Source organism: Pseudomonas asgharzadehiana (assembly GCF_019139815.1).
Lineage (GTDB): Bacteria > Pseudomonadota > Gammaproteobacteria > Pseudomonadales > Pseudomonadaceae > Aquipseudomonas > Aquipseudomonas asgharzadehiana.
This window is the reverse complement of sequence record NZ_CP077079.1, coordinates 344,011-459,353: the sequence shown is the minus strand read 5'-3', so window position 1 is coordinate 459,353 and position 115,343 is coordinate 344,011. Positions and strand designations below refer to the sequence as shown.

104 protein-coding genes and 1 tRNA gene (1 of these 105 running past the window's edge) are annotated in these 115,343 nt (G+C 60.9%); 44 read left to right on the top strand and 61 right to left on the bottom strand.

Going from position 1 to position 115,343, the window contains the following annotated elements; all coding sequences use genetic code 11:
- Positions 1-705, bottom strand: the 5' portion of a protein-coding gene (locus tag KSS96_RS02095; protein WP_065876635.1) for a tetratricopeptide repeat protein. The gene continues 471 nt to the left of window position 1, outside the view; 705 of the gene's 1,176 nt are visible here — the first part of the coding sequence; the start codon lies at positions 703-705; the stop codon falls past the left edge of the window.
- Between the two features lie 174 nt (positions 706-879).
- Here KSS96_RS02095 and KSS96_RS02090 point away from each other — a divergent pair, with 174 nt between their 5' ends.
- The 4 genes from KSS96_RS02090 to KSS96_RS02075 all read left to right on the top strand — a co-directional run bounded on the left by KSS96_RS02090 (position 880) and on the right by KSS96_RS02075 (position 3,066).
- Positions 880-1,050 (top strand): YhfG family protein, encoded by a 171-nt coding sequence (locus KSS96_RS02090; RefSeq protein WP_017526040.1) that lies wholly within the window; start codon positions 880-882, stop codon positions 1,048-1,050.
- Complete coding sequence (locus tag KSS96_RS02085) at positions 1,050-1,646, top strand: putative adenosine monophosphate-protein transferase Fic (RefSeq protein WP_017526041.1); 597 nt, start codon at positions 1,050-1,052, stop codon at positions 1,644-1,646. Before KSS96_RS02090 ends, KSS96_RS02085 begins: the two co-directional genes overlap by 1 nt.
- A gap of 294 nt (positions 1,647-1,940) precedes the next feature.
- Positions 1,941-2,423, top strand: a complete 483-nt coding sequence (locus KSS96_RS02080) for a hypothetical protein (RefSeq protein WP_065876633.1) — start codon at positions 1,941-1,943, stop codon at positions 2,421-2,423.
- 286 nt (positions 2,424-2,709) lie between these two features.
- A complete protein-coding gene (locus KSS96_RS02075) occupies positions 2,710-3,066 on the top strand; it encodes a DUF1493 family protein (protein ID WP_065876632.1) in 357 nt (118 codons plus the stop codon).
- A gap of 190 nt (positions 3,067-3,256) precedes the next feature.
- Here KSS96_RS02075 and KSS96_RS02070 read toward each other — a convergent pair whose 3' ends face one another.
- A complete protein-coding gene (locus tag KSS96_RS02070) occupies positions 3,257-4,798 on the bottom strand; it encodes a phosphoenolpyruvate carboxykinase (RefSeq protein ID WP_017526045.1) in 1,542 nt (513 codons plus the stop codon).
- Positions 4,799-4,977: 179 nt separating this feature from the next.
- Positions 4,978-5,880: an Hsp33 family molecular chaperone HslO gene (gene hslO / locus KSS96_RS02065; protein WP_017526046.1), complete on the bottom strand. Its 903-nt coding sequence runs from the start codon at positions 5,878-5,880 to the stop codon at positions 4,978-4,980.
- Between the two features lie 125 nt (positions 5,881-6,005).
- Between hslO and KSS96_RS02060 the strand changes: the two genes are divergently transcribed.
- Positions 6,006-6,809, top strand: a complete 804-nt coding sequence (locus KSS96_RS02060; protein ID WP_065876631.1) for a phosphatase PAP2 family protein — start codon at positions 6,006-6,008, stop codon at positions 6,807-6,809.
- Positions 6,810-6,871: 62 nt separating this feature from the next.
- Here the strand turns inward: KSS96_RS02060 and KSS96_RS02055 are convergent, their stop codons facing one another.
- Entirely contained in the window at positions 6,872-7,279 is a 408-nt protein-coding gene (locus KSS96_RS02055) for an RNA-binding S4 domain-containing protein (protein WP_017526048.1), read from the bottom strand.
- 116 nt (positions 7,280-7,395) lie between these two features.
- Here KSS96_RS02055 and rimA point away from each other — a divergent pair, with 116 nt between their 5' ends.
- From rimA to rimK, 3 genes are read left to right on the top strand one after another with little or no spacing between them, the layout of a single operon-like run.
- Entirely contained in the window at positions 7,396-8,175 is a 780-nt protein-coding gene (gene rimA / locus KSS96_RS02050) for a S6 modification regulatory phosphodiesterase RimA (protein ID WP_017526049.1), read from the top strand.
- A gap of 13 nt (positions 8,176-8,188) precedes the next feature.
- Positions 8,189-8,671, top strand: a complete 483-nt coding sequence (gene rimB / locus KSS96_RS02045) for a retropepsin-like aspartic endopeptidase RimB (RefSeq protein ID WP_017526050.1) — start codon at positions 8,189-8,191, stop codon at positions 8,669-8,671.
- Positions 8,668-9,573, top strand: a complete 906-nt coding sequence (gene rimK, locus KSS96_RS02040; protein WP_017526051.1) for a 30S ribosomal protein S6--L-glutamate ligase — start codon at positions 8,668-8,670, stop codon at positions 9,571-9,573. Before rimB ends, rimK begins: the two co-directional genes overlap by 4 nt.
- Positions 9,574-9,651: 78 nt before the next feature.
- Here rimK and KSS96_RS02035 read toward each other — a convergent pair whose 3' ends face one another.
- Positions 9,652-10,965: an ATP-binding protein gene (locus KSS96_RS02035; RefSeq protein ID WP_017526052.1), complete on the bottom strand. Its 1,314-nt coding sequence runs from the start codon at positions 10,963-10,965 to the stop codon at positions 9,652-9,654.
- Positions 10,966-11,082: 117 nt separating this feature from the next.
- Entirely contained in the window at positions 11,083-11,823 is a 741-nt protein-coding gene (gene ompR, locus KSS96_RS02030) for an osmolarity response regulator transcription factor OmpR (RefSeq protein ID WP_015373500.1), read from the bottom strand.
- Between the two features lie 358 nt (positions 11,824-12,181).
- Between ompR and KSS96_RS02025 the strand changes: the two genes are divergently transcribed.
- From KSS96_RS02025 to tauD, 7 genes are all read left to right on the top strand, one after another.
- Positions 12,182-14,506, top strand: coding sequence for a Tex family protein (locus KSS96_RS02025; RefSeq protein ID WP_017526053.1), 2,325 nt, complete (start codon positions 12,182-12,184; stop codon positions 14,504-14,506).
- The gene (locus KSS96_RS02020; protein ID WP_017526054.1) at positions 14,506-14,889 is read left to right on the top strand and encodes a PaaI family thioesterase; all 384 of its coding nucleotides are present in this window, start codon (positions 14,506-14,508) and stop codon (positions 14,887-14,889) included. The genes KSS96_RS02025 and KSS96_RS02020 overlap by 1 nt, the downstream gene beginning before the upstream one ends.
- Before the next feature lie 215 nt (positions 14,890-15,104).
- A complete protein-coding gene (gene gshA / locus KSS96_RS02015) occupies positions 15,105-16,688 on the top strand; it encodes a glutamate--cysteine ligase (protein WP_017526055.1) in 1,584 nt (527 codons plus the stop codon).
- Positions 16,689-16,933: 245 nt separating this feature from the next.
- Entirely contained in the window at positions 16,934-17,911 is a 978-nt protein-coding gene (tauA, locus tag KSS96_RS02010; protein WP_017526056.1) for a taurine ABC transporter substrate-binding protein, read from the top strand.
- A gap of 18 nt (positions 17,912-17,929) precedes the next feature.
- The gene (gene tauB, locus KSS96_RS02005; protein ID WP_017526057.1) at positions 17,930-18,709 is read left to right on the top strand and encodes a taurine ABC transporter ATP-binding subunit; all 780 of its coding nucleotides are present in this window, start codon (positions 17,930-17,932) and stop codon (positions 18,707-18,709) included.
- Complete coding sequence (gene tauC / locus KSS96_RS02000) at positions 18,706-19,542, top strand: taurine ABC transporter permease TauC (protein ID WP_017526058.1); 837 nt, start codon at positions 18,706-18,708, stop codon at positions 19,540-19,542. The genes tauB and tauC overlap by 4 nt, the downstream gene beginning before the upstream one ends.
- An 11-nt stretch (positions 19,543-19,553) precedes the next feature.
- A complete protein-coding gene (tauD, locus tag KSS96_RS01995) occupies positions 19,554-20,390 on the top strand; it encodes a taurine dioxygenase (RefSeq protein WP_017526059.1) in 837 nt (278 codons plus the stop codon).
- Positions 20,391-20,458: 68 nt separating this feature from the next.
- On the opposite strand, the gene mgrA is transcribed toward tauD, so the two are convergent.
- From mgrA to epsC, 3 genes are all read right to left on the bottom strand, one after another.
- On the bottom strand, positions 20,459-21,496 hold the full coding sequence (gene mgrA / locus KSS96_RS01990; RefSeq protein WP_217855617.1) for an L-glyceraldehyde 3-phosphate reductase: 1,038 nt from the start codon (positions 21,494-21,496) through the stop codon (positions 20,459-20,461).
- A 150-nt stretch (positions 21,497-21,646) separates the two neighbouring features.
- Positions 21,647-23,608: a choline transporter BetT gene (gene betT, locus KSS96_RS01985; RefSeq protein WP_175404166.1), complete on the bottom strand. Its 1,962-nt coding sequence runs from the start codon at positions 23,606-23,608 to the stop codon at positions 21,647-21,649.
- A gap of 351 nt (positions 23,609-23,959) precedes the next feature.
- The gene (gene epsC / locus KSS96_RS01980; RefSeq protein WP_068936898.1) at positions 23,960-24,886 is read right to left on the bottom strand and encodes a serine O-acetyltransferase EpsC; all 927 of its coding nucleotides are present in this window, start codon (positions 24,884-24,886) and stop codon (positions 23,960-23,962) included.
- Between the two features lie 167 nt (positions 24,887-25,053).
- Between epsC and KSS96_RS01975 the strand changes: the two genes are divergently transcribed.
- The 12 genes from KSS96_RS01975 to KSS96_RS01920 all read left to right on the top strand — a co-directional run bounded on the left by KSS96_RS01975 (position 25,054) and on the right by KSS96_RS01920 (position 36,949).
- On the top strand, positions 25,054-26,049 hold the full coding sequence (locus KSS96_RS01975) for a D-cysteine desulfhydrase (protein ID WP_135196895.1): 996 nt from the start codon (positions 25,054-25,056) through the stop codon (positions 26,047-26,049).
- 218 nt (positions 26,050-26,267) lie between these two features.
- Positions 26,268-27,062: a cystine ABC transporter substrate-binding protein gene (gene tcyJ / locus KSS96_RS01970; RefSeq protein WP_017526064.1), complete on the top strand. Its 795-nt coding sequence runs from the start codon at positions 26,268-26,270 to the stop codon at positions 27,060-27,062.
- The gene (tcyL, locus tag KSS96_RS01965) at positions 27,062-27,727 is read left to right on the top strand and encodes a cystine ABC transporter permease (protein ID WP_017526065.1); all 666 of its coding nucleotides are present in this window, start codon (positions 27,062-27,064) and stop codon (positions 27,725-27,727) included. The genes tcyJ and tcyL overlap by 1 nt, the downstream gene beginning before the upstream one ends.
- A gap of 3 nt (positions 27,728-27,730) precedes the next feature.
- Positions 27,731-28,477 (top strand): L-cystine ABC transporter ATP-binding protein TcyN, encoded by a 747-nt coding sequence (tcyN, locus tag KSS96_RS01960; RefSeq protein ID WP_017526066.1) that lies wholly within the window; start codon positions 27,731-27,733, stop codon positions 28,475-28,477.
- Positions 28,478-28,805: 328 nt separating this feature from the next.
- Positions 28,806-29,582, top strand: coding sequence for a hypothetical protein (locus KSS96_RS01955; protein ID WP_068936896.1), 777 nt, complete (start codon positions 28,806-28,808; stop codon positions 29,580-29,582).
- A 187-nt stretch (positions 29,583-29,769) separates the two neighbouring features.
- Positions 29,770-31,011, top strand: a complete 1,242-nt coding sequence (locus KSS96_RS01950; RefSeq protein WP_217855615.1) for an SfnB family sulfur acquisition oxidoreductase — start codon at positions 29,770-29,772, stop codon at positions 31,009-31,011.
- 40 nt (positions 31,012-31,051) lie between these two features.
- Positions 31,052-32,245, top strand: coding sequence for an SfnB family sulfur acquisition oxidoreductase (locus tag KSS96_RS01945; protein ID WP_217855613.1), 1,194 nt, complete (start codon positions 31,052-31,054; stop codon positions 32,243-32,245).
- A complete protein-coding gene (locus KSS96_RS01940; protein ID WP_217855611.1) occupies positions 32,245-33,597 on the top strand; it encodes an LLM class flavin-dependent oxidoreductase in 1,353 nt (450 codons plus the stop codon). The genes KSS96_RS01945 and KSS96_RS01940 overlap by 1 nt, the downstream gene beginning before the upstream one ends.
- A gap of 79 nt (positions 33,598-33,676) precedes the next feature.
- Entirely contained in the window at positions 33,677-34,492 is an 816-nt protein-coding gene (locus KSS96_RS01935; protein WP_017526070.1) for a MetQ/NlpA family ABC transporter substrate-binding protein, read from the top strand.
- A complete protein-coding gene (locus KSS96_RS01930; protein WP_017526071.1) occupies positions 34,489-35,604 on the top strand; it encodes a methionine ABC transporter ATP-binding protein in 1,116 nt (371 codons plus the stop codon). The genes KSS96_RS01935 and KSS96_RS01930 overlap by 4 nt, the downstream gene beginning before the upstream one ends.
- Positions 35,594-36,238, top strand: coding sequence for a methionine ABC transporter permease (locus KSS96_RS01925; RefSeq protein WP_058424826.1), 645 nt, complete (start codon positions 35,594-35,596; stop codon positions 36,236-36,238). Before KSS96_RS01930 ends, KSS96_RS01925 begins: the two co-directional genes overlap by 11 nt.
- Before the next feature lie 84 nt (positions 36,239-36,322).
- Positions 36,323-36,949, top strand: a complete 627-nt coding sequence (locus KSS96_RS01920; protein WP_217855610.1) for a class I SAM-dependent methyltransferase — start codon at positions 36,323-36,325, stop codon at positions 36,947-36,949.
- A 52-nt stretch (positions 36,950-37,001) separates the two neighbouring features.
- On the opposite strand, the gene KSS96_RS01915 is transcribed toward KSS96_RS01920, so the two are convergent.
- The 14 genes from KSS96_RS01915 to KSS96_RS01850 all read right to left on the bottom strand — a co-directional run bounded on the left by KSS96_RS01915 (position 37,002) and on the right by KSS96_RS01850 (position 51,439).
- Positions 37,002-40,061: an efflux RND transporter permease subunit gene (locus tag KSS96_RS01915; RefSeq protein WP_017526074.1), complete on the bottom strand. Its 3,060-nt coding sequence runs from the start codon at positions 40,059-40,061 to the stop codon at positions 37,002-37,004.
- Complete coding sequence (locus KSS96_RS01910) at positions 40,058-41,128, bottom strand: efflux RND transporter periplasmic adaptor subunit (RefSeq protein WP_068936886.1); 1,071 nt, start codon at positions 41,126-41,128, stop codon at positions 40,058-40,060. The genes KSS96_RS01915 and KSS96_RS01910 overlap by 4 nt, the downstream gene beginning before the upstream one ends.
- Entirely contained in the window at positions 41,125-42,207 is a 1,083-nt protein-coding gene (locus KSS96_RS01905; protein WP_065876622.1) for an efflux RND transporter periplasmic adaptor subunit, read from the bottom strand. The genes KSS96_RS01910 and KSS96_RS01905 overlap by 4 nt, the downstream gene beginning before the upstream one ends.
- Before the next feature lie 100 nt (positions 42,208-42,307).
- Positions 42,308-43,156 (bottom strand): transporter substrate-binding domain-containing protein, encoded by an 849-nt coding sequence (locus tag KSS96_RS01900; protein WP_017526077.1) that lies wholly within the window; start codon positions 43,154-43,156, stop codon positions 42,308-42,310.
- Positions 43,153-43,929, bottom strand: coding sequence for an amino acid ABC transporter ATP-binding protein (locus tag KSS96_RS01895; RefSeq protein ID WP_068936885.1), 777 nt, complete (start codon positions 43,927-43,929; stop codon positions 43,153-43,155). Before KSS96_RS01895 ends, KSS96_RS01900 begins: the two co-directional genes overlap by 4 nt.
- Positions 43,926-44,585, bottom strand: a complete 660-nt coding sequence (locus KSS96_RS01890; RefSeq protein ID WP_017526079.1) for an amino acid ABC transporter permease — start codon at positions 44,583-44,585, stop codon at positions 43,926-43,928. The genes KSS96_RS01895 and KSS96_RS01890 overlap by 4 nt, the downstream gene beginning before the upstream one ends.
- Entirely contained in the window at positions 44,566-45,231 is a 666-nt protein-coding gene (locus tag KSS96_RS01885) for an amino acid ABC transporter permease (protein ID WP_065876620.1), read from the bottom strand. The genes KSS96_RS01890 and KSS96_RS01885 overlap by 20 nt, the downstream gene beginning before the upstream one ends.
- Positions 45,232-45,678: 447 nt before the next feature.
- The gene (locus KSS96_RS01880; RefSeq protein WP_017526081.1) at positions 45,679-46,461 is read right to left on the bottom strand and encodes a MetQ/NlpA family ABC transporter substrate-binding protein; all 783 of its coding nucleotides are present in this window, start codon (positions 46,459-46,461) and stop codon (positions 45,679-45,681) included.
- Between the two features lie 127 nt (positions 46,462-46,588).
- On the bottom strand, positions 46,589-47,515 hold the full coding sequence (locus KSS96_RS01875) for a sigma 54-interacting transcriptional regulator (protein WP_017526082.1): 927 nt from the start codon (positions 47,513-47,515) through the stop codon (positions 46,589-46,591).
- A gap of 48 nt (positions 47,516-47,563) precedes the next feature.
- Positions 47,564-48,145, bottom strand: coding sequence for an alpha/beta hydrolase (locus KSS96_RS01870; protein ID WP_017526083.1), 582 nt, complete (start codon positions 48,143-48,145; stop codon positions 47,564-47,566).
- A gap of 232 nt (positions 48,146-48,377) precedes the next feature.
- Entirely contained in the window at positions 48,378-48,779 is a 402-nt protein-coding gene (locus tag KSS96_RS01865; protein ID WP_017526084.1) for an ExbD/TolR family protein, read from the bottom strand.
- Between the two features lies 1 nt (position 48,780).
- Positions 48,781-49,500, bottom strand: a complete 720-nt coding sequence (locus KSS96_RS01860; protein WP_017526085.1) for a MotA/TolQ/ExbB proton channel family protein — start codon at positions 49,498-49,500, stop codon at positions 48,781-48,783.
- A 51-nt stretch (positions 49,501-49,551) separates the two neighbouring features.
- Positions 49,552-50,349 (bottom strand): energy transducer TonB, encoded by a 798-nt coding sequence (locus tag KSS96_RS01855; protein WP_065876619.1) that lies wholly within the window; start codon positions 50,347-50,349, stop codon positions 49,552-49,554.
- 238 nt (positions 50,350-50,587) lie between these two features.
- On the bottom strand, positions 50,588-51,439 hold the full coding sequence (locus KSS96_RS01850; RefSeq protein WP_017526087.1) for a LysR family transcriptional regulator: 852 nt from the start codon (positions 51,437-51,439) through the stop codon (positions 50,588-50,590).
- A 102-nt stretch (positions 51,440-51,541) separates the two neighbouring features.
- On the opposite strand from KSS96_RS01850, the gene KSS96_RS01845 reads away from it, so the two are divergent.
- Complete coding sequence (locus tag KSS96_RS01845; protein WP_017526088.1) at positions 51,542-52,759, top strand: CynX/NimT family MFS transporter; 1,218 nt, start codon at positions 51,542-51,544, stop codon at positions 52,757-52,759.
- A gap of 46 nt (positions 52,760-52,805) precedes the next feature.
- Complete coding sequence (locus KSS96_RS01840) at positions 52,806-53,741, top strand: LysR family transcriptional regulator (RefSeq protein WP_137220371.1); 936 nt, start codon at positions 52,806-52,808, stop codon at positions 53,739-53,741.
- Here the strand turns inward: KSS96_RS01840 and KSS96_RS01835 are convergent.
- The gene (locus tag KSS96_RS01835) at positions 53,632-54,726 is read right to left on the bottom strand and encodes a fatty acid desaturase (protein WP_217855608.1); all 1,095 of its coding nucleotides are present in this window, start codon (positions 54,724-54,726) and stop codon (positions 53,632-53,634) included. The genes KSS96_RS01840 and KSS96_RS01835 overlap by 110 nt on opposite strands.
- A gap of 102 nt (positions 54,727-54,828) precedes the next feature.
- Between KSS96_RS01835 and KSS96_RS01830 the strand changes: the two genes are divergently transcribed.
- The gene (locus KSS96_RS01830; protein ID WP_065876617.1) at positions 54,829-55,833 is read left to right on the top strand and encodes an AraC family transcriptional regulator; all 1,005 of its coding nucleotides are present in this window, start codon (positions 54,829-54,831) and stop codon (positions 55,831-55,833) included.
- Between the two features lie 125 nt (positions 55,834-55,958).
- Here the strand turns inward: KSS96_RS01830 and KSS96_RS01825 are convergent, their stop codons facing one another.
- Positions 55,959-56,324: a response regulator transcription factor gene (locus KSS96_RS01825; RefSeq protein WP_017526092.1), complete on the bottom strand. Its 366-nt coding sequence runs from the start codon at positions 56,322-56,324 to the stop codon at positions 55,959-55,961.
- A gap of 100 nt (positions 56,325-56,424) precedes the next feature.
- Between KSS96_RS01825 and KSS96_RS01820 the strand changes: the two genes are divergently transcribed.
- The gene (locus KSS96_RS01820; protein WP_017526093.1) at positions 56,425-56,898 is read left to right on the top strand and encodes a GlcG/HbpS family heme-binding protein; all 474 of its coding nucleotides are present in this window, start codon (positions 56,425-56,427) and stop codon (positions 56,896-56,898) included.
- A 23-nt stretch (positions 56,899-56,921) separates the two neighbouring features.
- A complete protein-coding gene (gene uraH / locus KSS96_RS01815) occupies positions 56,922-57,332 on the top strand; it encodes a hydroxyisourate hydrolase (protein WP_017526094.1) in 411 nt (136 codons plus the stop codon).
- Here uraH and KSS96_RS01810 read toward each other — a convergent pair.
- Entirely contained in the window at positions 57,327-58,013 is a 687-nt protein-coding gene (locus KSS96_RS01810; protein WP_017526095.1) for a Crp/Fnr family transcriptional regulator, read from the bottom strand. The two genes, uraH and KSS96_RS01810, sit on opposite strands and share 6 nt — an antisense overlap.
- Before the next feature lie 83 nt (positions 58,014-58,096).
- Between KSS96_RS01810 and KSS96_RS01805 the strand changes: the two genes are divergently transcribed.
- Positions 58,097-58,624 carry an Mpo1 family 2-hydroxy fatty acid dioxygenase gene (locus KSS96_RS01805; RefSeq protein WP_217855606.1) on the top strand — a complete coding sequence of 176 codons (528 nt, stop codon included), beginning with the start codon at positions 58,097-58,099 and terminating at the stop codon, positions 58,622-58,624.
- Between the two features lie 132 nt (positions 58,625-58,756).
- Here the strand turns inward: KSS96_RS01805 and KSS96_RS01800 are convergent, their stop codons facing one another.
- The 6 genes from KSS96_RS01800 to dibA form a co-directional block, all read right to left on the bottom strand.
- On the bottom strand, positions 58,757-59,737 hold the full coding sequence (locus KSS96_RS01800) for a sulfate/molybdate ABC transporter ATP-binding protein (protein WP_017526097.1): 981 nt from the start codon (positions 59,735-59,737) through the stop codon (positions 58,757-58,759).
- A gap of 3 nt (positions 59,738-59,740) precedes the next feature.
- Positions 59,741-60,613, bottom strand: coding sequence for a sulfate ABC transporter permease subunit CysW (gene cysW, locus KSS96_RS01795; protein ID WP_017526098.1), 873 nt, complete (start codon positions 60,611-60,613; stop codon positions 59,741-59,743).
- A 13-nt stretch (positions 60,614-60,626) separates the two neighbouring features.
- Positions 60,627-61,445, bottom strand: a complete 819-nt coding sequence (cysT, locus tag KSS96_RS01790; RefSeq protein ID WP_017526099.1) for a sulfate ABC transporter permease subunit CysT — start codon at positions 61,443-61,445, stop codon at positions 60,627-60,629.
- 76 nt (positions 61,446-61,521) lie between these two features.
- Positions 61,522-62,532, bottom strand: coding sequence for a sulfate ABC transporter substrate-binding protein (locus KSS96_RS01785; RefSeq protein ID WP_017526100.1), 1,011 nt, complete (start codon positions 62,530-62,532; stop codon positions 61,522-61,524).
- A 65-nt stretch (positions 62,533-62,597) separates the two neighbouring features.
- On the bottom strand, positions 62,598-62,780 hold the full coding sequence (gene oscA, locus KSS96_RS01780; protein ID WP_003170956.1) for a sulfur starvation response protein OscA: 183 nt from the start codon (positions 62,778-62,780) through the stop codon (positions 62,598-62,600).
- Positions 62,781-63,047: 267 nt separating this feature from the next.
- A complete protein-coding gene (gene dibA, locus KSS96_RS01775; RefSeq protein ID WP_135196890.1) occupies positions 63,048-64,961 on the bottom strand; it encodes a phosphodiesterase DibA in 1,914 nt (637 codons plus the stop codon).
- A gap of 165 nt (positions 64,962-65,126) precedes the next feature.
- Between dibA and desA the strand changes: the two genes are divergently transcribed.
- Together desA and KSS96_RS01765 are read left to right on the top strand one after the other, a co-directional pair.
- Complete coding sequence (gene desA, locus KSS96_RS01770; protein ID WP_017526102.1) at positions 65,127-66,311, top strand: delta-9 fatty acid desaturase DesA; 1,185 nt, start codon at positions 65,127-65,129, stop codon at positions 66,309-66,311.
- Between the two features lie 188 nt (positions 66,312-66,499).
- A complete protein-coding gene (locus KSS96_RS01765; RefSeq protein ID WP_026067125.1) occupies positions 66,500-67,501 on the top strand; it encodes a GGDEF domain-containing protein in 1,002 nt (333 codons plus the stop codon).
- Positions 67,502-67,679: 178 nt separating this feature from the next.
- Here the strand turns inward: KSS96_RS01765 and gabT are convergent, their stop codons facing one another.
- Both gabT and gabD read right to left on the bottom strand, forming a co-directional pair.
- Complete coding sequence (gene gabT / locus KSS96_RS01760) at positions 67,680-68,957, bottom strand: 4-aminobutyrate--2-oxoglutarate transaminase (protein ID WP_017526104.1); 1,278 nt, start codon at positions 68,955-68,957, stop codon at positions 67,680-67,682.
- A gap of 183 nt (positions 68,958-69,140) precedes the next feature.
- Entirely contained in the window at positions 69,141-70,583 is a 1,443-nt protein-coding gene (gene gabD, locus KSS96_RS01755) for an NADP-dependent succinate-semialdehyde dehydrogenase (protein WP_017526105.1), read from the bottom strand.
- A gap of 370 nt (positions 70,584-70,953) precedes the next feature.
- Here gabD and KSS96_RS01750 point away from each other — a divergent pair.
- From KSS96_RS01750 to yddG, 3 genes are all read left to right on the top strand, one after another.
- A tRNA-Arg gene (locus KSS96_RS01750) sits at positions 70,954-71,030 on the top strand.
- Between the two features lie 182 nt (positions 71,031-71,212).
- Complete coding sequence (locus KSS96_RS01745; RefSeq protein WP_065876839.1) at positions 71,213-71,989, top strand: AraC family transcriptional regulator; 777 nt, start codon at positions 71,213-71,215, stop codon at positions 71,987-71,989.
- A 104-nt stretch (positions 71,990-72,093) separates the two neighbouring features.
- Positions 72,094-72,999 (top strand): aromatic amino acid exporter YddG, encoded by a 906-nt coding sequence (yddG, locus tag KSS96_RS01740; RefSeq protein ID WP_065876840.1) that lies wholly within the window; start codon positions 72,094-72,096, stop codon positions 72,997-72,999.
- A 50-nt stretch (positions 73,000-73,049) separates the two neighbouring features.
- On the opposite strand, the gene KSS96_RS01735 is transcribed toward yddG, so the two are convergent.
- Positions 73,050-74,114 (bottom strand): 2,3-butanediol dehydrogenase, encoded by a 1,065-nt coding sequence (locus KSS96_RS01735; RefSeq protein ID WP_223271488.1) that lies wholly within the window; start codon positions 74,112-74,114, stop codon positions 73,050-73,052.
- A gap of 370 nt (positions 74,115-74,484) precedes the next feature.
- Here KSS96_RS01735 and KSS96_RS01730 point away from each other — a divergent pair, with 370 nt between their 5' ends.
- Positions 74,485-75,120, top strand: a complete 636-nt coding sequence (locus KSS96_RS01730) for a LysE family translocator (RefSeq protein WP_065876841.1) — start codon at positions 74,485-74,487, stop codon at positions 75,118-75,120.
- 45 nt (positions 75,121-75,165) lie between these two features.
- Here the strand turns inward: KSS96_RS01730 and KSS96_RS01725 are convergent, their stop codons facing one another.
- Positions 75,166-76,032, bottom strand: coding sequence for a LysR family transcriptional regulator (locus KSS96_RS01725; RefSeq protein ID WP_217855604.1), 867 nt, complete (start codon positions 76,030-76,032; stop codon positions 75,166-75,168).
- 116 nt (positions 76,033-76,148) lie between these two features.
- Here KSS96_RS01725 and KSS96_RS01720 point away from each other — a divergent pair, with 116 nt between their 5' ends.
- A complete protein-coding gene (locus tag KSS96_RS01720; protein WP_217855602.1) occupies positions 76,149-77,180 on the top strand; it encodes an SDR family oxidoreductase in 1,032 nt (343 codons plus the stop codon).
- Between the two features lie 46 nt (positions 77,181-77,226).
- On the opposite strand, the gene KSS96_RS01715 is transcribed toward KSS96_RS01720, so the two are convergent.
- From KSS96_RS01715 to KSS96_RS01705, 3 genes are read right to left on the bottom strand one after another with little or no spacing between them, the layout of a single operon-like run.
- Positions 77,227-77,832, bottom strand: coding sequence for a hypothetical protein (locus KSS96_RS01715; protein WP_217855600.1), 606 nt, complete (start codon positions 77,830-77,832; stop codon positions 77,227-77,229).
- Entirely contained in the window at positions 77,829-78,401 is a 573-nt protein-coding gene (locus KSS96_RS01710; RefSeq protein ID WP_065876845.1) for an RNA polymerase sigma factor, read from the bottom strand. Before KSS96_RS01710 ends, KSS96_RS01715 begins: the two co-directional genes overlap by 4 nt.
- A gap of 54 nt (positions 78,402-78,455) precedes the next feature.
- On the bottom strand, positions 78,456-80,084 hold the full coding sequence (locus KSS96_RS01705) for a vWA domain-containing protein (RefSeq protein WP_135196965.1): 1,629 nt from the start codon (positions 80,082-80,084) through the stop codon (positions 78,456-78,458).
- Between the two features lie 590 nt (positions 80,085-80,674).
- On the opposite strand from KSS96_RS01705, the gene KSS96_RS01700 reads away from it, so the two are divergent.
- Positions 80,675-81,877 (top strand): M10 family metallopeptidase C-terminal domain-containing protein, encoded by a 1,203-nt coding sequence (locus tag KSS96_RS01700; protein ID WP_223271483.1) that lies wholly within the window; start codon positions 80,675-80,677, stop codon positions 81,875-81,877.
- Positions 81,878-81,931: 54 nt separating this feature from the next.
- On the opposite strand, the gene KSS96_RS01695 is transcribed toward KSS96_RS01700, so the two are convergent.
- From KSS96_RS01695 to KSS96_RS01680, 4 genes are read right to left on the bottom strand one after another with little or no spacing between them, the layout of a single operon-like run.
- Positions 81,932-82,582, bottom strand: coding sequence for a DUF799 domain-containing protein (locus KSS96_RS01695; RefSeq protein WP_017526114.1), 651 nt, complete (start codon positions 82,580-82,582; stop codon positions 81,932-81,934).
- Positions 82,579-82,941, bottom strand: a complete 363-nt coding sequence (locus tag KSS96_RS01690; RefSeq protein ID WP_017526115.1) for a DUF4810 domain-containing protein — start codon at positions 82,939-82,941, stop codon at positions 82,579-82,581. Before KSS96_RS01690 ends, KSS96_RS01695 begins: the two co-directional genes overlap by 4 nt.
- A 29-nt stretch (positions 82,942-82,970) precedes the next feature.
- Positions 82,971-83,651 carry a CsgG/HfaB family protein gene (locus KSS96_RS01685; RefSeq protein WP_017526116.1) on the bottom strand — a complete coding sequence of 227 codons (681 nt, stop codon included), beginning with the start codon at positions 83,649-83,651 and terminating at the stop codon, positions 82,971-82,973.
- A gap of 38 nt (positions 83,652-83,689) precedes the next feature.
- The gene (locus KSS96_RS01680; RefSeq protein WP_017526117.1) at positions 83,690-84,271 is read right to left on the bottom strand and encodes a hypothetical protein; all 582 of its coding nucleotides are present in this window, start codon (positions 84,269-84,271) and stop codon (positions 83,690-83,692) included.
- A 172-nt stretch (positions 84,272-84,443) separates the two neighbouring features.
- On the opposite strand from KSS96_RS01680, the gene KSS96_RS01675 reads away from it, so the two are divergent.
- Both KSS96_RS01675 and KSS96_RS01670 read left to right on the top strand, forming a co-directional pair.
- Positions 84,444-85,055 carry a hypothetical protein gene (locus KSS96_RS01675; RefSeq protein WP_017526118.1) on the top strand — a complete coding sequence of 204 codons (612 nt, stop codon included), beginning with the start codon at positions 84,444-84,446 and terminating at the stop codon, positions 85,053-85,055.
- A gap of 16 nt (positions 85,056-85,071) precedes the next feature.
- Complete coding sequence (locus KSS96_RS01670) at positions 85,072-85,659, top strand: hypothetical protein (RefSeq protein WP_017526119.1); 588 nt, start codon at positions 85,072-85,074, stop codon at positions 85,657-85,659.
- 75 nt (positions 85,660-85,734) lie between these two features.
- Here KSS96_RS01670 and KSS96_RS01665 read toward each other — a convergent pair whose 3' ends face one another.
- The 9 genes from KSS96_RS01665 to KSS96_RS27905 all read right to left on the bottom strand — a co-directional run bounded on the left by KSS96_RS01665 (position 85,735) and on the right by KSS96_RS27905 (position 94,443).
- Complete coding sequence (locus KSS96_RS01665; protein WP_137220437.1) at positions 85,735-88,323, bottom strand: autotransporter family protein; 2,589 nt, start codon at positions 88,321-88,323, stop codon at positions 85,735-85,737.
- A 372-nt stretch (positions 88,324-88,695) separates the two neighbouring features.
- A complete protein-coding gene (locus KSS96_RS01660; protein WP_017526121.1) occupies positions 88,696-88,896 on the bottom strand; it encodes a S26 family signal peptidase in 201 nt (66 codons plus the stop codon).
- A gap of 36 nt (positions 88,897-88,932) precedes the next feature.
- Positions 88,933-89,382, bottom strand: a complete 450-nt coding sequence (locus KSS96_RS01655; protein WP_017526122.1) for an SMI1/KNR4 family protein — start codon at positions 89,380-89,382, stop codon at positions 88,933-88,935.
- Between the two features lie 139 nt (positions 89,383-89,521).
- The gene (locus KSS96_RS01650) at positions 89,522-89,815 is read right to left on the bottom strand and encodes a hypothetical protein (protein WP_080598116.1); all 294 of its coding nucleotides are present in this window, start codon (positions 89,813-89,815) and stop codon (positions 89,522-89,524) included.
- A gap of 1 nt (position 89,816) precedes the next feature.
- On the bottom strand, positions 89,817-90,005 hold the full coding sequence (locus tag KSS96_RS28430; RefSeq protein ID WP_476456099.1) for a toxin glutamine deamidase domain-containing protein: 189 nt from the start codon (positions 90,003-90,005) through the stop codon (positions 89,817-89,819).
- A complete protein-coding gene (locus KSS96_RS01645) occupies positions 90,002-90,631 on the bottom strand; it encodes a hypothetical protein (RefSeq protein ID WP_217855598.1) in 630 nt (209 codons plus the stop codon). Before KSS96_RS01645 ends, KSS96_RS28430 begins: the two co-directional genes overlap by 4 nt.
- 156 nt (positions 90,632-90,787) lie before the next feature.
- A complete protein-coding gene (locus KSS96_RS01640; protein WP_137220436.1) occupies positions 90,788-91,006 on the bottom strand; it encodes a hypothetical protein in 219 nt (72 codons plus the stop codon).
- A complete protein-coding gene (locus tag KSS96_RS01635; protein WP_225913306.1) occupies positions 90,993-93,947 on the bottom strand; it encodes a hemagglutinin repeat-containing protein in 2,955 nt (984 codons plus the stop codon). The genes KSS96_RS01640 and KSS96_RS01635 overlap by 14 nt, the downstream gene beginning before the upstream one ends.
- The gene (locus KSS96_RS27905) at positions 93,889-94,443 is read right to left on the bottom strand and encodes a hemagglutinin repeat-containing protein (protein WP_263978340.1); all 555 of its coding nucleotides are present in this window, start codon (positions 94,441-94,443) and stop codon (positions 93,889-93,891) included. The genes KSS96_RS01635 and KSS96_RS27905 overlap by 59 nt, the downstream gene beginning before the upstream one ends.
- Positions 94,444-94,824: 381 nt before the next feature.
- Here KSS96_RS27905 and KSS96_RS01630 point away from each other — a divergent pair, with 381 nt between their 5' ends.
- Positions 94,825-95,094 (top strand): hypothetical protein, encoded by a 270-nt coding sequence (locus KSS96_RS01630; RefSeq protein ID WP_017530705.1) that lies wholly within the window; start codon positions 94,825-94,827, stop codon positions 95,092-95,094.
- Positions 95,095-95,468: 374 nt separating this feature from the next.
- On the opposite strand, the gene KSS96_RS01625 is transcribed toward KSS96_RS01630, so the two are convergent.
- The 9 genes from KSS96_RS01625 to KSS96_RS01585 form a co-directional block, all read right to left on the bottom strand.
- A complete protein-coding gene (locus tag KSS96_RS01625) occupies positions 95,469-95,732 on the bottom strand; it encodes a hypothetical protein (RefSeq protein WP_137220435.1) in 264 nt (87 codons plus the stop codon).
- A 375-nt stretch (positions 95,733-96,107) separates the two neighbouring features.
- Positions 96,108-104,228, bottom strand: a complete 8,121-nt coding sequence (locus KSS96_RS01620) for a hemagglutinin repeat-containing protein (protein WP_225913305.1) — start codon at positions 104,226-104,228, stop codon at positions 96,108-96,110.
- Positions 104,229-104,259: 31 nt separating this feature from the next.
- On the bottom strand, positions 104,260-105,981 hold the full coding sequence (locus KSS96_RS01615; RefSeq protein ID WP_304650866.1) for a ShlB/FhaC/HecB family hemolysin secretion/activation protein: 1,722 nt from the start codon (positions 105,979-105,981) through the stop codon (positions 104,260-104,262).
- A gap of 454 nt (positions 105,982-106,435) precedes the next feature.
- Complete coding sequence (gene pgaD, locus KSS96_RS01610; protein WP_065876852.1) at positions 106,436-106,918, bottom strand: poly-beta-1,6-N-acetyl-D-glucosamine biosynthesis protein PgaD; 483 nt, start codon at positions 106,916-106,918, stop codon at positions 106,436-106,438.
- A 2-nt stretch (positions 106,919-106,920) separates the two neighbouring features.
- Positions 106,921-108,261, bottom strand: coding sequence for a poly-beta-1,6-N-acetyl-D-glucosamine synthase (pgaC, locus tag KSS96_RS01605; protein WP_017528394.1), 1,341 nt, complete (start codon positions 108,259-108,261; stop codon positions 106,921-106,923).
- A gap of 2 nt (positions 108,262-108,263) precedes the next feature.
- Positions 108,264-110,261 carry a poly-beta-1,6-N-acetyl-D-glucosamine N-deacetylase PgaB gene (pgaB, locus tag KSS96_RS01600; RefSeq protein ID WP_217855595.1) on the bottom strand — a complete coding sequence of 666 codons (1,998 nt, stop codon included), beginning with the start codon at positions 110,259-110,261 and terminating at the stop codon, positions 108,264-108,266.
- A 12-nt stretch (positions 110,262-110,273) separates the two neighbouring features.
- On the bottom strand, positions 110,274-112,754 hold the full coding sequence (pgaA, locus tag KSS96_RS01595) for a poly-beta-1,6 N-acetyl-D-glucosamine export porin PgaA (RefSeq protein WP_065876854.1): 2,481 nt from the start codon (positions 112,752-112,754) through the stop codon (positions 110,274-110,276).
- Positions 112,755-113,022: 268 nt separating this feature from the next.
- Positions 113,023-114,519 (bottom strand): YdgA family protein, encoded by a 1,497-nt coding sequence (locus KSS96_RS01590; protein WP_017528397.1) that lies wholly within the window; start codon positions 114,517-114,519, stop codon positions 113,023-113,025.
- Positions 114,520-114,665: 146 nt separating this feature from the next.
- Positions 114,666-115,298, bottom strand: a complete 633-nt coding sequence (locus KSS96_RS01585; RefSeq protein ID WP_026067299.1) for a hypothetical protein — start codon at positions 115,296-115,298, stop codon at positions 114,666-114,668.
- Between the last annotated feature and the right edge of the window lie 45 nt (positions 115,299-115,343).

Genomic DNA, 115,343 nt, shown 5'->3' with positions numbered 1-115,343 from the left:
GAACGTGTTGATGTCCTGGAAGTCGCCGCTGCCGGTCATGCGAAACACTGTCCACAGGTTACCGCTGCGGTTTTTCGGTACGTAGTAGGTGCGCACCAGCGATTGGCCCATGTACACGAACACCTTGGCTTCGCTGTTGGACAACTGGCGCGAGCCTGGATTGCCGCCGTTGCTGTAGTCATGCACGGCGTAAACGTAGCTTTCGCCGTAGTGTTTTTTCTGCAGGGTGATGGTTTCCGGGCCGTAGCTGTCGGTGTCATCTACGTCCAGCTCGGCGTCGGTGCCGGTCTTGTTCTCGAAGTAAATGTTGTTGCCGGGGAAGATCATATGGGAGTCGAGATCGTCCGGGGTCTGGCCCCAAGTCAGCACCACGCGCAGGCCGTCGAGGTTTTCCATCACCGGGCTGATGGCGTAAGTCATGCCTTTGCACGGGCACTTCACCACCAGGTTGGAATAGCCGGGCTTCTTGATGATCAGCAGGTTGCTGGCATCGTCGGCGGCTTCGCTGGTCAAGGTCACTTGGCCCTGAGCGTTGGTGCGGCCCACCACGTTCTGCGCGCCGTTGCGTTGCAGCAACACTTCGGCATCGGCGATTTTCTGATCCTTGACCACCGCGCTGAGCACTTCAATCGGCAACTGCTCGGCCTGAACGGAAAAAGCTACCGCGCACAATGACATCGCCGAAGCGACACGAAGCAAACTCATGCTTAACTCCCTTTAATAACGGGCGGAATCGCCCTACAAGATTTTGCGGTGAAACATACGCTGAATTCAGCCTGCTGGCGGAGTTTTTATACAAAATGTGACGCGGTTTTTATCCCGCCTGCCCGCTGACGCATTGCGCTACAATCAGGCCTTGCTAACCAGGAGGACGCTGCAATGAGCGAACTGACGTTTGAGCAAAAACAGGATCACTACCATAAGATCCGCCGCTCCAATTATCTGGCCAGCCTGCGCCTGGAAGGGTTCGAGACCCAACCGACGGACGTCGACAAACCGCTGCCGACCCGCGAAGCCGTGCTTGCCAAGTACCGCAACACTCCACGCTGATGCTCGACAAATACGGGGTGGGCCAGGACCCGTACTGCTACCCCGGGAGCAGCGTCCTGCGTAACCGCCTGGATTTGCTCGACGAACACCGCCTGCACCAGGCCGAGCGGGAATTATCCGAAATCGCCGTGGGCAGCCTCCCGCTCTTCCCGCCGCCCTACGACCTCGCCCGCCTGCAAAACATCCACCGCACGCTGTTCAGCGACATCTATGACTGGGCCGGTGAACTGCGCAGCGTCAACATCCAGAAAGGCGACACACTGTTCTGCACCCCGGAACGCATCCCACCGGAAGCGGCGAAGATCATTCGTCATATGGAAGAAGCGAACTGGTTTGTCGGCGCAAACCAGGCTGAACTGGTGAGGAAAATTGCCGAGGCGTACGGCGACCTTAATGTTATCCACCCCTTTCGCGAAGGCAACGGCCGGGCGCAGCGGATCCTGTTCGAACAGATCATCGTGAACGCGGGGTTTTCAGTGAACTGGTGGCTGGTCAAACATGCAGCGTGGATCCCCGCGAACATTGATGCGGTTGCCTGCGACTATCGCGGGCTGGAGGCCATTTTCGAGCGGTGTATCAGCAGGCCGGCCAACTAAGAAAAAAGTTGGATTTTCGGGGCGCTACACCACCATCGCGGCATAGGTATCTACACAATTTTTAAACGTTGGAAAATCCTCCCTGTAGTGAGCGGGCAAGCCGGACGCCCATCGTTTGAGCCGTTTCAGCTGTCAAATCGCTGCCAAGCCGAAAATGCCAGAAACCACTGTAGGAAACAGCCAAACACCGTGCAATCCCATTCCTAAACTGCAAAAAACACCTGCTTGCCCCCCTACAGAACGCCCCGCCTTCTGACCGAAACTAGCGCTCTCTCAATTTTTTCGGCAAAAAAAGTGAACATCGAAAGGACTCAGCACATCGGCCATTACGGCGTCACGTTCACTGTGATTCGCCTTACCGTTTTACCTGCCAACCGACAGGCACTGGCAAACCTTTGTTTATTGGAGGCCGGTCCTTCAGCAAACGAGGTTCGCTACGGCCTAATGTGCCTCTACGAAAAGAGGCTTGCCCGTGATTTGCCTTGCAAGATGACCGTCGCAATCTCCAAGCCGCTGACCCGGCGCCAGGCCGATTTGCTTAATGAACGTGGAACCATCGTGGCAGGGTTGATCGCCAGTGCTGTTTCAGCGCCCATCAGCCTGGCATCACCCTTTTTGGGAGCCGCCGCAGGTGGAGCAGTTGGCCTGAAAGTGAAAGATGTCATTCGCAGCTATCACGTCGCAGACGTCATCATCGGCATAGACGCACAAGTAAACGGCGGCATCGGTCCTCAACGATCGTTGTCAGCCATGGTCCGAAAGTTCCAGGGAGGATAATACGGTGACCGAATACTCTCCCTGGATAACTCTTATCATCGTTGTAGTACTTGCCACTGTATTGGATAGGAAACTGAAGCACCCCGTAATCAGAAAATGGACTGGGTTAGCCCTTATGCTTACAGGACCCACACTTTTATTCAGCGCCACGTCCTGGATAACACAGTTACCATTCTTCAGTTTCCCGATCATTGCCTTCATCACAGGTGTCGATCTCTTGTTCACCCAAAACAAACACAAAAGATCACACAACCATCCCCTTCACCCACTCCTGCGTGCCCCAACCATGAACCTGGCCCCCAACTTCCCCGAAGACCCGGCGATTCAACAGTTGCTGCAACTGCTGCACGAAGAAATCGGCCTGCCGAAACACAAGACCCTCCGCCTGCAAACCGCGATCAACTTCGACCTGGGTTGCGACGGCAGTGAGGCCAAACAACTCATGGAAGCACTGGAACAGGATTTTGGCGTCGACCTAGGCGACTACGACGCCTATCGTTACTTCAACCCACCGATGTTCGACGTGTTCATGAAGCGCCGCGCCAAGGGCCGTGGCGAAAAAGTGCCGCTGACCATCGGCATGCTGTACCTGGCGATCAAGACCCATAGCTGGGACACACAGACGCTGGAAAACCTGAGTTGAGCGAACACCGGGTCCAGGCACACCGCCACTCAAAATTCGATTCGTGTTTTTCAACGAGCGATTGTCGGCCGTACACGTGCTGGGGGGCGTGTGGATGCTGGTTGGGGCGATCGTTCTGCGCATCGCTTATCAACCCCTCACGCATAAAAAAGCCGCCCACAAGAGGCGGCTATTTCACAACGGCGCAGTCTTACAACTTAGGACCCGCAGCCTTGATCGCGTCGCTCACTTCAAACTTCTTGAAGTTCTCGATGAACAGACCGGCCAACGCCTTCGCCGCTTCATCGTAAGCCGCCTTGTCAGCCCAGGTGTTACGTGGGTTCAACAGGCCGGTTTCAACGCCCGGTACGGCCAAAGGCACGTCGAGGTTGATGGTGTCGAGGTGTTCGGTCTCGGCACCGATCAACGCGCCGCTCTGGATCGCTGCGATCACGCCGCGCGTGGTCGGGATGTTGAAGCGTTTGCCGACACCGTAGCCGCCGCCGGTCCAGCCGGTGTTGACCAGGTACACCTTGGAGCCGAAGCCGCGGATGCGCTTGATCAACAGCTCAGCGTATTCGCCGGCCGGGCGTGGGAAGAATGGCGCGCCGAAGCAGGTGGAGAAGGTCGACTTGATGCCGCTGCCCGAGCCCATTTCGGTCGAGCCCACCAATGCGGTGTAGCCGGACAGGAAGTGGTAGGCCGCTTGTTCTTCGCTGAGGATCGACACGGGCGGCAGTACGCCGGTCAGGTCGCAGGTCAGGAAGATCACTGCGTTTGGCTCGCCGCCCAGGTTCTTCTCGGAACGCTTGGCAACGTGCTCCAGCGGGTAGGCGGCACGGCTGTTCTGGGTCAGGCTCACGTCGGCATAGTCGGCGTGCTTGGCGTCGTCGATCACGACGTTTTCCAAGACTGCGCCGTGCTTGATGGCTTTCCAGATGACCGGCTCGTTCTTCTCGGACAGGTCGATGCACTTGGCATAGCAACCGCCTTCGATGTTGAACACCACGCCCTCGCCCCAACCGTGTTCGTCGTCACCGATCAGGTAACGGCTTTCGTCGGCCGACAGAGTGGTCTTGCCGGTACCCGACAGACCGAAGAACAGGGTCACGTCGCCCGCTTCGCCAATGTTGGCGGCGCAGTGCATCGGCAGCACGTCGGCGGCCGGCAGCAGGAAGTTCTGCACCGAGAACATGGCTTTTTTCATTTCACCGGCGTAACGCATGCCGGCGATCAGCACTTTTTTCTGGGCGAAATTGAGGATCACGCAACCGTCGGAGTTGGTGCCGTCACGCTCAGGCACGCACTCGAAATTGGCCACGTTGAGCACTTGCCATTCGTCGCGACCGGCCGGGTTGTATTGGGCCGGGTTGATGAACAGGCAACGACCGAACAGGTTCTGCCAGGCCGTCTGGGTGGTCATTTTAACGGCCAGATAGTGGTCTTCGGCAGCCCCTACGTGAACGTGGGAAACGAAGTGCTCTTGCGCGTTGTTGAAGGCTTCTACGCGGTTCCACAGGGCATCGAACTTGTCGGCTGGGAACTTGCGGTTGATCGGGCCCCAGGCGATGGCGTCCTGGGTGGAAGGCTCTTCAACGATGAAACGGTCAACCGGTGAACGACCGGTGCGGTGACCGGTTTCCACTACCAGCGCACCAGTATCGGCAAGCACGCCTTCACCGCGCTGCAGGGCTTCTTTGACCAGATCGTCAACACTCAGATCGGTGTATACGGCGTTATTGGCTTGCGTCATGAGGTTCCCCGTCGGCCTATGGCCGAGTGCTCCAAACGTTTTGTAGTAGAAAGTTGCGCACTACTACCGCGAAAAAAGTGGGCCGGATTATGCCAGAAAAGCCCAAAAAGAGTAGGGCCCTCCCGTCAGAACACCTCTAATCCGGCATTTGTCAGGTGATTTACCTGTGCTTAAACGTTTTAGTGGCGGGTGTCGGAAGGCGTGTCGATGCCCGCCCCAGCGAACAATTGAGCGACATCCGCCGCATCGAACAGGTAGCGCTCGTTGCAAAACTGGCAGTCGATCTCGATATGGCCACCGTGTTCCACAACCAATTGCTGCGCATCTTCCAGGCCCAGGCTGACCAAGGCATTGGCAGAACGCTCGCGCGAACAGCTGCAATTGAAGCGCAGGCCCTGTGCGTCGAACAGGCGCACGGCCTCTTCGTGGTACAGGCGATGCAGGATGGTTTCGTTGTCCAGGCCCAGCAGTTCTTCGGCCTTCAGGGTGTCGGCCAGGGCAATGATATGCCGCCAGCTTTCAGCACGGTCATCGTCGTCCTTGATGCGGTCAGCCGGTAATTGCTGCAACAGCAGGCCGCGGGCGCGCTTGCCGTCGGCATTGAGCCAGAACTTGGTGCCGACTTGCTGGGACATGACGAAATAATTGGTGAAGCAGTCCGACAGGGTCTCGCCGTCGAGGTCGACGATGCCCTGGTAACGCTGGCCTTCCGTAGGGTCAACCGTAATGGCCAATACGCCATTGGCCATCAGATCGGACAGGGTAGCGTCAGGCGCGATCTGGTCGGCGTGGTAACGGGCCAGGCCACGGATTTCACGCTCGCTGGAGCACTCGATCATCAGCATGGGCACCGGCCCTTCAGACCGCGCCTGCAGGATCAGCAGACCGTCGAATTTCATGGTGCCAACCAGCAGCGCAGCGGCCGCCATCAACTCACCGAGCAGTTGCGCGACCGGCTCCGGATAGGGGTGCTTGGCAAGGACTTCTGCGTAGCTGCGCTCCAGGGAGACCAGTTCGCCGCGGGCGTCGTTCTCGTCGAAAATGAAGCGTTGAGTGAAGTCGGTATCCGGTAGATCAGTCATAGGTCTGGGTATCTGAATTGATGACAAATTGATTACAACGTTTATAAAATTAAACGCTTTAGCACCGTTTTGGTGCGGTTTTCTCCTGGAAACAGAGAACTTAATAGAGCGAAGAGGGACAGTTTATGAACAATCCGGGTTTGTTCCAAGCTAAGTGGAACCTCCGGCGATGGGCTCTTTGCAATCTACTCGCTATCGGGCTGCTGTGTTTTTGGCTGTGGCCCACGGGGCAAATGCTGTGTTTGATTTTCGACGAGTGGCTGTTTCATCTGCTCAACGACCCGCTGGCGACCCATACAACATGGCTGCATGTGTGGGCTGTAGCCAGTTTGAGACCGTTTGATGCGGTGGTCGGGGTGATTCTGCTGACCCTGCTGATTCGCGGCGACTGGGTATTCAAGGCCGCGCAGGTGCGCCAGGCGCTGTTAGGTTTTGTCGGCATTTTGTTGCTGTTGCTGTTTATCCGCATGCTGTTTTCCAAGCTGGCGGCGCAAATGGGCTGGCAACACAGCAGCCCTTCGATGGTGGTCGGCGGGGCCATTCAGATGAGCGACTTTTTCCCCGGCCTGGAGAAGACCTGGGAGCTGAAGGACCGTTCGAGCCAGAGCTTTCCGGGGGATCATGCGTCGGTGCTGTTGATCTGGGGGATGTTCATGACCGTGTTTGCCCAGCGTATCGGGCAGTTACTGGTGATTTGGGGGTTGGCGGTGTTGTTCATGATGCCGCGCCTGGTGGCAGGCGCGCATTGGGGCCAGGACGATTACATCGGCGGCGTGTTGCTGGCCCTGTTGGCGCTGGGTTGGGGTTATTACACACCGTTTGCAGCGAAGGTGTCGGAGGGATTGCTAAAGGTGACGACGCCGATTTTTGAGTCACTCGGCAAGTTGCCGGTGATCGGGCAATTAAGCGTCATACGCCCCGGTGCTTAATGCTGCAGGCTAAATGTGGGAAGGGGCTTGCTCTCTCCCACATTTGACTGGGACAGGCACAATCAATCTTCATTGCCGCTGCCGCGAAACTTGAACAGATCGCGGCGTTGCTTCTTGCTCGGCTTGCCATCGGTGGTCAGGCCTGAAGCTCCCGCCTTGCGCATCGCCGCCGCATTTTCGCGCTTGGCGATGCTGGCTTCGGTCTCGGCGTACAACGCCTGCGCTTCAGGGGCGCCACGGCGCACAATGGAAAGCGCCTGCACGACGATCGTTTTTTCATCAAAACCGGTGCGAATCTGGAACTCATCGCCAATGCGCGGCTCCTTGCCCGGCTTGCAGCGCTCGCCACGGTGATGCACTTTGCCGCTCTCGATGGCGGCTTTTGCCAGGGCACGGGTCTTATAGAAGCGCGCCGCCCACAGCCACTTATCCAGCCGAACCTTTTCTTCCTCTTCCTGCTTCTGAGCCACTTGAATTCCTCGCTCTGAAAAATGTCGCAACTTTACCGTTGAAACCCTTCGACGCATAAACCCCAAGGCTCACCTAAGATACGCCAGATAGCATTCTGTTTTCGCGAGGATACGCCGTGACCGACTTTCCGCTTTCACTCACCTCGCCAAACCAGCCGTGCGTGGGTTGCCGGCAAAGCGAGCCCCTGGGGTTCGACTTTGCTTTCGCCTACCAACCCATCGTAGACCTTCGCGACCAGTCGATCTTTGCCAATGAGGCCTTGGTGCGCGGCACCCAGGGTGAAGGCGCCTTGACGGTGCTGGCGCGCGTCAATCAGAGCAATCGCTACCGCTTCGACCAACGCTGTCGCACGCAAGCCATTGCTGGTGCGGCCGCCTTGGGGATGCAGACCCACCTGTCCATCAATTTCATGCCCAATGCCGTATATCGCCCGGAGCTGTGTATCCGTAGCACGCTGGAGGCGGCACGTGCGCACAACTTTCCAGTGGACCGGCTGATTTTCGAAACACTGGAAAGCGAGCACGTAGATAACTATCGCCATTTGACGAATATTCTGCGTGAATACCGCGAATTCGGTTTCAAGACCGCCATCGACGATTTCGGCGCGGGCTATTCGGGGCTGAATCTGCTGGCCGATTTCCAACCTGACTTGATCAAACTCGATATGGCGCTGATCCGCGATGTCGACAAGGACCGTGTCCGTCAGGTGATCGTCCGGGGGATTGTCACAATCTGTGAGCAGTTGGGGGTTACTGTCATCGCCGAAGGCATTGAAAGTGCTGGCGAGCGAGACTTTCTGTCCGACTGTGGAATATTTCTGATGCAGGGTTACTGGTTCGCCAAGCCTGCATTCAATGCACTGGCCGAGGTCTCACCTCAGGCCTGGGCGAACTGATCGGTTATCCATATTGAAGACATTTGACCATTTGACCGTTGTAGGTCTGCGTGAATGGGTGGCACTTCCCGATTTGGGAGTGGCTGGCCTGCGCGCAAAGATCGACACCGGTGCCAGCACCTCGAGCCTGCACGCCACCGATATCGAGCCCTTCGAGCGCGACGGAGAAAAATGGGTACGCTTTACGGCGCACCTGGGCAGTGTGGTGCAACTGCGTCACCGTCGCTGTGAAGCGCCGCTGGTGACGATGAAAACCATCAAGAGCTCCAACGGTCATGCGCAGGTGCGCTATGTGATCAGCACCACCCTGGCGCTGGGCGATCGGGTATGGCGGGTGGAATTCACCCTGGCCTGCCGCAAGGCTATGCGTTACCGCCTGTTGCTGGGTTCCAAGGCGCTGATTGACGGCCACTTGGTGGTCAATCCCGGCGTCAAGTACGTTCAAGACAAGCCGGTGTTCCCGGTCTCTACTATTTCTGCCCCAGGTGCTGCATGAAGATTGCTGTGCTGTCGCGAAACCCGCGTCTGTATTCCACCCGCCGCCTGGTCGAGGCCGGCACCGAACGTGGCCACGAAATGGTGGTGATCGACACGTTGCGTGCCTATATGAACATTGCCAGCCACAAGCCGCAGATCCACTACCGGGGCAAGCCGCTGGAAGGCTTCGATGCAGTGATCCCGCGCATCGGCGCGTCGGTGACGTTCTATGGCTGCGCCGTGTTGCGCCAGTTTGAAATGATGGGGGTGTATCCCCTGAACGAATCGGTGGCTATTGCGCGCTCGCGAGACAAGTTGCGCTCGCTGCAACTGTTGTCGCGCCGTGGCATTGGCCTGCCGGTCACCGGCTTCGCCCACTCCCCCGACGACATCCCGGACTTGATCGAAATGGTCAACGGCGCACCGCTGGTGATAAAGGTGCTGGAAGGCACTCAGGGCATCGGCGTCGTGCTGTGTGAAACCGCGACAGCGGCCGAGTCGGTGATCGAGGCGTTCATGGGCCTCAAGCAGAACATCATGGTGCAGGAATACATCAAGGAAGCCGGTGGGGCGGATATCCGCTGCTTTGTGGTAGGCGACAAGGTAATTGCGGCGATGAAGCGCCAGGCCAAGCCGGGCGAGTTCCGCTCCAACCTTCACCGTGGCGGCAGTGCCAGCCTGATCAAGATCACCCCGGAAGAACGCATGACCGCACTGCGGGCAGCCAAGGTAATGGGGTTGGCGGTAGCGGGTGTGGATATCTTGCGCTCCAACCATGGGCCATTGGTGATGGAGGTCAACTCGTCGCCGGGCCTGGAAGGGATCGAGACCACCACCGGCAAGGATGTGGCGGGAATCATCATTCAGCACCTGGAGAAAAACGGTGGCCCGAATATGACCCGGACCAAGGGCAAGGGTTAACCCCCCGCCCGCTGACACAACAGAGCACCACACGTGAGAGGGGGCAAGCCCCTCTCATATTTTGATCTGCGTTGTTTGCTAAACCGCGTCTCTTGGCAGCATCAGCCCAAGCGGCAAACGCACCCGTGCTTCAAGGCCGCCACCTTCGCGATTACGCAATTCCACGTTGCCGCCATGCATCGAAGCAATCCGCCGCACAATCGCCAGCCCCAACCCCGTGCCCTTGCCACCCCGGGCACGGTCGCCACGGGTGAAGGGGTTGAAGATGCCTTCCAGCTCCGCCGGGTCGATCCCCGTGCCACGGTCCATCACACTCAACACCACATAGGGCGCAGCGCTGTCACCCGACACGTACGCAGCCACTTCCACGTCGGAACCGGCATGGTGCAGAGCATTGCCGATCAGGTTGTTCAGCAGGCGTTTCATCGACACACGCCGCAATGCAAACGGCTGGATAGGTTCCAGACGCATGCTCACCTGTTCGCCGTTCTGGTTGTAGGGCGCAACGACCTCACGCACCAGATCCGTCAGGTCGACCTCTTCCACCACCTCGTCACGGCCATCACGGATAAACGCCAGGAACTGGTCGAGGATCGCGTCCATGTCTTCGATGTCGCGGACCATGTCATCGGTAAGGTCGGTGTGGTTACCCATCAACTCCAGGGACAACCGCAGGCGCGTCAGCGGCGTGCGCAGGTCGTGGGATACTCCCGCCAACATCAGTTCACGTTCGCGTCCGGCCTGTTCGACGTCTTCGGCCATCTGGTTGAACGCCCCGTACACCTCGGTCATCTCGCTGGGCGTATCGCTGACCGGCAAACGCACGCTGCGCCCTTGACCCAGTTGGCGGGCGGCAAATACCAGGCGCTTGAGCGGCTGGTTGAGCTGCCGCACGAAAATCCACGCGGATGCGGTTGAAAGCAATCCAATAGCCAGGAACCAGCCCAGCACGTTCCAGATCTTCTGCCCCCGCAGCGGGTGCGGGTACAGCGGCACTTTCAGCCAGTCTTCCCCCAGGCTCGGCGCGCGCACCCATAAGGCGGGAGACACATGCATGCGTAGCCGCACCTCGGTGTCTTCACCCAGTTCGGCCTGCATCTGGCGTTGGTAGATCTCGCTGTAGGGCCAGTGCTGCTCACCCTCCGGCACGCCCGCGCCGGCCACGCGCACCAGGGTGGCGGCCTTGGCGATCTTCTCGCGGTTCTCGGGGTCGGCGGCCCAGTAGGCACGCAGCGTCAAGGCGACACCATGGCTGTACTGCCGATCCACCAGCACGTCCTCGTTCATCAACAGATAAACCAGCGTAAGTGCCTTGGAAAACAGAACGACAATAAGCACCAGCCAAAGGGTGCGCGAGAAGAAACTTTGTGGGAACCACAGCGGGGTTTTCATAGATGACAGCTGGACACCTTGCAGGAACGAGCGGCGCTCGCAGAATTGCAGACGCCGAGCACGCCGTTGACCTTCATGGGATCAAACGCCAGGATGCTCGCCGCTGCAAATCATCGATCACTTGGTTGCGGTGCCATCCGGCACAAACACATAACCCACGCCCCATACCGTCTGGATATAACGTGGCTTGGACGGGTCTGGCTCGATCATCCGGCGCAGACGGGAGATCTGCACGTCGATGGAGCGTTCCAGAGCGTCCCATTCCCGGCCACGGGCCAGGTTCATCAGCTTGTCGCGAGTCAGCGGCTGGCGTGCGTTCATCACCAAGGCCTTGAGCACTGCGAATTCGCCGGTGGTGAGCATGTGCACTTCGTCGCCACGCTTGAGTTCGCGCGTTGCCAGCGACAACTCGTAATCGCCAAAGGTAACGCTTTCGTCTTCGCTGCCGGGCGCGCCAGGAACCGGCGGGGCCTGACGACGCAGTACGGCTTTGACCCGGGCCATCAGTTCATCCGGGTTGAATGGCTTGGCCAGGTAGTCATCAGCGCCCAGTTCAAGGCCCTTGATGCGGCTCAGCTCATCGCCCTTGGCGGTGAGCATGATGATTGGAATCTGATTGTTCGCGCCGCGCAGGCGCTTGCAGGCAGTCAGGCCGTCTTCGCCGGGCAGCATCAGGTCGAGTACGACCAGGTTGAACACTTCGCGCCCCAGTAGGCGGTCCATCTGCTCGGTGTTCGGCACCGCGCGGGCACGGTAGCCCTTGGAGTTGAAAAAACGCTCCAGCAGGCTGCTCAGCCCCGGATCGTCATCAACGATGAGAATTTTTTCGCCTTCAGCAGTTTGTGCAGTGCTGCTCATTGGATGCTCCTCTTATCTCGGCGCGCATTATGGCCTAGCTGCCGTTATACGCACCGTGTGCATTGTTAGCAGATTTTTCCTCCACTGCCAGTGAACCCGCGCCCTACAACCGCCGGCGCGGTACCCCCCAAGGGCAGAACGCTGGTTATAATGCGGCGCCTTCGTGCAGGGGCACTGTCAGACTTTACTGTTTACGGCTTCATCCGTTTTTTCAGCGCAGGGCAGCAATTTCCCGATTTCGAGGGTCAATAGGCTGCCTCTTGACCCAGGTAGCGGCGCCAGTCGGGCCGCTCAACCAGCTGCGCAAGGCCTTGTTTCCCGGGCCTGCGAGCTGCTTTTCAGAATTTCAGGTGGTTTTATGGACAGCATCAACAGCCGCATCGCCGAGGAACTCGGTGTACGCCCACAACAGGTCGAAGCGGCCGTCGCTCTACTGGATGAGGGCTCCACGGTGCCCTTTATCGCCCGTTACCGAAAAGAAGTGACCGGCAGCCTCGACGACATCCAACTGCGTCACCTGGAAGAGCGCCTGCGCTACCTGCGAGAACTCGACGAACGGCGCATCAGCATCCTCGCCAGCATCGAGGAACAAGGCAAGCTGACCCCGCAACTCGAGCGTGACATCAAGCTTGCCGACACCAAGACCCGTCTCGAAGACCTCTACCTGCCGTACAAACAAAAGCGCCGCACCAAGGGCCAGATCGCCCTCGAAGCCGGCCTGGGCGAGCTGGCCGACGGGCTGTTCAACGATCCGTCGCTGGCCCCGGAAGCCGAAGCCGCGCGCTTTATCGATGCCGAAAAAGGCGTCGCCGACGTCAAGGCCGCCCTCGAAGGCGCCAAGTACATCCTCATGGAGCGCTTCGCCGAAGACGCCAACCTCCTGGAAAAACTGCGCACTTACCTCAAGCAGGAAGCCATCCTCAGCGCTCGCGTCATCGCCGGCAAAGAGGAAGAAGGCGCCAAGTTCCGCGATTATTTCGAGCATGACGAACCGCTCAAAAGCATGCCGTCTCACCGTGCACTGGCAATTTTCCGCGGCCGCAACGAAGGCATTCTCAGCTGCGCGCTGAAAGTCGGCGACGAGTTGCCGGGCACCATGCACCCGTGCGAAGGCATGATCGGTCAACAATTCGGCATCCAGAATCAGAACCGTCCTGCGGATAAGTGGCTCGGTGAAGTCGTGCGCTGGACCTGGAAAGTCAAGCTCTACACCCACCTGGAAACCGACCTGCTCGGCGAGCTGCGCGACGGCGCCGAAACCGAGGCGATCAACGTGTTCGCCCACAATCTTCACGACCTGCTGCTGGCCGCACCGGCCGGCCCGCGCGCCACCCTGGGCCTCGATCCAGGCCTGCGCACCGGCTGCAAGGTCGCGGTGGTCGATGCCACCGGCAAGCTGCTGGACCACGCCACCGTGTACCCGCACGTGCCACACAACAAGTGGGACCAGACACTCGCCATCCTGGCCGCCCTGTGCGCCAAGCATTCGGTAGACCTGATCGCTATCGGCAACGGCACCGCCAGCCGCGAAACCGACAAGCTGGCCGCCGAGCTGATCAAAAAATACCCAGCCATGAAGATGACCAAAGTCATGGTCTCCGAGGCGGGCGCTTCGGTGTACTCGGCGTCGGAACTGGCGTCCAGGGAATTCCCGGACCTCGACGTGTCGATCCGTGGCGCGGTGTCCATCGCCCGTCGCCTGCAGGACCCGCTGGCCGAACTGGTGAAGATCGACCCTAAATCCATCGGTGTCGGCCAGTACCAGCATGACGTCTCGCAATTGAAACTGGCGCGAGGCCTGGATGCCGTAGTGGAAGACTGCGTAAACGCCGTGGGCGTGGACGTAAACACCGCTTCCGTGGCACTGCTGGCGCGCATCTCCGGCCTCAACGCCACGCTGGCGCAGAATATCGTCACCCACCGTGACGAAAACGGCGCCTTCAAAACCCGCGCCGCGCTGAAAAAAGTTGCACGCCTGGGTGAAAAAACCTTCGAACAAGCCGCCGGTTTCCTACGTGTGATGAACGGCGACAACCCGTTGGATTCGTCGGCCGTTCACCCGGAAGCCTACCCGCTGGTGCAACGCATCGCCGCCGAAACCGACCGAGACATCCGCTCGCTGATCGGCGACGCTGCGTTCCTCAAGCGCCTGGACCCGAAAAAGTACACCGACGAAACCTTCGGCGTACCGACCATCACCGACATTCTGCAAGAGCTGGAAAAGCCTGGCCGCGACCCGCGCCCAGAGTTCAAGACCGCAGAGTTCCAGGACGGCGTCGAAGACCTCAAGGACCTGCAACCGGGCATGATCCTTGAAGGCGTGGTGACCAACGTGACCAACTTCGGTGCCTTCGTGGATATCGGCGTGCATCAGGACGGTTTGGTGCACATCTCCGCGCTTTCGGAGAAGTTCATCAAAGACCCGCGTGAGGCGGTAAAGGCCGGCGACGTGGTCAAGGTCAAGGTCATGGAAGTTGATATCCCGCGCAAACGCGTCGGCCTGTCGATGCGCATGAGCGACACGCCCGGCGAAAAAATCGACGGTGCCCGTGGTGCGCGCCCTGGCTCCGCGCCACGCCCATCGCAGAACAACGCCCCCCGCAAGGAAACCGCGACTGCGGCGCCGAGCAACAACGCCATGGCCTCGCTGTTCGCCAACGCCAAGCAGTTGAAGAAGCGCTGATGCAAATCCCCGCCGGTTTGACCCAGAGCGCCTTCAGCGAACTGATCGGCTGCCGCCTGCAACGCCTGGAAGAAGGCGTTGCCGAGGTGGCCCTGACCCTGCAGCCGCACCTGCGTAACCGCGCGGGCAAGCTGCATGGCGGGGCGATTTTCAGCCTGGTGGACATCACCATGGGCCTGGCATGTTCCAGTTCCCATGGCTTCGACCAGCAGAGCGCGACCATCGAATGCAAGATCAACTACATTCGCGCCGTGGAAGACGGTGACGTGCTGTGCACCAGCCGGGTGATTCACGCCGGTAGACGCACCCTGGTGGTCGAAGCGGACGTGTATCAGGACGAAAGACTTGTCGCAAAAGCGCAGGGCACGTTCGCTGTCCTATAGCTCCTCACCCTTGATTTGAGTTAATTTCGGCGCTGCGATAACAGCGCCGGAATTTTCCCGCTGCGCTGTAGCCCAATTCGTAGAATGAAGTAGGCTTTATTTATAGCGGGTCAAATCGACTCAAAACCAGGCGATCACGCCAGTTTTAACTTCACCCTTGTAGACCGTCCTGCCCACCCCCATATTGGGGCGACTGACGCGTGAAGGAATCCAACTTGAGCGAACTTCTCAACCGCCGCCTGGCCCTGCTCGGCAAGCGCGAACACCTCTCCCTGCTAGAGCAATGCCTGCACGGCATCGAGCGTGAATGCCTGCGCGTTACCGGTGAGGGTCGCCTGGCACAAACGCCGCACCCCGAAGCCCTGGGCGCCGCGTTGACCAACGAATTGATCACCACCGACTACTCGGAATCGCTGCTGGAGTTCATCACCCCGGCCCTGCCCAACCCGGCCGATACCCTGAGCAGCCTGGACAAGATCCACCGCTTCGCCTACACCAAGCTCGGCAGCGAATACCTGTGGAGCCCCTCGATGCCGTGCCCCTTGCCGGCCGAGGAAGATATTCCGATTGCCTACTACGGCACCTCCAATATCGGCCAGCTCAAGTACGTGTATCGCAAGGGCCTGGCCCTGCGTTACGGCAAGACCATGCAGTGCATCGCCGGCATCCACTACAACTTTTCCCTGCCGGAACAGCTGTGGCCGTTGCTCAAGGAGACTGAAGGTTTTGTCGGCACCGACCGCGATTACCAGTCCACGGCCTACATCGCGCTGATCCGCAACTTCCGCCGCTACAGCTGGCTGCTGATGTACCTGTTCGGTGCCTCGCCGGCCTTGGACGCGGGCTTCCTGCGCGGTCGCTCGCACCAGTTGGAAGTGCTCGACGCCGACACCCTGTACCTGCCGTATGCCACGAGCCTGCGCATGAGCGACCTGGGTTACCAGAGCAACGCCCAAGCCGGCCTGACGCCGTGCTACAACGACTTGGCGAGCTACACCGATAGCCTGCGCGAAGCGGTAGCAACACCGTACGCGCCGTACGTTGAAGTCGGCACGCACAAGGACGGTGAGTGGGTGCAGCTCAACACCAACATCCTGCAGATCGAAAACGAGTACTACTCCAACATCCGCCCCAAGCGCGTGACCTACACCGGCGAGCGCCCGATCCAGGCGCTGATGGCCCGTGGCATCCAGTACATCGAAGTACGCTGCCTGGACATCAACCCGTTCCTGCCGATGGGCATCGACCTGCCGGAGTCGCGCTTCCTCGATGCGTTCCTGCTGTATTGCGCGCTGAACGACAGCCCACTGTTCGCCAACAACGAGTGCGGCAACGCCACCTCCAACTTCCTCAGCGTGGTCAAGGAAGGTCGGCGTCCGGGCCTGCAATTGCAGCGTGACGGCCAGCCAGTGGACATGAAAGAGTGGGCGGCCGAGCTGTTGGAGAAGATCGCCCCGCTGGCCGCTCTGCTCGATCAGAGCCATGGCATCACTGAACACAGCGAGGCGCTGGACGCTCAACTGGCGAAGGTTCAGGACCCGTCCCTGACGCCGTCGGCCAAGGTGCTGGCGGCGATGGCCGAACGCAAAGAAAGTTTCGCGCAGTTCTCGCTGCATCAGAGCCAGCTGCACGCCGAGTATTTCCGCAAGGAACCGCTCGCGCCCGAAGAGCAGGCACGTTTTGAAGAGCTGGCCCGCACGTCGCTGGCGCAGCAGGCAGAGCTGGAGCAAAACGAAGTGGGCGATTTCGATGTGTTCGTCGGTTCGTACCAGGCAAGCATCCTCGCCATCAGCAACTAAGGACCTACGCGGTTCCCGGTGGGAGGGGGCTTGCTCCCGATGGCGGCGGGTCAGTTGATGCCTATACCGACTGACACCCTGCTATCGGGAGCAAGCCCCCTCCCACAGTTGCCCTTCACTTGCAGGAAGATTGCTTCAACCTTTCGCCCATAAGCTAATTCGAAAAAGTTATTTATTTTCGGATTCTTAGATCATTTAGTCTCCTCACATGCCGACCCTCGGCCGCCTGATTGAGGAGCTTACCCTTGAAACTGCTGACCCCTCTGCGCCTTCTGGCCGCATTGTCCCTGGCCGGTGCCAGCCTGTTTGCCCAGGCGGCGGATGTGACCATCGCCTACCAGACCACCGTAGACCCCGCCAAGGTCGCCCAGGCCGATGGCGCCTATGAAAAAGCCACCCACGCCAAAATAGACTGGCGCAAATTCGACAACGGTGCCGACATCATTGCCGCCATCGCCTCGGGCGACGTACAGATCGGCTATCTCGGCTCCAGCCCGCTGACCGCCGCGATCACCCGCAAAGTGCCGGTGCAGACCTTTCTGGTCGCCACCCAGATCGGCGGTGCCGAGGCCTTGGTAGCGCGCGACGGTTCCGGCATCAACAGCCCACAGGACCTGATCGGCAAAAAGGTCGCCGTGCCGTTCGTATCCACCGGCCACTACAGCCTGCTGGCCGCGTTGAAGCACTGGAACATCGACCCGTCGAAAGTCACGATTCTCAACCTCGCGCCTCCGGCGATCATCGCCGCCTGGAAGCGCGGTGATATCGACGCCACCTATGTGTGGGACCCAGCCCTGGGCGTGGCCAAGGAAAACGGCAAAGTGTTGATCACCTCCGGCGAACTGGCCAAGTTCGGCGCACCGACGTTCGACGCGTGGATCGTGCGCAAGGATTTCGCCGAGAAGCACCCGGAAATCGTCACTGCCTTCGCCAAAGTCACGCTGGACGCCTACGCCCAATACCGCAAAGACCCACAAGCCTGGCTCGCCGACAAAAGCAACGTCGACAAACTGGTAAAGCTCTCCGGTGCCAAGGCCAGCGACATTCCGTTGCTGCTGCAAGGCAACGTCTACCCGCTGGCCGCGGACCAAGTGACCTTGCTCGGCGCACCGACCACCAAGGCCGTGACCGATACCGCCGCATTCCTCAAGGAACAAGGCAAAGTCGACGCCGTGCTGCCGGACTACGCCCCTTACATCAACGCCAAGTTCATCACCAACTGATTCAAGGAGTTCGTCGCGATGGCCTTGCTACAACTGGAGCGCATCAGCGCACAGTACCCAGGCGCCCCGGAACCGGTACTGGCAGATATTTCACTTGAGCTTGGGCCCCAGCAATTACTGGTCGCCCTGGGCCCTTCCGGCAGTGGCAAGACCTCGCTGTTGAACCTGATTGCCGGTTTTGTCGAACCCTGCGCCGGGCGCATCACCCTTGATGGCGTACCGGTCAAAGGCCCGAGCGCCGAACGTGGCGTGGTGTTCCAGGACGACGCGTTGCTGCCCTGGCAGGACGTGCTGGCCAACGTCGGTTTCGGCCTGGAGTTGGCCGGTGTAGCCAAGGCGCAGCGTGAAGCGCGTGCGCGAGAAATGCTCGCCCTGGTGGACCTGGCCGGCTTCGACAACCGCCGTATCTGGCAGCTTTCCGGTGGCCAGAAACAACGTGTCGGCCTGGCCCGCGCCTTGGCGGCCGACCCGCGCGTGCTGCTGATGGACGAACCCTTCGGCGCCCTCGATGCGTTCACCCGCGAACAGATGCAGGAGCTGCTGCTGCAAGTCTGGCGGCGCACGGCCAAGCCGGTGTTCCTGATTACCCATGACATCGAAGAGGCGGTGTTTCTGGCCACCGATCTGATCCTGCTGGCGCCCAACCCCGGTCAGGTCGTCGAGCGCCTGCAACTGGACTTCGGCCAACGCTACGCGGCCGGCGAATCGGCACGGGCGATCAAGTCCGACCCGCGTTTTATCGAAACCCGCGAGCACGTGCTGGGCAGAGTATTTTCGCAACGGCAGGTATCCGCATGAGCAGCTATGAACTCCCCGCCACTGTCGCCAAGCCGCCGGCGCACATGGCGATCGCGGTGCGTCGCAACCTGAGTACCCGCTGGGTCAGCGTGCTGACCCTGGCGGCATTGCTGACGCTTTGGTGGGCCGTCACCGCCACTGGTTTGATCGAACCGCTGTTCCTGCCACCACCGTCTGCGGTGCTGCAAAAAGGCTGGCTGCTGGCGACCACCGGTTATATGGACGCCACCTTGTGGCAGCACCTGGGCGCAAGCCTCAACCGTATCGGCCTGGGTTTGGGCTTTGCAGTGCTCACCGCCGTTCCGGTGGGGATCGCCATCGGTTCCAATCGCATTGCGCGCGGCATTCTTGATCCGTTGATCGAGTTCTACCGGCCGATACCGCCCCTGGCTTACTTGCCGTTGATCGTGATCTGGTGCGGCATCGGCGAGCTGTCCAAGGTGCTGCTGATTTACCTGGCGATCTTTGCACCAATCGCCATCGCGACCGCGACGGGCGTGCGCACTGTCGACCCGGCCAAACTGCGCGCGGCGCAATCGCTGGGCGCGAGCCGTGCCCAGTTGATTCGCCACGTGATCCTGCCCAGCGCCCTGCCCGACATCCTCACCGGTGTGCGCATCGGCCTGGGCGTGGGCTGGTCGACCTTGGTGGCTGCCGAGCTGATCGCCGCCACCAGCGGCCTGGGTTTCATGGTGCAGTCGGCGGCGCAGTTCCTGGTCACCGACGTGGTGGTGCTGGGGATCCTGGTCATCGCCCTGATTGCCTTCGCGATGGAAATGAGCCTGCGCGCCCTGCAGCGCAAACTGGTGCCCTGGCATGGCCAGGCACATTGAGTGGTGAACCTATGACCGGCCTGACCGTTACCCCATTGAGCATCGCCCTGGGCGCCCAGATCAGCGGCGTCGATATCACCCAGCCGCTGAGTGCCGAACATCGCGACGCCATCGAACACGCGTTGCTCAGCCACTCGGTGCTGTTCTTTCGCGACCAAGCCATCACGCCGCAGCAACAGGCGCGATTCGCCGCGCATTTCGGCGACCTGCACATTCACCCGATCTACCCCAACGTGGCGGAACAGCCCGAAGTGCTGGTCCTCGACACGGCCGTCACTGACGTGCGCGACAATGCCGTGTGGCATACCGATGTGACCTTCCTGCCGACCCCGGCGCTCGGCGCGGTGCTCAGTGCCAAGCTGCTGCCAGCGTTTGGCGGCGACACCTTGTGGGCCAGTGGGTTTGCGGCCTATGCGGCGTTGTCCGAGCCGCTCAAGGCGCTGCTCAACGGCCTCACCGCTACCCACGACTTCACCAAGTCCTTTCCGCTGGAGCGCTTCGGCAACACGGCCGAAGACGTGGTGCGCTGGGAAGAAACCCGCCGCAAAAACCCACCGTTGTCGCACCCAGTAGTGCGCACGCATCCGGTCAGCGGGCGCAAGTCGCTGTTTATCAACGAGGGCTTCACCACCAGGATCAACGAACTGGAACCGGCCGAGAGCGAGGCGATTCTCAAGCTGCTGTTCGCCCACGCGACGCGACCGGAGTTCACCATCCGTTGGCGCTGGCAGGAGAATGACGTGGCGTTCTGGGATAACCGCGCGACCCAGCATTACGCGGTGGATGACTACCGGCCGCAGCGGCGGGTGATGCATCGGGCGACGATATTGGGCGACGCACCGTTCTAGTCGTCACACCGAAAATCAACGGTGGGAGGGGCAAGCCCCTCCCGCACTTTTGACCCAGTGGTATCAGGCTATTCAGCCGTGGATGGTTTTTCCCAAAGGTTAATCCCGCCTTCCTGCGCAAACCGGTCGATCTCTGCCAACTCCTCGGCAGTGAAGCTCAAGTTCTTCAACGCACCGACGTTCTCGATAATCTGCTCCGGCCGGCTCGCGCCGATCAGCGCACTGGTTACCCGTGGGTCGCGCAGGGTCCAGGCCAACGCCAGTTGCGCCAGGCTCTGGCCACGGCGCTGGGCAATTTCATTCAGCGCACGCACATGGGCGATGTTGGCTTCGGACAGATGCCCGGCCTGCAAAGAACCGCCACCCGGGCGATTGACCCGCGCGTCAGCGGGCACGCCGTTGAGGTATTTGTCGGTCAACAACCCCTGGGCCAGCGGCGTGAAAGCGATCACCCCGGCACCGAGTTCTTCGGTGGTGTCCAGCAGGTCTTTTTCCACCCAGCGGTTGAGCAGGTTGTAGGCCGGTTGGTGGATCAGCAACGGCACTTTCCACGCTTTGAGCAGCGCCGCCATTTCACGGGTTTTTACACCGGAATACGAAGAGATACCGATGTACAACGCCTTGCCCTGTTGTACGGCAGTGGCAAGGGCGCTGGCGGTTTCTTCCAGGGGCGTGTCGGCGTCAAAACGGTGGGAGTAGAAAATATCCACATAGTCGACGCCCATTCGCTGCAGGCTCTGGTCGAGGCTGGCCAATACGTATTTGCGCGAGCCACCGCCCTGGCCATAAGGGCCTGGCCACATGTCCCAACCGGCTTTGCTGGAGATGATCAATTCATCGCGGTAGTGCTTGAAGTCTTCGCGCAGCAGCCGGCCGAAATTGATCTCGGCGCTGCCATAGGGCGGGCCATAGTTGTTGGCCAGGTCGAAGTGGTTGATCCCCAGGTCGAAGGCGGTGCGCAGCAGGGCGCGCTGGGTGTCGATCGGGGTGCTGTCGCCAAAGTTGTGCCACAGCCCCAGGGACAGTGCGGGTAGCACCAGTCCACTGCGGCCTACGCGGCGATACGGGATAGATTCATAGCGGTTTTCGGCTGCAATGTACGTCATCGAATCCTCTCTGGGCTTGGGGCAAACAAGGCCCGGGAATAACGTTATTCCCGAGCCTTTTAAGCCGCTGAATCGCTTAAGTCTGCCTCATCCTTTTACAGCAAAGCGCTACAAGAGAGGAACGGTTTGACGCACATCCACAGGCCGTTTTCAGCGCACCAAGTGCAGGAACTGCAGGTGCCGCTCGTACTGATCGAGGATGTCGTTAATGATCTGTTCCTTGGTATAGCCGACCAGGTCGTAGTCCTGGCTGCCCTCGCTCAGGTGCACTTCCGCGCGGTAATAGCGGCGGTTGTTGATCTCTTTGGAACCCATGCCGCCACGGGCGAACGACGGTGTGAAATAGCCGCGCATCTGCACCTGGTAGATGAACGGGTGCTCCTCGCCATGGCCGATTTCCAGGCTGACGCTGTCGTTGGCCGGGTCCGGCTGAGCGACCACGCTCAGGCCCTTTTCGACGAACACAGCGGTCACTTCTTCAATTGCCGGGCGTACCGTCGAGTCAAGGAAGCGATACACCTCGTCGCGCGACGGGAAGTGCACTGCCTGGCTCAAGCGCTGGCGCCAGCCGCCCCTGCCTTTACGCGAGGCCGAGATCGGCGCCAGCGAATGCAATTGTGCAATCTGCTTTTGCGACTCGAGATAGAAGGCTTTGTGCAGGCCCCACATCATCAACAGCAGGATCAGCGAGAACGGCAACGAAGTCAGCACCACCGCCGATTTCAACGAGTCGATACTGCCGGCAAACAGCAAGGCACTGGTGACCAGCGCGGTCATTGCGCCCCAGAACACGCGCAGCCATTTCGGCCCGTCTTCATCGGCGTTGCCGCCCTTGGACGACAAGGTCGACAGCACAACGGTGCCCGAGTCCGCCGAGGTGACGAAGAATACGAAGCTGATAAACACCGTCACCGCAATGACGGTTTTGCTCCACGGGTAGGTTTCCAGCAGCAGGTAGAGGCTCATCGACGGATCATCGATGGCCGACTGACCGAGCGCCGCCATGCCGTGGTTGAGTACCTGGTCGATGGCGCTGTTGCCGAAGATCGACATCCACGCCAGGGTGAAACCCAGCGGGATCAGGAGTACGCCGAACACGAATTCACGGATGGTACGGCCACGGGAAATGCGTGCGATAAACAGGCCCACGAACGGCGACCATGCGATCCACCAGGCCCAATAGAACACCGTCCAACCGCCCAGCCAGTCGCTGGGTTTGTCGTAGGCGTACACGTCGAAGCTCTTGGTCGGCAAGGCGCCAAGGTAGTCGCCGATGTTCTGGATCAGGGTATTGAGCAAGTGCTGGGTAGGCCCGGCGAACAACACGAACAGCAGCAGCGCGCAGGCCAGCAGCATGTTGATATCGGACATCACCCGCACGCCCTTGTCGACGCCGGCCACCGCGACCAGGATCGCCGCGCCCATCATCAGGGTGATCAGGCCGACCTGGATCCATTGGGTGTGGGCGATGCCGAAGAGGTAGTCCAGACCCGAGTTGAGGTGCAACACACCAAAGCCCATGTCGGCGCCCAGGCCGAATACCGTGGCAATGATGCCGAAGCCATCCACCGCATAACCAATGGGGCCGTTGATGCGCTTGCCGATCAGCGGGTACAGCGCCGAGCGCAACGCCAGCGGCAGGTTATGCCGGTAGGCGAAATACGCCAGGGCCATGCCGACGAACGCAAACACGCCCCAGCCGTGCAGGCCCCAGTGCAGAAACAGCACCTGCATGGCCTGGCGCGCGGCGTCAGCGTTCATTGGCGCGCCCTGGGGCGGTTGCACCAGGTGCGTCAGCGGCTCGGACACGCAGAAGAAAAACAGCGTGATGCTGATGCCGGCGGCGAACAGCATGCCGGCCCAAGACAAGTAACTGAATTCGGGCTCGTCGTGGTCGGCACCGAGTTTTATCTTGCCGTAGCCCGATAACGCGGTGACCACCACGAAGACCAGATACAGGGTCATCGCCAGCATGTAGTACCAGCCGACCGTATTGGCCGCCCAGTTTTGCGCCGCCAGCAACCAGGCACCGGCCTGTTGCGGGATAGCGATGACCGTGATGCCGAACAGCAAAATGAAGGTAGCGGCAAAGTAGAAAACCGGCGCATTCATGCGCACCATGCCGCTGGCTGGGGTGGACGATGCACTCATGAACGATGCACCCCGAGGGTTGGGAATGTGGCTGTAAAAAACGGACTCAGCAAAGGTAAGCCTCCTGTTGTGAGCGGGCAGCGAACCACCGGGTTTAACTTGAACAAGCGTTCAAGTTAAACATGAAAAGGCGGTCTGGGACTAATCGCAGGGCTGAGCGGCAGATACTTCCTACACCAGCTCAAGGTTTGGTATGACGGGTGGCGGGAGCTAATCGTTCAGCGATTGCAGGGAGAAATCCGGTAAAAATCTGGAATGCAATCAAAAGTGGTAGGGGGCTTGCCCCTCCCACAGGGGATTCATGCCGGTTCTTTACTTCTGCGCGCCATCGTCATGCTGCAAGTTCGCCTGCGTGATGTTCGCCTCGGCCGGTACGCTGCGGGTCAGCCACACATTGCCGCCAATGGTCGAGCCCTTGCCGATGGTGATGCGCCCCAGGATCGTCGCCCCGGCATAGATCACCACGTCATCCTCGACGATAGGGTGGCGCGGATGACCTTTCTGCAATTGCCCATCCTCGTCCGCCGGGAAGCGTTTGGCGCCCAATGTCACGGCCTGGTAGATACGCACCCGCTCGCCGATGATCGCGGTCTCGCCGATCACCACGCCCGTGCCGTGGTCGATGAAGAAGCTCGGGCCGACCTGCGCGCCGGGGTGGATATCGATGCCGGTGGCCGAGTGGGCGATTTCCGCGATGATCCGCGCCAGCAGCGGCAAGCCGGCGCGGTACAGGTGGTGGGCCAGGCGATGGTGAATCACCGCCAGGATCCCCGGGTAGCACAGCAGCACTTCATCCACGCTACGCGCAGCGGGGTCGCCGTGGTACGCGGCCAGCACATCGGTGTCCAGCAGGCTGCGCAACGAAGGCAAGGCCAGCGCGAAATCCTGGATCAGGCGAATGGCATGGGCATCGAGCCGGCTGTCATCCTGGCCACCCTGGCGCGCGGCATAACGCAGCTCCAGGCGCGCCTGGGCGAGCAAGGCGTTGAGTGCCACGTCGAGGGTGTGACCGACGTAAAAGTCTTCGCTCTCTTCGCGTAAATCCGCCGGCCCCAGGCGCATCGGGAACAGCGCCCCGCACAGCGCTTCAAGGATCTGCGCCACCGCCTCGCGCGAAGGCAATTCGCGGCCACCATGCTCGCCGCTCAACCGGCCGTTGCGCGTTCGCCATTGGTCGCGGGCGCCGCGCAGTTGGCTGACGATGGTCTGTAATTGCCAATGGCTGGAACGCTCACTCACGGTATTCACTCCTGACGTAATGGCCGTCACTTTACGGTATCCAACCGGGCCGCCCTTAAGAACCAATGGTGCGATGCTAAGAACTATTGGACATAAGCGATTGACGGTTGCCCGATGAAAAGTGCCTGCCTATAGTCGCTTCATCCCTTCAGCAACCGTGCGTAGCCATGATCAAGCAACAGCTCGACCGCTTTAACCGTCTGGACCTGCTGGGCGGCGTCACTGCCCTGGAAAAACTCGAACGGCTGTCGACCTGGCTGGGCCGGGACATCTACGTCAAGCGCGATGACACCACGCCACTGGCCATGGGCGGCAACAAACTGCGCAAACTCGAATACCTGGCGGCCGACGCCATCGCCCAGGGCGCCGATACCTTGGTGACCGCCGGCGCCATCCAGTCCAACCACGTACGCCAAACCGCCGCGCTGGCCGCCAGGCTCGGCCTGGGCTGCGCCGCCCTGCTGGAAAACCCTACCGGTACCGAAGACCCCAACTACCTCGGCAATGGCAACCGCCTGCTGCTGGAACTGTTCGACGCCAAGGTCGAACTGGTAGAGAACCTCGACAACGTCGACGACCAGCTCAATGCCCTCGCCGACCGCCTGCGCAGCAACGGCAAGAAGCCGTACCTGGTGCCCATCGGCGGCTCCAATGCGCTCGGCGCCCTGGGTTACGTGCGCGCGGGCCTGGAACTGGCCGCACAGATCGAAGACAGCGGCCTGGAATTCGCTGCCGTGGTGTTGGCCTCCGGCAGCGCCGGCACCCACAGCGGCCTGGCATTGGCGTTGAGCGAAGCGCTGCCGAACCTGCCGGTGGTGGGCATCACCGTGTCGCGCACCGACGAAGCCCAGCGCCCGAAAGTGCAGGGCCTGGCCGAGCGCACGGCCGAGTTGCTCGGCGTGGGCATCCCCGACGCGTTCAAGGTGATTCTGTGGGACGAATACTTCGGGCCCCGCTACGGCGAGCCGAATGCCGGCACCCTGGCCGCGATCAAACTTTTGGCCAGCCAGGAAGGTCTGCTGTTGGACCCGGTCTATACGGGCAAGGCCATGGCCGGTCTGCTCGATGGCATCGGGCGTCAGCGGTTTGAAGACGGGCCGATCATTTTCCTGCACACCGGCGGGGCGCCGGCGTTGTTTGCGTACAACTCAGTTTTCAACTGAATAAACGCGGGCTGAATGTGGGAGGGGGCAAGCCCCCTCCCACATTAGACCCAACACATATTCAGAAATGGAATATGAATTAAGATTTATATTATTTTCAAGTCTTAAAAACCGCCTTTATCATCGCGCCGAAGGCCAAGACGCGCTTCGCGCTTTAAGGCAGGATACGACCTACTGCGTCACCTGCTTCGCTCAACATAAAAAACACAGGGGCTCTCATGACTATTTCTGTATTCCGTCGCACGTTGCTGGTTGGCACTTTGGGTCTGGCGCTGGGCGCCGGTTGGCTGGGCCAAGCGGTTGCCGGCGAACAACTGGCCACTATCAAAAAGGCCGGCGAGATCAAGATTGGCCTGGAAGGCACCTACCCACCGTTCAGCTTCGTCGATGAAAGCGGCAAGCTCAGCGGTTTCGAAGTGGAGCTGTCCGAAGCCCTGGCCAAAGAGCTGGGTGTGAAGGTCAAGCTGCAGGCCACGCCATGGGACGGCATCCTCGCTGCCCTGGAGTCCAAGCGCCTGGACGCGGTGGTCAACCAAGTCACCATCTCTGAAGAGCGTAAGAAGAAGTACGACTTCTCCAAGCCCTATACCGTTTCCGGCATCCAGGCGCTGGTGCTGAAGAAAAACGTCGACACGATCAAGACTGCCAACGATCTGGCCGGCAAGAAAGTCGGCGTAGGCCTGGGCACCAACTATGAACAATGGCTCAAGGACAACCAACCCAAAGCCATCATCAAGACCTACAACGACGACCCGACCAAATTTCAGGACCTGCGCATCGGCCGCATTGACGCCATCCTGATCGACCGCCTGGCCGCCCTGGAATACGCCAAGAAAGCCCCAGACACGGCCGCCGCCGGCGACGCCTTCTCGCGTCAGGAATCCGGTATCGCCCTGCGCAAAGGCGAGCCTGAACTGCTGGACGCGGTGAACAAGGCCCTCGACAAGCTGCGCGCCGATGGCACCTTGAAGAAGCTCTCCGAGAAGTACTTCAACGCTGACGTCACTCAATAATGGAAGCAGGTTTCCAACTCGCGCTGGACTCCGCGCCCTTTTTGCTCAAGGGCGCGTATTACACGGTGATTCTTAGCCTTGGCGGGATGTTTTTCGGCTTGCTGCTGGGCTTCGGCCTGGCCTTGATGCGTCTGTCGCGCTTCAAGCTGCTGCGCTTGCCCGCCCGGGTCTACGTGTCGTTCTTTCGCGGCACGCCCTTGCTGGTACAGCTGTTTTTGATCTACTACGGCTTGCCGCAAGTGGGCATCGAGCTGGATCCGATTCCGGCTGCCATGATCGGTTTTTCGCTGAACATGGCCGCTTACGCCTGTGAAATCCTGCGGGCCGCCATCGCCTCCATCGAGCGTGGCCAGTGGGAAGCCGCGGCCAGTATCGGCATGACCCGCGCGCAGACCCTGCGCCGGGCCATCCTGCCGCAGGCCATGCGCACCGCCCTACCACCGTTGGGCAACAGCTTTATTTCGCTGGTCAAGGACACGGCGCTGGCCGCGACCATCCAGGTGCCCGAGCTGTTTCGCCAGGCGCAACTGGTGTCGGCGCGCACCTTCGAAATTTTCACCATGTATCTGTCCGCAGCCCTGATCTACTGGGTGCTGGCGAGCATCCTGGCGCATTTTCAAAATCGTCTGGAAGACCGGGTCAACCGGCATGACCTGGAGTCCTGAAGCATGATCGTGGTGGAAAAGCTGACCAAACAATTCAACGGTCAGGTGGTGCTCAACGGTATCGATCTTGAGGTCAAGGCAGGCGAAGTCGTCGCCATCATCGGCCCCAGCGGTTCCGGCAAGACCACCTTCCTGCGCTGCCTGAACTTCCTCGAAGAACCCACCAGCGGTCGCATCAAGGTGGGCGACATCCAGATCGACGGCAGCAAACCGCTCAACCAACAACAAAGCCTGGTGCGGCGCTTGCGCCAGCACGTGGGTTTTGTGTTCCAGAACTTCAACCTGTTCCCGCACCGCACCGCGCTGGAAAACGTCATCGAAGGGCCCACCGTGGTCAAGAAGATGCCACGCCAAGACGCTATCGCCCTGGGACGCAAGCTGCTGGCCAGGGTCGGCCTGGCAGGCAAGGAAGACGCCTACCCACGGCGCCTGTCCGGCGGCCAGCAACAGCGTGTGGCGATTGCCCGGGCGCTGGCCATGGAGCCTGAGGTGATTCTGTTCGATGAGCCCACCTCGGCGCTGGACCCGGAGCTCGTCGGCGAAGTGCTGGCGACCATCCGCAGCCTGGCCGAAGAGAATCGCACCATGGTCATCGTCACCCACGAAATGAGCTTTGCCCGCGACGTGGCCAACCGGGTGATCTTTTTCGATAAGGGCGTGATCGTCGAACAGGGCGATGCCAAGGCGTTGTTCGCCAACCCCAGGGAAGAACGCACCCGACAGTTCCTGAGCAAATTCCTGGCTCACTGATACCGTTGCAACCAGGCAGCACACCGGCCTGTGACAAGGGAGCTTGCTCCCTTGTCACAGGGCCTACAGGCATGCGGCGAACCCTCAGGTAAAACACACCGCCAGCACCGTCTTAAAATCCCCCTCCCAGTCAGACCCTTCTGAATCTTCTCCGACCCGCCGTTTAGCCCTTTGCCGCCATTGACGCCTTGCGGCAAACCCTCTTATCTAGCGCCCAGAGGATTGGATCCTATCCCGGCTACTCACTGAAATCGTTCCTTCCAGCTCCCGGCGCACCCGCGCCCACGGGCCGGAACGATTGCTGCTGGCTGCATCAAGGAGATGACTTATGACGCGCACTGCAACCGAGGCAATACTCACCGCCCCAATCCTGCCCCAAGCTAGTCGACAAGGCATCAACGCACTGGCGGCCGCACAGCTGCTGGTGGACATCGCCCCTTACCCCGGCATGGACGAAGGCGACCTGATCGAGCTGTTCTGGAACAACTGCTTCGCCGCCTCACGACGGGTGAGCGCGGGCAAGGTCGGCGCACCCACCCACCTGCGGGTTCCGCAAAGCTTTGTGCTGGACGGCCTGGCACAGGTTCGCTACCAGGTCATGCGGATCGGTCACGGCCCGTCGCGTTCGGCAGTGACCACGGTACGGGTCAAGACCAACTTCCCAGGCGGCCAGCCGATGGCGCTGTACAGCGATGAAAACCAGAACCTTGCACCGGTCGGCCTGCCCGAGACCATCCGCCGTTACGGCGTCAACGAGCGCCAGGCGCGGCGTGGAATCCCACTGACCATCGAGCCCTACCTGAACATGAGCAGCGGCGATGCCATCACCCTGCGCTGGGGCGATGTGCGCCTGGACCTGCCGCGGATCCAGGCGAAGACGGTGGGCCTGCCGGTGCAGGTCTGGGTGCCGTCGGCGGTGATTGTCGAAGGCGGGGACGACAGCCGCATCGAGGTCACGTACTGCATTCTGGATCGCGTCGGCAATAATTCACGCTGGGCGCCGGCACGCACGTTACGTATCGCCGCCTGCACCCCCCCCCACACCGCCAAGACGGCATTGACCTATCAACCACGGCCCCTCGGCTCGCCGTGCGAACCTGGGTAACGGCTCTTCTATGCATATTCCCAAAAGTTAGTTTATTTAAATATTTAACAAGCTTAGGGTATATGCACCGGACCACCGGACATCTCTGATTTTTCTGTTTTTATTTCATTGAATGCGAGGTCGGTATGGTCAGGATTACCCCGGTGCATAACGCCAGGGCATTACGTGCAGCCAAGGAGCGGCGCTGATGTCTAACTTGGCTCTAACACCCCCCCGGAATGATCTGGATATCGCGCCCCTGCTGTTGCCGGCCGCCGTGCTGCGCAACGATGCAGAGGCGCTCGACGCAGCCCATGCGCTGGCCCAGGCTGCACGTGTGCAGGCCGCCCAGCGCGACCAGCAACGCCAATTGCCGTGGGCGCAGGTCGAACAGTTCACCCGCAGCGGGCTGGGCAGTATTTCCATTCCCCGCGAGTACGGCGGCCCGCAAGTGTCTTTCGTGACCCTGGCCGAGGTGTTCGCGATCATCAGCGCGGCAGACCCGGCCCTCGGGCAGATCCCGCAGAACCATTTCGGCATCCTGCACCTGTTGCAGGGCGCAGCCACCGAGCGCCAGAAAAAGCAGCTGTTCCAGAGCGTGCTCGACGGCTGGCGCATCGGCAACGGCGGCCCCGAGCGCGGCACCAAAAACACCCTGGAACTCAAGGCGCGCATCACCGCCAAGGGCGACGGTCATGTGGTCAGCGGCCAGAAGTTCTACTCCACCGGCGCACTGTTTGCCCATTGGGTGGCGATCAAGGCGCTGAACGATGACGGCCGGCAGGTCATGGCCTTTGTACGCCGTGGCACCCCAGGGCTGCGCATCGTGGATGACTGGTCCGGCTTCGGCCAACGCACCACCGCCAGCGGCACCGTAATGTTGGACCAGGTGCCGGTGAGCGCCGAACTGGTGGTCGACAACTGGCGCATCGGCCAAAGCCCGAACATCCAGGGCGCGGTGTCCCAATTGATCCAGGCCGCCATCGACGCAGGTATCGCCCGTGGCGCCCTCGACGACACCCTCGCCTTCGTGCGTGAACGCTCGCGCCCATGGGTCGACGCCAAGGTCGAACGCGCCAGCGATGACCTGTATGTGATCGCCGACATCGGCAAGCTGACCATCGAACTGCACGCCGCCCAAGCGCTGCTGCGCAAGGCCGGTCAGGTACTGGACCAGGTCAGCGCCGCGCCGATCACCGCGCAGTCGGCCGCCCGCGCGTCCATCGCCGTGGCCGAGGCCAAGGTGCTCACCACCGAGGTCTCGTTGCTGGTCAGCGAAAAGCTCTTCGAACTGGCCGGCAGCCGCGCCACCCTCGCCGAATTCAACCTCGACCGTCACTGGCGCAATGCGCGGGTACACACGCTGCACGACCCGGTGCGCTGGAAGTATCACGCGATCGGCGCCTATCGGTTGAACGGCACGTTGCCGGCTCGCCACTCCTGGATCTGACCGACCAGAACACTTTTCCACGAGATTCTGGAGAACACCTATGACTTTCTCTGCAAACGTCGCGGTTATCACCAGCGACGAACAAGCCCTTATTGTCGCCAGCGATCTCGCCGAAGACCTGCGCCGCGACAGCGCCCAGCGCGACCGCGAACGCCGCCTGCCCTGGCCGGAGCTGGATGCGTTTTCCCGCTCCGGCCTGTGGGGCATCAGCGTGCCAAAACAACACGGCGGCGCCGGCGTGTCCAACGTCACGCTGGCCAAGGTCATCGCGCTGATCGCCCAGGCCGACGCCTCGTTGGGGCAGATCCCGCAAAACCATTTCTATGCCCTAGAAGTGCTGCGCGTGAACGGCAGCCCGGCGCAGCAACAGCGCCTGTACGCCGAGGTACTCGCCGGCCGGCGCTTTGGCAATGCCCTTGCGGAACTGGGCACCAAGACCGCTCACGACCGCGTCACGCGCATCACCCGCGACGGCGACGGCTTTCGCATCACCGGTCGCAAGTTCTATTCAACCGGGGCGATCTACGCGCAACGCATTCCGACCTCGGTGGTGGATGAACACGGCGTGCAGCAACTGGCCTTTGTGCCCCGCGACAGTACCGGCCTGGAAGTGATCGACGACTGGAGCGGCTTCGGCCAGCGCACCACCGGCAGCGGCTCGGTGGTGTTCGACAACGTGTGGGTCGCCGCCCACGACGTGATCCCCTTCCAGAGCGCCTTTGAACGCCCGACCACCGTCGGGCCGCTGGCGCAGATCCTCCATGCCGCCATCGACACCGGTATCGCCCGCGCCGCGTTTGAAGATGCGCTGCACTTTGTGCGCACCAAAACCCGCCCGTGGATCGATGCCGGCAGCGACAAGGCCACCGAAGATCCGCTGACGCTCAAGAGCTTCGGCCACCTGAGCATTCGCCTGCACGCCGCCGAAGCCTTGCTGGAGCGCGCCGGTGAATTTCTTGACCAGGCCCAAGCCGACAGCAACGCCCACACCGTCGCCGCCGCCTCGGTTGCCGTGGCCGAAGCCCGCGCCTTGAGCACCGAGATTTCCCTGGCCGCCGGCAGCACTCTGTTCGAACTCGCCGGCAGCCAGGCGACCCTGGCCGAGCACGGCCTGGACCGCCACTGGCGCAACGCCCGCGTACACACCCTGCACGACCCGGTGCGCTGGAAATACCACGCGGTGGGCAATTACTACCTCAACGATGAAAACCCGCCGCTGCGGGGGACGATCTGATGGCAAAGAAAAAGATCCTGCTCAATGCCTTCAACATGAACTGCATCGGGCACATCAACCACGGTATGTGGACCCACCCACGGGACACCTCCACCCAGTACAAAACCATCGAGTACTGGACCGAACTGGCGCAAATCCTTGAGCGCGGGTTGTTCGATGGCTTGTTCATCGCCGATATCGTCGGCGTGTACGACGTCTATCAGAACGCCATCGACGTGCCGCTCAAGGAGTCGATCCAACTGCCGGTCAACGACCCGTTGCTGCTGGTTTCGGCCATGGCCGCCGTCACCCGAAACCTCGGTTTCGGCCTCACCGCCAACCTCACCTACGAGCCGCCGTACCTGTTCGCCCGGCGCATGTCCACGCTGGATCATCTGAGCCGTGGCCGGGTGGGCTGGAACATCGTCACCGGCTACCTCGACAGCGCGGCCAAGGCCATGGGCCTTACCGAGCAGGTCGAGCATGACCGGCGCTACGACCAGGCCGATGAGTACCTGCAGGTGTTGTACAAACTCTGGGAAGGCAGCTGGGAAGACGACGCCGTCATCAACGACCCGGCGCAACGGGTCTACGCGCAGCCGGGCAAGGTGCACAAGGTGCAGCATCACGGCGAGTTCTATCAGGTGCAGGGTTATCACCTGTGCGAGCCGTCGCCGCAGCGTACGCCGGTGCTGTTTCAGGCCGGCAGTTCGGAGCGCGGTTTGCTGTTCGCCGGGCGGCATGCCGAGTGCGTGTTCATCAGCGGGCAGAACAAGGCCGCGACCAAAGTGCAGGTGGACAAGGTGCGCGCCAGCGCGGTCGAGGCCGGGCGCAACCCGGACGACATCAAGGTGTTCATGGGCCTTAACGTCATCGTCGCCGCCACCGAGGCACTGGCCTGGGCCAAGCACGCCGAGTACCTGAGCTACGCCAGTGCCGAAGCCGGGGTGGCGCATTTTTCCGCGTCCACCGCGATTGATTTTGCCCAATACGCGCTGGACGAACCGATCCAGTACGTCAAGAGCAATGCCATCCAGTCGGCCACCAAGAACCTGCAGAACAACGACTGGACCCGGCGCAAATTGCTCGACCAGCACGCCCTGGGCGGACGCTATATCGCCCTGGTGGGCTCGCCCGAACAGGTGGCGGATGAGTTGGAGTCCTGGATCAGCGAAACCGGCCTGGATGGCTTCAACCTGACGCGCATCGTCACGCCGGAAAGCTACGTGGACTTTATCGACCTGGTGGTGCCGGAGTTGCAGCGGCGAGGGTCGTACAAGACCGAATATGCGCAGGGAACGCTGCGCGAAAAAGTCTTCCACGGCACGGCGCGACTACCCGAACAACACACCGGCTCCACCTACCGACACTGATCGAAAAATGTGGGAGCAAGCCCCCTCCCACACTGGAACTGCATTGTTTGTCCTAATACCTCATGACTGGAAACCCACTATGAAAAAGACATACCTCAATAACCCAGTCAAAGCACTGGCCCTGGCCTTCGGCCTGCTCAGCTCGGCCGTGTTCGCCGCCGACGCGCCGCTCAAGGTCGGTACCACCGCCGCCTTCGCGATTCCGCTGGAGGCCGCCGTAGAAGAAGCCGGCAAGCAAGGCCTCAAGGTCGAGTTGGTGGAATTCACCGACTGGATCGCACCCAACGTCAGCCTCGCGGCCGGCGATATCGACGTGAACTATTTCCAGCACATACCCTTCCTGGAAAACGCCAAGGCCGCCGCCGGGTTTGATCTGGTGCCGTACGCGCCGGGCATCATCAACAACGTCGGGCTGTATTCCAAGCAGTACAAAAGCTTCAACGACCTGCCCGAAGGCGCCAGCGTGGCCATCGCCAACGACCCGATCAACAGCGGTCGCGGCCTGCAACTGCTGGCCAAGGCGGGGCTGATCACGCTCAAGCCGGGCGTGGGCTACAAAGCCACCGAAGAAGACATCGTGGCCAACCCGAAAAAGATCAAGATCCTGCAAGTGGAAGCCGTGCAACTGGTGCGCGCCTATGACGACGCCGACCTGGTGCAGGGCTACCCAGCGTATATCCGCCTGTCCAAGACCTTCGACGCGGAATCGGCGCTGCTGTTCGACGGCCTCGACCACCCGGAGTACGTGATCCAGTTCGTGATCCAGCCCAAGAGCAAAACCGACCCGCGCGTGATCAAGTTCGTCGACATCTACCAGCATTCGCCGGTGGTACGCGCAGCGCTGGATAAATCCCTGGGCAAGCTCTACCAGGTCGGTTGGGAAGCTAAAAAATGAGCGCCGCCAACGCCCAATTGCGCGACCTGGGCACAGCGCCCAGGGACGCCGAACAGACTGAACTGCACCCGGACCTGAACCGCGCCCATGTGCGCTTTATCAACCTGGGCAAGACCTATGACGGCCAGGTGCATGCCCTGCAAGGCATCGACCTGGCGATCCAGCGCGGCGAGGTGTTCGGCATCATCGGCCGCAGCGGCGCCGGCAAGTCCTCGCTGATCCGCACCATCAACCGCCTGGAGCAACCCAGCAGCGGGCGGGTGCTGATCGATCAGGTGGACATCGGCGACTTCGACGAAGACCACCTGGTGGCGCTGCGTCGGCGTATCGGCATGATCTTCCAGCACTTCAACCTGATGTCGGCCAAGACGGTATGGCAGAACGTCGAACTGCCGCTCAAGGTCGCCGGCGTACCCAAGCCCCAGCGCGAGCAAAAAGTGCGCGAGCTGTTGGAGCTGGTGGGCTTGCAGGACAAACACACGGCTTACCCGGCGCAGCTGTCCGGCGGGCAAAAACAGCGGGTGGGCATCGCCCGCGCGCTGGTGCACGACCCTGAGATTCTGCTGTGCGACGAAGCCACCTCGGCGCTGGACCCGGAAACCACCCAGTCGATTCTCGGCCTGCTGCGCGAGATCAACCGGCGCCTGGGCCTGACCATCGTGCTGATCACCCATGAGATGGCGGTGATCCGCGACATCTGCGACCGCGTGGTGGTGCTGGAGCACGGGCGCATCGTCGAGCAAGGCCCGGTGTGGGAAGTGTTCGGCAACCCCCGACATGAAGTCAGTAAAACCCTGCTGGCACCACTGCAACATGGGCTGCCGCAAGAACTGCAAAGCCGGTTGCACGCCGCTGCGCCGTCGCCTGACGCGGCCGTGGTGTTGCGCTTGCAGCTCACCGGCAGCAGCCGCGATGAGCCGGACCTGGCCGCGCTGTTCAGCGCCCTCGGCGGGCGCGTGCGTTTACTGCAAGGCGGCGTGGAACGTATCCAGGGGCATGCACTGGGGCAGTTGCTGCTGGCGGTGAGTGGCTCGAGTCACACCGCCGGCGAGCTGCGCACACGCGCCGCGAACTGGGCACAACAGGTGGAGGTGCTGGGCTATGTGGTTTGATCGTTTGGTACAGGGCGCCATCGACACCTTGTTGATGGTCGGTGTGTCGTCGTTGATCGCGTTGCTGGTGGGGATTCCACTGGCGGTGTTCCTGGTCACCAGCGACAAGGGCGGCATCTACCAGGCACCGGCGTTGAACCGCGTGCTGGGCGCGTTCGTCAATCTGTTCCGCTCCATCCCGTTCCTGATCCTGATGGTGGCGCTGATCCCGTTCACCCGCCTGATCGTCGGCACCACCTATGGCGTGTGGGCGGCGGTTGTACCGCTGACCATCGCCGCTACGCCGTTTTTCGCGCGCATTGCCGAGGTGAGCCTGCGCGAGGTCGACCACGGCCTGATCGAAGCCGCGCAGGCCATGGGTTGCCGGCGCTGGCACATCATCTGGCATGTGTTGCTGCCTGAAGCGCTGCCGGGGATTGTCGGCGGGTTCACCATCACGTTGGTGACCATGATCAACTCCTCGGCCATGGCCGGGGCAATTGGCGCCGGTGGCTTGGGCGACATTGCCTATCGCTATGGCTATCAGCGCTTTGATACGCAGATCATGCTCACGGTGATCGTGCTGCTGGTGGCGCTGGTGGCGGTGATTCAACTGGGCGGTGATCGCCTGGCGCGGGTGCTGAACAAGCGCTGAGCCCCGAGGGTTGCCACGCAACCGGCGCGGGGCAAGCCTGCTCAAGGTATAGTCGGGCCATCTCCGTATTCGGTATTGCCCGTCATGACCCTCAAGCCCGATGACCTCCACCAGATCACCTCCACCACCCTTGGCCACTACAACAAAGTGGCCGAGGACTTTCGCGAAGGCACACGCGATCACGATGTGAGCCAGAACATCGATGCGCTGCTGCGGCATCTCCAGGGCACGCCGCCGTTTACCGTGCTGGATTTCGGCTGCGGGCCGGGGCGGGACCTGCAGACCTTCACGCGCATGGGCCACATCGCCGTGGGCCTGGACGGCTCCGAGCGCTTTGCGCAGATGGCGCGCGAAGACTGCGGTTGCGAGGTTTACCAGCAAGATTTCCTGAAGCTGGAGTTGCCGGCCGAACGCTTCGACGGGATCTTCGCCAACGCGGTGCTGTTCCATATTCCCAAGCAGGAACTGCCGCGTGTGCTCCAGCAACTGCATGGCGCGTTGAAGCCTGGCGGCGTGCTGTTCAGCTCCAACCCACGGGGTGATAACAGCGAAGGCTGGAATGGGCCGCGGTATGGCTCTTACCACGATCTTGCGGCGTGGCAGGCGCTGCTGACAACGGCCGGGTTTGTGGAGCTGGAGCACTACTATCGGCCCGCCGGGTTACCGCGCGAGCAGCAGCCGTGGTTGGCCAGCGTGTGGCGCAAACCCTAGAGACAATGCATTCCAAATGTGGGAGGGGGCTTGCCCCCCTCACCCGTTGATCTCACTTGGCCTGTGATTCCTGCTTGGGCTCACGGATCTTGTACCAGGCCACATACAGCGCCGGCAAAAACAGCAGCGTCAGCAAGGTGGCGATGATAATCCCGCCGATCATCGCGTAGGCCATCGGCCCCCAGAACACTTCACGCGCGATGGGGATCATGCCCAGGCTCGCCGCAGCGGCGGTGAGCAGGATCGGCCGGCGCCGGTGCTCGGTCGCCTCCACCACCGCATCCCACGGCGTATAGCCCGCCACCTCATACTCATGGATCTGCGTCACCAGAATCACCGAGTTGCGGATGATGATGCCGATCAGCGCGAGAATGCCCAGGATCGCCACGAAACCCATGGGCGTGCCCGTGGGGATCAGCGCCAGCACCACGCCAATCAGCCCCAGCGGCGCAACACTCGCCACCAGGAACATCTTCTGCACACTGTGCAGTTGGATCATCAGGAAGGTCGCCATCAGGAACAGCATCAACGGCACCACGCTGGCAATCGGGCCCTGGGCCTTGCCGCTTTCTTCCACGGTGCCGCCGGTAGCGACTTTGTAGCCCACCGGCAAGCCCGCGCTGAACGTGTCGATATCCGGCTGGAGTTGCTTCACCAAGTCCGTCGGCTGCATGTCATCGCGCACCGACGCCTTGATGGTGATGGTCGGCTTGCGGTCGCGACGCCACACCAGCGGCTGCTCCAATTCGTAACGCACGGTGGCGAAGGCCAGCAGCGGGATCGAGGCGCCGTTGGGCGTGACGATCTGCAGGTTCTGCAAGGTTTCCGGGGTGCCACGCTCGGCGTCTTCGGCGCGGCCAACCACGTTGATCAGGTAGATATCGTCGTGTACCTGGGTCACCGAGGCGCCGCTGACCACGCTGTTCATCAACTGCGCCACATCTTCCGACGACAGCCCCAGTTGCCGCGCCTTGTCCTGGGCGATGTCGATGCGCAGCACTTTGCCCGGCTCGTTCCAGTCGTAGATGATCTCGCCCAGGTGGGTGTTTTTATCCAGCATGGTCGCCAGTTCGATGGCGTGCTTGCGCACCTGGTCGGTGTCTTTGCCGGACACGCGGTACTGGATCGGCCGCCCCACCGGCGGGCCCATTTCCAATGGCTGCACAAAGCTGCCGATGCCGACAAAATCATCACGCAGGCGTTTTTGCAGGCGCGCAATCAAGGCGCCGCGTTCTTCCAGGCCCTTACTCACGATGACCAGTTGCGCGTAGTAGGGGTTTTCCAGTTGCTGGTCGAGGGGCAGGTAGAAACGGATCGCGCCCTGGCCGATGTAAGTGCTCCAACGGGAGATATCCGGGTCGTCCTTGATGATCGCTTCCAGACGGTCGACGGCCTTGCGCGTCTCGTTGATCGAGGCGTTTTGCGGCAGGTTGAGGTCGACGAGGATTTCCGGGCGGTCCGACGACGGGAAGAATTGGTTCTGCACAAATTGCATCGAGAACACCGACGCCGCAAACAGCCCCACGGTGATGCCGATCGCCCACCAGCGGTTGCGCATGGCCCACAGCATGCCGCCATTGAAGGCCCGGCCAATGCGCCCCGGCTCGGCGTTGTGCGGCTTCACGTTGGCGCTGAGGATATGCACGCCGATCACCGGCGCAAACAGCACGGCCACCACCCACGACACCAGCATCGCCACGGCAATCACCGCGAACAGGGTAAAGGTGTACTCGCCCGCCGAACTCGCATTGAGGCCAATCGGCACAAACCCGGCGACGGTCACCAGGGTGCCGGTGAGCATCGGGAACGCCGTCGAGGTGTAGGCGTAAGTGGCCGCCTGCTCCTTGGTTTCGCCTTTTTCCAGGCGTGTGATCATCATCTCCACGGTGATCATCGCGTCGTCCACCAACAGGCCGAGGGCGATGATCAACGCGCCCAGCGACACCCGCTGCATGGTGATGCCGCTGTACTCCATGAACACGAACACCAGCGCCAGCACCAGCGGAATCGAGCAGGCCACCACCAGCCCGGCACGCATGCCCAGGCTGATAAAACTCACCACCAGCACGATGATCACCGCTTCGAACAAGGCACTGGTAAAGCCGCCGACGGCCTCTTCCACCACTTCGGCCTGGTCGGACACCTTATGCACACCGACGCCCACCGGCAGGTCGGCGGTCAACTCATCCATGCGCGTATGCAGGGCCTTGCCGAACGACTGGATGTTGCCGCCCTTCTGCATCGCAATCGCCAGGCCGATCGCCGGTTTGCCATTGAAACGGAACATCGGCCGCGCCGGGTCGACGTAGCCACGGCTGATCTCGGCGATGTCCGCCAAGCGATAGAAGCGGTCGTTGAGGCGCAGATTGACGTTGGCCAGGTCCTTCTCCGAGGCGAATTGCCCCGACGTGCGCACGGAAATCCGCTCCGGCCCGGCCTCGATCACCCCGGCGGGCGTCACCGCGTTCTGCGATTGCAGGCTCTGCACCACCTGGCGCTGGTCCACACCCAGCGCCGCGAGTTTGCGCGTGGAGAAGTTCAGGTAAATCACTTCGTCCTGCTGGCCGATCATCTCGACCTTGCCCAGCCCCGGCACCGAACGGATCTCGGCGCGCACCTGCTCCACGTAGTCGCGCAGTTGGCGCATCGACAGGCCATCACCGGTAAACGCGTAGACCGAGCCGAATACGTCACCGAACTCATCGTTGAACGACGGCCCCTGCAGCCCTTGGGGGAAGCTGCCGCGAATGTCGTCGATCTTTTTGCGCACCTGGTACCAGGTCTCCGGAATGGCCTTGGCGCTGGTGGTGTCCTTGAGGAACACGAATACGGTGGACTCGCCCGGCCGGGTGTAGCTTTTCACATAGTCGAGGGCGTCCAGCTCTTCGAGTTTTTTCTCGATGCGGTCGGTGACCTGCTTGAGGGTTTCTTCCTGGGTCGCGCCCGGCCAGCGGGTCTGGATCACCATGGTCTTGATGGTGAACGACGGGTCTTCTTCACGCCCCAGGTTCATGTAGGAGAACACGCCCATCAGCAGCGCGACGAACATCAGGTACCACACGAAGGACTGATGCTTGAGGGCCCAGTCGGATAAGTTGAAGCTCCCTTTCATCGCGGGCTGTCCTCGTCGATTTTGACTTTCTGCCCGGGTTTCAGGCTGTTCACGCCGGCGGTGACCACCCGCTCGCCGGGTTTGACGCCGGCGTTGAGCAAGGCATTGCCGGCGTCACGGCTGACCACGCTGACATCACGCGGTTGCACGGTCTGGCTCTGCGTATCGAGAATCCAGATGCGGGTCTTGCCGTCGATTTCCTGCAAGGCACTCCGGGGCACCTCAAGGCGCGGCGCGATCGCACTGCTCAAGGTCACGCTGATCGCCGTGCCCAGGCGAAACGCGGCGGGCGTCTCGCTCAGGCTCAAGCGCGCGCGACGGGTACGCGTGGCGCTCTGGGCCTGGGGTTCGATCTCGCGCACGACGGCGGTGGTGTTGACGCTGGGGTCCAGTTGCCCGGCGACCAGGAACACCACGTCCGGCGGCAAGCGTTCGGCGAGGCCGGCGGGCAGGTCGATCACCGCTTCCTTGATGTCCGGGCGGGCCAGAGTCACCACTTGCTGGCCGGCGCTGACCACTTGGCCGGCCTCGGCATTCCAGGCGGTGACGATGCCGGCGTGATCGGTGCGCAGTTCGGCGTAGTTGAGCTGGTCCTTGGCCTGGTTGACCGAAGCTTGGGCCTGGTCGAGGGTAGCGCGGGTGGTTTTCAGGTCGGTCTGGGCCACATCCAACTGGGCCTGGGCACCGACACCACGGTTAAACAATTCCTGCTGGCGCCGCGCGTTGGCCTGGGCATTGATGTACTGCGCCTGAACGCGGGCGAGGTCGCCCTGGGCGGCGCGCAACTGGTTCTGTTGGTCGGTGGGGTCGAGCACCGCAAGCAAGGCGCCCTTCTCCACTTCGGCGCCCACGTCCACGGCGCGACGGGCGATACGCCCCGGCACGCGAAAACCCAGGTTGCTTTCGTAGCGCGCCTGGATAGTGCCGGCAAAACGGCCGAGGGTTTCCTGGTCTTCGGCTCTCACTTCCATGGACAGCACGGGGCGCAGCGGTTCGGGCGGTGCTTCTGGCTTGGAGCAGGCCATCAGCAACAGGCTGGCGGCGAGTACAACCGTGAGGCGCTTCATGGCTGCGCTCCTGGCTGGGCGATCTCGACGATCATGCCGGGATGCAACAATTGCCCACCGGCTACCACGACGTTTTCGCCGCCCTTGAGGCCGTCGCTGATGATCACCTTGCCGGTGAGGTAACGCGCCACCGTGACGTGATGCAGGTGCGCCTTGCCGTCGCCATCCACCAGCCACACGGCCGGTTCGCTGAGGTCCTTGGTCAAGGCCGACCACGGCAACTCGATACTGGCCTTGGCCGGGCCATTGGCGGTGGCGCTCACCACCGAACCCAACTCCATGCCTTTGGGCAGCGCTTGCAGGGCGATTTTCACTTGCACGGTGCCGGTATTGGCGGCCACGGCGGGCGTGACTTCACGGACTTTGCCCCGGGCCTGGATCGCGGGGTTATCCAGCAGGCTGACAGTGATCGGCGCGTCGGTCGGCGGCTCCACCAGCAGCGACTCGTAGACGTTGAACACCGCATCGCGTTCGCCATCGCGGGCCAGGCTGAAAATCGGCACCGTGGCCTGTACTACCTGGCCCACCTCCGCCTGGCGCGCAGTGATCACGCCCGGTGCATCGGCGATCAACGCGGTGTAGCTCAGTTGCTCGCGGGCATTGGCCAATTGAGCCTGGGCCGCCGCCAGCGCGCTTTGGCTGCTGCGCAGCGCGGCCTGGGCGGCATCGTATTCACTGCGGCTGGTGTAGCCCTTGGGCAGGAGTTTTTCCTGGCGCACAAAGGCGGCAGCCGTCTGTTTGACCCGCGCCTGCTCGGCCACGACCTGGGCCTGGGCGGAATCGACGTTGGTCTGCAAATCCTTGGGATCGAGCTTGGCAAGCACTTGTTTGGCGCTGACACGGTCGCCCACATCGACCATGCGCTGGATGATCTTGCCACCCACGCGAAACGACAGGTCGGTTTGCACGCGGGCCTGGATATCCCCGGTCAGCGTGACCGCCGCGGCAAAATCCGCCGGCTGCACGGTTTGCACAAATACCCGTGAATGGGCCTTGGGCTCGGCTTTTTCCTGGCCACAAGCACTCAGCAACACCACTAAGCCCAGGCCGACAATACAGATGGAGATACGACCGCCCATGCAGACTCCTTGTGCGCGATGCGATGTGCCAGTGTGTATGCGACTGTGAGCTTAGTTCAGGGTTCCTTATCTGCATGGGGCCAGAACAATCATCGAAAAATCAGCCCTGCCACTTGCCGCCTTCGACAATCACGCTTTCAGGCTTGGTCTCGTCGCTCAGCTCTTTACGCACATATTGGTCGTACAGCTTGAGCAAGAACTTCTCTTCACCCAACTTCGCCAACTCGGCATTCACCCAGTCGCGCAGTTCGACGTTGCCCTTTTTCACCGCCGGGGCGATGGGTGCTTCGTCGCCGAGTTTGTCTTCCAGCACGCGGTAGCCGGGGTTCTGCTTGGCCCAACTGAACAGCACCAGGTTGTCCTGCGCGTAAGCATCGCCACGCCCGGCCGACAGTGCTTGCAGCGACTCGGAGTTTTTCTCGAACTTGAGCAGTTTCCAGTCCGGGTGGTTCTTGGTCAGCCAGATATCAGCCGTAGTACCGGTGGTGACGATGGTGGTGCGGGTGGCCAGGTCATTCAGGCTTTTGACCGCGCTGTTATTGGGCACCAAGGCCTGTACCGCGACTTTCAGGTTGGGGTTGGTGAAGTCCACCGCCTCCTTGCGCTCCGGTGTGACGGTCATGTTGGCGAGGATCAGGTCGACTTTGTCGCTTTGCAGGAACGGAATACGGCTGGCCGGTTCCACCGCGACGAATTCGACTTTGTTCTCGTCGCCCAGCAGGTCCTTGGCGAATCGGCGGCCGATGTCGGTATCAAAACCCACATAGCGCCCAGCCTCGTTGACGAAGCCAAACGGCGGTTTGTCGGTAAAGACGCCGACGATCAGCTTGTCGCGCGCCTTGATCTTGTCGATGTAGCTGACGGCCGCAGGTTTTACCGGTTCTTCGACCTTTTTATCGCAGCCGGCCAGCAAGGCGACGGCAAACAGTGGCAGCAGTAACTTTTTCATATCAGTTCCAGTTCCTTGATCTTTTTGGGCAGTGTTGAAACAAAGGAGAACTTCTCCAGGAACTGCTGCGCGCGTGCGGTTTGCGGGTTCGTAAAGAATGCCTCGGGGGTGTTGTGTTCGAGGATGCGACCGGCCTCCATGAACACCACGCGGTCGGCAACCGCGCGGGCAAAGGCCATTTCATGGGTGACGATCAGCAGGGTCATGCCCTCGCGGGCCAGGCCCTGGATCACTTCCAGCACTTCCTTGACCATCTCCGGGTCGAGGGCGGCGGTGACTTCGTCAAACAGCATGACCTGAGGGTTCATGCACAACGAACGCACGATGGCGATACGTTGCTGCTGGCCGCCGGAGAGCTGGCGCGGGAACGCGTCGCGCTTGTCGGCCAGGCCGACGCGCGCGAGCAGTTGTTCGGCCTGCTCGCGCGCTTCACGCGGGTTGCGTTTTTGCACCTTGAGCGGGCCAAGCAGGATGTTGTCGAGCACGCTCATGTGCGGGAACAGGTGGTAGCTCTGAAACACCATGCCGATGTCCTGGCGCACCTGGCGCCAGTCCGTGGTTTTATCCAGCAGCTCTTTACCCGCCAAGCGCAGGCTGCCGCTGTGCGCCACTTCCAGCCCGTTGAGGCAACGCAGCAAGGTGCTTTTGCCGCAGCCGCTGGGGCCGAGGATCACCACCACTTCGCCACTGTGCACACTCAGGTCGATGCTCTTGAGCACCTGCTGCTCGCCGAAAAACTTGTTGAAACCCTGGAACTCGATCAATGCGCTCATGCTTGGGCCCAGCGCCGTTCCAGCACCTTGGAGGCAGCCGACAACGGGTAGCAGATAAGGAAGAAAAACAGGAACAGCGCGCCGTAGATCAACACCGACTCATAGGTGCGCTCGATGATTTGCTGGCCGACCTTGATCACATCCACCACGCCGATGAGCACCGCCAGCGAACTGGTCTTGATGAGGCGCGTGTAGACGTTGATGGTTGGCGGGGTCATGCGTTTGAGGGCCTGGGGCAACAGCACGTAGCCGAACAGTTGCGGGCCCGACAAGCCAATCGACAAGCCGGCTTCTCGCTGGCCACGGGGCAGCGAGTGCAAGGCGCCGCGTACGACCTCGCCAACCTCGCTGGCGCCCCACAACGACAGCACCAGCACCGCGCACCAGAAACTGGGGATGCTCAGGCCGAAGAAAATCGGCAGGCCAAAAAACAGCAGGTACAACCACACCAGCACCGGGATTGCCCGGAACAGCTCCAGGTACACCCGCAGCACGGCGTTGATCATCGTGTTGCCCAGGGTTCGCAGCACGCCATACACCACGCCGCCGACGGTACTGAAGGCGATGCTCAGGAAAGAAATCGACAGGGTTTGCGCAGCGCCCTTGCCCAGTTGCGGCAACGACACCCACAACAACTCAAGACCCGAACTGGCCATGCTGGAGCCTCCTTTCCAGGCGGCTGAGCAGCAACGACAGCGGCAAAAACAACAGCACGCAAATCAGCGTGAGCACGGCGAGCATTTCGTAGGTTTTGTAGTAAAGCGCGATGTAGCTCTTGGTGGTGTAGAGAATCTCCGGCACCGCCACGGCGGACACCACGGTAGTCTCCTTGAGCAGGAAAATGAAGTTGGCGAACAGCGCCGGCAGGCTGAGGATGCCGGCCTGGGGCAGGATCACATGGCGCAGCAATTGCCAGTCGGACAGGCCGATGGACTTGCCCGATTCGACCTGCGCCAGCGGCACCGCTTCCACTCCGGCGCGCAGCACTTCGGTGAGGTAGGCGCCGCCCAGGAAGGTCATGGTGATGATCGCCGCCCAGAACCCGGAGATATTCAAACCCAGGGCCGGCAGCGCGAAGTACACGAAAAACAGTTGGATCAGCAGCGGTGTGTTACGCGCCAGCTCCACGTACAGGGCCACCAGGCGCGACACGTAGGGCGTGCGAAACACCAGCAGCGCGGCGTTGATCAGCGCCACCAGCAGCGAGGTGGCAATGGCGATCAGGCCCACTTGCAGCGTCACCCCCACGGCGTTCAAAAACGCCGGTAAGGTACTGAGGATAAAAGCAAAATCGAAGGTCATGGGTAGTCCATATCGCCGCATGGGTAATGCCGCGAGCGCAGTCCGCTGCGAAGTGGATAACGTCGGGTAGCGCGAACTTTAAAGGTATAAAAACTAAAATTTAAATACCGAAATAGCATATTGATATCACCCAAAAAGATAACCTCGGGATTCGCGGGATTGCCGGGCGACGGCTATGGTTGGGGGGTCTGTTTTTCGAAGGATTAAACAATGAACAAAGCGAAACCGATTGATCCGCAGGAGCTGGTGAAGTGGTTGGTGGCGTTGCGTCGGGCGATCAACCGCCGCGCTCTGCAACCCACTGAAAATCGGATATGAGATGAAGATCAACTGTGGGAGCAAGCCCCCTCCCACATGTTTGAGTACATTCCAAATCCCAGGCATAAAAAAACGCCGACGCTAAACCAGCCATCGGCGTTGAAACCTTGAAGGGGTTTTACACCTCGATCAGAACGCCGGCACGACCGCGCCGTTGTACTTCTTCTCGATGAACGCTTTGACTTCGGGGCTGGTCAGCGCCTTGGACAGTTTCTGGATAGCGTCGCTGTCCTTGTTGTCCGGGCGTGCCACCAGGAAGTTCACATACGGCGACTTGGCGTCTTCGATGATCAGCGCGTCTTTGGCCGGGTTCAGGCCGGCTTCCAGCGCGTAGTTGGTGTTGATCAGGTCGAGGTCAACCTGGTCCAGCACGCGTGGCAACAGGGCCGATTCCAGCTCTTTGAATTTCAGGTGCTTGGGGTTGCTGGCGATGTCTTTTGGCGTAGCCAGGGCGTTGGTCGGGTCTTTCAGGGTGATGACACCGGCCTTTTGCAGCAGCAACAGGGCACGACCGCTGTTGGAGCCTTCGTTCGGGATCGCCACGGTGGCGCCGTCTTTCAGATCTTCGATTTTCTTGATCTTTTTCGAGTAACCACCGAAGGGTTCAACATGCACGCCGACCACGGTCACCAGATTGGTGCCCTTGCCCTTGTTGAAGTTTTGCAGGTACGGCAGGGTCTGGAAGTAGTTGGCGTCCAGGCGTTTTTCAGCAACCTGCACATTGGGCTGTACGTAGTCGGTGAAGACTTTGATCTGCAGGTCCACGCCTTCTTTGGCCAGGGTCGGCTTGATCAGCTCGAGGATCTCGGCGTGCGGGATCGGAGTGGCAGCCACCACCAGTTTTTCGTTGGCTTGGGCGAAGCCGGCAGTCAGGGCAGCCGCCAGTGCGGTAAACAACAGAACCTTTTTCATGCAGTGTCCTTATCGAAATTCCGAGTGGTCTATGACGACCGCGCATTCTGTGAAGTGCCAGCGAAGTGCTATCGCGGCGTGGAGCGGACAATACCTAGATTTTTTATTCCCGGACAATATCTTTTATTCACGTTGATATTCCATTTTGTTCATGCAGAAAAGTGCGCAGGGTTTTCTGCTCCGCAGGGCTGGCCGTGTTGAAGATACGTTGCACCTGCTCCAGCGGCGAACCGGCCACGGGCAGGTTCAAATGTTCGGGCAAAATCTCGTCGCCGCTGCTCACCAGCAAGGCGAAGTGAATGACGTTTTCCAGTTCGCGGGTATTGCCTGGCCAACTATGCCGCTCCAGTACACGCTGGGCCTCGTCGCTGATCAGCGGCACCGGCAGGTCCAAGCGCTGGCTGTAGATGCCGAGGAAGTACTCGGCCAGCGACAGAATATCGCCGACCCGTTCGCGTAGCGCCGGCAGGTCCAGTTGCCCTTCGCTCAGGTAATGGAACAGCCGCTCATGAAACTTGCCCGCCGCCACCGCCTGGGCCAGGTCGATGCTGGTGGCTGCCACCAGACGCACATCCACCGGGCTCGGCTGATGGGCACCGACGCGGGTGACTTCATGGTTTTCCAGGGCGGCCAGCAATTTCACCTGGATAGGCAGCGGCAAGTCGCCGATCTCGTCCAGGTACAAGGTGCCGCCATTGGCCGAGCCAAACCACCCGGCGCGGCTGCTGGCCGCGCCACTGTGGCTACCGGCGGCATAGCCGAACAATTCGGCATCGGCGTAAGTGGGGCTGATCGCGCCGCAATTGACGGAAACAAACAGCCCGGCGCGGTCACTGCCACGGTGGATATGCCGCGCCAGCAGCTCTTTACCGCTACCGGTCTCGCCGCGAATCAACACGGGCAAGGCGCGGGGCGCCAGGCTTTCCAGGTCTTCGCGCAACTGGCGGGAGCGAGGGTCGACGAACACCAACGCCTTGGCGCGAATGCTCAGCGGGCTTTTTTCGGCATCGGGGAAGGTCAGCAGCGGCTGGCCGAAGGTTTCATTCAGACTCATGGCAGGCTCCCGCCCCAACCCACTCGGGGACGAGGCGTTGAAAGAAGGTTACGCACGACGCCGGGCGTGATGCTCAAGACGGTTTTGCAGGCGATAGAGGTAGGCGAACCCCTGCTCCCAGCGCTGATGGCCGGACTTCACGTTGATATGCCCGGCGCCGGAGAGGATGCCGGCCTCGGCGCCCCAGTTGCGCGCCATTTCCAGCGCGCGCGGGGTGCTGACGGCACTGTCATTGTCGGAGCTGACCACCTGGCTGGGGAACGGCAGCAAGTCGGTGGGAACCGGTGCAAAGTTGCGCAACGCCGGCGAACAGGCCGGGCGTTCGACGTCGGCCGGGGCCACCAGCAAGGCGCCGCGCACCTGGCGCAGGAAGTGCAGCGGCGCGGTCGCCGCCCAATGCGCCACGGTGATGCAACCCAGGCTGTGAGCGATCAGGATCACCGGCGTGCTATCGGCGGCGATGGCCTCGGCCAGCGCGGCCACCCAGTCCTCGCGGCGCGGCGTCAGCCAATCGGCCTGCTCCACGCGCGCGCTGTTGGGCAGGCTGTTTTGCCAATGGGTTTGCCAATGATCTTCTGGCGATCCTTGCCAGCCCGGCACGATCAGGTAACGAATCGACTCGCTGTGCACGGGTGTGCCCTCCTGCAGCGTTTAACGTTGCTGATCAGTATAGGGACGCGGATTATGTTAGTTAAGGAATAAGAAGCTATTTATTAATAACTAAAAACCACAATCGAAATGTGGGAGCAAGCCCCCTCCCACATTGGCCTCATTCCACCTAGAGATTTGGTTTGAATTTCAGTCAAAAAAAAGGCCGCACCCTGCCAAGGAAACGGCCCAAAAACTGTCGAGGCTTTTACCACTACCGTGCGGTGATTACCGACAGCTTGGTAATCCCCGCGCGTTCGATAGACGCCATGGCTCGCGCCACTTCGCCGTAATTCACACCCTCGTCGGCCTGCAGTTGCACCCGCACATCGGGGTCCTTGGCCTTGGCCGCCTGCAGGTTGAATTGCAGCAGGTCCGGCTGGATTTCATCCTTGTTGATAAACAGCTTGCCGGCCCCATCGATGCTCACCACCAGCGGGTCCTTCTGCTCTACCGGGGCTACCGCCTCGGTCTTGGGCAGGTTGATCGGGATCGCGTTGGTCAGCAGCGGCGCGGTGACGATAAACACCACCAGTAGCACCAGCATCACGTCCACCAGCGGCGTGACGTTGATTTCGCTCAGCACCTCGTCACTGTCTTGCGTGGAAAAAGCCATCTCAGGACGCCTCCTTCACTTTTTGCGGGTTGCCGGCGCCGGCTTTGTTGAGCGTGGGGTGCAGCAGCACGCGGAACGAATTTTTTTGCGCGAGGCTGTAGAAGTCGTGGGCAAAGTCATCGAGGTCCGCAGCCGTGAGCTTCAAGCGGCGCAGGAAGTAGTTGTAAACCAGCACCGCCGGTACCGCGACGGCGATCCCGACACCGGTGGCGACCAGCGCCGCGCCGATCGGCCCGGCCACGGTTTCCAGGCTGGCGGAACCGGCGGCGCTAATGCCCTTGAGCGCTTCCATGATGCCCCACACGGTGCCGAACAGCCCGATAAACGGCGACGTGCTGCCGATACTGGCGACCACGGCCAGGCCGGTTTCCAGGGAGCGACGCTCCCGTACGATCTGTTGGCGCAGGGCGCGCTCGAGGCGGTCTTGATGGTTGATCGCCTGGCTCAAGTCCGCCGCGTGCGGCGCATCGCCCACCTGGATGGCGGCATAACCGGCCTGGGCCACGCGGGCCGCGGCACCGGGCTGGGTTTCGGCCAACTCGGCGGCGGAGTCAAGGCTCGACGCCGCCCAGAACCGTGTGTGGAACTTGCGATCCTGGGCCTTGAGACGACCGAACTGCACGCCCTTGAGCAGGGCCAGGCCCCAGGTGGCGACCGAAAAAACCACCAGCAGCCAGATCACCGCGCTTTCGATGGATTCAAGTGGAGATGCTAATGCCATGTTGTTTCCCTCTGTGCAGGTCGCGGCAGGTACAGCACCGCGCAGCCCTCGTTAGTGGATCTTGAAATCGATCGGTACGCTGACCCATCCGTTCTGGGCCACGTCGCCCTGCTTGGCCGGCACGAAACTCCAACGCTTCACGGCAGCCAGGGCGGCATCATCGAGTTGCTGGCGGCCGCTGCTTTTCTGGATCTGGATTTCACCCGGCTTGCCGCTGGCCAGTACCTGAACCCGCAACACCACCGTGCCTTCCCAACCCCGACGCTGGGCCAGCGAGGGGTATTCGGGCGCCGGGTTCTTCAAGTAGGCGGCATTGGCCGAAGCCGGCGTGACCGGGGCTGGCGCTGGCGTTGGGGCAGGCGGCGCGACAGGGGCCACCGCCTGTGGCGCAGGCGTTGGCGGCGGTGTCACTGGTTTGGCGACCGGCTTGGGCACGGGCTTGGCTTTGGGGATTTTTTTCGGCGCGGGCGCAGCTGCCAGCTCGTCCACGGCCGGTGGCGGTGGCTCGACCACCGGTGGTGGCGGCGGTGGCACAGCCGTCGGCGGTTCTACCAGCGCCGGCGCTGGCCGGGAAAGTTCGAGCGTCATCGGCGGGATTTCCGGCGGCACAATCGGCAGCACCGGCGTGGGCTTCTGGCTCACCCAATAAATCACCGCGCCGTGCAGGGCCAACACCAGCACCGCCAGCAAAACCCCTTCGCGCCGGCTCGAAAAGCGCTTGGGGGTTCGCTGCAAACGCAGTTGCCCCAACGGCGCGCGGTGTGGTCGGCCAAGGTCGACCAACTCACCACCCGGTGCCTGGCGCCATGGCGCCTCATGTGCACTGGCGGCGGTCTGGACATTGCCCATGATTGACTCCCTACGGTTTTTAAAACAAAAACCGACAGGCCTGGGTAGAAGGCCGTCGAGGGCTGAATCATCGGGGCCACCCGCTTATTTCTTAAAGTAACCTTTAAAGTTATACCTAGACCAAAATTGAATAAACGAAACCCATGCGCACGGCAAACCCACGGCCCGCGGGGCCTGGGGCGCTGGTGTGTTTTGCCCATGCTTGGCCGGCATGCAAAATATTCACTAAAGGCATGGCTCAACCGGGGCTGTTTGCGCACAAATCAAACAGTTCAGCCTGCAAACACTGCCCCGCCTCACTCAAGCCATGGCGGGCATACAACGCCAGGCGCACGCCTTGTACCACGGGCAAACCGCTGTCCGGCCCCAGTTCCACATGCCCGGGTTGTACGACCCGGCGCGGCAACAAACTCACACCCAACCCCGCCGCTACCGCCGAACACACACTGGCCAGGCTCGCGCTGGAATAGCCGATACGCCAGCGCCAGCCTCCCACTTCCAGGTGGTGCAGCATTTCATTGCGGTACAGGCCGCCCACCGGGAATGCCACCAAGGGCAAAGGGTCGCGCCCCAGGCACGGCGTGCTGCGGCTGTCTACCCAACACAGCGGCTCGGGCCACGAGGCCAGGCAGTCATCACTGCTGCCCATCTGCTTGACCAGCAATACATCGAATTCACCACTGCGGTACTGGCGCTGCAACTCTGGGCCGAGACCGCTGGTGACCTCCAGGCGCACCTTTGGATAGGCCAGCACAAACGCCGACAGCAACGGCATCAGCCGCTGCGCCGCAAAGTCTTCCGGCACGCCCAGGCGCAGCACGCCATCGCTTTGCTGGTTGATCAACACATCGGCGGCCTCTTCATGCAGCGCCAGGATGCGCCGCGCATACGCCAACAAGCGCTCACCCTCGGCGGTGGCGACGACACGCCGTTGATCGCGGTCCAGCAACAGGCACCCCACCGCATCCTCCAGGCGGCGGATCTGCTGGCTGACGGTGGACTGGGTCACATGCAGGCGCTCGGCGGCACGGGTGAAGTTGCCGCAATCCACCACGGCGACGAAGCTGCGCAGCAATACGGGATCGAACATGGTCATTCTCTTTGCCACTGGTTGGCATGGTTATATTTAATTTCAGAATACCTGGGGCGCTGGCCATACTCACGCCTCATTTACCCACTGCAAAGGCGCTGCATGACCCTCAATAAATCCCTCGCCGGCTGGGGCCTGCTGGTGGTACTGGGCCTGAATCTGCGGCCGATCCTCAGCTCCATCAGCCCGTTGCTCGGCGAGATTCGCCAGGCCACCGGCTTGAGCTTCCAGAGCAGCGCCCTGCTCACCAGCCTGCCGGTGGTGTGCATGGGGTTGGTGGCGCTGGTGGGTGTGCGCGTGGAAGCGCGGCTGGGTGAGCGACAGGGTATCGCCCTGGGCTTGAGCCTGATTGTGCTGGCATGCCTGGCGCGCTGGTTGATGGGCCAGGGCTCTGCGCTGCTGGTCACGGCATTGCTCGGCGGTGCCGGCGTGGCGCTGATCCAGGCGTTGGTGCCGGCGATGATCAAGCGCGAATTTCAGCATCGCGTGCCGGTGGCGATGGGTGTGTATTCGGCCTCGCTGATGGCCGGGGGCGGGTTGGCGGCGCTGCTCAGCCCGTTGGTCGCCACGCATTTCGAGCATTGGCAGGCAGGGTTGGGCGTGTGGCTGCTACCGGCGCTGGGCGCTTTGTTGTTGTGGGCCTGGCTGCCATTGGGTGCGGCGAAGAACCCTCATCAGGTGGCACCTGCGTTCCAGGGGCTGCGCAATCGACGCGCATGGCTGTTGGCGCTGTATTTCGGGCTGGTGAACTGCGGCTATATGAGCCTGGTGGCGTGGTTGCCGGCCTACTATCAGCAATTGGGCTGGGGCGTGCTGCCCAGCGGCTCGCTGCTGGCGTTCATGACGATCTTCCAGGTCATCGCGGCGCTGCTGATGCCGGTGCTGGCGCAACGCGGCATCGACCGTCGACCGCTGCTCGGCATCAGCCTGCTCGCCCAGACCGTCGGCTACCTTGGCCTGTTGCTGGCGCCGCTGCAATTTCCACACCTGTGGGTGGCGTTGTGCGGCTTCGGCCTGGGCGCCTGTTTTGCCCTGAGCCTGTTGCTGACCCTCGACCATCACCGCGACCCTCGGCAAGCCGGGCAACTGGCGGCCTTCGTGCAGGGCGTGGGCTTTTTGATCAACGCGGTTTCGCCGTGGATGACCGGCTGGCTGCGCGAACTCACCGGCCACTTCGCCAGTGCCTGGGTGGTGCTGACGGTGACTGCGCTGGCGATGCTGGTGGTGACGCGGGTATTCAGCCCGGCGACCTACCGCACTGGCGCTATAGATATGCATTTAAGATCTAGCTGCAACAACAAAGCTTCGTTGACGGAATAACCCGGCCTCTTAAAATTCCGGTTCTCCTCAAGGACGCCGGCATGCCATGGACCTTCGTCAATTGCGCTACTTCATCGCGCTCAACGAACACCGCAGTTTTGTGCGCGCCGCCGACGCCATGGGCATTACCCAACCGGCGTTCAGTCGCAGTATCCAGGGCCTGGAGCAAGAGTTCGGCTGCGTGCTGGTGGACCGCGGCCATAAACACCTGCACCCCACTCCCGAAGGCCAGGTGGTGTTGCAACATGCCTTGAGCCTGGTGCAAGGCGCTGCGTTGCTCAGCCATGAGGTCACGCGCATGACCAAGCTGGACGCCGGTGAAGTGCGCTTGGGCAGCGATGCGGTGGCGGCAGTCAACTTGGTGCCCCAGGCGATGGCGCGGTTTGTCACCGCCTACCCCAAGGTGCGCAGTACGTTGCAGGTGGACAACTGGCAAAGACTGGGGCGCAGCCTGAGCCGCGAGGAGATCGAATTCTTTATCGCCGACGTACGCCACTTCGAAGCTGACCCGAACTTCCAGACCGAGGCCCTCGCATCCCGGCGCAGCGTATTTTTCTGTCGCGCGGGCCACCCGTTGCTGGCCAAGGACAGCCTGTCCACCAATGACCTGTTCAACTACCCGCTGGCCACCCCCTTGATCGCGCCGGGCATTCGCAAGTTGCTCGCCAACCTCAGCGGGCGCATCGACTTTGCGCCCGCTATCGAGCTGGAACAGTTCACCGCGCTGGCGAGCATCGTGCGCCAGTCCAACGCCATTGGCCTGGGGGCCGAAGAAGCCTTCGTCGAGGCCGTGGCCAGCGGCGACTTGAAGGTGCTGCACTGGCGCAACCTGCCGCACAGCCTCGACCGCTTGAACAACCACTGCGGCGTGATCAGCCGCGCTGGGGTTCGCTTGTCGCCAGCGGCGAAGGCGTTGATAGAGAGCCTGCGGGCGGTGGAAAACCAAGCCGATTGGCCCGCGCAAACGTGCCCAAATCATTGAAGCGCACCCCCATCTCGGCCATGACCTTATGTGCCACCTTGGCGGTCATCTGGCGGATGTAAAACGGCTCTTTCACCACAAAATGGTGAATCCCGTGGGTGCTGCCGAAATTGAAGCAGAACGCCTGCAGCGGCCACAGCCACCAGGGGTTGAGCACTTGGGTTTGCTGGATCACATTGCCCAGTTCCACATCGCCGTAGTAATGCATGTTGGAGCTGACAAAGTGCAGGCAGAAAGTGCGCAGCACGTTGGGGCCGATGATCACCACGGCGGCGATGTCGATCACCTGCATCACCTGTAACGTACCGGCTGACCACTCGATCGGCGCCCCCAGCAGGCTGGCGATGCCATTGGCGGCGTGAAAGCCGAGAAACACGTACCACGCGCCCCAATGCAGCAGCGCCAGCGGGGCGTAGACCAACAGCGAGCGCTTGAGGATCTTGAGTTTGTGGCCCCAGGTCCTGGCGCGCAGCATGCGGATAAACGCCGACATCACGTTATCGCCCACCATCAGCAACCGCGCAAAACCCCAGGGCTCGCCGTTGGTGATCGCACGTTCTTCCATATCGGTTTCGGTGCCCGATACCTTGTGATGGTTAAGGTGCAGGTGGCGGCGTATCCACGGGTTGATGGTGCTCGGCCGCGCCAGCCACACCAGGCCCATCATCAGGTTGTGCGGCACGCGCTGCTTGCGAAAGTACATGCTGTGGATCAGGTCGTGTTCCAGCTCATGGGTCAGCGACGCGAAAAACCCATTGAGCAGCAGGCAGGCCCACCAGGCCATGTGGCCGGTGATGTACAGCAACGCCGAGCCAAACATGCCGATCAATGCGAAGGCCAGGATGCCCGCGCCCAGGGCGTCCTGATGCAGCAGCCATGGGTGCTGGCGACGCAAGCGCACGCCTTCGGCCAGCACGACGTCGCGGATATGCGCTGAACGCTGTTGTGCGTTCATCTGCTGGGGACTTGCAGAAGTACCGTCCATGCTCCCATCCTCTTATGCAATGAAGGGTTACATCCTGCCTCAGGCCGTCTGGCAGGACGCTAGCCGCACACGCCAACCTGTTGACCGCAAGCGCCAATCGCCATGACCGAACCCACTTCCCTCGCCAGCTGGACCCGAGCCCTGCGCAAGCAGCTCGACGCCCTGGGCCTGGACAGCGCCGCACTCTGCGCCCAGGCCGGGCTCGACCCGCAGCAGATGGACGACCCCAACGCACGCTATCCCCTGTCGGCGACCACGCGCTTGTGGGCCTTGGCGGTGCAGGCCAGCGGCGATCCGGCGATTGGGTTGCGCGTGTCGCGCTTTGTCAGCCCCACGACGTTCCATGCGTTGGGCTACGCGCTGGTGGCCAGCGGCAGCCTGCGGGAAGTGTTCGAGCGCATCGTGCGTTATCACCAGGTGGTCAGTGATGCCCTGACGCTGGCGCTGATTCGGGACGGTGACCGCTATCGTTTTCGCCTGCTGCAACCCGAAGGCAGCCCGGCACCGGCGCTGGAAGCCATCGATGCGTTTGCGGCGATTTATGTGCGCACCTGTCGCAACCGCCTGGGCCGGGATTACGCGCCCCTGGCCGTGTACTTGCGGCGCCCGGAACCGGCCGATCCCACCCCCTGGCACACGGTGTTCCGGGCGCCGGTATTTTTTGGCGCCGATGAGGACTGCCTGGAGTTTGCGCCGCAGGACTTCGACAGCCACCTGGACGACGCCAACCCCGAACTGGCCGAACACAACGAAACCGTGCTCAAACGCACCCTTGCCCAACTGCAACCGCTGACCTGGGAACGCAAGGTACGCGCCGCGATCGAGGCGCAATTGCCGGAAGGCGAGCCGAGCGCCGAACGGGTTGCCCAGGCGCTGCACTTGAGCCTGCGCAGCTTGCAGCGGCACCTGGCGGATGAGGGGTGTCGCTTTGACGCGTTGCTCAATGAGTGCCGGCAGAACCTGGCATTGCTGCACTTGCGCGACCCGCAGTGCTCATTGGCCGAGATCAGCCATTTGCTGGGGTTTGCCGACACCAGCAGTTTTAACCGGGCCTTCAAGCGGTGGACCGGGGTGACACCGGGGCAGTTTCGGGATGGGTTGCAGTAGGCGGATGTGGGGGATTTGTGCAGGCCTGATCGGGGCCAAGCCCGTCCCACATTGGAATGCAATCAAGTGTGGGAGGGGGCTTGCTCCCGATAGCGAAGCTACAGGCACTGCAAATTCCGAATCCGTCAGCGCCCGCGATCGCGCCGCAACAACTTCCTCACCCGCGCCACCAACGCCTTGGCATCGAAGGGCTTGAGCAGGTAATCATCCTCATGCAACTCCAACCCGCGCAGGCGATCTTCAATACCGCCCGGGGTGGTCAAGAACAGCACTGGCGTGTCGCCCTGGTGCCGGATCGCCTGCTGCAGCTTCCAGGCGTTCAGGCCCGGCAGCATCACGTCCAGGATCACCAGGTCGTACGCGGTACTTTCCACGAAGCGCTGCGCCGCCATGCCATTGGCCGCGACTTCCACGGCGAAGCCTGCTTCGCTCAAGCCCTGGGCCATGAGCTGCGCCAGTTGCGGCTGGTCTTCCACTAACAACACGTGCATGCCTTACCTCTGGGTTTGATTACAAACCTGTCATCAAATTGTGCGGTTTCTGACCACGTCCACTGACTACCGTGACGGCCTGCCTTCAGGAGCCGTCACCATGTCTCGCACTGCCTTGTTCTTGAGCCTCGCCGTTTGCACGGGCGCGCTGGCGGCGCCGCCACTGCCGCGCCATGCCGACCTCGATCTGAATACCGCTCGCCAACTGGCCGATGCCGGCCTCAGCCACTGCAACGCCGCGCTGACCGTCCTGGATCGCGGCGCCAACCTGTTGCTGAGCCTGCGTGCCGACGGTGTCGGCCCGCATAACAGCCTCGCCAGCCAACGCAAGGCGTACACGGCGCTATCGACCAAAACCGCAACGCGGTTGTTTGCCGAACGGGCGCGCAACAACCCCGAGGCCGCCAACCTTAACAGCTTGCCCGAGTTGCTGTTGCTCGGTGGCGGCGTGCCGCTGTTTGCCGATGCCGAGTTGGTGGGTGCGCTGGGTATCGCCGGCGCAGGCGGCGCCGCGCAGGACGAAGCCTGCGCCACACAGGCCGCCGAGCAGTTGGGCCTGAAAACCTCTCTCTGATTCCGCCTCCAAAGGACCTCTTGATGAAAACCCTCAGCATGACCCTCGCCGCCCTCAGCCTCGGCGGCCTGTGCAACCTGGCCCTGGCCGCCGGCAACCCACTGAGCGTACACGTGCTCAACCTGGAAAATGGCCTGCCGAGTGCCGGGGTGGGCGTCACCCTGGAACAGCACGTGGGTGACGCATGGCAGCCATTGTCCGAAGGCGTCACCAACCAGCAGGGGCGCATCGCCGAACTGTTCCCCGCCGACCGCAGCATGACGCCGGGCGAGTATCGCGTGGTGTTCAAGACTGGCGATTACTACAAAAAGGCCAACCGCGAGACGTTCTTCCCGCAGGTGCCGGTGATTTTCCAGGTGAAACAGGCCGACCAGCATTACCACATTCCGCTGCTGCTCAGCCCTTACGGGTTCTCTACGTATCGCGGCTCATAGGCCCGCAGCGTGTTGCAGGCGTTTGAGGTCCAGTAGCTCAATCGCACCGTAACTCAGCCCGATGATGCCCTGTTGCTCCAGCGCCTTGAGCAGACTGTTGGTGGTCTGGCGCGACAGGCCCAGCATGGCCGCCACGTCTTCCTGGGGCAGTTGCAACGTGCGACGCGCCTGGTCTATTTCGCCGTAGCCCTGGGCGATCATCAGCAGCCGATGGGCCAGGCGCGCCGACGCGGGCATCAGGCTCATCTGCTCGATATTGATCAACGACAGGCGCAGTTTGTGGCTCATCAACAGGGCCACATCGCGCCAATACGCCGGATGCTTTTCGAGCAGGTCGAGCATGCCTGCCTGCGGTACCTGCAACAGCGTACACGGCCCCGAGGCCTGTGCATCGTGGGTGCGCGGCAGGTTGTCGAACAGGCAGATTTCACCGAACCAGTAGGGTGTCTCCACCAGGCTCAACACGGCTTCCTTGCCCTGGGCGTTCACCGCGCTGATGCGCACCGCGCCGTCCAGCACCGCATACAACCCACACGGCGGATCGCCACGCTTGAACAGAAACTGGCCCGCCGCCAGTGAGCGCAGCCGCGACGCCGCCAGCAGACTCTGCTGTAGAGCTTCCGGCAAGTGGCTGAACCAATGGCCGCTGGCCAACCGGGCGTGCCATTTCGCTGCATCCATGAGGACTCCGAAGATTGTCGCCCAACTGACAGTCAGGCGCTGGCTGACAGGGCATGATCAAACATCCTACAGGAGGAACAACAATGAAAAGCCTCGTCGACCATCTCAGTCAATACGCCGCCTACCACCGCGACCCGCGCAATATAGCCAGCCACTTTGTTGGCATCCCGTTGATTGTGGTCGCCGTGGCGGTGCTGCTGTCACGCCCGGAATGGGCGGTGGGAAGCTTGTGGATCTCGCCGGCGGTGATCGTGGCGCTGTTGTCGGCGTGGTTTTACCTGCGCCTGGAACTGGCCTTGGGCGTGCTGATGACGGTGCTGATGGGCGCGTCGGTATGGGCCGGGCATGTGTTGGCGGCGCAGAGCACGATGGTGTGGCTGAGCAGTGGCGTGGGGATGTTCGTGGTGGGCTGGGTGATCCAGTTTGTCGGGCATTACTACGAAGGCAAGAAACCCGCGTTTGTGGATGATGTGTCGGGGCTGGTTGTGGGGCCGTTGTTTGTGGTGGCGGAGGTGGTTTTTTTGCTGGGGTTGCGGCAGGACCTGAAAGTGCAGATCGAAAAGCGCTCGGGGCCGGTGGTGCGCCGTGATCTAAAGCCAAGCGGGGTCTAAATGTGGGGCGGTGTGTCAGTGACATGTTCATCAACTGACCCACTGCTATCGGGAGCAAGCCCCCTCCCACATTGGCCCTCATTGGCACCTGAGCCCTCATTGCCCCTCAGGCACCTTGGGTTTGCGATGTGCTCAGGCTTTTTGCCAGACCTTGGGTTTGAAGAACAGGGTCTCGCCACGCGCCAGACCGATCAGGCTGTCATGGTCCTTCACCACTTCGGCTTCGATCAGCTCGGGCTGGCCTTCTACCTTGAGCGTCACCCGCGTGGTCGCGCCCAGCGGGCGAATATCGCGCACTTGCGCCGCATGGTGATCCTCCAGCTCATGCCGCGACAGCGACACTTCATGCGGACGGAACAACACATGCTTGTCCTCGCCCAGGTGCAGGCGGTTGGAGTCGCCGAGGAAGTGGTAGACAAAATCGCTGGCCGGGTTTTCATACACATCGCCCGGTGAGCCGATCTGTTCGATCACGCCTTTGTTCATCACCACGATACGGTCGGCGACTTCCATGGCCTCTTCCTGGTCGTGGGTCACGAACACCGAGGTCAGGTTGATGTCTTCGTGCAGGCGCGCCAGCCACCGGCGCAGTTCTTTACGCACCTTGGCGTCAAGGGCGCCGAACGGTTCGTCCAGCAGCAGCACTTTCGGCTCTACCGCCAGGGCGCGGGCCAGGGCGATACGTTGGCGCTGGCCGCCGGAGAGTTGTTCCGGGTAGCGGTCGGACAGCCAATCGAGCTGCACCATGTTGAGCAGTTCGTGAACCTTGCCTGCGATCTGGCTTTCCGTCGGGCGCTGGTTTTTCGGCTTCATGCGCAGGCCGAAGGCGACGTTGTCGAACACGCTCATGTGGCGGAACAGCGCGTAGTGCTGGAACACGAACCCGACGTTGCGGTCACGCACGTCGTGGCCGGAGACGTCTTCACCGTGAAACACGATGCTGCCGTCATCCGGGGTTTCGAGCCCGGCGATGATGCGCAGCAAAGTGGTCTTGCCGCAGCCGGAGGGGCCCAGCAACGCCACCAGCTCGCCACTCTGGATGTCCAGATTGATGCTGTTCAGGGCCTTGAAGGCGTTGAAGTTCTTGCTGACATTACGGACTTCGATCGACATGACTTATTCCTCACCGGCGCTGTTGCGCAGGCGGTTGATACGGTTCTCGCTCCACTGCTTGAGCAGCAGGATGAAGAGCGCCAGGATCAGCAACAGGCTGGCCACCGCAAAGGCGGCAACGTGGTTGTATTCGTTGTAGAGAATCTCGACATGCAGCGGCAAGGTATTGGTCACGCCGCGAATGTGGCCGGACACCACCGACACCGCGCCGAACTCACCCATGGCCCGCGCGGTACAGAGCACCACGCCGTAGATCAGGCCCCACTTGATGTTCGGCACGGTCACATGCCAGAACATCTGCCAGCCATTGGCGCCGAGCAGGCGCGCCGCCTCTTCTTCCTGAGTGCCCTGCTCCTGCATCAGCGGGATCAATTCACGCGCAACGAACGGCACGGTGACGAAGATGGTCGCCAGGACGATGCCCGGCAGGGCGAATACGATCTGGATGTCGTGCTCCTGCAGCCAAGGGCCGAACAAGCCCTGGGCGCCGAACATCAGCACGTAGACCAGGCCCGCGATCACCGGGGACACCGAGAACGGCAGGTCGATCAGCGTGACCAGGATGCTTTTGCCACGGAACGAGTACTTGCTCACGCACCACGCGGCGCTGACGCCGAACACCAGATTGAGCGGTACCGAAATCAGCACGGCGATCACCGTGAGTTTCAGCGCCGACAGCGCGTCGGGTTCCAGGATGGCGGTAAAGAACGCGCCGAGGCCGTTCTTCAAACCCTGGGACACCACGATAAACAGCGGCAGCAGCAAAAACAGCGCGAATACCAGCCAGCCAAGGCCGATCAGGATGCGTCGCGACGTGGCACTGCCACGCCGGGCGGCGTTGGCCGAGGACGCCGCGGAAATAGACGATTGGGACATGTTCCGCGCCTCCTTATGGACGTTCGATGCGCCGCTGCAACAAGTTGATCAGCAGCAGCAAGACAAAGGAAACCACCAGCATCAGCACACCGATGGAGGTGGCGCCGCGGTAGTCGTACTGGTCGAGCTTGACCATGATCAGCAACGGCAGGATCTCGGTTTTCATCGGCATGTTGCCGGCGATGAAAATCACCGAACCGTACTCACCCACGCCTCGGGCAAACGCCAGGGCGAAGCCGGTGAGCCAGGCGGGCAGCAGCGCAGGCACGAGGATGTAGCGAAACACCTGCAACGGCTTGGCACCCAGGCAGGCGGCGGCTTCTTCGACTTCGCGGGGGATATCGGCGAGTACCGGCTGCACCGTGCGCACCACGAATGGCAGGGTCACGAAGGTGAGCGCCAGGGTGATGCCCAGCGGCGAGTAGGCGATCTTGAAGCCCAGGTCGGCGGCGAACTGCCCCACCAGGCCCGTCGGCGTGTACAGCGCGGTCAGCGCAATACCGGCCACGGCGGTGGGCAAGGCGAACGGCAGGTCGATCATCGCATCGATGATGCGGCGGCCGGGGAAGGTGTAGCGCACCAGCACCCAGGCCAGCAGCGTACCGATCACGCCGTTGATCAGCGCCGCGTACAACGCGGTGCTGAAGCTCAGTTTCAATGCCGCCACCACGCGTGGTGCCGAGATGATGGCCCAGAACTGATCCCAGGTGAGTTGAGCGGCGTGTACGAACATCGCCGCCAGCGGGATGAGCACAATCAGGCTGAGGTACACCACGGTGTAGCCCAGCGTCAGCCCGAAGCCGGGTATGACGGGGGAAATACGACGCGACATAAGAGTCCTTGGTTAGCGGAACTGACACACAAAACCCGCAGGTGAATGCGGGCTCCATGAGGATGTGTTTCTCGGCTTACTGCGCCGTGTAGATCTGGTCGAACACGCCACCGTCGTTAAAGAATTTCGGTTGGGCAGTTTTCCAGCCACCGAAGTCTTTGTCGATAGTCACCAGGTCCAGTTTGGGGAACTGTTGGGCGTATTTGGCGGCGACTTTCTCATCGCGTGGGCGGTAGAAGTTCTTCGCCGCAATCTCCTGGCCAGCCGGGCTGTACAGGTGCTTGAGGTATTCGGTGGCGATCTCGGTGTTGCCCTTTTTCTCGGCGTTCTTGTCGACCACGGCCACCGGCGGCTCCGCGAGAATCGACAGGGACGGCACGACGATGTCGAACTTGTCGGCGCCGCCGTCTTCCTTGAGCGCCAGGAAGGCTTCGTTTTCCCAGGCCAGCAACACGTCACCCTGGCCATTGTTGACGAAGGTGATGGTCGAACCACGCGCGCCGGTGTCGAGGATCGGCACGTGCTTGAACAACTCTTTGACGTATTCCTGGGCCTTGGCCTCGCTGCCACCAGCCTTGAGGCCATAGGCCCAGGCGGCCAGGAAGTTCCAGCGCGCACCGCCGGAGGTTTTAGGGTTGGGCGTGATCACCGACACGTCTTTCTTGATCAGGTCGCCCCAGTCCTTGATGCCTTTGGGGTTGCCCTTACGCACCAGGAACACGATGGTCGAGGTGTAGGGAGTGCTCGCATCCGGCAGGCGGGTTTGCCAGTTTTCCGGAAGGGTCTTGCCGAGTTTGGCGATTTCGTCGATGTCGCCGGCCAGGGCCAGGGTCACGACGTCGGCGCGCAGGCCGTCGATCACGGCTCGGCCTTGCTTGCCCGAGCCACCATGGGATTGCTGGATCTTGACGTTGTCGCCCGGGTGGGACTGTTTCCAGTAGCTGGTGAATTCAGCGTTGTAGTCCTGGTACAGCTCACGGGTAGGGTCGTACGAGACGTTGAGCAGTTCGTAGTCCTTGGCAACGGCGGAACCGGCAAACACGGCACTGGCCAATGCGGCCAGGGCGTAACGGCGAATCGACGACATAGAAGCTCCTGAAAATTCTTGAGTGTTGGCTTTTCTTATAGTTGCGGGTCTATCGCCGTTCTTGCTCAGCTCGGTTTGTTACCCGGGTTCTGCAAACGGAATTTTTCCTTGCGTTCGATCTGTACCACTTGAGCGTTGTGCACAGTTATTTCCACCGCGCCAAACCGCAGATCGCGCAGGGCGCTCTGGATCTCACGCAAAATGGCTGCTTCGTCCTGGCCGTCGACGCTACGTAGAGATGCGCTCATGGTCTCGCTCCTGAAATGAATAGTGCCTGGCAGTGGCGGCACTGCTTGCGGCGTGAGAGCGATAGTAGTTAAGCGCGGATATTCTTAAAAATACTATTTAAGAATGTTTATATAACCAGAAAGAATTTTCTGGCGGGACGTGGGGTTGCGTGCCGATCTAGGCATCAAGTGGGAGGGGCTTGCTCCCGATAGCGGTGTATCAGGCAGAACTGAGGCACCTGACAGACCGCTATCGGGTTCAAGCCCCCTCCCACAGGTTGATGCATTTCAAGGCTGGATCGCGGGGGCTCGTGACCAGTCGATTTCATTCGCCGGCATCGGCCGCCCAAACCAGTACCCCTGGCCCATGTCGCAATCCTGCTGCAACAAGAACCGCGCCTGCTCGACCTGCTCAATGCCCTCGGCATGTACCTGCATGCCCATGCTTTTCGCCAAGGCGATGACCACGCGCACAATCGCGGCGTCGTCTTCGTCCCACGGCAGGCCGGCAACAAAGCCCTGGTCGATCTTGAGCTTCTGCACCGGCAGGCGCTTGAGGCGCAGCAGCGAGGAATAACCGGTACCAAAATCATCGATGGCCAGGCGCAGGCCCAGTTCGCGCAGACGATGCAGCTGTTCCAGGGCCACTTCGGGGTCATCCATCACCGCGCTTTCGGTGACTTCCAGCTCAAGGAACGCCGGGTCCAGGCCCGTGTCGTGCAGCACCTGGGCCACTTGCTCGTACAGTTCACGCCGGGCAAACAGGCGGCTGGACACATTGATTGCAATAAATGTCAGCGGTGCGCCGTCGGCCAGCCATTGGCACATCTGACGGCACGCCTGGTCCATCACCCAGGCATCAATATCCGCGATCAAGCCGGTGCGCTCGGCGATGGGGATGAACTCGACCGGAGGCACCAGGCCGCGTTCCGGGTGCTGCCAGCGCACCAGGGCTTCGACGCCGATCAGGCGGCTGCCGTGCAGTTCATGCACCGGCTGGTAGTAAACGCGCAGCTCGTGCTGGTCGAGGGCGCGGCGCAGTTCGCTGGCGATCTCGACACGGTTTTGTGCGTGCGCCGTGAGTTCTTCGGTGTACAAGGCGTAGCCTTCGCGGCCCACACTTTTAGCCTTGAACAACGCAGAATCGGCGTTGCGCAGCAGTTGTTCGGCGCTCAGCGCATCGCTGGGGAACAGGCTGATGCCGATGCTGGCGCTTATAAACAGTTGGTGGCCGTCGAAGATGAACGGTTGCTTCATCACATCCAGCATGCGTTGGGCCAATGCGGCGGCCTGCACCACCTGTGAGCAACTTTCGGCGAGCACTGCGAACTCATCGCCCCCCAGGCGCGCCAGGGTTACGCCAGGGCCGAGCAGCCCTTTGAGCCGCTCGCCCACCAGCTTGAGCAACTGGTCACCGACGTTGTGGCCGAGGCTGTCGTTGATGATCTTGAAGTGGTCCAAATCCAGCAACAGCAGGGCGCAGCCGCGTTTATGCAGTTGCGCCGAGGCCAGGGCCTGCTCGGCGCGGTCGGTGAACAGCAGGCGGTTGGGCAGGTCGGTCAGGGGGTCATGATGGGCCAGGTGGGCCAGTTCATGTTCAGAGTCCTTGATGGCGCTGATGTCGGAAAACACCGCGACATACTGGCTGACCTGGCCGTGATCGTCATGAATCACCCGGATCGTCTGCCACTGTGGATAAATCTCACCGCTTTTACGCCGGTTCCAGATTTCACCGCTCCATTCACCGCAGTGCTCCAGGGCCTGGAACATGTGCTGGTAGAAACTCGACGAATGGCGCCCGGATTTGAACAGGCTGGGCTGCTGGCCCATGACGTCTTCGCACCGGTAGCCGGTGATCTCCATAAACGCCCGATTCACATGCACAATCAGGCCCCGGGCGTCGGTAACCAGTACCCCTTCGCGGGTGCAATCGAACACGGCAGCGGCCTGGCGCAGGCGCTCACGGTTCTCCTGCAGGGGCTGTTGTTGCTGGTGGGCGTGGGCAACCCGGGCGCTCATCAGGTAAATCACCAAAGCGCTGCAGGCCACCCATAGATAGCCGCGCACCTGCAACCACAGGTTCAGGTCACTCCGGTTATCGACAAATTCGATCAATAGGTGGCCCGAGATGCCAATCCAGGCGATCGAAACCAGCAGGTATACCAGCCCGGCACGCGCGGCACCTCGGTATGAAAACAGCATATGGTCAGTAATCCTTACTAAAAAACAGCATCGCCCTACAAAGGTTGCGGATTATAGAATAAGAAACATCCAGTCACTTCTATCTGAAAGGGCGGCTGGTTTTCTTTGTGGGCTTAGTGATAATGCGTGAGCTGGTTTTTTCTTTATCTGAGGGCCATACAGCCTATGTGGTACAACGGTTTTCTTGACCTGTCAGCCTGGCAACTGGTGGCAGTCACTCTGTTGATGACCCACGTGACCATTGTCGGGGTCACGGTTTATCTGCATCGCTATTCAGCCCATCGCTCCCTGGAGCTCAATGCCGGCCTGAAACACTTCTTCCGCTTCTGGCTGTGGCTGACCACGGCACAGAACACCCGCGAGTGGACCGCCATCCACCGCAAGCACCACGCCAAATGCGAAACCGTCGATGATCCCCACAGCCCGGTGATCAAGGGCCTGTCCACCGTGCTGCGCAAAGGTGCCGAACTGTACCGCGCCGAGGCGGAAAACCCCGAAACCCTGCGTATCTACGGCAAGAACTGCCCGGACGACTGGATCGAACGAAAAATCTACACGCCTTACCCCTTGCTGGGCGTTGCCATCATGGGCGTGATCGACCTGCTGCTGTTTGGCACCATCGGCATCACCATCTGGGCCATCCAGATGATGTGGATCCCGTTCTGGGCCGCCGGCGTGATCAACGGCCTGGGCCATGCCGTGGGCTACCGCAACTTCGAATGCCGTGACGCGGCGACCAACCTGGTGCCGTGGGGCATCATCGTCGGCGGTGAAGAGCTGCACAACAACCACCACACCTACCCCAATTCCGCGAAATTGTCGGTGAAGAAGTGGGAATTCGACCTGGGCTGGGCGTGGATCAAACTGTTCAGCTTCCTGCGCCTGGCCAAGGTGCAGCGCGTGGCGCCGATTGCCCACCGCGTGGAGGGCAAGGGCCATCTGGACATGGACACCGCCATGGCGATCCTCAACAACCGTTTCCAGATCATGGCCCAGTACCGCAAGTTGGTGATCGGCCCGCTGGTCAAGCAAGAGCTGGAAAAAGTCGATCACTCGGTGCGCCACCAGTTCCACCGCGCCAAGCGCCTGCTGTCGCGTGAAACCAGCCTGCTGGATGACCGCCATCACCTGCGTATCCAAGGCATGCTGGAGCACAGCCAGGCCCTGAAAGTGATCTATGAAAAGCGCCTGGCCCTGCAACAGATCTGGCTCAAGACCAGCACCAATGGCCACGATATGCTCGCCGCCATCAAGGAATGGGTGCACGAAGCCGAGGCCAGCGGCATCCAGTCCCTGCGGGATTTCGCTCACCAATTGAAGACCTACTCGCTGCGTCCTGCGGCGGTCTGACCGTGCCGTGGGAGGGCCCGCCCTCCCACCCACCAGCTTTTTGACGTCATTTACCGGGCACCGCCAATCGGTACCGTTGACGGAACTTCACTGCAAATCGCCTCTCTCAATGAACACTTCGCCATCATGGTGGCCCCTTGTTGTGACCGCTGCTCCATCTTGCGGCGCGCCCAGAGAGAGTTGTGCCGATGGTTCACGAAAAACCTCACGTATCTGATCCTCCCGTCGCTGAACATCCGCGTCCGGCCGCGGCTGCGACCCTGCTGGCGCTGGTGCATGCCCAGGGCGAAGTCGAGCGTTTGAGTGAACGCGAACAGCTCCTGAGTTCGTTGCTGGTGAGCGTGAATGCGGTGCTTTGGGCCATCGATTGGGAAACCCGCCGCGTGCTGTATGTGAGCCCGGCCTATGAGCGCATCTTTGGACGTTCCGCCGGCCTGCTGCTGGCCGACCACCGGGAATGGCGCAACAGCATTCACCCCGAAGACCTCGACCGCGCGGAACAAAGCCTGGCCCGCGTGCTGGAACGCGGTGCCGTGGAGGACCGCGAGTACCGCATCATCACTGCCGACGGGCAGATCCGCTGGCTGAGCGACAAGTGCTACATCAACCAGCAAGTGGTGCCCGGCGAACCGTTGGTCGTGGTCGGCATGGCCGAAGACATCACCGACAAGAAGCAGCTTGAGCTTGAGTTGCACCGCCTCGCCACCACTGACGTGCTCACCCAGAGCAGCAACCGCCGGCACTTCTTCGAATGCGCCAACCATGCCTTCGACAACGCCCGCGCCCAAGGCGCGCCGCTGGCCTTCCTGCTGTTGGATATCGATGACTTCAAGGACGTGAATGACACCTACGGCCACCTGGAAGGCGACCAGGTACTGCGGCGTATCGCTGAGAGCGGTCGAGGCGTGTTGCGCCGGGGCGACCTGTTCGGGCGCATTGGTGGCGAAGAGTTCGCCGCCGTCCTGCCAGGTTGTGCGCCAGACATGGCGCTGCAAGTGGCCGAGCGCCTGGGCAAGGAGATCCAGGCACTGAGTTTCAGCTATGAAGGCCAGGCGTTCAGCGTGACCATCAGCCAGGGCCTGGCCAGCCTCACCGACGCGGACCCGAGCCTGGACAGGCTGTTCGCCCGCGCCGATGCCGCCATGTACGAGGCCAAGCGCCTGGGCAAAAACCGCGTCGTTGCCGGCTGACGCCGATCATAAACGGTGGGAGGGGGCTTGCTCCCGATAGCGGTGGGTCAGTATCAGATGTGCTGACTGAGCGACTGCTATCGGGAGCAAGCCCCCCTCCCACCGTTTTTTTGCGTACTGGCCGGCGCACAAAAAACCCGCCGAAGCGGGTTTTTTGTGTCATCTGTACAGCGTGCGCTTACAGCTCGGAGAAGCACTCTTCGATGATCGCCAGGCCTTTGTCCAACTGCTCGTCCGGCGAGGTCAGCGGTACCAGTACGCGCAACACGTTGCCGTAAGTACCACATGACAGCAGGATCAGGCCCTTGTCACGCGCCTTGGCCACCACGGCAGCCACGGCAGCGGCGTTCGGCTTGTGGCTGTCGCCATCTTCGAACAACTCGACCGCAATCATCGCGCCCAAGGCACGCACTTCACCGATCACCGGGTACTTGGCCTGGATGGCCTTGAGGCCCGTCACCAGGCGCTCACCCACAGCCTTGCAGCGGTCCAGCAGGTGTTCTTCTTCGAATACCTCCATCACCGCCAGCGCAGCAGCACAGGCGATCGGGCTACCGGCGTAAGTGCCACCCAGGCCGCCGGGAGCAATGGCGTCCATGTATTCGGCCTTGCCGCACACACCGGCCAGGGGGAAGCCGCCGGCGATGGATTTGGCGAAGGTGGTCAGGTCGGCGGCAACGCCCATCTGTTCCATGGCAAAGAAGGTTCCGGTACGACCGGCGCCAGTTTGCACTTCGTCGGCGATCAGCAGGATGCCGTGCTTGTCGCACAGTTCGCGCAGGCGCTTCATGAAGGCTTTAGGCGCGACGTAGAAACCGCCTTCACCTTGCACCGGCTCGATGATGATGGCAGCGATATCACGCGGCTCGGCATCGTTTTTGAAGATGCGTTCGATGCTGGCGATGGAATCGTCGTCGCTCACACCGTGCAGTTCGTTGGGGTACAGCGCGCGGAACACTCCGCCCGGCATCAGGCCCATGCCGGCCGAGTAAGGCACGACTTTGCCGGTCAGGCCCAGGGTCATCATGGTGCGACCGTGGTAAGCGCCGGTGAACGCAATCACACCCGCACGGCCGGTCGCGGCACGGGCGATTTTCACGGCGTTTTCCACGGCTTCGGAACCGGTGGTGACCAGCAGGGTTTTCTTGGCGAAATCACCCGGGACCTTGGCGGCGACTTTTTCGCACACCTCAACGTACGGCTCGTAGGCCAGCACCTGGAAGCAAGTGTGAGTCAGCTTGTTCAGTTGCTCGGTCACGGCCGCAATGATTTTGGGGTGCACGTGGCCGGTGTTCAGCACGGCGATACCGCCGGCGAAATCGATGAACTCGCGACCTTCAACGTCGGTCACGGTGGCATTCTTCGCCGATTCGGCGAAGATCGGGTGAATCTGGCCAACACCGCGCGGTACAGCGGCTTCGCGGCGTTTCATCAGGGATGCGTTGGTCTTGCTCATAAAGTCCTCATTCGCCACTCATCGGGTGGCGCGGTTCAAGGAATACGTGGCGGGGAGGCAACTGCGACAGCATGCGATGATCGACTGCCACAGCGTTCCCGGCCACTACGAATAACGGGTTGAAACACGCAAAGGGTCAGCGCTCTCGTGCCCTTTGCGTTTACAGCCATGCCAAACCGGGGCTTAGATGCCCAGGCAGAGGTATTTGATTTCCAGGTAATCCTCGATCCCGTACTTGGAGCCTTCGCGGCCCAGGCCCGAGGCCTTGATACCGCCGAACGGCGCCACTTCGTTGGAGATCAACCCGGTGTTGACGCCGACCATGCCGTATTCCAGGGCTTCCGCCACACGAAACACACGGCCCAGGTCGCGGGCATAGAAGTACGACGCCAGGCCGAACTCGGTGTCGTTGGACATCGCGATCACTTCGGCTTCGTCTTTGAAACGGAACAGCGGCGCCAGTGGGCCGAAGGTTTCTTCCTTGGCGACTGCGGCGTTTTTCGGCACGTTGGTGAGGATAGTCGGTTCGAAGAAATTCCCTTCCATCACCTTGCCACCGGCCAGCAGCGTCGCGCCTTTGCTCAGCGCATCGGCAATGTGCTCCTGAACCTTGGCCACGGCTTTCTCGTCGATCAGCGGGCCAGTGGTGGTGCCGTCTTCCAGACCGTTGCCGATCTTGAGTTTGGCCACCGCCACTTTCAACTTCTCGGCGAACGCGTCGTACACCGAATCCTGGATGTACAGGCGGTTGGCGCAGACGCAGGTCTGGCCGTTGTTGCGGTACTTGGAAATGATCGCGCCTTCGACGGCCTTATCCAGGTCGGCGTCGTCGAACACGATGAACGGCGCGTTACCGCCCAGTTCCAGGGAGACTTTCTTGATGTCCTTGGCGCATTCGGCCATCAACTGGCGACCGATTTCGGTCGAGCCGGTGAAGGACAATTTACGCACGATAGGGTTGCTGGTCAGCTCGCCGCCGATGTCGCCGGCACTGCCGGTGACCACGCTCAGCACGCCTTTAGGGATACCGGCACGGTGCGCCAGCTCAACCAGGGCCAGGGCCGAGAACGGGGTTTGCGAAGCAGGCTTGATCACCATGGTGCAACCGGCGGCCAGGGCCGGGCCGGCTTTACGGGTGATCATCGCAGCGGGGAAGTTCCACGGGGTGATCGCAGCAGTCACGCCGATCGGCTGCTTGATTACGATCAGGCGCTTGTCGGGCTGGTGGCCGGGGATCACGTCACCGTAGATGCGCTTGGCTTCTTCGGCGAACCACTCGATAAAGGACGCGGCGTAAACGATTTCGCCCTTGGCCTCGGCCAGCGGCTTGCCTTGTTCGAGGGTCATCAGGCGGCCAAGGTCGTCCTGGTTTTCGATCAGCAGTTCGAACCAACGACGCAGCTTGTTGGCGCGTTCCTTGGCGGTGAGTGCGCGCCAGGCCGGCAGCGCCTTGTCGGCGGCTTCGATGGCACGGCGGGTTTCCGCGGCGCCCATCTTCGGCACGGTACCGAGAATCTCGCCCGTGGCCGGGTTATTGACCTTGATGGTTTGACCATTGTCCGCATCGACCCAAGCGCCATCGATAAAGGCTTGCTGGCGGAACAACTGGGTATCTTTGAGCTGCATGTCGGCTTTCCTTAACAGCACCGCGCGCACGCGGAGCGAATTAGAGTTGTTGAAAGGCGCCTTGTGGGCTGCCGTCAGGGAAATCAGCCCCAGTGCGCAAGATCGAATGAATCGCGCACGGGAGACAGAGCGTTTGAAATCTCAAACGAATCCTAGGATCAATGGGGGTACAGGGCAATAGTCTGTTCGAAAAAAAGAACGAAAACGGCGCATTTGCGGGGTTTATCTGATCAGCGTAGCGGGGCCGGGTTTACGCGCAACGTTCGCAAGGCTCGGCGCAGGGCCTTTGTTCAGGAAAATCCTACCGGCAGGCCCCCAAAGACCGGCATGGACGCCCAAGGTCGACATGGGTATGATGTCGCCCGCACAAGCATCCGTAGCTCAGCTGGATAGAGTACTGCCCTCCGAAGGCAGGGGTCGTGGGTTCGAATCCCGCCGGGTGCACCATATAGCAGTCTCGGGCTGTCTCAGACAGTCTACGAAACACCCCAAGAAGCCCGCCCTGTGCGGGCTTTCTTGTTTCTGCAGCTCCCCATTACCTCCCCTCCACAAATCCCACCCAACGATAGCCTGGCATCCAAACAAACCACTAACGTACGATACCCCCTCACCCTCCGGAGCCCCCACGGATGAGCACCCCCAACCCCCAACCCTTCGCTCTCTGGCTACGCTCCTACTCCGGTCAGGTCGAGCTTCACCAGCATGACTTCCATCAAATAGTGCTCTCCCAATCCGGGTCGATGGAGATTGAAGTCGACGGGCGAGGTGGCAAGGTCGATGCCAGCCAGGGCGTGGTGATTTCTGCGGGCTCCCGGCATACCTTTCTGGCCGACACCCATAACAGTTTCCTGGTGGTGGATGTGCCCACTGACCGTGGCGAAGCGCATAAAAGCGCTGCCGCGGAATTTGACCTGCTCAATGACAAGCGCTTTTTTGCGGTCAGGCCGGATATACGGCATTTGCTCGATTACGCCAGCAGCAACGGGGCACGGTTGATCGGTTCACTAGCGATGGCCGAGTCATGGAGTCGGTTGCTGTTGGACTCTTTGCTACAGCCCGACGTGGCGCCGAATGACCTTGGGCAGCTTATTCTCGCGAAGGCGTTGGCCTATAGTGAGCAGCACCTGGGCAACGCTCTGACAGTGCGTGATATTGCGCGCTATGCGGGCACCAGCGAACGGCGATTATATGTGTTGTTTGGGCAGCATCTGCATACAACCCCGTTCGCGCATATCGCGAATTTGCGCTTGAATCTGGCCGTTGACCTGCTGCGCCAGACGTCTTTGTCGATCATTGATATTGCGCATCGCGCCGGATACGCCGACCAGAGTGCGTTAACCCATGCGCTGAAGAAAGCGCGCGGCATGACGCCGGCCGCTGTGCGTAAACAAGCGCGACACCACTGAAAAAAAATAGCAGCCCTGAACAATTTTTTGGCGGGTCTGATCAATACTCGCTCGCCTGAGCTTTCTATTGTTCCCGCTTGAGGTTTATCCGCAGAGGGGTTTGCATGAGCACTTCCAACCCATCCATCACTCTTGCCAAGGGCGCCGTCGGTGCGACGCTGATTGGGGTGATTGCCGTGTTTTTGTGGGCGTCTTTGGCGCTCCTGACCACCTTGACCGCCGGGATCCCGGCCTTTCAGTTGTTGGCGTCGAGCTTCGCGGTCGCGTTCGTGACCAGCCTGTGCATGCTGGGGCTGCGTGGCGCTGCCGGGTTCAGCAGTTGGCGCCAGCCCTGGCCGGTGTGGGCAACTGGGTTTGCGGGTATCTTCGTTTATCACGCGTTGTATTTCTTTGCCCTGAAAGCCGCACCTGCGGCTGAAGCCAGTCTGATTGCTTTTTTGTGGCCGCTGTTGATCGTGCTGTTGTCGAGCTTTGCCACCGGCGAATCGTTGCGCAAGCGCCAGTTGCTCGGCGCTTTGCTCGGCTTAGCGGGGACGGCCTTCATCATGCAGTTGCGGGCGCGGAATGACAGTGCGTCGATGCCGGTGATGGGTTACGCCGCTGCCTTTGCCTGCGCCTGGGTCTGGGCGATCTATTCGGTGTTCAATCGGCGCTTCAGCCATGTTCCGAGCAGCATCATCGGGGGGATTTGCGGGCTGGTGGCGGTAGCCGGAGGGCTCTGCCATCTGGCTTTCGAAACCACGGTGCGGCCGGACCCAGGCCAGTGGGGAGCAATCATCGGCCTGGGGCTGGGCCCGGTCGGCCTGGCTTTTTTCGCCTGGGACCACGCGACCAAGCACGGCAACCTGTCGATGCTTGGCGCGCTGTCTTACCTGGCGCCGCTGTTCTCCACGCTGCTGCTGATTGCCATGGGGCAAAGCGATGCCAGGCCGATCCTGATGATTCCCGCGGTGTTGATCATCAGCGGTGCGGTCATCGCCACTTCACGCTCACGCGCGACCTCAGGGTGATTTCGACGGGCAAAGGAGGCAGACAATGAATCCTGCCTCACTTGCGCCCCTCAGACCCGAGCCGGCGACACAATGATTTTCACGTTGTGTTCCTTGTTTTTAACCAGTTCCTCGAAGCCCTGCCCCACGATCTGCTCCAACTGGATACGCCCGGTCACCAGCGGCGTGATATCCAGCCGGCCATCGGCGATAAATGCGATCACATCCGCGAATTCGCCGTTGTAGGCCAGTGCGCCCAGCACTTGTTTTTCTGTCGCTACCAGTTCGAAAAAGTTGAATTCGCTGGGTTCTTCGAAGATGCCCACCAGTACGCATTTGCCGGCTTTGCGGATCAGGTCGATGGCGAGTTTGGCTGTGTGCTTATTGCCGATGCATTCGAAGCTGACGTCGGCGCCGAGCCCGCCGGTGAGTCGGCGGACTTCGGCCAGGGCGTCGCACTGGTTGGGGTCGAGCACGTGGGTCGCGCCCACTTCCTTGGCCTTGGCCTTGCGGGCGCTGGACATTTCCAGGGCAATCACTTGCGCCGCCCCGGCCGCTTTGGCGCACATGATGGTGCACAGGCCGATGGTGCCGGCGCCTACCACCACGACGTTTTGCCCGAGCAGGCTGCCGGCTTTTTTCACGGCGTGCATGCCCACCGCCAGTGGCTCGATGAGTGCCCCGGCTTCGGCCGGGAAGTTCGCCGGCAGTTTGTACAGCAGGTTGGCCGGCACGTTGACCAGTTCGGCGAAGGCGCCATTGTTCATCAGGCCGGTGAAGGCCAGGTTCTCGCAGATGTTGTACAGCCCGTGGGTGCAGTAGTAGCAGGTGCCGCAATGCTGACAGGCGTCGGCCGCCACCGGTTCGCCGACGCTGAAACCTTGCACACCGGCGCCGAGTTCGACGATCTCGCCACAGAACTCATGGCCGAGAATGCACTGGCCCTTGATACCGGTCAGCGGGTGAGGGGCGTCGACCGGGATGAACACCGGGCCGGCCACGTATTCATGCAAATCGGAGCCGCAGATGCCGCACCATTGCACGCGGATCTGCACCCAACCGGCAGGAGGCGAATCGGGCAGCGGAACGTCTTCGACGCGAATATCGTGGCGGCCGTGCCAGACGGCGGCACGCATGTTGCGTTGCGGGGTGTTCGAAAGGCTCATCGCGAAGTCTCCTTGAAACGGTGGGTACCGGCGCATCGGGCAGGTTGCCAGAGCCAGAGCAAGGCCGGTGCCAGGTCCGCTGGAGTGCCTGAACAGCCGTTTCCTAGAGCGCTTGAATAGGCCGCCGAAGGTGGCGGGTGGCGCGGCCCAATGAGACGCGCCATGTCAGGCCACGCGAGGCCGCCACGAGACGCTGAGACGTTGCGTCTCACGTTTGAATCTGCCCACCGCGCCTGTATGACGTTTTGTCCGCTCATCTGTATCTAACGCCTGCCCTTGGACCGCCCTACCATCAGGCGCATCCAACCCGCGCAACGGCGTACCCACCAGGAGTCAACCTATGCCCGAACTGTCCAACTTGCTGGCGTATGGTCTGATTTCCCTCGCGATGGTGCTCACGCCCGGCCCGAACATGATCTACCTGATTTCGCGGTCGATCTGCCAAGGGCCGCTGGCCGGGTTGATTTCGCTGGGCGGCGTGGCGCTGGGGTTTGTCGTTTACATGTTCTGCGCGGCGCTGGGTATTACCGCGCTGCTAATGGCGGTGCCCTATGCGTATGACGCGCTCAGGCTCGGCGGTGCGCTCTACCTGTTGTACCTGGCCTGGCAAGCGGTGAGGCCGGGCGGGCGCTCGGCGTTCCATGTGCGGGACCTGCCGCGCGACGGGCCACGCAAGTTGTTCATGATGGGCTTCGTGACCAACCTGCTGAACCCGAAAGTCGCGGTGATGTACCTGTCGTTGCTGCCCCAATTCATCAGCCCCACCGGCCCCGGCAGTGTGCTGACGCAATCCATCGTGCTGGGTTTTACCCAGATCATGATCAGCGTGAGCGTCAATGCCGTGATCGCGATCACGGCGGGTTCCATCGCGGCGTTCCTGGCGGGTAGGCCGGTATGGCAGTGGGTGCAGCGCTGGCTGATGGGCACGGTGCTGGCCGGCCTGGCCGTGCGCATGATCATTGACGCAAGGCGCTGAGAGAGGCTGTTGTAGTGAGGCGTTTGAGCCTTTAGAAAGGTCTATCTACGCTGCCAGGGCCTCGCGCAGCACCTGCTCGAGCAGGGTGAAGAACGCGTGGATATGCGCCTGTTTCAACGCCTGGGGCCGGGTGACCAGGTAGACGTCCATGGGCGGCAGTTCAATCTCCGCGAAAATCTCGCTCAGGCCCTCAGCCAGGATACGCGGCAGCACCGCCACGCCCATGCCGCGCCTTACCGATTCAAGCTGCACGTTGAACGAACTCACGCGGATCAAGGCATGGTCAAGCCCCGCCGCCTTCGCCGCGCGCATGTGCGGCAACAGGTCCAGCGGCGGCAGCAAGGCGATGCTGGCCGCCGTGGCCGGGGTGAGCGCCGGGCACCGCTGCAGATAAGCGGCATCCGCGAACACGCCGTAGTCGAGCGTGCCCAGCGCTCGATAGATCAACGACGGCTCGCCCAGATGCGCGGTGCGCACGGCGATGTCGGCCACGCCGCGCACGATTTTGTGGAAGTCCGTGGTGACCTGCAGTTCCACGGTGCAGCCAGGGTGCAAGCGGGTAAAACGCTCTGCCGCTTGCAGTATCGAGGCCGAAAAACCTTCGCCGGCACTGACCAGTACCGTGCCACTCAGCGCCGCCTGCGCGCCGTCCTTCTCAATCAGGTTCTGGCGGCGCAGGCCGGCTTCGGCCGCCAGCGCCACGTCCACCAAAGACTGCCCCCGCGACGTCAGCCGGCAGCCCTCGACCCCGCGCTCAACCAGAGGCTCACCCAGGGCGGCTTCCAATTGGGTCAAGCGCCGAGCCACAGTGGACGCCGCCACCCCCAGCAACTGACCGGCCTGCAGGAAGCTGCCCCGTCGCGACACGGCCAACAGCAGACGAAGATCATCCCAATTTGCTTGCAACGCCATACCTGTGTTTATCCCTGGTCTGCAAATATGCAAAGCCATTATGCAGCAGTCGCCGTTTTTCACATGCGGTCTCAGCGGTATATCTAGCGGCCTTCTAAACACTGGGTATGGCCTGTATGAACACGAACCCCCATCGCTTGCGCAGCACCTTTGTGACCGGCGCCACCGGCTTGCTGGGCAACAACCTGGTACGCGAGCTGGTCGCGCGCGGCTACGCGGTCAAGGCGCTGGTGCGCACGCAGTCCAAGGGTGAGCAGCAGTTCAGCGACCTGCCGCAAGTGGAACGGGTGGTGGGTGACATGGCCGATGTCGGCGCCTTCGCAGCGGCCATGCGGGGCTGCGACACGGTGTTTCACTGTGCGGCGTTCTTTCGCGATAACTACAAGGGCGGCAGCCATTGGGAGGAGCTCGAAAGAATCAACGTCGCCGGCACGCAAGCGCTGCTCCAGCAGGCCTATGACGCGGGGGTAAGACGCTTTGTCCACACCTCCTCGATTGCCGTGCTCGATGGCGCGCCCGGTACACCTATCGACGAGACATGCCTGCGCGCCGAAGCCGATGCGGACGACTACTACCGCAGCAAGATCCTCGCGGAGCGAGAGGTGCTGAGGTTTGTGCAAACCCATCCCCAGATGCACGCATGCATGGTACTGCCCGGCTGGATGTGGGGGCCTGGCGACCGTGGGCCGACGTCTTCGGGGCAGTTGGTCAAGGATGTGATCAACGGCAAACTGCCGGGGTTGATCCCCGGCACCTTTTCGCTGGTCGACGCCCGCGATGTGGCCTGGGCACTCATTGCCGCCGCCCAGAACGGACGACGCGGCGAACGGTATCTCGCCGCCGGCCGCAACTTGACCATGCGCCAACTGATCCCGCTGCTGGGGCGCATCGCCGGCGTCAAGACACCGTCCCGGCAACTGCCATTGCCCGCGCTGTACGTGCTGGCCGCCGTGCAAGAGACCTATGCCTACCTGACCGGCAAACCCATCTTGCTGAGCATGGCAACCCTGCGGTTGTTGGTACGCGAGGAGCACCGCACTTCGTTCAACCACCGCAAGAGCGAAGAGGAGCTTGGCCTGAGTTTTCGCGCGCTGGAGCAAACAGTCACTGACACGGTGGCGTGGTACCAGCAGCACGGCGGAGTATAAAAAAACCCCAGGTCGGCAGGCCTGGGGCTTTGCTGTGGGCGCCGGTTCAACGCTTTTGCAACGCCTCCAGGCGTGCCGGCAGATCTTCGTTGGGAAAGCGCGCGTGCAACGCCAGTAACTGTTCATCCGCGGCTTTGCTGTCGCCCGCCTCACGCAATCGGATAATTTCCCGCAGCCCTTGCTCCAGCGAAGGCCGCGCAACGGGCGCGCGCTTGCGCATTTTTGCCACGGACTGATCCGCCAGCGCGCCGGCAATTTCAGCCTGTACCGGCGCACTTTCGGCCTTGGGCGCAGCGGCGATCCGTGCCATGGGCGCCGGCGCCGGTGCGGAAAACGCTTGTGGTGCGGGCTGTGCGGCGTCTTCGTGCAAAGCGGAGAACGTCGCGGTGGGGATGTTGGGCTGTGGCACTGGCGAACGCATGACCACACCGATCATCAGCGCCAAACCGGCCACGGTGGCGAACGCCATTTGCCAGCGCGGGCGTTGGCAGGCGTGCAGCCAGCGTTGCCATAGGCTCGGTTGCGGCGCAGGCGCTTCGCGGCGGGCGGCATTAAGAATGAAAGCGTCGAGAGACGCAGGCGGCTCGCCGGTGCTGTGCTGGCGAAAATGCTGGATCAGCTCGTCGTCGGGAGTGTGTCGGGGGTCAGTCATACAGGTACCTCCTCGGCCAGCAGGCGACGCAATTTCTGCTGGGCGTAGCGCAAGCGGCTTTTTACGGTTTCCAGCGGCGTGTGGGTGAGCGCGGCGATTTGCGGCACTTCAAGATCAGCATGCAGACGCAGCAGGAACACTTCGCGCTGGTCTTCGGGCAAGTCTTGCAAGGCCGCGTCGAGGCGCGCCTGGTCGCGGCTCAGGCTCAACTGTTGCTCGGGGCCGGCGCTGTCGTCGGCCTGGGCGTGCAGTTGTTCATCGTAACTGTCGTGCAACGGGTTGTGGACGCCGTGCTTGCGCCAATGATCGATCAGGCGGTTGCGGGCAATCTGGAACAACCAGGTGCGAAAGCTCGCCCGGCCTTGTGGCTGGGTGCTGCTGCGGATCAGGCTGAGCCAGGTTTCCTGATAGATTTCCTCGGCCAGTTCGGCCTTGTTGCACAGAGACACGAGAAAACGGTACAGGCCCTGGCGATGGCGCGCATACAAGGCTTCGAACGCAGCGGCGTCGCCAGTGCGGTAGCGGGCCAGCAGGGATTCGTCGCTGGGTGGGTCGTCGGGTACGGCCATCTAATGGGTGAACTCCTTTCTGTCAGCCACAGTGGATCATTGTCATAGTCCAGATCAGTGTTTCAGGCTTTGGGCCAATTCCACCAGTTGCACGAATTCATTGCGCAGGCCAAAGGGGTCGTCGCCCCGTGCCGAGCGGGCCAGCGCGGCGGTGTCGTTCAAACGCATGCCGCCAGTGTAGCGGCCGTCACCCTTGAGCTGTTGCGCGAAAGCAGCCACGGCAGCCGCGAAGCGCAGGTCATCGCTGGCCTTGGTGCTTTTGGCGCTCACGGGCCGCTCGATCAAGCGGCTGTCACCACCCGCGGCAGGCTTGTAGCGCACGCGTACCATCGCCAGCTCATCGGTTTTACCTTCAGCGGCCGGCGCGGTGGCATAGCGCAGCGGCTCCAGCCAGCCCTTCTCTCCTTTCGGCACAATTTCGTACAGCGCAGTCACCGTATGCCCCGCGCCGATTTCGCCGGCATCCACTTTGTCGTTGTTGAAATCCTCACGCTTCAAGGCGCGGTTTTCATAACCCAGCAAGCGGTATTCGCTGACCTGGGCCGGGTTGAATTCCACCTGCAACTTCACATCCCGCGCCACCACGGCGAGGGTCGAGCTGAGCTGGTCTACCAGCACCTTGCGCGCTTCGCGCAGATTGTCGATGTAGGCATAGTTGCCGTCGCCGGCATCGGCCAGTTGCTCCATCAGGTGTTCGTTGTAGTTATCCACACCGAACCCGAGGGTGGTCAGCGACACACCGCTTTTACGCTGATCGACGGCCATTTGTTTGAGGCTGTCGAAGTCGCTGACGCCCACGTTGAAGTCGCCGTCGGTGGCCAGCAGGATGCGGTTGATGCCCTTGTCGATAAAACCTTCGCGGGCCATCTGGTAGGCCAGTTGAATACCGGATGCGCCTGCGGTGGAGCCGCCGGCGGTGAGTTGATCAATGGCGTTGCGGATCCTGGCCTTGTCGCGGCCCGAGGTGGGCGGCAGCACCACGCGGGATTCGCCGGCGTACACCACCAAAGAAACGCGGTCCTGCTCGCGCAGTTGATCGACCAGCAATTTCAGCGTGCTTTGCACCAGCGGCAAGCCTTCACGCCGGTCCATGGAGCCGGACACGTCCACCAGAAACACCAGGTTGGCCGGCGCCAGTTCGGCCACGGCATGCTCGGACGCCTTGATGCCGATGCGCAGCAGTTGCGTGCGCGGGTTCCACGGCGTGGCCGCGACTTCGGTGGTCACGCCGAACGGCGAACCGTCGGTGGGCAATGCGTAGTGGTAGGGGAAGTAATTGACCATTTCTTCCAATCGCACAGCGCCTTCGGGCGGCAGGCGGCCTGCGTTGAGGAAACGTCGTACGTTGGCGTAGCTGCCGGTGTCGACATCGACGCTGAAGGTGGAGACCGGCGTTTCGGCAACGCGATGCACCGGGTTGTCCGGCAGGTTGGCATATTGCTCACGGGGCTCGCTGCGATAGTCCATCGCGGCTGACTCCTGCAACTGCATCGGTGCGGGCATGGCCATGCGCTTGACCAAGGCGCCCTCGACATGCGCGCGCTGCGGCTCGGCGACTGGGGTGGGTTCGGCCGGTTTGACCAAGCCAGGCGATGAAGACAGCCCACACCCGGCCAGAGCGACCAGTAGGGTCACGGCAAAGCCTTGGGCAGCAGGACGCAGGTGGGAAAGAGGACGGGACATTGGCTTAACCTCATGTGTGAATGATTCGCTCACAAGGTCAGACGCAAAGCGTCAGGTGTTCGGGTTAATCAACGGTGAATCTGGAAAAATCCGAGCGGGTCGCACCGAGCACATCCAACCATGGTCGCCGGCCCGGCAGTGACGGGGGTCAGCGCTGAAATGGCGGGGCCGCCCACCCGCAAACACCCTGTTCAACCGCTCATGAACGCCGCAAAAAAGGTTTTATGCGGACATACATCCACCTTTGGAAATTCTCGCTGGCACTGGCAGTTTTGCCCTTGCAAGAAGGAAGCTTGCGGGCTTTATCACGTATGGACAGGTGCAAATAACCCAGCGGAACCACGACCTTGAGAATAGATTCCACACCGTCTTTTAACCCCTACACCCCCACCCCTCAGCCGGCTCAGCGGCCCTCCGGGCAGACCGCCTCGCGGACAACCCTGCGGCCATTCCATGCGCCCTCGACCCCGCACCGCTATGTGCGCTCGGCCCAGCAGCACTCGGCCCCACAAAACCGCCGCACCCACCTGCCCACCACTGCCACTCAAACCGCCCACTATGACGCTACCCAGCGCTTGGACGACCCGCACGTGGCCCGGATCAACAAGCAGTCCTTTTACAAACAGCGCGCCATTGAGCAGCTCACCCAGGGAACCGGTAAGTGGCAGGACTGGAACCGAAACGGCCAGACCGAAATCGCCTACAGCTTTGTGCAGGGCGCCGGCGGCTTCAACGAGGCTCAAAAACAAGAGGCCCGGCGCGCCATCCAGTCCTGGGGGGATGTCGCCAACTTGGCGTTCACTGAAAACGGCACACAGACAGAGGGGCGGTTGTCGTTTCAAATCTCAGACACCGAAAAGACCGCCCAAGGCTTTTTTCCCGGGCGCCATTCCAAAAGCGGCGATACCGTTTTCAACCCGCATTTCGTGAAACGCCCGACTCTCACCCATGAAATCGGCCACACCCTCGGCCTGACGCATCCAGGTCACTACAACCTCACCGCGTCCGAGGATCAGCGCGTCTACGCACAAGACTCAAAAGCCCATACCGTCATGAGTTACTTCGAGGCGCGGAGCAGCGGCAAACAGCTTGAGGGTGAGCCAAAAGCCCCGATGATGGACGACATCAGCGCCGCTCAAACCTTGTACGGCGCCAATCGTCAAACCCGGCGGGAAGACAACACCTACGGCTTCAACTCCAACAGCGGACGAGATTACTACTCCCTCGCAAGCTACCGGGATAGCGCCGCCTTTTGCATCTGGGACGGCGCCGGCAACGACACGCTGGACGTTTCGGGTTACGGCAACAATCAGGTCATCAACCTCAGGGCCGGCTCGTTCTCCGATGTGGGTGGCTTACAGGGCAATGTCTCTATCGCCCGTGATTGCACCATCGAAAACGCCGTCGGCGGTTCCGGTCATGACGTCATGATCGGTAACGACGCCAATAACCGGCTCACGGGTGGGTTCGGCGCAGACCAGTTACGCGGCGGCAGGGGCGCCGACATATTCGTCTATAACCACGCCAGCGACTCCACGCCTGAAGCCGCGGATGAAATCATGGACTTCACCAGCGGCATCGACAAACTGGACCTGCGCGGCCTGGAGCAAAAGGCGAATGCGCGCCTTACCCTCGTGACGGCATTCACCGGGCGTGCCGGCGAGACAATCGTGAGCTACAACCCCAGCACCCATCGCTACTTCGTCGCCATAGACCTTGCCGGCAAACGATCTGCGGACTTCCTGGTCAAGAGCTCGCAAGTGATCAGGCCGAAGGACATTCTGGTGAACTGACGGGGCGCCAGCGTTTGCTGACCGGCAGCGGCCGGCAAACGCATGTTCGGCAACTCAGTCGGTGCCGTACTTGGGGTTACGCGGCCCGTACAGAATCCCGGCGCGTTGCCCCGGCGACAGCAGCCGAGCACTGGTGATACCGGCAATCGGGTGCGCCGCATCGGTGGAGCTGTTGATTACCTGCTTGACCGCTGCGGTGATCAGCATGCCCACCAGACCGCCGCTGTTATTGTTGCCCTCTTCGCTGGAGGCCCGTGCCGAGCCGGTCCACAGCGTGGTGCCGGTGCGCAGGTCGACCAGTTTGGCCGAAGCGGTCACGGCGGTGTCGCTGGAGATCAGCATGTACTTGGTGCCGTATTCGCTGACGGTGATGTACAACGCCGCGTCCGCGCCGAAGATGTCATGCAGCTTGGTCGGCGGTACGCCCTGGATATCGTTGGCCGTGGTCAAACCGTTCTGGCGGAAGGTTTCGTCCACCAGCGCAATCGGCAACACGTAGTAGCCGGCTTCGGCCAACGGATAGGTCACTTGCGAAACCAGGCTATAGGACGCCTGCACTTCCGGCGATTCGTTGATCGGTGGCAACACCAGGATCGACTTGGGCCGCGCCTGTTTGTAGGCCGTGTAATCAATGGTCTTGGGCGCTGCGCAACCGCCGAGCAGAGCCAGGGCCAGCAAGGCGCCGGTGAGTTTTAACAGGCTCATTTGGTGGCGACTCCGGCTTTGGCGTTTTTCAACAGAAAGTCCATGTACGCGGCGGACTCAGGGAACAGTGCCTTCTCGGTGCGAAACTCCTGCACCATCTGGTCGTCCTTGCCCATGCTCAGGTACAGCATGCCCAAGTGGGCGTGGTAGCCCGGCGGCGCCTTGCGGCCACTGGCGTTGATCTTTTGCAGGTCACGCTCCAGCGCCTCGACCTGCGCTTCCTTGGGCTCGCCCTTGAAGTACTCGTAAACCTGCGGCTGGTAGCTTTCCCATTGGTACAGCGGTGGGGGCGCCGACTGGCACCCGGTCACCAGCGCGATTGCTGTCAGCGTCAGCGCTAATTTCACTGCCTTGCTCATCCGTGTACTGCTCCTTGAGATGCTGTTAATCAGTTGCGCGGGTTCCAGGCGCCTGCGTTGATGCCGTCGACGAGGCGGTTGATCGCTTCGCGCATGGCCAGGTCCAGCACCTTGCCATTGAGGGTGGAGTCGTAGCTGGCGGTGCCGCCGAAGCCGACCACTTCACGGTTGGACAGCGCGTATTCACCGGCGCCCTGGGTGGAATACACCACTTCCGACGTACTGATGTTGACGATGTTCAACGCGACCTTGGCGTAGGCCACCTGGGTCTTGCCACGGCCGAGGATGCCGAACAACTGGCGGTCGCCGGTTTCCTTGCGACCGAATTCGGTCACGTCGCCGGTGACCACGTAGTCCGCGCCCTTGAGCTTCTGCACGGTGCCTTTGATCGCGGCTTCCTGGGAGATTTCGCCCATGTTGTCGCGGTCCAGCACGCTGAAGCGGTTGGTCTGCTGCAGGTGGGTAATCAGGATGGTCTTGGCCTGGCCACCGAGGCGGTCGACGCCGTCGGAGAAGATGCCGCGCATGTAGCTGGAGCGGTTATCGAACTTGCCCACGGCGATCGGCACACGCACGCCGGAATAGGCGATGTGGGCGCTGGCCACTTGCTCCACCGGCATCGCGCGATTGCTTTCGGTGGCGCAACCGGCCACGGTCAGCAGGGCTGCGGCGGTGAGACCGGACAGCAGGGTTTTGGAAAGTATGTTCACAGGGTGCTCCTGGAGAGATAAATCGGTAGTGGGCAACGTTAGCGAGACGGGATGTCGCGCAGGTCATCGACGATGTCGCGACTCAACACGCCGGTGTAAAAACGCTCGACGCTGGAGTTACCGGTGTTGGTGATAATGCCGCCCATGGTCCGCCACTGTTGCGCCTCACCCATCACACCGGCGGGTACGAGGTTCTCGCGCGTCTTGGCAAAGTGCAGCACCTCGCTGCCCCCCTTCTTGACCTTGACCTGATAGCTGAAATCGACACTGGCCAAAATGGTGTTGTCATCAACGATCAACGTCGAGAGGCCGCCCTTGGAATCCGGGATATGGCGCGTGTAGACGATGCTGATGTCCAGCAGGTAATCGGCTTTTTCCTTGCTCGAGGCATAACGCTTGGCGTTGAGCAGGCGGTTCACCAGATCGACGCCCAGTTGCTGGCGCACCTTGTCATCCGGCAAAAAACGCTCATTTTTGCCCACTACTTCAACGTCAAAGGTGTCGAGCCAGTAAGTGGCTGTTTTAGGAATCGTGACCGGTGTCGGCGAAATGTAGTACGCCGGCTTGGAGGCGCAGCCCGCCAATAGGCAGACGGCAAGGAATACGGCAAAGGCGCGCATGTCTGAATTCGTCCCTGAAAAGTATCGTGCTTTAAACAGTCGCGGCATTTTACGGGGTTGAGAGCGGTTCTCAAGGTGTTTCGTCGGCCAGCGTGCGGTAACGCACACTCCTCAAGTTATGCGTAAATAGGTCGAGACACTGACTCGGCTTGCTCACTTATAGGGATATTGCGTGCTTAACACTCTTCTACGGGCTACGGCCCTGCTTGCCGCGCTGTCGATGACCGGCTGCGTGTCCTACACCGTCACCGGCCCTATCGCCACCCCGCTCCACCCGGTATCTGCCAGCAGCCCGCGCAGCGCGCAAGTCGCCGACGTGACGGTGAGCGCCACCGACGTCAACGAGGCTAACAAGGCGGCCATCAGCAGTTCCCTGACGGCGCAGATCAGCCAGTACGTGCGCAGCGCCGGTTACTTCAAGCAAGTCACCGAGTACCCGGTGCGCCTGGGCGAGCAGGACGTCACGCTTAAATTCAACATGACCTCCCTCAAGGGCCATCGCGCGCCGCACCCGGCGTACGTGCCCGGCGCGCTGCTGACGCTGACCATTTGGATCTGGGTCAACGGCCCGATCTATGTGGACAGCTTCGACGTGGCCGGCGACCTGGTGATCGTCGACCGCAACGGCAAGGAACTGGCCAAGGCCAAAGACTCGATCACCTTCGAACACAACGTTGGCCTGTACAGCGGCCAATATTGGGCGCCTTCGATGGGCGGCCAACAACTGACCAAACTGGTCGGGCAACTGCTCGACACCGCTACCGCCAACCTGGCCAAACCGTAATCTCAAGGAGCAACGCGTGAAAGGATTGATCAAACACAGCCTGGTACTGACAGCGGTCTTGCTGACCGGTTGCGTGTCTTACTCGCAGCACGAACTGCCTGCCGTTCAGCCCTGGCCGCCGACCGCCAATGCGCCCGCGCAAAAGCCCACCGCGTACGTGCACACCACGGCGCAGAACCACGTCAACGGTGGCCCGGGCAACGCGGCGGTCGGCGCGCCGGTAGTGCTGTGGGAAAAGGCCGTGGCCGATTCCTATCGCGCCTCCAACCGTTTTTCGCGGGTGAGCACCGATAAGGTCGACTCGGATATCTACGTGGATGCCACGTTGCATAACAACGAAGAGTACAGCCCGGTATCGGCGTTTATCACCGGCTTCACATTTTTCATCATTCCGAGCACGGCGAAGAACATCTTCACCCTGGAGACGGTGTTCAAGGACAAGGACGGCAAGGAACTGGGCCGCGTCAAGAAGAGCGAATCGGTGCGCACCTGGATGCACCTGGTGCTGATTGTGGGCATCCCGTTCCAGGCCGATACGCGGGAAGTGGTGGAGGCGCTGACGCGCAGTACGCTGGATGAGGCGGTGCAGCGCAAGTTGCTCTGAACCACCCAAGGGAACCAGCCAACAGGTCTTCCTGTAGTGAGCGGGCTTGCCCCGCTCACTACAGAAGTGCTGCGTTTAGAAGGCGTAGCGCGCTTTGAGCATCACGCCATCGGCATCAAAACCACTGCGCGCCTGGCGCGTGTAGCTGGCGCCCACGCTGAAGTCCGACACGTTGTAGTTCACGCCCACGCTGGCCTCGTAGCTGTCACGCGCCACCGATGCACCGGTCACGGTAAACGCCGAACCACCGGCCACGAAGCTGGAGGTTTGCGCCACGCGGTCACCCATCAGGTCGTGATAGGCCATCAAGGTCGCTTCCGGCTGCAAGCTGCCGGCGCCCATCGGCAGGTTGCCGGCCAGGCGTACGCCCGCACCCACTTCGCCCACTTCATAACGTTGCGAACGCGTACTCAGCGCCGCTGACGAACCTTTCTCGTCGTAGCCATCCATGCGCACGTTGGAATAACGCGCCGCCACACGCGGCTCGATCACCACCGCTTGCGACGGCTTGAAGCTGTAACCACCGATCACGCTGGCCGACAGCACATTGCTGTCATAACTGCCCTTGGCCGTGGTGCCGGCGATGTGGCGCTTGCTGTCGTTTTCGTTGTGGCCATAGCTGAGGCTGCCGTCGGCGAACCAGTTTTGCAGGGCCCAGTTGCCGTACAACGACAGCGCGTGCCCTTCGACGTCGGTTTTGTTGCCCAAGTCGGAGTGGATATTGGAATTGAGGTAGCTGTAGGCCACGCCCAAAATCGTGGTGTCGTTCAGACGCCCATCCACACCTACCGCCATGCCGCTGCTGTTGGCCGAATAACCGTTATCACCGCCGCGACCGTCCTGGTCCATGTTGCTGCTTAGGCCCTGCACCCACACACCGCCGACCTGGTGGCTTTCGCGTTGGTCGGTGAGGCGATTGAAGATCGCGCCGTTGACCACGGTTTGCCCCGACAACGCCACGTCGAGAGCACCACGGTTGACGTCCGGCTTGAGCTGGTCACCGATTTTCGCCAGTTGCTGCGCGGTGCCGGCGTTGGCCAGCGCCTGGAAGACTTGGTCGTCTGCGCTGAGCTTGCTGAGTACACCGTTCTTGAAGGTATTGACCGCCGTGACCGACGCCGCGCTGGCGCCCACAGCCGCCAGGTCTTGCTGAACTTGCTGGTTGCTTTTGACCGCCACCACGGCCTTGACCGTTTGCGCGTCGGACGAATAGCTGAGCACGTCCAGCAACGATGAAGCACTGGCCACGGACAGGCCGTTGTCTTGCACGCTGGTGGCTTGCAGCAGGGTGTATTGGGTGCCGTCGTGGGTGCTGGCGAAATCGCCAGGGTTGGCGCTTACGGTCAGCGTCGACGCCTGGGCAAAGTTGGCGGTGCCGTTGACGGTCAGGTACGGCGTGGTGGGCACAACACTGTCGGCCAGGTGCATATCGATACCGGCACCACTGGCAACGTTGAGGTTGCCGGTGATGGCGGTGCCGGGGGCCGACAGGTTCAGCGAGCCCGAATTGACCGACACCGGCGCAATGATGCGGCTGCCGCTGAAAGCGGCCTGGCCGTCAATATTCACCGCGTTCAGGTTCAGCACATCACCGATGATCGTGCCGCCGGTCCAGTTCAACGTGGCCAGGTTGCCGGCGTCGATGGCGATACCGGAATTGCTGCGAATCTCACCGGCTTGCTGGTTGATCTCAAACGTCGAGACCTGGTCGGCCGTGTCAACGCTGATGGCGGTGCCATCGGCGCGGATAATGCCGCGGTTGACGATACCGCGCGCGCCCGTCGCGCTGTTCTGGGCGAACGTGGCACCGGAGAATTCAAAGGCGCCGGCGTTGGTGCCCATGCCTTCGATGGTGCCGGTGTTGAGGATGTAATCCAGAGTACCTTCAAGCACCAGCACGCCACGGGCGCCATCGCCATTGGCCGACAGCAGGCCGCTGTTTTCGATACGCAGTGGGGCGGTGGGAGTTTCCACCTCGATCCCCCAAGCGCCCTCGCCGGTGGCCCTGATGGTGCCGGAGTTGAGGAGCTTGCCGCCGATGGTCACCGGGTCGGCGTTGTTACGGTCCAGCACGATACCGATCGCGCCTTCGCCCGCCATGTCGATCAGGCCGGTGTTGGATACATCGCCGCCAATGGTGGTGCCGTGCAGGTAGATGCCCTCGCCTCCGCCGATAAAGCCAGGCGACGGTGCAGGCGCCGAAGGTGGCGTAGAACTGATCGTGCCGGAGTTGATCACGCTGCCGCCAATGGTGGTCGCGCCGATCTCGAGGCCTTCGTCGCCACCGTTGTTCATCCGGATGTTGCCGGCCTGCAACACATCACCGGTCACAGAGCCCGGGCTGAGGTTGAGCGGACCGGTCCAGAACATCGGGTCCAGCGCAAAGCCGCGCACGGTATTGCCGTCGGCATTGAGCGTAATATCGGCGCGATTGATCAATGACCCCTGGATATGGGTACCCGCGACCCCCAGCCCGGCGGGAGGCATGTTGGTCGAGTTGATCACCTGGGTGGTCTGCCCGGTCAGGATCAGCGACTCGTTGTAGGTCTCGCTGACAAACTGGGTTTTGCCTGCCCCGAGGTCAACTTCTACCGCCAGCACTTGCGTGCTGATTGCGCCGACCACGATTGCCAACAGGCTTTTCTGGAACTGCTTGTGCTTCATTTCTAACTCCATGAACTACAGGTCAAAGCCGCCAACAGGCCCGGCGGCAGTAGGTGAATTGAGCGCAGGGACCCATCGATCCGAATACCTATCCTCGATGCGTTTGCGCAACACCCAGGCACGACGATTCGCACCGCGGGGGGCAGTGGCAAAACAACGGGGAATAGGGAATAAACGCTCACATCAATCCTTAATGTTTTTGAAAACGCTGCAATCCATGCAGCCCGACCGCGTGCGGGTGGGCGCGGTAAAGACCTTCAAACGTACGAAAAGGTTCAGGATTGTGTCGGAATTTTGTGCAGTCGATCACAGCGTGGGGCGTGCGAGGGGTGGGGTTTGGTGGGTTACAAACCGGGGACATCGTTTACATTTCTAACCGGTGACCTTGCCCACCACATCCTCAAGCGGGACTTGGCCCATCAAGCGGCTGTCGTGGCTGACATCACGGTTATCGCCCAACAGGTACACATGCCCCGGCGCGACATGGAGCGGCGCCAACTCAAGGGAGTAGTCCTTTTTGCCACGCTCAGCCGGTGCGTGAAACAACCCCAGGTTCTCACCGTTGCGGATCACCTCACTTAACCTTTCAGCTACCCGCTTGACTGCTAATTATTGCTCCGCTCGCCAATCGACATAACCTTTTACCTCAATTAATTGTTTGAGGATGAAGCTTGAGAAGTTATCGGCCAGCACCCTGACCCCATCGATCTCCGAATCAATCGCTACTATCGACCAGTTATTGCCTGCATCAAAAGCATAAAGTACACCATCGGAAGTACCTGCAAAAACATACATCCGGCTATATGCATCCACCTCACATCCGGCGATGGCCGCGTATTTATCTGGACCATCTTCTATATAAAGTGCGCTGTCTAAATCGCCAAACCCAAAGGTTCCTAGAAACGCCAGATAGTCAGCAGGGGCGCTGTCGCGGTCCGCTGCATCGACCCCACTCAATACGGCTTCACGATCAGTCAAGCAACTCCCGTAATCACCCTCATAAAGTTCAGCGGAGGTGATATGGTTAATAAGCTCGCGAATTTTAAGTGCGTTTTCCATTATCATTTTCCGAATATTTTATTTGCAGGACCTTGGGCCTTCACAGAACCGGCGCCCACTGAGAAAGCAAGATCGGCACAGCGATAGACTTTCGCAGATTAGCCTCGGCAAAGTCGCCTTTTCAGTGTATGTACGTTACTTAAACTTCCTTACCAAAGCCCAATACAAACCCTAATAAATAAATAACAAAACACACGAACGCCAGTGCAGCCCTCCCTACTGGATTTGCGTCTTTACCTAAACCACCTGGACCAATAGAGACCCAGCCACCTCTCAGGTAGGCAAATACAGCTTGCCCAAACCATAACTGAAGCATCAGCGCGCTAAAAAATGGCCTTGCATCGCCCCAAAATCGAAAAAAGCAATTGAGTAATGCGGCAATCAGCAGCAATACCCCCAATAAATACCTGTATTTGTAGAAAGTCGACTTCATGCTAATTCCCCTTGAAAACTTCAATAGCTCTTTCCGCCAATTCGTCCCAGACCTTAGCAATACCCAGTGCATTGGACACTCTCAATGCAGATGCTGGATTACCTGCCAGTGTTGCATCAGTAGCAATTGAACAATTAACGCAATTATGAGTTCGCCCAGCGTCTGGATAATCGGGATTGACGTTCCTTATTGAACCGGCAGGTTCGTCCGCCCCTTAGCACCCGATTCATAGGGTCCGTCTTTATAAAACCCATCATCACCAAAGTAGTCTACCGCGGGACATAATGTGGGTTGAATCGTCAAAAGCGACAGCGCGCAGTCGTCCTCCTTTATCTCACCATGCCCCCGCTCCTGCATAAAAGCAAAGTATTCATCGGGAGCCGCTGGCCACTGCTGTCGCATCCCACTCACGTCACCCTGTTTCATACTCAACCTTGTGTACCTGTCACAGACTTCGGAGTAGTTAAGCGTCACCGCATTAACATCATCTACGACACAATTCCATTTCCTGCCAAATTCGTACGCCAACCATAAATACATCTCTATCGAGCCTTTTGAATGACCCAACTGCATTTCGATCATTGTCTTAGGAGGGGCACCCAAAAAATTTTCCCAATCGAGAATATCTTGCGAATCATAAAAATTCATGAATTTTTCGGAATTGAGTAATGAAATATACAAAGTGGCCTCGTCCCAATTCAATATTCCACGATTACGTTTTCCGATACTAACGACTCCGCCTATAGAGTGGATAAAATCAGCAAACGCATCTTCATCAATTGCCACATCCGATATAATTGAAGCTGAGTCGCTCACGATTACAACCCTCCTTTTTTGGCACTACTTTCACAAGTGGAATTAAAGGGGACAGATTTATTAATCGACTACCGACTAGCGTCACGTTTAAATAAATCCGCCCCCTTTCATGCACCCTTTTATACAAAAACTCAGCCACCTTTATTAAATTAAAAGTCAACGAATATTAAAAAACCACAGAACAAAACCTAGAACAAAGCCAACCCCAGCCATTTTTAAATAAAGCGGCGTATTTTCTTTTATAAGCACAATAAAGTCCTCGCCACCACTCAACCAATACCCGGCAATCTGAAAGAACACACACATAAACAACAGACCGAACGCACAGGCACAAGGAAGATAAATAGCAACCCACCAAGGTTCATTCTTTTTCATTGTTGTCTCTTTTCTTCAAATAGAAATCAGCTCCACTATTGAAAAATCCTGACGATACAGAGTCGCCCAGATTACCAAATATGGAGGGAACGGAACTTTGCGATGCCGGCCTGCTGATAGTCCATATTCCAGTCGGCATCCACTCATACTGCTTCGACACCGGGTTAAGCAGCTTATCAAGAGGCGCCTTGATCGTATTACCAACGGCAAACCCCACAGAAGCGCCCGCCTTACTTAACAAAGCTCCCATAAATGGGTCTTCCCCTTTCATTTCCGCTTGATAATAACCACCCGTTGCATTCCAAGTAACCGTCGGATTGTAACCTTTGCCAGCTGTGATCGCGCCGACTACCCCAGAGCCAATCACGTCCGACAGTGTCACTTTTCCTGTCGTTCCGTATTGGATAGCTGCACCAATACCTGCGGAAGCGCCCACCGCTATCAATTGCTCTTTACCTTTGGTCAAAGCGTTAGTAAGGATTGAACTTCCGCCCATCACCATTACCGGCCAAGAGAGCGGATCGATGACAACTGACATGACTCGGTCTGTGTCAGTAATATTTTCCTTCAAAAATTTAAGGTCCGAGCCATTGAGGTAATTTACCAGTGCGACAGCCTCGGGATTTTTCAATTTTTCACTCAGGCGGAACTGTGACGGGTCGGCATCTCTCGCAGCATTGGTGCTTGCCTGAATTTCCTCTTCCCGTAGGACACACGTTAAACCACCGCCAATGCAACGACCCATCATTTTTTTACTGTTTTCATTACTGATTTCAATATATTTTTTTAATACTAGACCGCAGTCGCCTTTAACGTTTTTGCAGGCCGATAGTTCTCTATCAAGTGCGCGGGCTTCTGTCTCACTCAGCCAGTTATTCTCCACCGCATTACGTCCTGCCTGAGCGCCAGCGGAGGCACCGAGCATATCACCGCCAGTGAGCCCTCCGCCCACCCCCGCAGCCAAGGTCGACAAGGCGGAAACCGTTTCCTTTTGCGCTTGCGTCAGGTCACTTGTTGCGGTGCCCGGATAAAGTTGACGGGCAATCAACTCACCCATCGCAGCGCCGGTGCCCCCTGCCAGCGCCGAATTTCCTTGCGCTTGCGCCACCATCGCGCCAAGCACTGCGTGAGCCATCAGGTTGGCGTAAGGGTCGCCTTCAGTTTTTTTCTTGATCTCCTGTGCCAGGTACGGCGCCGCGGCACCTGCCAACGCACCGCCAACATTGCCACCCATGACCGCTTGAACAATGGCGGTGACGGCTTGGCTGGCCCTCTGGAAGCTGCTCCCTAAGCCATAGTCCTTCTGAGCACGCTGGCTGACTTGTTCGGCAGTCGGGTTAGCGATGCCGTCTTCAATTAGCTTCTGCCGCGTGGCTTTGCCAGCCTCAGTGGTGGGGTCTTCGGCGTCCCTGATCTTCGCGGCAGCAATCGCGTCGCCAATGCCCTTGGTCAGCTCCATCGAGCTTTTGATCAGGTCCATGCGCTCTTGCATGGCCTTTTCGTCAGGCTTGTCGAGGCGCTGGTTGGCGTTGGCCGTGTCGCGGTTCAAGCCGACGAGGTCGTTGGCGCCTTCGGGGTTGCGCACTACGATCGTGCCTTCACTCACCGCGCTACGCGTATAACTGTGGTCCGAATCGTTCAGCGACATTCCATACAAGGCACCCGGCGTGAGGGTGCTCGCGCCGCTGCTGTAGGAACCAGAGACGCTCATGCCCGCCGACTTGCTCTCGATCTCGCTCTTGTTCTTGATGTCACTGACCAGCAGCCGATCGGTGAGCAGCAGGTTTTTGTCGGCCGTGGCTTCACTGGCAATCACCGCACCTTGCAGGGTGGTGTTTTTGGCCACATCGATGGTGTAGCCACCCTTGCCGGCAAAGAAGCCGCTCTGGTCGGTGACGGCCTGGTAGTCGCTGTTCATCTTCGACGCCGCCAGGTTCGCCGACGCGGTGACTGGGGAGCCATAACAGATCGGCGGAATACAGATGCTCGCACCGAAGCCTGCGCTGTTCTGCTTGCTCTTGGACGTTTCGGTGTCCTGGCGCGACAGAATGTTGAGGTTGCCGCCGATGTCGGCATCGATACGGTCAGCGCGTACCTGCGCGCCGATCAGGCTGGTGTCCTGGCCGCTGCGCAGCACCAGCGAGCCGGTGTCCAGCGTGGTGTTGACCTGGGTGACGGAGCCGCCCGACCCTAAGTTCTTGGCGGTTTGCGCGCCCAGGTCGATGGTGAAACCGTTTTGCTCGCCGATGTTGAAGCTGGCGCCGATGGCGGTTCTGTTGCGCGAGCCGTCGTTTTTGCGGTCAGTGGTGTTCTGTGCGCTTTGCATCAGGATGTTGTTTTTCGCGGACAACAACGTACTGTCGGCTTTCAACGTACTGCCGGTAATCGTCAAGTCACCCACAGTGCCCGGCGCATCGCCTGTAGCAATAATCGACAGTTTGCCCCCGGCGTTGAGGTTGCTCTGGTGAGCGGTCTGCGCCGTGTATTCGCTGCTGCTTTTGGTGCGGGTGTTGGCCAGCTCGGTACCGATCTTGATCAGTGAGCCGTTGCCGGCAGAGCCACCGGTCTTGTCTTTGAAGCCGGTGCTTTGCTTGGCGAGGTCGCCCGCCTGGTTATTCAAGTTGTACATCGACAGCGCCGCCTGGGCGATCTTCACGGCCTTGAGGCGCGGGTCGTCGGAGCTGCGTGCCGCCTCGGCTGCGTCGCGGATGCTGTTGGCGGTGTCGACCACGGTGCCCGCAATCACCCGCCCAACCGCCAAGCTTTTTGAGCTGTCCTTACTGGTCTGACTGGCCGTCTCCATCCCCGAGGTGACGGTGACATTGGCCCCACTCAACTCCATGTTCTTGGTGCTCACCAGATCACTGGCCACCACCTTCAACTCACGCCCTGCCGTCAACGACACATTGCCCGCACTCGATCCAATGGTGCTGCCGGTCAAGGTCATTGCTGCCCAGGGCGGTGGTGCGTTTTTCGTCGACTTTGTCCTGGACTTTGCTCGACTTCAGGCCGCCCCAGCTGCTTTTGCTTTCCTTGCGTTCGTGGCGAGCGCTGTCGGCGTTGCTGACGGCGAGGATGTTCACGTCTTGGCCGGCCACCAGTTGCGTGGCGCCTTTTTCAGCAGTGACGGCACTGCCGGCCAGCAGCAGGTCTGCACCGGCGACGACGGTGCTGTTCGTCCCCGCGCTGACCAGGCTGCCGACGTTGTTCACGACGTCGGTTTCATCCAGGCGGAATTTTTTGCCCTGGGAGGTTTTCTTGGTCTTGCTGTAGAAGCTGTAGTCCTGGTCTTGCGCGGCTTTGAGCTCGAGGTTTTTGCCGGAGACCAGGTACGCCTCGTTGCCGGCGTTGACCTGGCTGGCGACCAGTTGCAGGTTCTGCCCGGCGCTCAGGGTGGCGTCGCCGCCGGCCTTGATCACGCTGGACACTTGCTGCACGTGGTCTTCGATGCTCTTGACCTTTTTCGTGTTGCCCGTGGAGTGTTGCTCGTTGGCTGCCGCGATGGCGTTGAGGTTGGCGCCGGCTCGAAGGGCGACGTTGGCCTTTTGATGCCTTGCGTGTTTTTACGCTGAGGACTTATAGTCCGCCGGTCGTCCAAAAGGGCGATCGGATTTGGCGATCCGTTGACCGTATGCGAAAGCTTTCTGCTTGCTTGCAGGGGTTTCCGTACCCGCATCGCTGCTTTATGGCAGCTGTGCGCGGGAGACCTTCGGGTCTGCCGGAACTCGGTCCCGGTTCGCCAACCTGCGTACAGCTGTCACCCATTCGTTTGGCGACGATAGGTGACAGCTTTCATTACATCGACCGAGGTTTTACCTATGAATAGATACATGCCGCTTACGGGCCATGACTCAACCATCCCCGCGCTGGTGATCGATACACAAGCGCCCCTAGATGTTCTCTATGATGCCGCCGCGTATCGCATTCGTGCGGTAACTCAATTTTTGGAGAACCTCGCATTTCGGGAAGAGATCAGCAGTGATGCGATTGTGCTTCACGACTTTGCGCTGTTGCTGGCTATTCCGCTGCGGGATGGGTGTGATTTGTTGGATGTAATTGGGCGGAAGTTGAATTCACAAATTTCATAAATAAAAATGGGCGGTTATTTTCATAACCGCCTTATTTAAAAAATTTCAAATAGATAAAAATAAAACTAATTTTTAAAGATCGTAATATTGCAAGCTCAATTCCATAGACACTCAAACAAACGTTATCTGACCTCGATTACCCGCTCTACCACCCACCACGCCCGGATATAAAAGATTTCACATAATCCCACCGTGCAACTATCCAGCACACAGCAAATAATGCTGACAAGGGAAATCCAATCCAGATGAACACCCAGTTCGAATCTGTGCGAAGCAGTATACCAACCACTATGGCGACCATCATGCCGAAAAACGTACTCACCCCACACACCACCGCCGACAATGAAACTATCAGCAGCAGGGTATTTATAAGTTTACTTACTCGCATCGACCGCCTCATTGTTAAGGCTATTGCCTTTTGCGCCCACGGACAGAAAATATAGCAACATTGCACCACCATACGGCGCCTTTTTACCAAGAATAAATTGGTTATTAAAAAACTTTCTGACCGTCACATCAAATATTGATTTTTTCTTATTTAAACCATCAGCCAACCCCATCTTCAGAGGTACTTTTACAAACCCCGAACCAATTGACAACGCGAAAGCACGAGGGGCGGCAAGGGCTGAGGTACGCAAGAATGGGCATCCGAAGAAGGTTAAGTAAGTGCCATCAAATCTGTTTCCCTTTATTTTCTACTCTTTCTCTTGCACTTGGTATTACCTGAGTACTGTTTCACTCGCTCGATGGCATGTCAGGGTTAGCCTAACCTAGCATAAAACATCTACCAACCTCTGCGGCCCGTTACGAACTCCTTTACATACGTCCATCGGCTGACTGTCCAGTAAACAGCCAAGACAATTGAAAGTGGCGCGCCGATCCAGAGATAAACCCAATCATCGGTTGTTTTTAGAAGGACGCCGATGAAACCGGAAACCAGAACAGCTATAAAAAAACTAATGCCATAAACAACGCCCAATAAGCCCACCGCTAAAATGAACATTCGAATAGGGTTAATTCTTATCACGAGAGGCCTCCTCATAGAAAGTGTAGCCCTTCTCACCCACAGATTTTAGGTACACCGCTGCAGCGCTCCCATAGCGAATAGGCTTCCCAGTCCAGAAGTAGAACTGGTTGTTATCAAATTTTCGCACCGTTACACCGAACATTGATTTTGACCTATTCAAGCCGTCTGCAAGACCTAATTTCAAAGGTACCTTCACAAAACCGGCGCCCACTGAGAAAGCAAGATCGGCACCGCTATAGACCGTAGGTCCGTAACCACCAGGGATAAGATCAAAGGCGGCTCTCACGGGGTTGCTGTTGTCATTCAAGCCGGTGTAATGGTTCCACACGCCAGATCCGCCTTCCCACATGTTCCCCGCGCCAAACGTCATCATAGGCGCCCCAAATACACAGCCTGCGGCCGTGGCACACAATACCCCGCCAGAACCTACACTAATGCCCCCGCTTACCAAGGAGGTTGCGCTACCAGCCAGAGGAATAACATCGCGCGTGCCCCAGTCCTTCACGCTGTCAGTAAACGAATAATTGAATAAGCCCTTGTCTTTCTGAGCATCCGCCCACGCAAGTTCATTGCTCAAACCGACCATATCAGCTTCAGTCAGAACCGCATCGTGATACTCCTGGGTACCTCGATCCAACTGAGCCCAGCACTGAATAACGTAGCACAACGCTTTTCGCAGATTAGCCTCGGTAAAGTCGCCTTTCTGCGCCTCAGCCTTGATCGCCGCCACCTCTGCCTCATGAGCCGCTCGATTATAGACGTCCACCGACATCGCATTACCACCCGCAACGACTGCGCTGGCGGTGCCATTTCCGGAGCCAACCGCAGCGCCGACACCTACAGCGATCAATGCGGCCATCGTATCTTGGTCCACTCCCTTGATGTCATTTTTACCCAACGCATCAGCAATGATCGGCATCAGAGCAGCAGACGTTCCCGCCCCCAACGCGCCGCTCTGCACATTGCCGCTGGACACCCCAATAGCCGCCCCCGCCAACGCGTGCAACATCACACGCGCCGCACCGCCTTCAGCCCAAGCCGCCCGAGTGGCCGCATCCGACTTCGGATCAGTCGCACGTGACTGGGCATAATCGCCAATTTTGTTGAAGATATCGCTGGAGGCCGTGTTAGCGACAATGCCAACCGTCGTTCCAACAGGCGCACCACCCAGCCCTGCGGCGATCAGCCCGGACGCGATATCGGCCATTAACCGTTTGTCGCCACCGACCTGCCAGCGCTGGGCTTCCATGTAAGCGGCATTCGCTGCGAGCACCGTTTCAGCGGCGTCCGGCGAACCGGTCTCGGTTTGGGTTTTGGCTTTATCGGCCAGTGCTTTCGCCTCATCGGCCTTCGCCTTGCCTACCGCACTGATCACCCCACTGGCCAACTGCGCCGAGCTTTGGATCAGGTCAATACGCTCTTGCATGGCCTTTTCATCAGGTCGGTCGAGTTTCTGATTGGCATTGGCGGTATCGCGATTTAGCCCCACCAGGTCATTGGCACCTTCGGCATTGCGAACCACAATCGTGCCTTCGCTGACCGCGCTACGGGTGTAGCTATGGTCTTTCTCCTTGAGCGCTATCGGGATGCTGCCGCCCATCGACGCACCGCTGGTACTGCTGGAAGACACCGAAATACCAGCAGACTGACTTTTGATCTCGCTGACATTCTTGATATCGCTGACGATCAGCCGATCCGTGCTGAGCCGGTTCTTATCAGCTGACGCCTCACTGGCAATCACCGCGCCTTGCAGGGTGGTGGTCTTGCCGACATTGATGTCGTAGCCGCCCGTGCCCGCATACAAACCGCTCTGGTCGGTCACGCCCTTGTAGTCGCTGTTCATATTCGCGGCGGCAAGGTTCGCCGAGCCCGCTACGGTAGAGCCGTAGCAGAACGGCGGGACGCAGATACTCGCGCCGAAGCCTGCGCTGCTCTGTTTGCTGCGCGACGACTCGGTGTCCTGGAGGGAGATGATATTGAGGTTTCCGCCAATATCTGCCTTGATACGGTCCGCACGAACCTGGGCGCCTTTGAGGGTGGTATCGCCACCGCTTTGTAACAACAGGCTGCCTGTATCGAGGGTGCTATTGACCTGAGTGACGGAGTTACCGTTGCCATTGTTCTTGGCACCCTGCGCTCCGAGGTCGAGGGTGAAGCCGTTTTGCTCGCCAATATTGAAGCTGGCGCCAATGGCGGTTTTATTTTTCGACCCTTCGTTTTTGCGGTCGGTGGTGTTCTGTGCGCTTTGCATCAACACATCGTTTTTGGCTAACAACAACGTGTTGGCGGCTTTCAAGCTGCTGCCGGTGATCTGGATATCACCCTGAGTACCCGCCGCTGCGCCCGTGGCAACGATCGACAAGTCTTGCCCTGCGTTGAGCGTGCTCTGCTTGGCGGTGACACTGTTGAATTCGCTGCTGTTCTTGCTGCGGTTATTGGCCAGTTCAGTACCGATCTTGATCAGCGAACCGTTGCCGGGCGTGCCGCCGGTTTTGTTTTTGAAGCCGGAGCTTTGCGCATTGGCGTCCGAAGCCTGGCCATTCAGGTTGTAGGCGGCGAGGGCTGCCTGGGCGATTTTGACTGCCTTGAGTCGTGGGTCATCAGCGCTACGGGCCGCTTTGACGGCGTCGCGCATGCTGGTGGCGGTGTCCACTACCGAGCCCGCGATCACCCGCCCAACCGCCAAGCTCTTGGAACTGTCCTTACTGGTCTGACTGGCCGTCTCCATCCCCGAAGTAACGGTGACATTCGCCCCGCTCAACTCCATGTTCTTGGTGCTCACCAGATCACTGGCCACCACCTTCAACTCACGCCCCGCCGTCAGCGACACATTGCCCGCACTCGAGCCAATGGTGCTGCCGGTCAAGGTCATTTCATTGGCCGTGCCGTTGTGCTTCGAGCTGTTGATGTAGAGCTTTTGGTTGCCGGTCATGTCGTCCAGACCGAGCTTGTTGCCGGTCAGCACGCCGGTGAGGTCGCGATTTTTTTCCTTGTGCATGTCGGTGCGGGCGAAGGTGTTTTGCGCCGCGTCGATGGTCAGGTCGCGGCCGGCCTGTACGGCGAGGTCGCCGGTGCTGACCAGGTTGGAACCGGTGACCGTGGCGTCGCGTTTGGCGGCGACGGTGACCGTTTCGCCGGAGACCATGCTGCCCAGGGCGGTGGTGCGTTTTTCGTCGACTTTGTCCTGGACCTTGCTCGACTTGAGGCCGCCCCAGCTGCTTTTGCTTTCCTTGCGTTCGTGGCGAGCGCTGTCGGCGTTGCTGACGGCGAGGATGTTCACGTCTTGGCCGGCCACCAGTTGCGTGGCGCCTTTTTCAGCAGTGACGGCACTGCCAGCCAGCAGCAGGTCTGCACCGGCGACGACGGTGCTGTTCGTCCCCGCACTGACCAGGCTGCCAACGTTGTTCACGACGTCAGTTTCATCCAGGCGGAATTTTTTGCCCTGGGAGGTTTTCTTGGTCTTGCTGTAGAAGCTGTAGTCCTGATTTTCGGCGGCTTTGAGCTCGAGGTTTTTGCCGGATACCAGGTAGGCCTCGTTGCCGGCATTGACCTGGCTGGCGACCAGTTGCAGGTTCTGCCCGGCGCTCAGGGTGGCGTCGCCGCCGGCCTTGATCACGCTGGACACTTGCTGCACGTGGTCTTCGATGCTCTTGACCTTTTTCGTGTTGCCCGTGGAGTGTTGCTCGTTGGCTGCCGCGATGGCGTTGAGGTGGCGGGTGGCAATCAGGTTGACGTCGCGTTTGGCTTCGACCTGACTGGCCACGGCGCTGATATCGCGCCCGGCAATTACGTGCAAGTCGCGGCCGGCCTCGACCACGGAGCCCTGCTGGGCGATGGTGGTGAAGCTGGAGCGGTTGCCGATGGCGCCGCTGTCGAGGCTTTTTGAAGCGGTGATGTTGACGTCGCCCACGGCCCTGACCGTGGTGTCGGCGCCACTCTTGAGCACGCCACCGATGTTGTTGACGTTGCCACCGGCTCGCACGGCCAAATCGCCGGCCGATTCAATGCGCGCGGCGCTGTCGACGAAGTCGCTGCGTTCGGTGCGGTAGCTGCTGGCGCTTTCGTGGGTGGTGACGCTGCGTTCGTTGAGCAGGTCGGTGCCGGCGGCGAGGTTGACGTTGCCCGCGCTGATCACGCCGCCTGCGCGGTTGCTCAGGTTGCCACCGCTGAGCAGGTCGAGGCGACCACCGGCTTGCATCAAGCCGCTGTTGGTGAGGTTGCCGCCGACGTTCGCCAGCAGGTTGCCGGTGGCGCGCAAGGTGCCGGCGTTATTGAGGTTGCTGCCGGTGATCAGGTTGATGTCCGTGCCGGAAATCAACGCACCGTTGGGTGCCAGGCGGTTGTTTGCCTGGGCCAGGTACAGCACCGGCACCAGCACTTGTTGCCCGGCGACGGTGGCGTTTTCCAGCCACACGATGTCGTGGGTCAGGGCGGCGACTTGTTCGGCGGTGAGGCTCACGCCCACGGACAAATTCAGGGCGCTTTTGCTGCCGATGGCGTTGTCCATCAGGTGCTTGAACAGGTCGGCGTCGCTGGTCTGGCCATCGATAAACCGCTGGCCGGTACGCGCGAGTACGGCTTGCTGGATCAGGCGTTGTTCGTAGAAGCCGTCACCCAGGCGACGTTGCGCGGTGTCGGGGTCGTAGCCGAGCTTGGTGAGCATGTAGTCCGAGCTCATGAACTGACGCATATCAGTGAGCAGCGGGTTGGTTTCAATCAGGTATTTGTGCGGGTTGGCCGCAAACTGGCTGGTGGGCAGCCCGGTCGCACCGTCTTTATCGTTGAGGTGGAACAGACCGTTCTCGCCGGTGGGCAGGTCGAAGCCGGGCAGGCTCAGTGGGTTGACCTGTTGCTGGGCAACGTCCGGCGGCAATTGTGGGTTGAGCTTGACCTGGGTCGAGTAGCCCGGCGCCTTGGTGTTGGCGCCGCTGCCAACGTAGGTGTAGCCACCTTGCACGACGTTGTTGTCGATGCCGGCCTGAGCCTTCACGTCAACGGAGCCGCCCGCCTGGATCACGGCGGCGTAGCTCTGGTCCGGCGCCATCAGCTGGGTGGTTTTGCGCAGAGCGGTTTTTTCGCTCTCCATTTTGCCGATGAACGAGGCCATGGCGGCTTCAACGCCGTCCATGTTGTTACCCGCCGAATAACGCTGGGTAAAGGCGGCCGCCTCGCGGTACCAGCCTCCCGGCCTGCGCTCGCGCTCGGAGGTAAAGATGCGGTCGTATTGGGTGTCGTGGGTCACCAGGCCGACGTTGCTCAGTTGGTCGACGCGCACGGTCATGGCGCCGCCGGCAGCGATGCTACTGCTGCTGTTGAGCAACGTGCCGCCGGTGAGCAGCATATCGGCGCCCGAGGTAATACCGGAGCCGGCCGTGGCGTCGGTGACGACAAAACGATCGCGTTGGGTGATCTGGAACGGGCGGTTCTGCTTGCCGCCTTCACAGTCGCCGCCCGTCACGCCGTCGATACACGCGGTGGGCGTAATGGACGCGCTGTAGATGCCGGACGCGGTGGTGAGCACGGTGCGGATGTTTTCGAGCGTGCTGGCCGCCAGGATCAGGTTGCGCTCGCTCTCGATCGTTCCCGAGCTGTTGATGATGCTGCTGGCCAGGCCGCCCTGGCCGTCGCGGTCGACACGCAGGTTGCCCATGGCGTAGATCGCGGCGCCGAGGTTTTTCAGGCGGTCGACCTTCAGGTTCATGTCGCCGCCGCTGAAGATCAACCCGTGGTTATTGAGCAGGTTGCCCACCGCCAGGTCGAGGCTGCCTTGGCTGGCGACGGCGCCGCCCACGGTCCAGTCCCGGCCGATGCCGACCAGGCTGCGAGTGCCGAGCAGTTTGCCGGTGGCGGTCTGGTTGAGGGTGTCGACATTGACCGTCAGGCGCCCGGCCTGGATCGCGGTGCTGTTGGTCCAGTTGGATTGTTCAAGGGTCAGGTCGCCGTAGGTCACCAGGCTGCCGCCGACGTCGTCCAGGCTGATGCCGCTGAGGTCGAGCGCACCGGTGCCGGCGTGCAACACCGTGCCACCGGTGTTCTGGAAGGAAGTAGCGGCGAGGCTCAATTGGTCGTTGGCCGTCTCCAGACGGCCGCTGTTTGTGAGCATGCCCCCGATGGCGTAACGGGTTTTGCCGCCGCTGCCCAGGGCGCGCATTTGCCCGCTGTTGTTGAGGCTGGCGGTGGCGACATCGAGCGTCGTGGCGCTTTCGATCAAGCCACGGTTGGTCAGCGCGCCATCGAGTTTGACCTCGATCTGGTTGCCGGCAATCTCGCCACCGTTATCCACATTCAGGCCGGTAAGCCGTACGCGATCACGGGCAAACAGCGCGCCGTCGCCGTTGTTGAAATCAGTGGCGTGAACCTTCGCATCACCGGCTTTGGCGGCGATGCGCCCGCCGTCGTTGTCGAGGGTACCGGCCGTGATGGTTACGCCGGCCTTTTCGCTGTGGATCAGACCGTTGGCGCCGTTTTGCAGCAGGCCGGTGGCGGTGAGTGCCAGGCCACCGCTGGCGGCCAGGGTGCCTTCGTTCCGGTTGTCGATGCTGTTGGCGAACAGGGTCAGCAGACCCTGGCTGGCGAGCTTGCCGCCTTGGTTGTCAACGTGGGCCGCGCGTTGGATCAACAGCGGCCCGGCGCTGGCCAGCTTGCCGTTGCGATTGATCAGGTCGCCGATCAGGTCCAGGGTGATTGCACCGCCACCGGTGAGGCTGCCGGCGCGGTTGTCCAGGGAGTTGCCGTGGAGGGTGAAGGCACCGGTACTGTCGATGATGCCGCCCTGGCTGTTGTCCAGCAGGCCGCTGACGGTGAGGGTTTGCACGCCGTCGCTGAGCAGTCGACCTTTGTTGCGGTTATCGACGCTGTCGGCAGTAACGTTCAGCACCTGTTTGGCGTTCAAGGTGCCGCCCTGGTTGTTCAGGGTCGTGGCGGTGACGTTGAGCTCGCGATTGGCGATCACCGTGCCGGTGTTACTGATGTGCTGGCCATCAAGCTTGACGTTGCCGAGGGGGTTGCGGGTGTTGTCGGCGTTGACCCCGGCCTCGACGATGCCGTTGTTGATCAACTGGCCTTTGCTGGTCAGGGTGATGTTGTCGCGCGCGGCGAGCGTCTTGCGGTTTTTCAGTTCGCCTTTGGTTTGCGCCGTGAGCGTGGTGCCCGCGTAGACGGCGCCGTTGGTTTCCAGGCTGGCCGCCTTGATATCCACCGCGCCGCTGGCCGCGGCCTGGGCCATGCTCAGGTGGCCGTTGGCATCCAGTTGAATATCGCCGCCGCTGGCGGCCAGCGTGCCGTCGAGTTTCACGCCCACGCCGGCTTCGGTGCCCACCAGTTTGATCGCCCCGGCGTACATGCCGCCCAGGGCCGATGAGTCGATGGCCAACTCCGGCTTGGCGCTGCCGTCGTCGGCGCGCGCGGTGGTTTTAAGGCTTTGTGCGTCGACGTCGTTGCGCCCGGCAATCACGGTGAGCTGGCGCGCGTTGATCTGGGCGTTGATCTTGGCCGAACGGGTGATGATTTCGAAACGGTCGACGTTGCTGGCGTTCAAGCCCTGGCCGTCGATGGTCACCGCACCGCCGTCCACCTGGTAGCGGTCGAGGCGCCCGGCCTGGTCGATGATCGGCTTGCCGGTGGTCAGGGTGACGTTGGGAGTGTTGATAAAGCCGCAGCCGTTGCAGCTCACGCCATAAGGGTTGGCCACGATGACCTTGGCCGACTGGCCCGCCACTTCGGTGTAGCCGCGCAACTGGCTGGGGCTGCCGCCGTTGACTTCGTTGAGGATGACATTCGCGGCGCCGCCCTTGAGGTTCGGGTTGCCGACGATGATCCCGCCCAGTTGCGTGCTTTGCACCATGCCCGTGGCGTTGTTGAGGATCACGCCGTTGGGGCCGACGTTGTAGTCCTTGAACTGGTTATGGGACAGCCCGCTGCCGTTGGGCGTGGCGATGTTGACCACCGGCACGCCATTGCCCGCCTGCCCGACGGTAGTGCCGGGCCCGCTGACCACAATGCCTTCGGCCTGGGCCAGCAGCGGCTGCCAGAACAGCGCGTTGGCCAGGACCAGTGCCAGGCCGCGTTGTGTCAGGGTTTTCAGGGCGGTAGAAGGGCGAACGTCCATATTCAAAATCTCAAAGGCTGCGGGCGTTGAATTACAGGTAGAAATCCAGGCGGAAATAGATCGGCGCTTCGCGCTCGGTTACCACGCCAGGCCTTTCCAACGAATGGGCAAACGTCACGCTGGTGCTGACGTGCTTGCCACGGGCGAACAGCTCCAGGGAGTTACTCGACACACGGCCATGCTGGTCTTCGTTGTAGCGATCGTTGCGAATCACGCCCTGGTCGTAGCCGACGCTGGCGCCGTACTCGGCGAAGGCCGGGCGCATCCAGTCGAGGGTCACCGGGCGGGCCCAGCGCACTTCGTTGCGCCAGTAACCGCCACTGTCGCCGTTCAGTTGCTGGTCCTTGAAGCCACGCACCGAGTACGAGCCGCCAAGGCTCATGCGTTGTGGTGCGTACAGCACGTCTTCACTGCGCTGCCCGGTGGCCAGGCTGGAGAAGCTCAACGACTCGCCCCACAGCGTGAACGGCTGCAGGTAACTCAAGGTGGCGGTGTATTTGCGATAGCGCGGGGTGGGCGTGAGGTTGCCGCGAATACGGGTCTGCTCATCCTTTTGCGCATCAAAGGCACCGATGCCGTTTTGCATGCCCACATCAAGGTTGACGAACGCGCTGCCGATACGGCGCCCGTGGCTGACACCCACCTGAAATTCGCTGAGGCGGTTGCTGCTGACGTCCAAGCGTGTGTCGTTGATGTAGTTGTTGGTGCGCAAATGGGTGAGGCCCACATTGACCGACGTTTTGCTCACGTCGTCGCGATGCACCACGCGTTCGGCGCGCAGTTGGTGGTTCTGGCTGTCGCCCCATTGCTTGTATTTGAAGTCGTCGACGCTGCCCGGCGTGCGGTAGTCGCTCTCGCTGTAGGTGTAGCTGAAGTTCCACCAGCCCCACGGCACGTTGTAGTAGAGCATGCTGTTTTTCGAGGTTTTCTGGTGGTCGCTGATGGCGTCGTGGCCGCCGCGCAGTATCAGTTGGTCAGCCAGGCCCAGCGGGCTGTCCCACTCAAGGCCCGCGCCCCATTGCTGTTCGCCGGTGCTTTTCTGGCCGTCGTTGTTGCGCGACAGGCTGGCGCGCCAGGGTTTTTGCGGCTGGTTCCTGACCAGCACTTCACTGCCGCCGATCTGCGCGCCGGGGCTCAGTTCCATTTGCGCCTGTTTGGACGGCAAACGGCTCAGTTGATCCACCAGTTGCTCGACTTCACGCAGGTTGAGCGCCTCACCCACCTTGCCGGGAAACGCCATCGCCAGCTCGCGATCGGTGACCGTGCTGCCTTGGGCGCCCTTTATGCCTTCGAGTTTGCCTTCGACCACCAGCACTTGCAGATGGCCGCTGGACAGGTCCTGTTGCGGCAAGTAGGCACGGCTGGTGACGCGGCCCTTGGCGATGTAGTAATCGGTGATGACCTTGAGCAATTGGTTAAGCTGCGCCACGCCCAGGCATTGGCCCAGATATGGTTTGAGCAGGCGCGCGCGATCGGCGGCGGACAGGCTGTCGGCGCCCTTGAGTTCAATGTCCTGGATGGGGAAGCAGCGGATGTCCGCCGGCAGTGCCGGGGCCTCGGACGTGCTGCCTTTGCCGGGCAGGTCCTGGAGTTCTTCGAGGCGCCGACGTTGCTCTTCGAGCAGGCGGTTCTGGCGGTCGCGGATCAGGTCCTGATCCCCGGGCGTGGGGGCGGCCATGGCACTGTTCAAGCTCACATAAGTGAGCAGCAAAGTGCAGAGGAAATACCGAGTCCGTGGCAATAAAAAAGACATATTCGGTCCGTCGAAAATCAAGGGCCGGGAAACTAACATCGAACTTGCGCCAACCCAAGAAACTGAGCGAGTTGCACATCCGTACCAGTTATCCACGCAACACATTGATTAATAACAACAAATAAATATCAAAAAGTTAGACAGCCTCAAACTGGAAGTATTCTTCCGACAGGCGGCAACTGTTTCGATAGCGATTCGTCGGATAACTTAGAAGCTGCCATTATTTAGCCAGCAAGTTCTTTCCGAGATAGGTTAGTACCGAAAAACCCAGATAAGTTCGCGGGGGTTTTGTGAATTGGATCGCACTTGTCGACATTCATCTTCAAGGTCCAATGGCTATCCACAATGTGGAAGGGGCTTGCTCCCGACAGCGGCGTGTCAGTCGATGCATCGTTGACTGAACCATCGCAATCGGGAGCAAGCCCCCTTCCACATTGGGTTGGATTTACGATTTTTAGCTGGCGTCTTTGTTCTGATCCTTGCCGGGCACCAGGGTCAAGCCGGGCTTTTCCACGTCACGCGAGACATGGGCTTTGACTTCCGACACGCCGCCGTCTTCGTCGTTGTGGATCACCAAAACCCCCGGCCGGCGCAATTGCTCCAGATCACCGTCAGCCAGGCTGAAACTCTCGCTCAGGCGCTGGTCGCTGAGGGCCTTGGCCTCGGCGCGACGCTGGGCGAACTTGCGCCCCTTGCGTTGCTGGTAGCGCGCCCAGGTCACCAGGATCACCGCGTTGAACAGCGCAATCCACAAGTAGATCTGCAAAGTGTTCAGCGCCGCGAAGATCGGCGCTTCAATGCGCGGGCCACCGTGGGTGTCCAGCATCGAGGTGATCCCGCGCGCCAGCAACCAGACCAGCCCGCCCCAGGCCATCAGGGTCAGGATTACGTCGATGATCCACATCACGGTACTTTGGCGAGTTCTGACCAGTTTCATGCTCACGCCTCCTCTTCGACAGGTTTGATACCGCGGTCCGGGCTGACCCAGCGCGCACGCTTCTGGTGCTGGTTGAACAGCACTTTGGGGAAACTCACCAGCGTGGTGAACAAGCTGACCAACCAGAACACCATCGGGTACCACACGGTCCAGAACAGGGTTTTCCACAGGTCTTTCTCGTAGCGCCGGTCGATCAGGATGCTCACCGCAAACTGCACCAGGCACACCATCGCCAGGACCAGGCCGGTAAACGCCGGCGGCACCAGGGAGTCCACGGCAATCGCCTGGGGCAGCACGATGAATTTACCCAGGCCCCAGAAGATCACCGACAACAGGAAAGTGAAGGCCCAACCGGTGGACAAGCAATATTCGAACAACAGCGGCCACAGATAGCGATGGCGCCATTGCCAGATGCCACGGATGTTCTTGAACAGCACTTCGGCACCGCCCTGGGCCCAGCGCAGACGCTGTTTCCACAAGCCGCCGACGGTTTCGGGCATCAGGATCCAGCACAGCGCGCGGGGCTCGTAGAAGATGCTCCAGTGATCGAGCTGGAGTTTCCAACTGACATCGATGTCCTCGGTGATCATGTCGGTGCTCCAGTAGTCGATGCGGTCCAGCGCCTTTTTACGGAACGCCACCACCACACCCGACACCGTGAAGATCCGCCCGAACACGCGCTGGGTACGCTTGATCAAGCCGATGATCGAGGAGAACTCGCCCACCTGCACGCGGCCGATCAAGGTCGAGCGCGTACGGATACGTGGGTTGCCGGTCACGGCGCCCAGGCGTGGGTTATCCAGCATCGGCGCGACCATATAAGCCGCCGCGTTTTTGTCGAGCAGCGCATCGCCGTCGATGCACACCAGATATTCGCTGCGCGAGGCCACGGCGCCCATGCGCAGGGCCACGGCCTTGCCCTGGTTCTGCGCCAGGTGCAACACGCGCAGCCGCGGGTGCTCCAGCGCCAGGGCGTCGAGTACCGCAGCGGTGTTGTCCTTGGAGCCGTCGTTGACCGCGATCACTTCGATGTTGGGGTACAACTGGCCCAGCGCCGCATGGATGGTGTCGGCGGCGTTATCACCCTCGTTGTAGCAAGGGATGATGATCGAGATCAGCGGGTTGCCGGCCAGGGTCGGCGCCGGGGTGTCTTCTTCCCAGGGCCAGTGGCGCTCCCAGTGCAACCAGAAGTACAAACCGCCGGCGATCCACAGCGCCGACATGAACAGCGGGTAGAAAAACACGAAGTCCATCAGGAACTGCCCGGTAACCAGGAAGATCAGGCCCAGGGGCACGCCCAATACCAATGCCAGCACGAATAAAGCCAGGATTCTGTCGAACATGGTCAAGGGTTCCATTGGTTGGAAAGGGCCGGACGCACAGTCTTCAGGTCCGGGGAGTTTTCCAGGAAGTTGTCCGGGTAGTAGCCAAAACTCGTGACACCCTGGCGTTTGAGTACGCCCATCCATTCGGCCATTTGCTCGGCGGACAGGTCGGGGGCTGCCGGGGTACGCCAGTCCTTGGCTTGCAGCTCGAACACCGTTCGCTGCATCGCACCGGGGCGGGCCTTGACCGTGGCCACCAGTTTTTCCAGCCAGGCATTGGAGTTCTTGAGTGTCTCGCCTTCCATCAGCGGCATGGCCATGGGCGCGGTCCAGTCATAGGTCTGGAGGAAATCGTCGAGGTTCTGCGCGAACCAGGCTTCGCTCTGCGGGTTGAGCATCGGCTGGGCGAAGATATTGCGCGCGGTCAGCACCTGCGGCCCGGCAATGGCGCGGACCTTGGCGGTCAGCTCATTGGTGAAGTCGATCAGGTAGCGGCTCTTGAAGCGCGTCCAACGCTGCATTACCGCAGGGTCGGCGCGCAGGGCGTCGATGCTGTCTGGCAGGCCGTTGGCCGCGTAGGCCTTGAGCGCTGCGGGGCTGGCGTCTTCGAAGTCGGAGAATACGGCGTCATCGTGGTACAGCACACCGTCGATCGCACTGTTGCGCGCCAGGTCCTCATAGAGTTCACCAATGATTTTGCGCACCTGCGGGTCGAACGGCGACAGGCGTTTGTATTGGTCCGGGTCGATGCCCACCTTGCCGGTTTCCGGGTCCCAGCGCGTGACGCGGGGCAGTTTGGGGTCAAGGGCGAAGCTCAGCACCGGCATCCACGCATATACCGCCGCATGGGCACGGGTGTGCAATTGCCAGGCGACACGGTTGAACAGGTCGGCGCGCACCGGCAAATGGCGATTGGGGAAATACAGCGAGTGCACCAGGCCGTCACCCTTGGGGTCGGCGAAGGCTTGCAGGAACACGGTACCGGCGCCCATGTCCACCACGCGCTGTACCAACTGGTCGAGGTTGCGCGCTTGTTGGGCCGGGTCAGGGTCGTAGACGTTGTCCAGGTCCACATGCAGCACGCGCAGCGGCGCCGGGGTTTGCACGGCGACAATGCTGTTGGCGAAATGCTCGCCGTCCGGGTCGGAAGCCACCAGGAAGCGCGGGCTGTTCATCAAGTCACTGGAGCTGTCGAGGCCGTCTTCCAGGGTCAGGGCCATTTGGTAGCCCTGCTCGCCGACGATCGCCAGCGAGGTGCCTTTGGCGGCGCCGTAGGGCCATACCCACACCCGGGGTTTTTTGCCGGTCACGGTTTGGATCTTGTTGGAGATCGCCACGACATCGGCACGCAGCCGTGCATCGAACTGCGCCTGGCTTTCGTAGCGCCCGGTGGCCGGGTCAAAGCGCAGAGACGTGGCGGCCGGCTCCAGGTTGCCCTGGGGGTTGGCCAGGATGCCTTTGTGATTGGCATCGGTGTGCGCGGCGATTTCCACCAGGCCCGACTGCGACACTTCACGGATCTGCTGCCAGGTCAGGAACTCGCCACGTGGCCGGGGCGAGCCGGCGAAGTCCACCGGTTGGTTGAGCGGCGTATCGATCCAACTGCCCACCGGCGCCAGCAGGGCCGGCCAGCGGTAGGCGCGCAGAATCGGCATCACGCGGGTGTAGAAGCTTGAATAGCCGTCGTCGAAGCTGAGCATGACGGCCTTGGGCGGCAGCGCGGGGCCGCCATTGCGCGCGGCCAGCACTTGGTCAACGCTGACCGCCTGGTAGCCGTTCTCGCGCAGCCAGGCCAGCTGTTCGATCAAACGTTCGGTGCGCACCGCCACCACAGCCTGGTCGGGGTCGCGGTCCGAGACGTCATGGTAGGCAATGCCCAGAAAATTGTTTTTCGGCCACGCCTGTTCGTTGGCCGGTGTCGGCCGCTCGGCGGGTGGAGTGAAAGGGGCGGGTTGCTGGGCGCAGGCACTGGCCAGCAATACACCCAGAACCAACAAGCAACGGCTGAGGAGGGTCATGGTCAGGCTCTTTTAGAAACGGTAAGTGAGGTCGACGAGCAGGCGCAGATCGCGTTCGCGATCACCGTCATAAGGTCGGCTGATCAGGCTCAGGTTGGCACCGACGTCCAGTACATCGTTCCAGCGAAAGCGTTGGCCGTAGCCGATCAGGGCCATGCCGCCGGTGGAGTAATCGCGCTGGCTATAGGTGCCCGCACCGACCTGGAACTGCTGACTCCACTGGGTCTCGTAGCGGTGATAGAGCACGTGATTGATGGTGACGACGGGCAATACGGTGAAATCCGACTTGGGATTGAAGTACACCGTGTCTTCCTTGCTGTTGCGGCTGGCACCGACTTCCAGGCCCAGGTCTACCTGCACTTTCGGTGAGCTGTAGATGCCTTCGCGGCCGGTGAGCAAGGCTTCCAAGCGGTCGTTGCCGTCGCTGAAGTGGGACGGGCTGAGGGACAGTTTCCACTCACGGCTTTCGTTGGCGCGCCAGCGGATAAAACCGCTGCCGCCGTTGGCGGTGATGTCGGCATTCAGCGCACGCAATGGCGTGGTGGCCGAGAGGTAATCGAGACTGGCGCCGTATTGCCAGTTGTCGTTGATGTCGTGGGCGAACGCTACGCGGGCGCCCTGCTTGGAACCAAAGCCATAGGAGTGGTTGGACACCTCGGCTTCCAGGGTCAGGTCACGGGTGCGCCGCTCCACGCCGACACGCTGCCAACGGTGGTGACCGGTGCCTTCTTCAAAGTCGGCGGTGGCATAACCGGCGCCAGCGAACAGGCGCCAGTCTTCGTCGATGGGCGGCGTGTAGATCACGCTTTCGATGCCCCAGTCGCGGTTACCGGCCACCGCACCGGCTTCGTTGTCACCGCCGCCGCCGAAGCTTTTACCGGTGTAGGCTTCGACGCGCAGTTCGGCCATGTCGTGTACATCGCGCAGGCGTTTGAGGCGTTGCACCTGCCGGCTGTCTGGGTTGCGGGCCACCACGTCATCGGTCAGCACATCCAGTTGCCGCCACTCTTGCAGGTCCATGGCGGTGTAGGCCTGGCTGATTTCCAGGCCAATGTCACGCGGCGCCTGGGCTTCGGTTTCCTTGAGCACGCCTTCGGCACGGCGCGGCAGGTCACGGGCGCGGTACATATCGGCCTGGGCGAGGCGCAGGCCGACGTTGCCGGGGGCTTTGGCCACCAATGCTTCCAGGCCGGCTTCGCTGCCCGGCAGGTCACCGCCATACACGCCGGCCTGGGCCGACAGTTGTTGCGCGTCCATCCAGGCGTCGTTGGGGTTGCCGATGGGCAGGCCCTTGAGTTCGACCCGAGGTTTCTGGCTGTTGGCGAGCGCTTTGGCAACCTCGTTGGCATCCTCGCCTTTGTTGCTTTCCTGCAAGGCGTAAAACAACGCCGTGGTGTCTTCGACCCGGTCGTCCGGCTCAGCGTCCGAAGCACTCAGTGCCTGGCGATACAACGGCTCGGCTTTTTCCGGCAGGCGTTGGTCGAGGTATGACGCCGCCACCCAGCGCACGGCATAGGTCGGCAGTTGCACGCCTTCGCCTTTAAGGGTTTCGTACTCGCGGATGACCTCGGCGGTGCGCGCCCTGGCCTTGAGCGCGCCCAGGCGGTCGATGCGCCAGCGCACCACATCGTCATGGGCGGTGGCGTCCGGGGTCCAGCGGGCGATGAGTGTGTCGTAGTCGGCCAAGGCACGGTCGGCCACCACATAGCGGTCTTTTTCGCTGCGCGTGGCGAACTCGGCCATGCGCACGCGCTCGGCGGCGAGGTCGCCTTCGAGGCGGCGCTGGGTGACCGCGTCAAGCAGGCCAGGGCGCTGGGCCGACAGGCGCAACGCCGCTTGCGGCAGGCGGGCCTTTTGCAGGGCGACGATGTATTCGCGGGCGACTTCAGGTTTGTCGCCGGCACGGGTAAACGCCTGGTCGAATTCAAACAGCGCGTCGTAGTTCAGGCCGGCGCGGGTCAGCGCGTAGCCTAGGGCCATGCGCCGGTTAGGGTCATCCGGTTTGGCGACCACCAAGGCGCGGGTGCGTTGCACGGCTTCGTTGGCCTTGCCGCCGTCGGCCTGGGTCAGCGCCAGGCCCAGTTGCAGGTCGATGTTATTCGGTTCACGCAGCAGCGCCTGGCGATAAACAGCTTCAGCCTGGGCCCACTGCTTTTGATTGCGATAGGTACGCGCCACCGTGGCGAGCGCCTGGGTGCTGAGGTTGCGATTTTTGCCCTGGGCCTCGTACACCTTCAGCACTTCGGCGTCCTGGCCGGCCCAACCGGCGATCACCAGGTGATCGCTGACCTGGCCAGGCGTCTGGCGTTCGGCCGACAGCTGGCGCAATTGGGTGAGCGCGGGCGTGAAGTTGCCGTTGCGTGCCTGAATGATCAGCGCGTCATAGGCCGGGTCGGCCATGGCGAAGGTGGGTATCAGCAGTTGGCTGCATAAAGCGGCCCCGACGAACAGTCGCAACCGGCCTGATGCACTGAGTGGTAGGTTTCGCAACATATCGTGAGCTTCCTTACACACGGAAAGCTGTAACGATAGGTGATCCTGAGCGAAGCGCTCAGGGTGCCGGCGTCTAATGACCCGGCCTAGCTTTCCTGTGCGAACTATCTCTCAGGAAAGTAAGAAGAAATTCAAATCAGAACAATTGTTCAGAATTGGCTGATCGCTTTTTTGCGCTACGCAAAAACAAATGTGGGAGGGGGCAAGCCCCCTCCCACATTTTGACTGCATTTCAAGCGACCTTACTAGGAGGCCGGATGTTGAGCGGTTACTGCCCGCCGCTCATCCCACCGACTTTGCCCATGACAAAGCCAATGAACTGCTCAACCGTCATCTTCTGGCCGTTGAAGGTCACTTCATTGTTGGCGTAGTGCAACTTGGACACTACCTCGCTGCCCACCAGGGTCGCCAACTGCGTACCTACCGCCATGCCGCTGACCATCTCGGCGGCCATCTGGGATTGCTGCTCGATGGCTTTAGGGTCGGTCACACCGCCCAGCTGCGCCTGCAATGCGGACACATCGCCAATCATCGGCTTGGACAGCGTGAGGTTGGCATCCAGCAGCGTGATCATCTGCTTGCCCAGCTCAACCGGCGGCAGCTCCATGGAGGCCGGTTTGGCCAGGTCCACGAGCAGGTTGAACTTGCTTTCGCCGTGGGTGGTTTTCAGCGACAGGTTTTCCAGGGCCAGGTGCGGTTTGGCGGCCAGTACCTGGTTGACGTTGGCTTCGGCCAAGGCCTGTTCGGCGTCGGTCAGTTGCAGCTCCGGAGCCGGTTCGCCAGCGGCCGCGGCGGCTTGCACCGGCTGCATTTTGTCCTGGTACAGCTTGGTCAGCACCAGCATGGCCGGAATGTCGATGTTCTTCATGCTCACGGCCATGGCCGCCGAGCCCACGGGTTTGCCCTGGTAGCCAATCTCGTCGATCTTGTAGTCGACGCGGCCGGCCAGGTTGTTGTCCTTGGTTTCGCTGGAGTCTTTTTGCTCGAAGCCTTTGAAGCTCAGCACGGATTTCTGTGGGCCGAAGGTGAACTTGCTGTCGCTCAGCTCGATGGTGTTTTGCCCGGTGTAAAACCCGAAGGTGGATTTTTCCAGGTTGCTGGCGATGGTCAGGCCCGACAGGTCGGCTTCGAAGGCTTCGCCATTGGCATCCACGGCGGCGACCTTGAGGCTGTTCATAAAACCATCGGCCTTGACCTTCTGGCCTTCAGCGGTGCCGTCGAAGTTCAGGTTGGCGCCGGAGAAGCTCACCGACGATTTGTCGTCCTTGAACTCTAGCGGCAGCAACTCGATGTTGCCGTTGACCGAACGGGTGTAGCCGATATTGGCCACGCCTTTGAGCGGCGACACGTCTTTGGCCGCAGCGAACCACTTCTCGGTGGTTGGGCTCTTTTCCAGCTCATAGTGACTGGTGGCCATGACCGGCAGCCATTTGAGCGTCACCAGGCGCGAGACCGGCAGCGGGCCGTGTTCGATATGGTCGACAAAAAGCAATTCGGGGTTGGGGTTGTCTGCGCCGAACACCGAGCCCTGGCCCTTCAGGCGATAGTGCGCGGTGCTGCTGAACACGCCACGGTCGAGGGAGACCAGTTCCAGGGCCACGGTGCCGTCGACGCCGGCCATTGAGGTCTGCAGTTCCTTGTTGGCGTTCTGGATCGCGGTTTGCAGCACCGGTTCCAGTTGCTTACCGGTGTACCAGGCGCCGCCTGCACTGACGACGCCAACGGCGACCACAAAACCCAAAAGTACGACTGCTGGCTTATTCATGAAGTGACCTGATCAAATCCTGTGAGGAGTGGGCTGTCTTCCTTGAACCCTGTAGGGGTTGGCTCAAGCCCGCCGAAAGCGGGGGAAGATTAGCACTGGCGGCCACAAACGGCCCAGCCTTTCAGAGGGATCAGTTCACGACTAGTTCACGAATACTCCAATTCGATTTCATCCAACTGGTGATCAAAACTCTTGAGCCGCGCCGTCCATGTGTACACCAGCACTTCAAACTCGCGGTGTATCACCGCATTGCCGGGCGTGTCGGCCTTGGGGTCGCAGAAGTCCAGTTGGTAGCGCTCGCGGGCCATCTGCGTGGCGACGTCGGATAACTCCCGAGCGTTATTGAGCCAGTGCCGGCCGTCAGCGACTTGCTTGTCGAGCACGACACACTGTTTTTTCAGGACTTCGAGGCTTTTTTCCAGCGGTGTGCCGGTCAGGTCGCCCATCACTTCCTGGAAGGTGCGCCCCGGCTGCCAGTAGCTGCCCCAGAAATAGCGGTCGAACACGGTTTCGACTCGGCGCAGCGCAACCTTGGTATCCCAGATCGCCACGCGGGTCTTGCCTTGTTCCAGGAGTTTTTTCTTGACCCGTTGATTCTGGTAGGACGCCCAGGCGACAACGCCGATGGACAAGGTGCCGATCACCAGGCAGGCGCTGTCGAGAAAGACCATGGCCTTGTCGAGCTGATGGGCGAGCATGACGCCATAGAAATACGCGGCCGATAACAGCACCAGTGCGAAGAGCACGCACCAGAAAGCGGGAGCATAAGGGTTTTTCATTATTGGAATCCCCATGAGCAAACGCGAGCAGTGTCAGGCAGGCCG

Coding starts and splice junctions, on each gene's coding strand:
- KSS96_RS02090 (WP_017526040.1), top strand. CDS start 880: ATGAGCGAACTGACGTTTGAGCAAAAACAGGATCACTACCATAAGATC.
- KSS96_RS02085 (WP_017526041.1), top strand. CDS start 1,050: ATGCTCGACAAATACGGGGTGGGCCAGGACCCGTACTGCTACCCCGGG.
- KSS96_RS02075 (WP_065876632.1), top strand. CDS start 2,710: ATGAACCTGGCCCCCAACTTCCCCGAAGACCCGGCGATTCAACAGTTG.
- KSS96_RS02070 (WP_017526045.1), bottom strand. CDS start 4,798: ATGACGCAAGCCAATAACGCCGTATACACCGATCTGAGTGTTGACGAT.
- hslO (WP_017526046.1), bottom strand. CDS start 5,880: ATGACTGATCTACCGGATACCGACTTCACTCAACGCTTCATTTTCGAC.
- KSS96_RS02060 (WP_065876631.1), top strand. CDS start 6,006: ATGAACAATCCGGGTTTGTTCCAAGCTAAGTGGAACCTCCGGCGATGG.
- rimK (WP_017526051.1), top strand. CDS start 8,668: ATGAAGATTGCTGTGCTGTCGCGAAACCCGCGTCTGTATTCCACCCGC.
- KSS96_RS02035 (WP_017526052.1), bottom strand. CDS start 10,965: ATGAAAACCCCGCTGTGGTTCCCACAAAGTTTCTTCTCGCGCACCCTT.
- ompR (WP_015373500.1), bottom strand. CDS start 11,823: ATGAGCAGCACTGCACAAACTGCTGAAGGCGAAAAAATTCTCATCGTT.
- KSS96_RS02025 (WP_017526053.1), top strand. CDS start 12,182: ATGGACAGCATCAACAGCCGCATCGCCGAGGAACTCGGTGTACGCCCA.
- KSS96_RS02020 (WP_017526054.1), top strand. CDS start 14,506: ATGCAAATCCCCGCCGGTTTGACCCAGAGCGCCTTCAGCGAACTGATC.
- tauB (WP_017526057.1), top strand. CDS start 17,930: ATGGCCTTGCTACAACTGGAGCGCATCAGCGCACAGTACCCAGGCGCC.
- tauC (WP_017526058.1), top strand. CDS start 18,706: ATGAGCAGCTATGAACTCCCCGCCACTGTCGCCAAGCCGCCGGCGCAC.
- tauD (WP_017526059.1), top strand. CDS start 19,554: ATGACCGGCCTGACCGTTACCCCATTGAGCATCGCCCTGGGCGCCCAG.
- mgrA (WP_217855617.1), bottom strand. CDS start 21,496: ATGACGTACATTGCAGCCGAAAACCGCTATGAATCTATCCCGTATCGC.
- betT (WP_175404166.1), bottom strand. CDS start 23,608: ATGAATGCGCCGGTTTTCTACTTTGCCGCTACCTTCATTTTGCTGTTC.
- KSS96_RS01975 (WP_135196895.1), top strand. CDS start 25,054: ATGATCAAGCAACAGCTCGACCGCTTTAACCGTCTGGACCTGCTGGGC.
- tcyJ (WP_017526064.1), top strand. CDS start 26,268: ATGACTATTTCTGTATTCCGTCGCACGTTGCTGGTTGGCACTTTGGGT.
- tcyL (WP_017526065.1), top strand. CDS start 27,062: ATGGAAGCAGGTTTCCAACTCGCGCTGGACTCCGCGCCCTTTTTGCTC.
- tcyN (WP_017526066.1), top strand. CDS start 27,731: ATGATCGTGGTGGAAAAGCTGACCAAACAATTCAACGGTCAGGTGGTG.
- KSS96_RS01955 (WP_068936896.1), top strand. CDS start 28,806: ATGACGCGCACTGCAACCGAGGCAATACTCACCGCCCCAATCCTGCCC.
- KSS96_RS01950 (WP_217855615.1), top strand. CDS start 29,770: ATGTCTAACTTGGCTCTAACACCCCCCCGGAATGATCTGGATATCGCG.
- KSS96_RS01945 (WP_217855613.1), top strand. CDS start 31,052: ATGACTTTCTCTGCAAACGTCGCGGTTATCACCAGCGACGAACAAGCC.
- KSS96_RS01940 (WP_217855611.1), top strand. CDS start 32,245: ATGGCAAAGAAAAAGATCCTGCTCAATGCCTTCAACATGAACTGCATC.
- KSS96_RS01935 (WP_017526070.1), top strand. CDS start 33,677: ATGAAAAAGACATACCTCAATAACCCAGTCAAAGCACTGGCCCTGGCC.
- KSS96_RS01930 (WP_017526071.1), top strand. CDS start 34,489: ATGAGCGCCGCCAACGCCCAATTGCGCGACCTGGGCACAGCGCCCAGG.
- KSS96_RS01925 (WP_058424826.1), top strand. CDS start 35,594: ATGTGGTTTGATCGTTTGGTACAGGGCGCCATCGACACCTTGTTGATG.
- KSS96_RS01920 (WP_217855610.1), top strand. CDS start 36,323: ATGACCCTCAAGCCCGATGACCTCCACCAGATCACCTCCACCACCCTT.
- KSS96_RS01915 (WP_017526074.1), bottom strand. CDS start 40,061: ATGAAAGGGAGCTTCAACTTATCCGACTGGGCCCTCAAGCATCAGTCC.
- KSS96_RS01910 (WP_068936886.1), bottom strand. CDS start 41,128: ATGAAGCGCCTCACGGTTGTACTCGCCGCCAGCCTGTTGCTGATGGCC.
- KSS96_RS01905 (WP_065876622.1), bottom strand. CDS start 42,207: ATGGGCGGTCGTATCTCCATCTGTATTGTCGGCCTGGGCTTAGTGGTG.
- KSS96_RS01900 (WP_017526077.1), bottom strand. CDS start 43,156: ATGAAAAAGTTACTGCTGCCACTGTTTGCCGTCGCCTTGCTGGCCGGC.
- KSS96_RS01895 (WP_068936885.1), bottom strand. CDS start 43,929: ATGAGCGCATTGATCGAGTTCCAGGGTTTCAACAAGTTTTTCGGCGAG.
- KSS96_RS01890 (WP_017526079.1), bottom strand. CDS start 44,585: ATGGCCAGTTCGGGTCTTGAGTTGTTGTGGGTGTCGTTGCCGCAACTG.
- KSS96_RS01885 (WP_065876620.1), bottom strand. CDS start 45,231: ATGACCTTCGATTTTGCTTTTATCCTCAGTACCTTACCGGCGTTTTTG.
- KSS96_RS01880 (WP_017526081.1), bottom strand. CDS start 46,461: ATGAAAAAGGTTCTGTTGTTTACCGCACTGGCGGCTGCCCTGACTGCC.
- KSS96_RS01875 (WP_017526082.1), bottom strand. CDS start 47,515: ATGAGTCTGAATGAAACCTTCGGCCAGCCGCTGCTGACCTTCCCCGAT.
- KSS96_RS01865 (WP_017526084.1), bottom strand. CDS start 48,779: ATGGCTTTTTCCACGCAAGACAGTGACGAGGTGCTGAGCGAAATCAAC.
- KSS96_RS01860 (WP_017526085.1), bottom strand. CDS start 49,500: ATGGCATTAGCATCTCCACTTGAATCCATCGAAAGCGCGGTGATCTGG.
- KSS96_RS01855 (WP_065876619.1), bottom strand. CDS start 50,349: ATGGGCAATGTCCAGACCGCCGCCAGTGCACATGAGGCGCCATGGCGC.
- KSS96_RS01850 (WP_017526087.1), bottom strand. CDS start 51,439: ATGTTCGATCCCGTATTGCTGCGCAGCTTCGTCGCCGTGGTGGATTGC.
- KSS96_RS01845 (WP_017526088.1), top strand. CDS start 51,542: ATGACCCTCAATAAATCCCTCGCCGGCTGGGGCCTGCTGGTGGTACTG.
- KSS96_RS01840 (WP_137220371.1), top strand. CDS start 52,806: ATGGACCTTCGTCAATTGCGCTACTTCATCGCGCTCAACGAACACCGC.
- KSS96_RS01835 (WP_217855608.1), bottom strand. CDS start 54,726: ATGGACGGTACTTCTGCAAGTCCCCAGCAGATGAACGCACAACAGCGT.
- KSS96_RS01830 (WP_065876617.1), top strand. CDS start 54,829: ATGACCGAACCCACTTCCCTCGCCAGCTGGACCCGAGCCCTGCGCAAG.
- KSS96_RS01825 (WP_017526092.1), bottom strand. CDS start 56,324: ATGCACGTGTTGTTAGTGGAAGACCAGCCGCAACTGGCGCAGCTCATG.
- KSS96_RS01820 (WP_017526093.1), top strand. CDS start 56,425: ATGTCTCGCACTGCCTTGTTCTTGAGCCTCGCCGTTTGCACGGGCGCG.
- uraH (WP_017526094.1), top strand. CDS start 56,922: ATGAAAACCCTCAGCATGACCCTCGCCGCCCTCAGCCTCGGCGGCCTG.
- KSS96_RS01810 (WP_017526095.1), bottom strand. CDS start 58,013: ATGGATGCAGCGAAATGGCACGCCCGGTTGGCCAGCGGCCATTGGTTC.
- KSS96_RS01805 (WP_217855606.1), top strand. CDS start 58,097: ATGAAAAGCCTCGTCGACCATCTCAGTCAATACGCCGCCTACCACCGC.
- KSS96_RS01800 (WP_017526097.1), bottom strand. CDS start 59,737: ATGTCGATCGAAGTCCGTAATGTCAGCAAGAACTTCAACGCCTTCAAG.
- cysW (WP_017526098.1), bottom strand. CDS start 60,613: ATGTCCCAATCGTCTATTTCCGCGGCGTCCTCGGCCAACGCCGCCCGG.
- cysT (WP_017526099.1), bottom strand. CDS start 61,445: ATGTCGCGTCGTATTTCCCCCGTCATACCCGGCTTCGGGCTGACGCTG.
- KSS96_RS01785 (WP_017526100.1), bottom strand. CDS start 62,532: ATGTCGTCGATTCGCCGTTACGCCCTGGCCGCATTGGCCAGTGCCGTG.
- oscA (WP_003170956.1), bottom strand. CDS start 62,780: ATGAGCGCATCTCTACGTAGCGTCGACGGCCAGGACGAAGCAGCCATT.
- dibA (WP_135196890.1), bottom strand. CDS start 64,961: ATGCTGTTTTCATACCGAGGTGCCGCGCGTGCCGGGCTGGTATACCTG.
- desA (WP_017526102.1), top strand. CDS start 65,127: ATGTGGTACAACGGTTTTCTTGACCTGTCAGCCTGGCAACTGGTGGCA.
- KSS96_RS01765 (WP_026067125.1), top strand. CDS start 66,500: ATGGTTCACGAAAAACCTCACGTATCTGATCCTCCCGTCGCTGAACAT.
- gabT (WP_017526104.1), bottom strand. CDS start 68,957: ATGAGCAAGACCAACGCATCCCTGATGAAACGCCGCGAAGCCGCTGTA.
- gabD (WP_017526105.1), bottom strand. CDS start 70,583: ATGCAGCTCAAAGATACCCAGTTGTTCCGCCAGCAAGCCTTTATCGAT.
- KSS96_RS01745 (WP_065876839.1), top strand. CDS start 71,213: ATGAGCACCCCCAACCCCCAACCCTTCGCTCTCTGGCTACGCTCCTAC.
- yddG (WP_065876840.1), top strand. CDS start 72,094: ATGAGCACTTCCAACCCATCCATCACTCTTGCCAAGGGCGCCGTCGGT.
- KSS96_RS01735 (WP_223271488.1), bottom strand. CDS start 74,114: ATGCGTGCCGCCGTCTGGCACGGCCGCCACGATATTCGCGTCGAAGAC.
- KSS96_RS01730 (WP_065876841.1), top strand. CDS start 74,485: ATGCCCGAACTGTCCAACTTGCTGGCGTATGGTCTGATTTCCCTCGCG.
- KSS96_RS01725 (WP_217855604.1), bottom strand. CDS start 76,032: ATGGCGTTGCAAGCAAATTGGGATGATCTTCGTCTGCTGTTGGCCGTG.
- KSS96_RS01720 (WP_217855602.1), top strand. CDS start 76,149: ATGAACACGAACCCCCATCGCTTGCGCAGCACCTTTGTGACCGGCGCC.
- KSS96_RS01715 (WP_217855600.1), bottom strand. CDS start 77,832: ATGACTGACCCCCGACACACTCCCGACGACGAGCTGATCCAGCATTTT.
- KSS96_RS01710 (WP_065876845.1), bottom strand. CDS start 78,401: ATGGCCGTACCCGACGACCCACCCAGCGACGAATCCCTGCTGGCCCGC.
- KSS96_RS01705 (WP_135196965.1), bottom strand. CDS start 80,084: ATGTCCCGTCCTCTTTCCCACCTGCGTCCTGCTGCCCAAGGCTTTGCC.
- KSS96_RS01695 (WP_017526114.1), bottom strand. CDS start 82,582: ATGAGCCTGTTAAAACTCACCGGCGCCTTGCTGGCCCTGGCTCTGCTC.
- KSS96_RS01690 (WP_017526115.1), bottom strand. CDS start 82,941: ATGAGCAAGGCAGTGAAATTAGCGCTGACGCTGACAGCAATCGCGCTG.
- KSS96_RS01680 (WP_017526117.1), bottom strand. CDS start 84,271: ATGCGCGCCTTTGCCGTATTCCTTGCCGTCTGCCTATTGGCGGGCTGC.
- KSS96_RS01665 (WP_137220437.1), bottom strand. CDS start 88,323: ATGAAGCACAAGCAGTTCCAGAAAAGCCTGTTGGCAATCGTGGTCGGC.
- KSS96_RS01655 (WP_017526122.1), bottom strand. CDS start 89,382: ATGGAAAACGCACTTAAAATTCGCGAGCTTATTAACCATATCACCTCC.
- KSS96_RS01650 (WP_080598116.1), bottom strand. CDS start 89,815: ATGAAGTCGACTTTCTACAAATACAGGTATTTATTGGGGGTATTGCTG.
- KSS96_RS01640 (WP_137220436.1), bottom strand. CDS start 91,006: ATGAAAAAGAATGAACCTTGGTGGGTTGCTATTTATCTTCCTTGTGCC.
- KSS96_RS01630 (WP_017530705.1), top strand. CDS start 94,825: ATGAATAGATACATGCCGCTTACGGGCCATGACTCAACCATCCCCGCG.
- KSS96_RS01620 (WP_225913305.1), bottom strand. CDS start 104,228: ATGGACGTTCGCCCTTCTACCGCCCTGAAAACCCTGACACAACGCGGC.
- KSS96_RS01615 (WP_304650866.1), bottom strand. CDS start 105,981: ATGTCTTTTTTATTGCCACGGACTCGGTATTTCCTCTGCACTTTGCTG.
- pgaD (WP_065876852.1), bottom strand. CDS start 106,918: ATGAAACTGGTCAGAACTCGCCAAAGTACCGTGATGTGGATCATCGAC.
- pgaC (WP_017528394.1), bottom strand. CDS start 108,261: ATGTTCGACAGAATCCTGGCTTTATTCGTGCTGGCATTGGTATTGGGC.
- pgaB (WP_217855595.1), bottom strand. CDS start 110,261: ATGACCCTCCTCAGCCGTTGCTTGTTGGTTCTGGGTGTATTGCTGGCC.
- pgaA (WP_065876854.1), bottom strand. CDS start 112,754: ATGTTGCGAAACCTACCACTCAGTGCATCAGGCCGGTTGCGACTGTTC.
- KSS96_RS01590 (WP_017528397.1), bottom strand. CDS start 114,519: ATGAATAAGCCAGCAGTCGTACTTTTGGGTTTTGTGGTCGCCGTTGGC.
- KSS96_RS01585 (WP_026067299.1), bottom strand. CDS start 115,298: ATGAAAAACCCTTATGCTCCCGCTTTCTGGTGCGTGCTCTTCGCACTG.